Annotated in this window: 107 protein-coding genes, 1 tRNA gene and 2 pseudogenes (2 of these 110 cut by a window edge); 56 read left to right on the top strand and 54 right to left on the bottom strand. The window is 41.1% G+C overall.

Annotated elements, in window-relative coordinates; all coding sequences use genetic code 11:
- Both C3007_RS04615 and proC read right to left on the bottom strand, forming a co-directional pair.
- Positions 1-419, bottom strand: partial view of a 3-phenylpropionate MFS transporter gene (locus tag C3007_RS04615; protein WP_103853322.1) — the 5' end (the start) only. Its footprint begins 745 nt before the window's first position; 419 of the gene's 1,164 nt are visible here — the first part of the coding sequence; the start codon lies at positions 417-419; the stop codon falls past the left edge of the window.
- The gene (gene proC / locus C3007_RS04610) at positions 419-1,234 is read right to left on the bottom strand and encodes a pyrroline-5-carboxylate reductase (protein ID WP_103853321.1); all 816 of its coding nucleotides are present in this window, start codon (positions 1,232-1,234) and stop codon (positions 419-421) included. Before proC ends, C3007_RS04615 begins: the two co-directional genes overlap by 1 nt.
- A gap of 70 nt (positions 1,235-1,304) precedes the next feature.
- Here proC and rdgC point away from each other — a divergent pair, with 70 nt between their 5' ends.
- Complete coding sequence (gene rdgC / locus C3007_RS04605) at positions 1,305-2,210, top strand: recombination-associated protein RdgC (RefSeq protein ID WP_103853320.1); 906 nt, start codon at positions 1,305-1,307, stop codon at positions 2,208-2,210.
- A gap of 72 nt (positions 2,211-2,282) precedes the next feature.
- Here the strand turns inward: rdgC and C3007_RS04600 are convergent, their stop codons facing one another.
- Both C3007_RS04600 and epmB read right to left on the bottom strand, forming a co-directional pair.
- Positions 2,283-3,485: a LysM-like peptidoglycan-binding domain-containing protein gene (locus C3007_RS04600; protein ID WP_103853319.1), complete on the bottom strand. Its 1,203-nt coding sequence runs from the start codon at positions 3,483-3,485 to the stop codon at positions 2,283-2,285.
- A gap of 93 nt (positions 3,486-3,578) precedes the next feature.
- Entirely contained in the window at positions 3,579-4,592 is a 1,014-nt protein-coding gene (gene epmB / locus C3007_RS04595; RefSeq protein ID WP_103853466.1) for an EF-P beta-lysylation protein EpmB, read from the bottom strand.
- Between the two features lie 34 nt (positions 4,593-4,626).
- On the opposite strand from epmB, the gene efp reads away from it, so the two are divergent.
- Positions 4,627-5,193: an elongation factor P gene (efp, locus tag C3007_RS04590; protein ID WP_103853318.1), complete on the top strand. Its 567-nt coding sequence runs from the start codon at positions 4,627-4,629 to the stop codon at positions 5,191-5,193.
- A 44-nt stretch (positions 5,194-5,237) separates the two neighbouring features.
- Here the strand turns inward: efp and C3007_RS04585 are convergent, their stop codons facing one another.
- Positions 5,238-5,522 carry a type II toxin-antitoxin system RelE family toxin gene (locus C3007_RS04585; protein ID WP_103853317.1) on the bottom strand — a complete coding sequence of 95 codons (285 nt, stop codon included), beginning with the start codon at positions 5,520-5,522 and terminating at the stop codon, positions 5,238-5,240.
- 175 nt (positions 5,523-5,697) lie between these two features.
- On the opposite strand from C3007_RS04585, the gene C3007_RS04580 reads away from it, so the two are divergent.
- Positions 5,698-5,895 (top strand): hypothetical protein, encoded by a 198-nt coding sequence (locus C3007_RS04580; protein ID WP_103853316.1) that lies wholly within the window; start codon positions 5,698-5,700, stop codon positions 5,893-5,895.
- Positions 5,882-6,367, top strand: a complete 486-nt coding sequence (locus C3007_RS04575; protein WP_165779954.1) for a YbjN domain-containing protein — start codon at positions 5,882-5,884, stop codon at positions 6,365-6,367. The genes C3007_RS04580 and C3007_RS04575 overlap by 14 nt, the downstream gene beginning before the upstream one ends.
- A gap of 137 nt (positions 6,368-6,504) precedes the next feature.
- Here the strand turns inward: C3007_RS04575 and C3007_RS04570 are convergent, their stop codons facing one another.
- From C3007_RS04570 to C3007_RS04545, 6 genes are all read right to left on the bottom strand, one after another.
- On the bottom strand, positions 6,505-7,599 hold the full coding sequence (locus C3007_RS04570) for an ROK family protein (RefSeq protein ID WP_103853314.1): 1,095 nt from the start codon (positions 7,597-7,599) through the stop codon (positions 6,505-6,507).
- A 99-nt stretch (positions 7,600-7,698) separates the two neighbouring features.
- On the bottom strand, positions 7,699-9,009 hold the full coding sequence (locus C3007_RS04565) for a histidine-type phosphatase (RefSeq protein ID WP_103853313.1): 1,311 nt from the start codon (positions 9,007-9,009) through the stop codon (positions 7,699-7,701).
- A 184-nt stretch (positions 9,010-9,193) separates the two neighbouring features.
- Complete coding sequence (locus C3007_RS04560) at positions 9,194-10,276, bottom strand: extracellular solute-binding protein (protein WP_103853465.1); 1,083 nt, start codon at positions 10,274-10,276, stop codon at positions 9,194-9,196.
- 42 nt (positions 10,277-10,318) lie between these two features.
- Positions 10,319-11,161, bottom strand: a complete 843-nt coding sequence (locus C3007_RS04555; protein ID WP_035686885.1) for an ABC transporter permease — start codon at positions 11,159-11,161, stop codon at positions 10,319-10,321.
- Positions 11,158-12,027: an ABC transporter permease gene (locus tag C3007_RS04550; protein ID WP_103853312.1), complete on the bottom strand. Its 870-nt coding sequence runs from the start codon at positions 12,025-12,027 to the stop codon at positions 11,158-11,160. The genes C3007_RS04555 and C3007_RS04550 overlap by 4 nt, the downstream gene beginning before the upstream one ends.
- Positions 12,024-13,097, bottom strand: a complete 1,074-nt coding sequence (locus tag C3007_RS04545; RefSeq protein ID WP_103853311.1) for an ABC transporter ATP-binding protein — start codon at positions 13,095-13,097, stop codon at positions 12,024-12,026. Before C3007_RS04545 ends, C3007_RS04550 begins: the two co-directional genes overlap by 4 nt.
- Positions 13,098-13,318: 221 nt before the next feature.
- Between C3007_RS04545 and C3007_RS04540 the strand changes: the two genes are divergently transcribed.
- Positions 13,319-14,143 carry a glycerophosphodiester phosphodiesterase gene (locus C3007_RS04540; protein WP_103853310.1) on the top strand — a complete coding sequence of 275 codons (825 nt, stop codon included), beginning with the start codon at positions 13,319-13,321 and terminating at the stop codon, positions 14,141-14,143.
- Here C3007_RS04540 and C3007_RS04535 read toward each other — a convergent pair.
- From C3007_RS04535 to C3007_RS04520, 4 genes are all read right to left on the bottom strand, one after another.
- Positions 14,103-14,594 carry a type II toxin-antitoxin system VapC family toxin gene (locus C3007_RS04535; protein ID WP_243397662.1) on the bottom strand — a complete coding sequence of 164 codons (492 nt, stop codon included), beginning with the start codon at positions 14,592-14,594 and terminating at the stop codon, positions 14,103-14,105. The two genes, C3007_RS04540 and C3007_RS04535, sit on opposite strands and share 41 nt — an antisense overlap.
- 15 nt (positions 14,595-14,609) lie before the next feature.
- The gene (locus C3007_RS04530; RefSeq protein WP_103853309.1) at positions 14,610-14,885 is read right to left on the bottom strand and encodes a prevent-host-death family protein; all 276 of its coding nucleotides are present in this window, start codon (positions 14,883-14,885) and stop codon (positions 14,610-14,612) included.
- A gap of 187 nt (positions 14,886-15,072) precedes the next feature.
- Complete coding sequence (locus tag C3007_RS04525; protein WP_103853308.1) at positions 15,073-15,708, bottom strand: bifunctional 4-hydroxy-2-oxoglutarate aldolase/2-dehydro-3-deoxy-phosphogluconate aldolase; 636 nt, start codon at positions 15,706-15,708, stop codon at positions 15,073-15,075.
- 10 nt (positions 15,709-15,718) lie between these two features.
- The gene (locus C3007_RS04520; RefSeq protein WP_103853307.1) at positions 15,719-16,660 is read right to left on the bottom strand and encodes a sugar kinase; all 942 of its coding nucleotides are present in this window, start codon (positions 16,658-16,660) and stop codon (positions 15,719-15,721) included.
- Positions 16,661-16,831: 171 nt separating this feature from the next.
- Between C3007_RS04520 and kdgR the strand changes: the two genes are divergently transcribed.
- Positions 16,832-17,620 carry a DNA-binding transcriptional regulator KdgR gene (gene kdgR / locus C3007_RS04515; RefSeq protein WP_103853306.1) on the top strand — a complete coding sequence of 263 codons (789 nt, stop codon included), beginning with the start codon at positions 16,832-16,834 and terminating at the stop codon, positions 17,618-17,620.
- A 65-nt stretch (positions 17,621-17,685) separates the two neighbouring features.
- On the opposite strand, the gene C3007_RS04510 is transcribed toward kdgR, so the two are convergent.
- Together C3007_RS04510 and C3007_RS04505 are read right to left on the bottom strand one after the other, a co-directional pair.
- Positions 17,686-19,206, bottom strand: a complete 1,521-nt coding sequence (locus C3007_RS04510; protein WP_165779953.1) for a DUF2264 domain-containing protein — start codon at positions 19,204-19,206, stop codon at positions 17,686-17,688.
- A gap of 48 nt (positions 19,207-19,254) precedes the next feature.
- On the bottom strand, positions 19,255-20,823 hold the full coding sequence (locus tag C3007_RS04505; RefSeq protein WP_103853305.1) for a sulfatase family protein: 1,569 nt from the start codon (positions 20,821-20,823) through the stop codon (positions 19,255-19,257).
- 262 nt (positions 20,824-21,085) lie between these two features.
- Between C3007_RS04505 and kbaZ the strand changes: the two genes are divergently transcribed.
- The 16 genes from kbaZ to C3007_RS04425 all read left to right on the top strand — a co-directional run bounded on the left by kbaZ (position 21,086) and on the right by C3007_RS04425 (position 36,330).
- Positions 21,086-22,369 (top strand): tagatose-bisphosphate aldolase subunit KbaZ, encoded by a 1,284-nt coding sequence (gene kbaZ / locus C3007_RS04500; protein ID WP_103853304.1) that lies wholly within the window; start codon positions 21,086-21,088, stop codon positions 22,367-22,369.
- Between the two features lie 15 nt (positions 22,370-22,384).
- Positions 22,385-23,545: an SIS domain-containing protein gene (locus C3007_RS04495; RefSeq protein WP_103853303.1), complete on the top strand. Its 1,161-nt coding sequence runs from the start codon at positions 22,385-22,387 to the stop codon at positions 23,543-23,545.
- Positions 23,546-23,559: 14 nt separating this feature from the next.
- The gene (gene agaV / locus C3007_RS04490) at positions 23,560-24,048 is read left to right on the top strand and encodes a PTS N-acetylgalactosamine transporter subunit IIB (protein WP_103853302.1); all 489 of its coding nucleotides are present in this window, start codon (positions 23,560-23,562) and stop codon (positions 24,046-24,048) included.
- 19 nt (positions 24,049-24,067) lie between these two features.
- Entirely contained in the window at positions 24,068-24,838 is a 771-nt protein-coding gene (gene agaW, locus C3007_RS04485) for a PTS N-acetylgalactosamine transporter subunit IIC (RefSeq protein WP_103853301.1), read from the top strand.
- Positions 24,828-25,694 carry a PTS system mannose/fructose/sorbose family transporter subunit IID gene (locus C3007_RS04480; protein ID WP_103853300.1) on the top strand — a complete coding sequence of 289 codons (867 nt, stop codon included), beginning with the start codon at positions 24,828-24,830 and terminating at the stop codon, positions 25,692-25,694. The genes agaW and C3007_RS04480 overlap by 11 nt, the downstream gene beginning before the upstream one ends.
- An 82-nt stretch (positions 25,695-25,776) precedes the next feature.
- Positions 25,777-26,214, top strand: coding sequence for a PTS galactosamine/N-acetylgalactosamine transporter subunit IIA (agaF, locus tag C3007_RS04475; RefSeq protein ID WP_103853299.1), 438 nt, complete (start codon positions 25,777-25,779; stop codon positions 26,212-26,214).
- 32 nt (positions 26,215-26,246) lie between these two features.
- On the top strand, positions 26,247-27,296 hold the full coding sequence (locus C3007_RS04470) for a glycoside hydrolase family 88/105 protein (RefSeq protein ID WP_103853298.1): 1,050 nt from the start codon (positions 26,247-26,249) through the stop codon (positions 27,294-27,296).
- Between the two features lie 35 nt (positions 27,297-27,331).
- Entirely contained in the window at positions 27,332-27,970 is a 639-nt protein-coding gene (locus C3007_RS04465) for an RpiB/LacA/LacB family sugar-phosphate isomerase (RefSeq protein ID WP_103853297.1), read from the top strand.
- A gap of 123 nt (positions 27,971-28,093) precedes the next feature.
- Entirely contained in the window at positions 28,094-29,290 is a 1,197-nt protein-coding gene (locus C3007_RS04460) for an anaerobic sulfatase maturase (RefSeq protein ID WP_103853296.1), read from the top strand.
- 17 nt (positions 29,291-29,307) lie between these two features.
- Complete coding sequence (locus tag C3007_RS04455) at positions 29,308-30,930, top strand: sulfatase family protein (protein WP_103853295.1); 1,623 nt, start codon at positions 29,308-29,310, stop codon at positions 30,928-30,930.
- Between the two features lie 47 nt (positions 30,931-30,977).
- Positions 30,978-31,793, top strand: coding sequence for a hypothetical protein (locus C3007_RS04450; protein ID WP_123772524.1), 816 nt, complete (start codon positions 30,978-30,980; stop codon positions 31,791-31,793).
- 131 nt (positions 31,794-31,924) lie between these two features.
- Positions 31,925-32,698, top strand: a complete 774-nt coding sequence (agaR, locus tag C3007_RS04445) for a transcriptional repressor AgaR (protein WP_103853293.1) — start codon at positions 31,925-31,927, stop codon at positions 32,696-32,698.
- 13 nt (positions 32,699-32,711) lie between these two features.
- Positions 32,712-33,872: an N-acetylglucosamine-6-phosphate deacetylase gene (nagA, locus tag C3007_RS04440; protein ID WP_103853292.1), complete on the top strand. Its 1,161-nt coding sequence runs from the start codon at positions 32,712-32,714 to the stop codon at positions 33,870-33,872.
- Positions 33,873-33,905: 33 nt separating this feature from the next.
- Positions 33,906-34,856, top strand: coding sequence for a tagatose 1,6-diphosphate aldolase (locus C3007_RS04435; RefSeq protein ID WP_103853291.1), 951 nt, complete (start codon positions 33,906-33,908; stop codon positions 34,854-34,856).
- 202 nt (positions 34,857-35,058) lie between these two features.
- The gene (locus C3007_RS04430; protein WP_103853290.1) at positions 35,059-35,550 is read left to right on the top strand and encodes a YgjV family protein; all 492 of its coding nucleotides are present in this window, start codon (positions 35,059-35,061) and stop codon (positions 35,548-35,550) included.
- 48 nt (positions 35,551-35,598) lie between these two features.
- Positions 35,599-36,330 carry a carbohydrate-binding family 9-like protein gene (locus C3007_RS04425; RefSeq protein ID WP_103853289.1) on the top strand — a complete coding sequence of 244 codons (732 nt, stop codon included), beginning with the start codon at positions 35,599-35,601 and terminating at the stop codon, positions 36,328-36,330.
- Between the two features lie 45 nt (positions 36,331-36,375).
- Here C3007_RS04425 and purA read toward each other — a convergent pair whose 3' ends face one another.
- On the bottom strand, positions 36,376-37,674 hold the full coding sequence (gene purA, locus C3007_RS04420) for an adenylosuccinate synthase (RefSeq protein ID WP_103853288.1): 1,299 nt from the start codon (positions 37,672-37,674) through the stop codon (positions 36,376-36,378).
- Between the two features lie 243 nt (positions 37,675-37,917).
- On the opposite strand from purA, the gene C3007_RS04415 reads away from it, so the two are divergent.
- Positions 37,918-38,934 (top strand): YeeE/YedE family protein, encoded by a 1,017-nt coding sequence (locus C3007_RS04415; protein WP_103853287.1) that lies wholly within the window; start codon positions 37,918-37,920, stop codon positions 38,932-38,934.
- 21 nt (positions 38,935-38,955) lie between these two features.
- Positions 38,956-40,332 (top strand): rhodanese-like domain-containing protein, encoded by a 1,377-nt coding sequence (locus tag C3007_RS04410; RefSeq protein ID WP_207763690.1) that lies wholly within the window; start codon positions 38,956-38,958, stop codon positions 40,330-40,332.
- Between the two features lie 125 nt (positions 40,333-40,457).
- On the opposite strand, the gene aroA is transcribed toward C3007_RS04410, so the two are convergent.
- The 3 genes from aroA to serC form a co-directional block, all read right to left on the bottom strand.
- On the bottom strand, positions 40,458-41,750 hold the full coding sequence (gene aroA, locus C3007_RS04405; RefSeq protein ID WP_103853286.1) for a 3-phosphoshikimate 1-carboxyvinyltransferase: 1,293 nt from the start codon (positions 41,748-41,750) through the stop codon (positions 40,458-40,460).
- 7 nt (positions 41,751-41,757) lie between these two features.
- Entirely contained in the window at positions 41,758-42,858 is a 1,101-nt protein-coding gene (hisC, locus tag C3007_RS04400) for a histidinol-phosphate transaminase (RefSeq protein ID WP_103853285.1), read from the bottom strand.
- An 84-nt stretch (positions 42,859-42,942) separates the two neighbouring features.
- Positions 42,943-44,025, bottom strand: a complete 1,083-nt coding sequence (gene serC, locus C3007_RS04395; RefSeq protein WP_103853284.1) for a 3-phosphoserine/phosphohydroxythreonine transaminase — start codon at positions 44,023-44,025, stop codon at positions 42,943-42,945.
- Between the two features lie 221 nt (positions 44,026-44,246).
- Here serC and C3007_RS04390 point away from each other — a divergent pair, with 221 nt between their 5' ends.
- A complete protein-coding gene (locus C3007_RS04390) occupies positions 44,247-44,585 on the top strand; it encodes a DUF496 family protein (protein WP_103853283.1) in 339 nt (112 codons plus the stop codon).
- A 55-nt stretch (positions 44,586-44,640) separates the two neighbouring features.
- Here the strand turns inward: C3007_RS04390 and C3007_RS04385 are convergent, their stop codons facing one another.
- On the bottom strand, positions 44,641-45,384 hold the full coding sequence (locus C3007_RS04385) for an epoxyqueuosine reductase QueH (RefSeq protein ID WP_103853282.1): 744 nt from the start codon (positions 45,382-45,384) through the stop codon (positions 44,641-44,643).
- 24 nt (positions 45,385-45,408) lie between these two features.
- Entirely contained in the window at positions 45,409-46,380 is a 972-nt protein-coding gene (ispB, locus tag C3007_RS04380) for an octaprenyl diphosphate synthase (protein ID WP_103853281.1), read from the bottom strand.
- Between the two features lie 238 nt (positions 46,381-46,618).
- Here ispB and rplU point away from each other — a divergent pair, with 238 nt between their 5' ends.
- From rplU to cgtA, 4 genes are all read left to right on the top strand, one after another.
- A complete protein-coding gene (gene rplU / locus C3007_RS04375; protein ID WP_103853280.1) occupies positions 46,619-46,930 on the top strand; it encodes a 50S ribosomal protein L21 in 312 nt (103 codons plus the stop codon).
- A gap of 20 nt (positions 46,931-46,950) precedes the next feature.
- Entirely contained in the window at positions 46,951-47,208 is a 258-nt protein-coding gene (gene rpmA, locus C3007_RS04370) for a 50S ribosomal protein L27 (protein WP_103853279.1), read from the top strand.
- A gap of 188 nt (positions 47,209-47,396) precedes the next feature.
- Positions 47,397-48,317 carry a DMT family transporter gene (locus tag C3007_RS04365; protein ID WP_103853278.1) on the top strand — a complete coding sequence of 307 codons (921 nt, stop codon included), beginning with the start codon at positions 47,397-47,399 and terminating at the stop codon, positions 48,315-48,317.
- 8 nt (positions 48,318-48,325) lie between these two features.
- Entirely contained in the window at positions 48,326-49,498 is a 1,173-nt protein-coding gene (cgtA, locus tag C3007_RS04360; RefSeq protein ID WP_103853277.1) for an Obg family GTPase CgtA, read from the top strand.
- Between the two features lie 36 nt (positions 49,499-49,534).
- On the opposite strand, the gene C3007_RS04355 is transcribed toward cgtA, so the two are convergent.
- Entirely contained in the window at positions 49,535-50,347 is an 813-nt protein-coding gene (locus tag C3007_RS04355) for a hypothetical protein (RefSeq protein WP_103853276.1), read from the bottom strand.
- 145 nt (positions 50,348-50,492) lie between these two features.
- On the opposite strand from C3007_RS04355, the gene C3007_RS04350 reads away from it, so the two are divergent.
- From C3007_RS04350 to lysC, 3 genes are all read left to right on the top strand, one after another.
- Positions 50,493-51,164 (top strand): trimeric intracellular cation channel family protein, encoded by a 672-nt coding sequence (locus C3007_RS04350; RefSeq protein WP_103853275.1) that lies wholly within the window; start codon positions 50,493-50,495, stop codon positions 51,162-51,164.
- 21 nt (positions 51,165-51,185) lie between these two features.
- Positions 51,186-52,442: a glutamate-5-semialdehyde dehydrogenase gene (gene proA / locus C3007_RS04345; RefSeq protein WP_103853274.1), complete on the top strand. Its 1,257-nt coding sequence runs from the start codon at positions 51,186-51,188 to the stop codon at positions 52,440-52,442.
- A 186-nt stretch (positions 52,443-52,628) separates the two neighbouring features.
- Entirely contained in the window at positions 52,629-53,987 is a 1,359-nt protein-coding gene (lysC, locus tag C3007_RS04340; RefSeq protein ID WP_103853273.1) for a lysine-sensitive aspartokinase 3, read from the top strand.
- Positions 53,988-54,082: 95 nt separating this feature from the next.
- Here the strand turns inward: lysC and rapZ are convergent, their stop codons facing one another.
- From rapZ to lptC, 5 genes are read right to left on the bottom strand one after another with little or no spacing between them, the layout of a single operon-like run.
- On the bottom strand, positions 54,083-54,928 hold the full coding sequence (gene rapZ, locus C3007_RS04335) for an RNase adapter RapZ (protein WP_103853272.1): 846 nt from the start codon (positions 54,926-54,928) through the stop codon (positions 54,083-54,085).
- Positions 54,929-54,953: 25 nt separating this feature from the next.
- A complete protein-coding gene (gene ptsN, locus C3007_RS04330; RefSeq protein WP_103853271.1) occupies positions 54,954-55,523 on the bottom strand; it encodes a PTS IIA-like nitrogen regulatory protein PtsN in 570 nt (189 codons plus the stop codon).
- Between the two features lie 3 nt (positions 55,524-55,526).
- A complete protein-coding gene (gene lptB / locus C3007_RS04325; RefSeq protein ID WP_103853270.1) occupies positions 55,527-56,252 on the bottom strand; it encodes an LPS export ABC transporter ATP-binding protein in 726 nt (241 codons plus the stop codon).
- Between the two features lie 9 nt (positions 56,253-56,261).
- Positions 56,262-56,774, bottom strand: coding sequence for a lipopolysaccharide transport periplasmic protein LptA (lptA, locus tag C3007_RS04320; RefSeq protein ID WP_103853269.1), 513 nt, complete (start codon positions 56,772-56,774; stop codon positions 56,262-56,264).
- Positions 56,758-57,330 carry an LPS export ABC transporter periplasmic protein LptC gene (gene lptC, locus C3007_RS04315; protein WP_103853268.1) on the bottom strand — a complete coding sequence of 191 codons (573 nt, stop codon included), beginning with the start codon at positions 57,328-57,330 and terminating at the stop codon, positions 56,758-56,760. The genes lptA and lptC overlap by 17 nt, the downstream gene beginning before the upstream one ends.
- 231 nt (positions 57,331-57,561) lie before the next feature.
- Between lptC and mlaF the strand changes: the two genes are divergently transcribed.
- From mlaF to murA, 7 genes are all read left to right on the top strand, one after another.
- Complete coding sequence (gene mlaF, locus C3007_RS04310; protein ID WP_103853267.1) at positions 57,562-58,362, top strand: phospholipid ABC transporter ATP-binding protein MlaF; 801 nt, start codon at positions 57,562-57,564, stop codon at positions 58,360-58,362.
- Positions 58,352-59,137 (top strand): lipid asymmetry maintenance ABC transporter permease subunit MlaE, encoded by a 786-nt coding sequence (mlaE, locus tag C3007_RS04305; protein ID WP_103853266.1) that lies wholly within the window; start codon positions 58,352-58,354, stop codon positions 59,135-59,137. Before mlaF ends, mlaE begins: the two co-directional genes overlap by 11 nt.
- Positions 59,138-59,216: 79 nt before the next feature.
- Positions 59,217-59,720, top strand: coding sequence for an outer membrane lipid asymmetry maintenance protein MlaD (mlaD, locus tag C3007_RS04300; RefSeq protein WP_103853265.1), 504 nt, complete (start codon positions 59,217-59,219; stop codon positions 59,718-59,720).
- Between the two features lie 28 nt (positions 59,721-59,748).
- The gene (gene mlaC, locus C3007_RS04295) at positions 59,749-60,387 is read left to right on the top strand and encodes a phospholipid-binding protein MlaC (protein ID WP_103853264.1); all 639 of its coding nucleotides are present in this window, start codon (positions 59,749-59,751) and stop codon (positions 60,385-60,387) included.
- Positions 60,388-60,390: 3 nt separating this feature from the next.
- Positions 60,391-60,753 (top strand): STAS domain-containing protein, encoded by a 363-nt coding sequence (locus tag C3007_RS04290; protein ID WP_103853263.1) that lies wholly within the window; start codon positions 60,391-60,393, stop codon positions 60,751-60,753.
- Positions 60,753-61,010, top strand: coding sequence for a BolA family protein (locus C3007_RS04285; RefSeq protein ID WP_103853262.1), 258 nt, complete (start codon positions 60,753-60,755; stop codon positions 61,008-61,010). Before C3007_RS04290 ends, C3007_RS04285 begins: the two co-directional genes overlap by 1 nt.
- Before the next feature lie 16 nt (positions 61,011-61,026).
- The gene (gene murA, locus C3007_RS04280; protein ID WP_103853261.1) at positions 61,027-62,304 is read left to right on the top strand and encodes a UDP-N-acetylglucosamine 1-carboxyvinyltransferase; all 1,278 of its coding nucleotides are present in this window, start codon (positions 61,027-61,029) and stop codon (positions 62,302-62,304) included.
- Between the two features lie 95 nt (positions 62,305-62,399).
- On the opposite strand, the gene ushA is transcribed toward murA, so the two are convergent.
- Both ushA and fbp read right to left on the bottom strand, forming a co-directional pair.
- The gene (gene ushA / locus C3007_RS04275) at positions 62,400-64,058 is read right to left on the bottom strand and encodes a bifunctional UDP-sugar hydrolase/5'-nucleotidase UshA (RefSeq protein WP_103853260.1); all 1,659 of its coding nucleotides are present in this window, start codon (positions 64,056-64,058) and stop codon (positions 62,400-62,402) included.
- A 210-nt stretch (positions 64,059-64,268) separates the two neighbouring features.
- Positions 64,269-65,270, bottom strand: a complete 1,002-nt coding sequence (gene fbp / locus C3007_RS04270; RefSeq protein WP_103853259.1) for a class 1 fructose-bisphosphatase — start codon at positions 65,268-65,270, stop codon at positions 64,269-64,271.
- A 148-nt stretch (positions 65,271-65,418) separates the two neighbouring features.
- On the opposite strand from fbp, the gene mpl reads away from it, so the two are divergent.
- Both mpl and C3007_RS04260 read left to right on the top strand, forming a co-directional pair.
- A complete protein-coding gene (gene mpl, locus C3007_RS04265) occupies positions 65,419-66,783 on the top strand; it encodes a UDP-N-acetylmuramate:L-alanyl-gamma-D-glutamyl-meso-diaminopimelate ligase (protein ID WP_103853258.1) in 1,365 nt (454 codons plus the stop codon).
- A gap of 180 nt (positions 66,784-66,963) precedes the next feature.
- Positions 66,964-67,173, top strand: coding sequence for a cold-shock protein (locus C3007_RS04260; RefSeq protein WP_103853257.1), 210 nt, complete (start codon positions 66,964-66,966; stop codon positions 67,171-67,173).
- Positions 67,174-67,302: 129 nt separating this feature from the next.
- Here C3007_RS04260 and C3007_RS04255 read toward each other — a convergent pair.
- Positions 67,303-67,379, bottom strand: a tRNA-Met gene (locus tag C3007_RS04255).
- Between the two features lie 236 nt (positions 67,380-67,615).
- On the opposite strand from C3007_RS04255, the gene mltA reads away from it, so the two are divergent.
- The 4 genes from mltA (at position 67,616) to rlmKL (ending at position 72,904) form a co-directional block, all read left to right on the top strand.
- The gene (gene mltA, locus C3007_RS04250) at positions 67,616-68,734 is read left to right on the top strand and encodes a murein transglycosylase A (protein WP_103853256.1); all 1,119 of its coding nucleotides are present in this window, start codon (positions 67,616-67,618) and stop codon (positions 68,732-68,734) included.
- Entirely contained in the window at positions 68,734-69,507 is a 774-nt protein-coding gene (tcdA, locus tag C3007_RS04245) for a tRNA cyclic N6-threonylcarbamoyladenosine(37) synthase TcdA (RefSeq protein WP_165779952.1), read from the top strand. Before mltA ends, tcdA begins: the two co-directional genes overlap by 1 nt.
- Before the next feature lie 100 nt (positions 69,508-69,607).
- Complete coding sequence (gene znuA, locus C3007_RS04240) at positions 69,608-70,627, top strand: zinc ABC transporter substrate-binding protein ZnuA (RefSeq protein WP_103853254.1); 1,020 nt, start codon at positions 69,608-69,610, stop codon at positions 70,625-70,627.
- 132 nt (positions 70,628-70,759) lie between these two features.
- On the top strand, positions 70,760-72,904 hold the full coding sequence (rlmKL, locus tag C3007_RS04235) for a bifunctional 23S rRNA (guanine(2069)-N(7))-methyltransferase RlmK/23S rRNA (guanine(2445)-N(2))-methyltransferase RlmL (protein WP_103853253.1): 2,145 nt from the start codon (positions 70,760-70,762) through the stop codon (positions 72,902-72,904).
- Positions 72,905-73,004: 100 nt separating this feature from the next.
- On the opposite strand, the gene frdD is transcribed toward rlmKL, so the two are convergent.
- From frdD to frdA, 4 genes are read right to left on the bottom strand one after another with little or no spacing between them, the layout of a single operon-like run.
- A complete protein-coding gene (gene frdD, locus C3007_RS04230) occupies positions 73,005-73,349 on the bottom strand; it encodes a fumarate reductase subunit FrdD (RefSeq protein ID WP_103853252.1) in 345 nt (114 codons plus the stop codon).
- Between the two features lie 11 nt (positions 73,350-73,360).
- Positions 73,361-73,756 carry a fumarate reductase subunit FrdC gene (gene frdC / locus C3007_RS04225; RefSeq protein ID WP_103853251.1) on the bottom strand — a complete coding sequence of 132 codons (396 nt, stop codon included), beginning with the start codon at positions 73,754-73,756 and terminating at the stop codon, positions 73,361-73,363.
- A gap of 12 nt (positions 73,757-73,768) precedes the next feature.
- Positions 73,769-74,539, bottom strand: a complete 771-nt coding sequence (locus tag C3007_RS04220; RefSeq protein WP_103853250.1) for a succinate dehydrogenase/fumarate reductase iron-sulfur subunit — start codon at positions 74,537-74,539, stop codon at positions 73,769-73,771.
- Complete coding sequence (frdA, locus tag C3007_RS04215; protein WP_103853249.1) at positions 74,532-76,331, bottom strand: fumarate reductase (quinol) flavoprotein subunit; 1,800 nt, start codon at positions 76,329-76,331, stop codon at positions 74,532-74,534. The genes C3007_RS04220 and frdA overlap by 8 nt, the downstream gene beginning before the upstream one ends.
- 294 nt (positions 76,332-76,625) lie before the next feature.
- Between frdA and epmA the strand changes: the two genes are divergently transcribed.
- On the top strand, positions 76,626-77,597 hold the full coding sequence (gene epmA / locus C3007_RS04210; RefSeq protein WP_103853248.1) for an elongation factor P--(R)-beta-lysine ligase: 972 nt from the start codon (positions 76,626-76,628) through the stop codon (positions 77,595-77,597).
- Positions 77,598-78,062: 465 nt separating this feature from the next.
- Positions 78,063-79,151, top strand: a complete 1,089-nt coding sequence (locus C3007_RS04205) for a porin (protein WP_103853247.1) — start codon at positions 78,063-78,065, stop codon at positions 79,149-79,151.
- Positions 79,152-79,229: 78 nt separating this feature from the next.
- On the opposite strand, the gene rnb is transcribed toward C3007_RS04205, so the two are convergent.
- The 5 genes from rnb to prfB form a co-directional block, all read right to left on the bottom strand.
- Positions 79,230-81,209, bottom strand: a complete 1,980-nt coding sequence (gene rnb, locus C3007_RS04200) for an exoribonuclease II (RefSeq protein ID WP_103853246.1) — start codon at positions 81,207-81,209, stop codon at positions 79,230-79,232.
- Positions 81,210-81,278: 69 nt separating this feature from the next.
- A complete protein-coding gene (locus C3007_RS04195; RefSeq protein ID WP_103853245.1) occupies positions 81,279-82,067 on the bottom strand; it encodes an SDR family oxidoreductase in 789 nt (262 codons plus the stop codon).
- 116 nt (positions 82,068-82,183) lie between these two features.
- Complete coding sequence (locus tag C3007_RS04190; protein WP_103853244.1) at positions 82,184-82,939, bottom strand: Nif3-like dinuclear metal center hexameric protein; 756 nt, start codon at positions 82,937-82,939, stop codon at positions 82,184-82,186.
- Positions 82,940-83,002: 63 nt separating this feature from the next.
- Positions 83,003-84,511: a lysine--tRNA ligase gene (gene lysS / locus C3007_RS04185; protein WP_103853243.1), complete on the bottom strand. Its 1,509-nt coding sequence runs from the start codon at positions 84,509-84,511 to the stop codon at positions 83,003-83,005.
- A gap of 42 nt (positions 84,512-84,553) precedes the next feature.
- Positions 84,554-85,652 (bottom strand): peptide chain release factor 2 gene (gene prfB, locus C3007_RS04180; RefSeq protein WP_103853242.1). Its coding sequence is split into 2 segments (ribosomal slippage): positions 84,554-85,576 and positions 85,578-85,652, totalling 1,098 coding nucleotides; the frame shifts between segments, so codons are not numbered across the junction.
- 160 nt (positions 85,653-85,812) lie between these two features.
- Here prfB and dsbC point away from each other — a divergent pair.
- The 4 genes from dsbC to C3007_RS04160 all read left to right on the top strand — a co-directional run bounded on the left by dsbC (position 85,813) and on the right by C3007_RS04160 (position 89,962).
- Complete coding sequence (gene dsbC, locus C3007_RS04175) at positions 85,813-86,499, top strand: bifunctional protein-disulfide isomerase/oxidoreductase DsbC (RefSeq protein WP_103853241.1); 687 nt, start codon at positions 85,813-85,815, stop codon at positions 86,497-86,499.
- A 374-nt stretch (positions 86,500-86,873) separates the two neighbouring features.
- Positions 86,874-88,595, top strand: a complete 1,722-nt coding sequence (gene recJ, locus C3007_RS04170) for a single-stranded-DNA-specific exonuclease RecJ (protein ID WP_103853240.1) — start codon at positions 86,874-86,876, stop codon at positions 88,593-88,595.
- A gap of 9 nt (positions 88,596-88,604) precedes the next feature.
- Complete coding sequence (locus tag C3007_RS04165) at positions 88,605-89,273, top strand: thiol:disulfide interchange protein DsbA/DsbL (protein ID WP_103853239.1); 669 nt, start codon at positions 88,605-88,607, stop codon at positions 89,271-89,273.
- The gene (locus C3007_RS04160) at positions 89,270-89,962 is read left to right on the top strand and encodes a 5'-methylthioadenosine/adenosylhomocysteine nucleosidase (protein ID WP_103853238.1); all 693 of its coding nucleotides are present in this window, start codon (positions 89,270-89,272) and stop codon (positions 89,960-89,962) included. Before C3007_RS04165 ends, C3007_RS04160 begins: the two co-directional genes overlap by 4 nt.
- 66 nt (positions 89,963-90,028) lie before the next feature.
- Here C3007_RS04160 and uhpC read toward each other — a convergent pair whose 3' ends face one another.
- The 5 genes from uhpC to C3007_RS04135 all read right to left on the bottom strand — a co-directional run bounded on the left by uhpC (position 90,029) and on the right by C3007_RS04135 (position 95,488).
- Positions 90,029-91,303 (bottom strand): MFS transporter family glucose-6-phosphate receptor UhpC, encoded by a 1,275-nt coding sequence (uhpC, locus tag C3007_RS04155; protein ID WP_103853237.1) that lies wholly within the window; start codon positions 91,301-91,303, stop codon positions 90,029-90,031.
- Entirely contained in the window at positions 91,303-92,814 is a 1,512-nt protein-coding gene (gene uhpB / locus C3007_RS04150) for a signal transduction histidine-protein kinase/phosphatase UhpB (protein ID WP_103853236.1), read from the bottom strand. The genes uhpC and uhpB overlap by 1 nt, the downstream gene beginning before the upstream one ends.
- Position 92,815: 1 nt before the next feature.
- Positions 92,816-93,418, bottom strand: a complete 603-nt coding sequence (locus tag C3007_RS04145; RefSeq protein WP_103853235.1) for a response regulator — start codon at positions 93,416-93,418, stop codon at positions 92,816-92,818.
- 141 nt (positions 93,419-93,559) lie between these two features.
- Positions 93,560-94,936, bottom strand: a complete 1,377-nt coding sequence (gene uhpT, locus C3007_RS04140) for a hexose-6-phosphate:phosphate antiporter (protein WP_103853234.1) — start codon at positions 94,934-94,936, stop codon at positions 93,560-93,562.
- A gap of 222 nt (positions 94,937-95,158) precedes the next feature.
- Positions 95,159-95,488, bottom strand: coding sequence for a zinc ribbon domain-containing protein YjdM (locus C3007_RS04135; protein ID WP_103853233.1), 330 nt, complete (start codon positions 95,486-95,488; stop codon positions 95,159-95,161).
- Positions 95,489-95,658: 170 nt separating this feature from the next.
- Here C3007_RS04135 and C3007_RS04130 point away from each other — a divergent pair.
- Positions 95,659-96,221, top strand: a pseudogene (locus C3007_RS04130) (YtfJ family protein).
- A gap of 43 nt (positions 96,222-96,264) precedes the next feature.
- Here C3007_RS04130 and malQ read toward each other — a convergent pair.
- Positions 96,265-98,336 (bottom strand): annotated as a pseudogene (malQ, locus tag C3007_RS04125) (4-alpha-glucanotransferase).
- A gap of 55 nt (positions 98,337-98,391) precedes the next feature.
- Positions 98,392-100,788 (bottom strand): glycogen/starch/alpha-glucan family phosphorylase, encoded by a 2,397-nt coding sequence (gene glgP, locus C3007_RS04120; RefSeq protein ID WP_103853232.1) that lies wholly within the window; start codon positions 100,786-100,788, stop codon positions 98,392-98,394.
- A 175-nt stretch (positions 100,789-100,963) separates the two neighbouring features.
- On the opposite strand from glgP, the gene malT reads away from it, so the two are divergent.
- The gene (malT, locus tag C3007_RS04115; protein ID WP_103853231.1) at positions 100,964-103,642 is read left to right on the top strand and encodes an HTH-type transcriptional regulator MalT; all 2,679 of its coding nucleotides are present in this window, start codon (positions 100,964-100,966) and stop codon (positions 103,640-103,642) included.
- 189 nt (positions 103,643-103,831) lie between these two features.
- Here the strand turns inward: malT and malG are convergent, their stop codons facing one another.
- From malG to malE, 3 genes are all read right to left on the bottom strand, one after another.
- Positions 103,832-104,722, bottom strand: coding sequence for a maltose ABC transporter permease MalG (gene malG / locus C3007_RS04110; RefSeq protein ID WP_103853230.1), 891 nt, complete (start codon positions 104,720-104,722; stop codon positions 103,832-103,834).
- 8 nt (positions 104,723-104,730) lie between these two features.
- A complete protein-coding gene (malF, locus tag C3007_RS04105; RefSeq protein WP_103853229.1) occupies positions 104,731-106,272 on the bottom strand; it encodes a maltose ABC transporter permease MalF in 1,542 nt (513 codons plus the stop codon).
- A 96-nt stretch (positions 106,273-106,368) separates the two neighbouring features.
- Positions 106,369-107,559 (bottom strand): maltose/maltodextrin ABC transporter substrate-binding protein MalE, encoded by a 1,191-nt coding sequence (malE, locus tag C3007_RS04100; RefSeq protein ID WP_103853228.1) that lies wholly within the window; start codon positions 107,557-107,559, stop codon positions 106,369-106,371.
- A 354-nt stretch (positions 107,560-107,913) separates the two neighbouring features.
- Between malE and malK the strand changes: the two genes are divergently transcribed.
- The 3 genes from malK (at position 107,914) to malM (ending at position 111,536) form a co-directional block, all read left to right on the top strand.
- Positions 107,914-109,032 carry a maltose/maltodextrin ABC transporter ATP-binding protein MalK gene (gene malK, locus C3007_RS04095; protein WP_103853227.1) on the top strand — a complete coding sequence of 373 codons (1,119 nt, stop codon included), beginning with the start codon at positions 107,914-107,916 and terminating at the stop codon, positions 109,030-109,032.
- Between the two features lie 151 nt (positions 109,033-109,183).
- A complete protein-coding gene (locus C3007_RS04090; protein WP_103853226.1) occupies positions 109,184-110,455 on the top strand; it encodes a maltoporin in 1,272 nt (423 codons plus the stop codon).
- 193 nt (positions 110,456-110,648) lie between these two features.
- Complete coding sequence (malM, locus tag C3007_RS04085; RefSeq protein WP_103853225.1) at positions 110,649-111,536, top strand: maltose operon protein MalM; 888 nt, start codon at positions 110,649-110,651, stop codon at positions 111,534-111,536.
- Between the two features lie 57 nt (positions 111,537-111,593).
- Here malM and C3007_RS04080 read toward each other — a convergent pair whose 3' ends face one another.
- The 3 genes from C3007_RS04080 to C3007_RS04070 form a co-directional block, all read right to left on the bottom strand.
- On the bottom strand, positions 111,594-112,847 hold the full coding sequence (locus tag C3007_RS04080) for a DUF2254 domain-containing protein (protein WP_103853224.1): 1,254 nt from the start codon (positions 112,845-112,847) through the stop codon (positions 111,594-111,596).
- A 93-nt stretch (positions 112,848-112,940) separates the two neighbouring features.
- Positions 112,941-114,959: a TonB-dependent siderophore receptor gene (locus tag C3007_RS04075; RefSeq protein WP_103853223.1), complete on the bottom strand. Its 2,019-nt coding sequence runs from the start codon at positions 114,957-114,959 to the stop codon at positions 112,941-112,943.
- A 60-nt stretch (positions 114,960-115,019) separates the two neighbouring features.
- Positions 115,020-115,343, bottom strand: the end of a protein-coding gene (locus C3007_RS04070) for a DUF4198 domain-containing protein (protein ID WP_103853222.1). It continues 471 nt past the right edge of the window; 324 of the gene's 795 nt are visible here — the last part of the coding sequence; its start codon lies off the right edge, out of view; the stop codon is at positions 115,020-115,022.

The following is a 115,343-nucleotide window of genomic DNA, read 5'->3' as shown; positions in this document are numbered from 1 at the left end:
GCAGCGGAACCGATCAATCGCGCTTTGCCATAATCCAAATGAATTTGCTGTTGCCAAGTTGTCGCAAGGGTGTCGCTTAACGGCATTCCTGCCGCATTAATCATCGCAAATAAGGTTATACCAAGGCAAAGCAAGGGGAAGCTTTCCGCCACAAAGCTCATATAAAGCATTACGCCACAGCTTGCCCAAGCGAGATAGCGCAAGGCATTGAGCAAATGCCCTGCTTTTTTGATCATTGCGGAAAAGCCGATTCCACCTAAAAAGCGGAAAACATAAGAACTGGCGATAATAAAGCCGATAATTTCTTCGTTGTAAGATTGCGATTTCAACCACGCAGGAAAAAATGGCACAAACACGCCATAGGCGCAGTAATAGCCGAAAAAGCTCAAGGCTAACCAATTAAAAGGGCTGATTTTCATCAAAATAATTTTTCCATTTCTTGTGAACGTTGCACGCAGGCTTCAATGGCTTGCTGTACAGTTTGGGATAATTGTTGTTGCTGAAAAACATTTAGCGCTGCCGCCGTTGTGCCGCCTTTTGATGTTACATTTTCGCGCAAGGTAGCAATGGCGATATCAGGCTGTTGTTGCACCATTTTAGCCGCCCCAAGAGCGGATTGTTGCACCAACATTCGTGCGGTTTGTGCATCTAAATTAAGCGCTTTCAAAGCATTTTCCATCACTTCCATAAATAAGAAGAAATACGCAGGGCTGCTGCCAGAACCGGCGGTAATCAAGTGCATTTCATCTTCTTGCTCCACCCAGCAAACTTGCCCTACGGCACTCATTAAATCTTGTGCAAAGGCTTTGAGATCGGCTGGAACATTGTGTTCCGCAAATAAGCCTGCCATTCCTTCCGATACCAAGGCTGGCGTATTCGGCATTACGCGGATAATATGGTGCGCGCTAGGCAAAAGTGCGGTAAGTTTTTGCACAGAAATTGCCGCCGCAATGGAGATCACTAATTTTTCAGAAAAATCCACCGCACTTAAAGGCTGGCACACTTCCGCAAGAGCTTGTGGTTTCACAGCTAACACCACCACTTCAGCATTTTGTACCGCTTGCACATTATCTTGCGAAATATTCACTTGACGCTCAGCAAACAACGCCAATTTATCCGCATTCGGATCGCTAACGGTAATTTTTTGCGCAGGATACCCCTGTTTCAATAAACCAAACACAATGGCTTGCGCCATATTTCCGCCACCGATGAAAGTAATTAATTTCTGTTGCATAGTTTTGTTTAAGATCAGTTACAATAGGTTTTTCGTTGGCACATTTTACCCGAATAAAGAAGGAATGCCTATGTGGTTTAAGAACGTTATGACCTATCGTTTAACTAAAGAATTAGATTGGTCAGCCGAGCAGTTGCAAGCACAGCTTGCGCAATGTGAGTTTCACCCTTGTGGTCAAGGGGATATGCAAAAATTTGGTTGGGTTTCACCGTTGAAAACCAGTGAATTGTTACATTTTTCGGTGGGCAAACAGATTTTATTAATGGCTCGCAAAGAAGAAAAGATCCTGCCTGCTCACGTTGTAAAACGCGAATTAGATCAGCGGATTGCTGATTTAGAGCAAAAAGAAAATCGCAAATTGAAGAAAGTGGAAAAGCAAGCGCTGAAAGACGATGTGGTGGCAATGTTGCTACCGCGTGCCTTTAGTAAATATCAGCAAACGGCAATTTGGGTGGATAGTGAAAATCAGCTCGTTTATGTCGATGCGGCTTCAAGTAAGCGTGCTGAGGACGCCCTTGCGCTATTGCGTAAATCCTTAGGCTCTCTGCCTGTTGTGCCGCTGGCTTTTGTCAATGATCCAAGTTTAGTAATGAGCCATTGGGTGAGCAATGATGCCACGCCAGATTGGTTGATTGCGTTGGAAGATGCCGAGTTACGTGGCAGTGAAGATAACGCTGTGATCCGTTGCAAACAGCAAGCCTTAGATGCTGAAGAAATTCTGTCATTATTGCAATCTGGCAAAACCATCACCAAATTGGCTTTGGAATGGGAAGCGCACCTCACCTTTGTATTAAATGAAGACGGCACCTTAAAACGCTTGAAGTTTGCCGATGAAATGCGGGAAAAAAATGATGATATTTTGAAAGAAGATGTGGCGCAACGCTTTGATGCTGATTTTGTGTTGATGACAGGGATTCTTGCTAAATTAACGTCCAATTTATTGGACGATTTCGGCGGAGAGAAAGTGCGGTTGTAATTTTTGTCGTTTTTGTCAGAAATAAAAAATGGCGGGAAATTAAATTCCGCCATTTTTGTTTCTTTCAACAGTTTATTTTTTATACTGATAAGTGCCATTCGCCTGACGAATAAAGGTGCTACCATTGGCTAAACGAAGCTGTTCAACACGCCCTTGTGAATTAACCGAAATTTGCACTTTATCACCCGGTTTAAAGCTGCTTAACGCATTGCCCGCACCGTTTGCTTTTGTCATCGCATTCACATCAGAAATATTCAGATTGTTATCGCGGAAGACTTGCATAAGCGAAACGCCTTGCGGAATAGTCAGGGTTTTGCTTGTGCCAGCAGTTTTGCTCGTAGCTGGTTTCGCTTCCACCACAGGGACTTTTTTCTCCGCTTTAGGCTCTGCTTTTTTCGCAGTTTGCGCTTTGTTTTCCGCTTTTGGTTTGCTTGTATTGGTTGTTTGCGTTGTCGCTTTTGCCACAGGCTTAGGCTGTGGTTTCGGCTGTGTTTGTGCCGCAGCAGGTTTGCTTGCCGTTTTCACCGTTTCTACTACTTGTTTTGGCTCAACGGGTGTTGGTTGCGGTTTCACTGCTGGCACAACAGGTTGCTCTGTTTGAACGCTTGGCTGGGCAACAGGTTCAGGGCTTGTTGCAGGATTGCTTTGAGCATTGTCTGCACTATTTTCTGCATTTGCCACAGTAGTTTGCGCATTCTCACTGCCACTTTGAGCATTTTGTGTATCTGCTTGTTGTGCAGGTTGCCCTTTGTTTAAGTTATCCAACACATTATTTTCCATTGGCTGCTCTTGATTGAGCGATTGGAACTGCGTTGGAATACTGTTTGACGGCTGTTCAAACGCATTGACGGTATCTGAACTTGGTTTTAACCAAGAGATAATCAATAAAATGATCACCGCCAGTAATAATACGATGAAAATACGGCGATATTTTGGCGGAATGAAACTTAAAATTGCCCAACGTTCAGGCTTATTAAGATTTCTGCTGATCGGCTCATCTTGTGTTTGTGTGCTTTGTTCAACAACCACTTCTTCTGTTGTGCCATTGTTTTCTACCAATACTTCACTTTCGCTTGTTTCAACTGTATTGGTTTCTGTTGAAGTCCCTTCTTTTTTGCCTAACGAACTCACCATTTCTTTTGCTTTATCAAGTAAAGAAGGCTCTTGGCTAACAGGTTTTTTAGGGGTAATCGGTTCCATTTGATTAAATTCTAAATCAAGTTCACTTTGCGCCTTGTTGGCTGCGTTATTTTCTGGTTTATGTTGTTCAGTCACAGTTGATACCTTATGTTAATAAAAGCACTAAAATAAAGTGCGGTGCAAATTTTGCTTATTTTAAAGGATATTTTGCCATTGTTCCATTAGCAATTAGGCAGAATATAAAGTTTTATTTGGTTCATTGGCAATTTCGCGTGCTAATTTCGGCACTAAATAGCCTGAAGTGAGCTTTTGTAATTCTTTGTAAATTTCCACCGCACTTTCATCATCAAGATAAAAATGGCTCGCGCCCTCCACTTTATCAAACAAATGCAAGTAATAGGGCAGAATACCAATGCGGAAAAGTTGCTCGCTCAAGGCTTTTAGCGTGTGGGCATTGTCGTTTATATTCTTCAGCATCACCGCTTGGTTAAGCAAGGTTACGCCAGCATTTTTCAGCTTCGCCATTGCGTGCGCCAAATGCTCATCAATTTCATTGGGGTGATTGATGTGGGTAACCAACACCGTTTGCAAGCGAGATTGTGCCAGCAGCTCGCAAAGTTCGTCAGTGATACGCTGCGGAATCACCACAGGCAAACGGCTGTGAATGCGTAAACGTTGTAAGTGCGGGATTTTTTCTAGTTGTTTTAGCAGCCATTCTAGCTCGTGATCTTTCGCCATAAGCGGATCGCCGCCAGAGAAAATCACTTCATCAATTTCTGAATGTTGCGTAATATAGTCCAAGGCTTTTTGCCAATTTTTCTTATCGCCCTTGTTTTCAGCATAAGGAAAATGGCGGCGGAAACAGTAGCGACAATTAATCGCACAGCTATTTTTTACCATAAATAACAATCGGTTATGGTATTTATGCAAAATATTTGGCGCGGCGGTTTGTTGTTCTTCTAAGGGATCTTTGCTAAATCCTTCCGCTTGCACAAATTCTAAATGCGAGGTCATTGCCTGCAAAAAGAGCGGATCATTTGGATTGCCTTTTTCCATTCGTTCCACAAAAGGCAAGGGAACGCGCAGCGCAAACAGCTTGCGTGCGGCAAAATCTTTTTCAAAAAGAGAAAGGGGAAGATTTAAGTGTTCCAGCAAGACTTTGGGATCAGAAATGGCATTTGCGAGATGATCTGCCCAATTTTCTACTTCTCTAATGGGGATATTTCGGGTTAAAATACGCACTTTTAAAAACAATCTCTTTTTATTTGAGGATAATATGGCTACATATACTACCACTGACTTCAAACCAGGTCTAAAATTTATGCAAGATGGCGAGCCTTGCGTGATCGTTGAAAATGAATTTGTAAAACCGGGAAAAGGTCAAGCGTTTACCCGTACTCGCATTCGTAAATTAATTTCTGGCAAAGTGTTAGATGTGAACTTTAAATCAGGTACGTCTGTGGAAGCGGCTGACGTAATGGATTTAAACTTAACCTATTCTTACAAAGATGACGCTTTCTGGTACTTTATGCACCCAGAAACCTTTGAACAATATTCAGCAGACGCGAAAGCGGTTGGCGATGCAGAAAAATGGTTATTAGACCAAGCAGATTGTATCGTAACCCTATGGAACGGCGCGCCAATTTCTGTAACCCCACCAAACTTTGTGGAATTAGAAATCGTGGATACCGACCCTGGTTTAAAAGGCGACACCGCAGGAACAGGCGGCAAACCAGCTACATTAAGCACTGGTGCAGTAGTGCGCGTGCCATTATTCGTACAAACAGGCGAAGTCATCAAAGTAGATACCCGTTCTGGTGAATATGTTTCGCGTGTGAAATAATTGTTCAAGTATCGAAAAAATCCGTGCTTTTGAGTGCGGATTTTTTATAGCCTTGTTTGGGCATTTTTATAAGCTTGGCTGTTTTCTCGTTTACCGATAGCCACAACAAAAACAACCACTTGTTCATTTTGAACTTGATAAACTAGACGGTATCCTGCATTGCGTAGTTTTATTTTATAGCAATCAGGAAAATGACTAAGCCGATTGGCTTCAATGCGAGGGTTACGCAAAACTTCAGCCAGTTTTTTCTTAAATTGTGCTTTTATATTTTCACCAAGTTTATGCCATTCTTTTAACGCCCTTGGATCAAAAACCAGCTCATCGCTTATCTAAGGCTATTGGAGTGCCTTTTCAACAGCTTGGTAAAAAGCTGTCATTTTACAAAAACCTCGCTCATTGGTAGGACAACCTTCAAGATTTTCAATAATGGTACCATGATTGAGTTGGTTACTTGTGTAACCAACTTAATCAATCCTTGTTAATATTTTATTTAGGAAAACCAATATGATAAAAGAATTTATTCCAAGTAAAGGAATCTTTGTATATAAAGGTTTAAGCGGTAACTACTACCAATATGATCTTAATAATCCGAGCGATCGTCTCAGCTACCAAAATGATTTGGCGGCACAAATGCGAGATAAGTTATCGATCAATACTTGGCGTGAAACGGAAAAAGGAGGTGGTATTTATGAAGATATTTAATCTTTTCAAAACAGTCTGTTATCGCGTTGCTATCGCTACGGTAATTCTCTTTGGTAGCTATATCACAAGCCAATCCGTTTATGCTGAAACGAAAACCGCAACGGTTTATACCAAATTTTCTGATCAAGAGATCATTAATATCGCTAAAGAATATTATCCTAAGGTAGAAGTAGAACTACTGGAAAAAGGTCTTATCCGTCTAACCTTAGATAAGGGTATTAACATTTTTATTGATAATACGAGAGAAGGTGAGTCTTTATCATTTTTCTCTTATAGGACGGAGGAAGATGTAACGCTCACAAAAATAAATCAATGGAATCAGGAAAAAAGATTTTTGAAGCTCTATAAAGATAAAGATGGCAATCTTTTTTTACAAGCTGATCTTTATGTGGAGGCAGGGATTACTAAAGAATATTTAGGAACGTTTATAAAGACTGTTGCTATTTTCATAAATTATCTCTTCTATATATGATTTTTTAGGGGAATTAATTTATCTTCTATAGGTGTAACTTTATTCTTTATCATTACACCCAAGAAAGAAAAAATAACAACGTTGTGCAGTCAAACTGCACAACTTAACGACTCTTCTAAGATGAAATCCTAATTTCTCTATGGTGATAAAAAATGATAAATCGGTACGACGGCTGCCCCGATTGCTATATCTTCAATTTTTATTTTAGATGCGGTTATTTGTGCCGAAGAGCGGTGAATGGTTTGAATATTTTCAGATGATTTAACATATTCAATCAGCTGTTTAATCACTTTCTCAGGTAGCATACCTGTTAATACAATCACTTTGGGATCAAACCACGCAATGGCAGACAAGACTAATGAAAGAATTTGCTCTTGACTTTGCGTTAACCACATTTGAACGTTTTGATCAGTTTGCCAATCAGGTTGAGAGAAGATTTCTTCACCGACTTGTTCTTTTAAATATTTCCAGCTTGGACGAGATTTTCCGTAGGGAAATAGCATACCAATTTCGCCAGCGTTACCAAATCCTCCTCGGATCAATCTTCCTTGTGAAATAATCCCTGCGCCGATGCCAAAATCAAGGCTGATCACCACCATATCTTCAATATCATTCCATAAACCTGAATAATATTCCCCTAAGGCAACGGTGTTAATGTTATTTTCGATGTAGCAAGGATAGCCCAGTTTTTCGCTGAATACGTTGGCTAAGTTAGGGATATTTTGTAATAACGGAAACCAAGGGGACGAAATGGATTGATCAGCCAATAGGTAGCCAGAAAGAGAAAAACCGATGCCGAGAATTTTTGCTTCAGCGAGAAATTTTTTGTCTAAAAGTTGCTGAAGTGCGGTGCGAATTTGTTGGCATAATTCATCAAATTGCACGCTATTGTGGTAAACATAGCGTTCATTGGCAATTTTATTGCCAATAAAATCCACGATTGCGAGCTGAAATGAGTTATCTGAAAAGGTGATACCAATCGAGCAACAAGCATTGGGATTTAAAGTTAAATGAAAAGAGGGCGTTCCCCGTTTTTTTACCATTTTCTCCGTTTCTTTAATTAAGCCGAGAAACAACAGTTTGCGGCAATATTGCGTTACTGCCCCAGGGGTTAAACCCGATAATGCGCTTAATTCTTTGCGTGAGGGGGAATATTGGCGAATGAGCCGTAGTAACAGTTTTTCGCTGGCTTTGAGATTAAAAATAGCATTGTCTTTTTTGCTTTCAGTCATTTTTTGATCACGCCTCGTTCACGGTTTGCGATGGTTCGGGAGTACGGCTTCACATTATACAAAAGCGAAGCCGTGATCGGCTATGGGTAAAGTGCGGTGTTATTTTAAGGCATTTTTTACCGCGTTATAAAAATCTTCCATTTTGCATAAACCTTGCGCGTTGGTTGGGCAATCTTCAAGCTGTAAGGTTATACGATTTGGTGGATTTGTTAAAGAAAGTTTTGTGCCGTTGCGTAATTGATCAATGGTTTGATAAACATATTCCACTTTCATAAAGGCTTCGCCTTTTGCGTTCACCCATTTCTCAAATGCCACTTTACCACTAATTGGCGTGGTTTCTAGCTGATCAGGCAGATGATAAGGTTTCACTTTCAATAATGGTAAGAGCGAGCCAACATTGGAATCGTGCCCGACTAATAATACCACTTTGGCATTGCGAGCTTTTTCAATGTAAGGGTGTTGATAACCATAATCTTTGAAGCTGTTTTGAATAAAGGTGAGTAATGGCGTTGCGGCTTCTTTTGCCATTACTTGTGTGCCGAATAATAATTGGTTGTAACGCTCTTTTATTTCAACAATTTTTTTCCAGTTTTCTTGATTGTCAATGCGTCCCCAAGCGACTTCTTTAGGTGGGAAGCCTTCGTAATATTGCAGTAAGAAGCTATCTGCTGCACCTGTGCCATCGCGTAATGCACCTGTGGTTTTAGGTTCTTTACCTTGGGTGAAAGTGAGCGTATTGGCTTCTTGGTCTAAATTACACAATTGTTTTTCTTGGCATAATGGCGATTGTTCTTGATTTAAGGCTGTCGCGAGGGCGTTGAAATTGCTTTGTAGATGCCTGTTGAGTTGTGCAAATCCACCTTCGCCCACTAATTCATCTACCGCTTTGCGTGCTTTTTGTTCAAAGGCTTTATCTACTTTGCTGCGAATCACGGGATTAAAGGTGTTATCCATAGTGTTATATTCGCCTAGATAATTGACTCTTATTGCACAATGTGAATAAGCCCCTTTCGCGAAACTTACGCCAGTATCAATGGTGCGTGGACGAGCATTGGTATAAATAAAGAGATCGTCTTTTGGGCATTGTGAGGAAAGAATTCCCGTTTGTTGCAACCATTCAGACCAGTACGCCGCGAATAATTTTTCTAATCTTGCGCCTTTGGCAGTGAGATAGCCCGTTTTATCCTGCCATTTTACCCATTGATAAGGGGTAGCTTGGGATAAAATGCTGTCTTTTCCAACTAATGGGGTGCGAATTCCGTGTCGGCTGAAAATCACAATTTTTTCTAATTGCAGCGCTTGTGCTTGGTGATTGTCTGGCACATTAGGCGCAGCACTAAGATTGGTTGGATAAAACAGCGAGCAGCTAAGTAAGCTAACTAAATTAAGGCTTAAGGTGAGTTTTTTCATAGAATGTCCTCCAATATTGAGAGAAAGGAAGGGGCATTATTTGCACTAAATGCCATAAAAATTGCAAAATTTTTAACCGCACTTTTGCAATAACAACGTTAAATCTAAAGGGATTTTGTTGCAACAATAATCAAAAAAAGAGAGAAAAAATGAGTTAAGGCAGAACCTTAACTCATCAATAATATTATTTGGCGATCACTTCTTTGGTGAAATCAGCAATGGCGGCTTTGCTCCAATCCAGCGGGAAGAATGGAATATCCGCTTCGCCCACTTCGGCATTTAATGGGCGGGTACCAAAATGGTCGGCTAATTTTTGTTGCGTTTCAGATGAAACTAGCCAGTTGGTAAACACTAAACTTGCCGCAGGGTGTGGGGCATTTTGTGCGACAACCACCACATTACCACCGCCCGGCATTCCGAATTTCGGTACATAAAATTTTAAGCGAGGCGTAACCGCACCTTGTTTTTGTAGGCTAAACAAATGATCTTGCCAAGCGGAAACAATATCTAATTCGCCATCATTTAAGCGTGTTAAGCTGTCCGCGTTCGAGGCGGTGCGTACCATATTTTGTTTATTTTGATTGAACCAATCCCAAGTGCTTTGCCATTTTTCGGTTTGAGCTGCGTCAAAAGGCGTGTTTTGATAATCGTATTGACCGCTTACATTAAGTAAGGCTTGGAAAATAAAGGCTTTCCCTGAAGCACCGCCATTTGGATCAGCGTAACCAAATTTTTTCGGGTGAGTTTGGATATAGGTTTCAGTTTCCGCCCAGGTTTGTGGCAGTTGATCTTCACTCACCCGCATTGGATCATAAGCGAAGCCCGTTTGGTTGCCCCAAAAGCCCATTGCTTGATTGCCAAATTTCACTCCTTGCAAAGCGTGGTTAGCTTGAGCGAAATTAGGCAAGCTGTTGAGATTTCGTAACACATCATTTTTCTGCACGATAGGATAATTGTCGGCTGCGATGGCGATCACGTCCATTTTCCCTTTACTAAGGGATTTTTCAGCGATCAGCTTATTCATATTACCGTCTAAAGTGCCTTCAGGAATTTTCACTTTGATGCCATAGGTTTTTTCAAAATCTTTGACAAAAAGACGGAATTGCGGTTGTAAATACCACACGCTAAAGGTTACCGAGCCTTCTTGTTTGGCTTGTGCCACAATCTCTTCCCAGCTTTTTTGGCTGAGATCTTGGGAAGCCGAAACGGACAGCGCGGTGGTTAGCCCTAAACTGATTAATGCGGTTTTAATAAGACGAGTTTTCATCATTGTGTTCTCCTATGATTTACAAGGCTATGGTTTACAAGATTAGGCTTTACCTGTGGATTGAGATAAATAGTTACCTTTCAATAAACGCTCAATAATTAATAGCAAGATAACGTTTGGAATTAATAAGATGATCGATACCACGGCCGCATTTGGGCGAATGAAAGAGTAGCCCAAGAAAGAATAAAGTATGGTTGGCACGGTGATAAAATCTGGTGAACCGATGACAAAAGAAATACTAAATTCTTCGATACTTTTCACTAAACAGAAAATAATTGACGCCAAAAATGCAGGTTTTAGCATGGGTAGATAAACATCTTTAAAGGTGGTGAATTTTGACGCACCAAGATCGCGACTTGCATCAATTAAATCTTGCGGTACGGAAGAAAATCCTGAAGATAAAATGCGAATCGCGTAAGGTAATGTCATTACCGTATGCCCGATAATAATACCGATCATTGGATTGTTAATATTTAACTGAATTAACACCGCACTAAAGAATAGCGCAATGATCATTCCTGGGATCACCAAAGGAATTAAGGTGATGAGTTCGGCAATTTTTTTACCACGAAACTCCATTCGTCCAAAGGCATAGGCCGTTGGCAAGGCAAGCGTGATGGCGATTAAAGAAACAATCGGTGCAATGGTGTAGCTATTCAACATAGCTTCTTTCAGTGCGGTGTTTTCCCATACATAATGCCAACGTTCAAAAGAAAGCACAGGTGGGAAAATATCTGGATAGCTCCAAGGATGTTGTGGATCAACAAGCGACCATAATCCTGCCATTAGGAACGGCAAAACGAGCCAAACAAAATTGACTACCACAAAAAAGATCAGCACAATGCGGTTGATTAAACGTGTGTTTTTGCTTTGTATTTTGTTCATTTTACCGCTCCTCGTTTAACAGATAATGGACGAATAATCAGCGTGATTAAAATTGACGCGAGTGCAGAGGTGAGCATAATCACCATCGCTAACACCGCACTTTGATTCCATTCTTCAAATTCATAGGCGCTCATTTGCATAAAGCGAGCTAGCGAATAGGTATCACGTGGGCCGGCAATGCTATAAAAGGCGAAATCTCCTAATGCGCCGATAAAAATCAAAATAAAGGAAACTTGCACTGCGCCAAGTGTGAGAGGGAAAATCACATAAATAAAACGTTGCCAACTGTTTGAACCCAGATTTGACGCGGCATCAAAGAGATCGCTTTTCAGAGAATTCACCGCACCGCCAACAAGAATTAAGGCGAAAGGAATATTTTTCCACATTTGCAAAATCACAATGCCCCAGCCAAAGCTGTCATTTTGTAGGGATTTTGGCTGCTCCCAAATACCTAGCCAAACTAAGGTTTCATTGAGAATACCGTGGTAGGAAATCATATTCATAAATAAGAATGCAGCAACCAACCCCGGCACCAGCATAGGCATACGGAAAAAGGTAACAATAAATTCTTTGCCTTTAATTGGATTACGCAACCACAGCGCAATAGGGTAAGCCACTAAAATGGAAAATACCGCGCCAAGAAAGGAAACGCGTACCGAATACCAAAAAGACTTATGAAAGATAGGATTGCTTAACACTTCTTGCCAATAATCCAAGGTGAAATGGGACGGTTCGCCATACATATTTTGCAAGCCGAAACTTTGTGCCACCACTAAATAAAAGGTTGAACCCATTAATAATAAAATCGTGCCAAGCCCTGTTCCTAACAGAAGCCAGGCTTTGAGATCTTGTTTTAAGGATTTCATACCGCCTCCAAGAAACGAATGGCATCACGCGCGAGGGTGAAAAATAATTCTTCTGATTGATTTAACAACGGTGAAAATTTGGTTAATTGCAACCGCACTTTCTCATTGGGCAAACCTGAAGTTACCAAGCCTTGCACTTCAGTCATATTGCCCATAAAGGCGGTTTGTAGCACTTTGACGCTAAATTTATTTTCCACGTTGCTATTTGGCTCACAAGGGATTGCATCTTCAGGGCGGAAACAAATATAAATATTCTCAGCCACAGGCTTGTGGGCTGATTGCACAATGAATTTGCCCCATAAGGAATCCACTTGATAGAGATCATCTTGCCAATGTTTGACGTTCGCTTTAGTGATGTTTGCCACGCCAATAAAATCGGCAATAAAGCGATTTTTTGGTTGGTAATAAATTTCTTGCGGCGTACCTACTTGCTCAATCGAACCCTTGTTTAGCACGATGATCTTATCTGACATTGATAAGGCTTCTGCTTGATCGTGGGTAACATAAATACTGGTAAGATTGTATTGATGAGAAAGTTGCTTAATTTCAAAACGTACACTTTCGCGTAATTTCGCATCAAGATTTGAAAGCGGTTCATCAAATAAAATGACATCAGGACGCGTTACCATTGCGCGCGCAAGGGCGACACGCTGTTGCTGACCACCCGAAAGCTCAGAAGGTAATTTTAGTTTTTGGGTTTCTAAATCCATTTGTTTTAACGCCACATTTAAGCGTGCAATTTGTTCATCAATAGGAATTTTCTTTTGCTTTAGCCCATAACAAATATTGTGCGAAACATTCAAATGGGGGAACAACGCATAAGATTGGAAACACATCGCTGTGTTACGCTTTTCTGGTGGAATGTCATTCACTTGTCGATCGCCAATCACAATCTCCCCTTCATCAGCACGATGAAAGCCTGCGATCAATTTTAGTAACGAGGTTTTTCCGCAACCACTCGGGCCGAGCAAGGTAACAAATTCCCCTTCTTCAGCACTAAACGAAATATTATTTGCTGCATAGAAATCACCAAATTTTTTGGTGATATTGCGTAATTCTAGTTTTGCCATAATCGATTCCTCCTCGATGATAATTTTGTGGATACTCTAAACTAGAAGATAAAGCGCGATCAATTGCAATTTAAAAAATAAACTCATTTAAGTTTGTTTTTGTGAGTTCGATCACGAAAATTAGATATTTATCCCTATTATCTGCGATAGTATTTGCGCGATGTTTCTATTATCTCTAAAATGAATTTAGTTTTTAAATTGAATTAAAAGAGAGGTTGAAAATGGCATTTGAATTTAACGTTACTGAGAAAGGCTTGATTTTGGCGAACAGCCATCGCGGTTACAGTGCTAAGTATCCAGAAAACACAATGCCTGCTTTTATCGGCGCATTAGAAGCGGGAACGCATAGCATTGAACTGGATATTGCAATGACAAAAGATGAAAAAATGGTGGTTATCCACGATTTTTCTATCGAACGTGTTTCTAACGGTGAAGGTTATGTGGAACAAATGACTCTTGCTGAACTACAACGCTATGATTTTGGTGAAAAGTTCTCACCAGCGTTCAAAGGCACGCACATTGTGGAATTAGAAACCGTGTTAAAATGGGCATTAGAAAATAATGTCGGCTTGATTGTAGAAGCCAAACAACGCCGTAATCATCAGCGTTTTGCCGAAGTGCTAGCGGAAATGTTGCAACGTACCAACACGGTAGATCAAATTTTGCTATTAGGCTTTGATCACGTTTTAATTAATAAAGTCAAAGCATTATTACCAGCGTTGCGTTTGCAAGTGGTTACCCTCGCACGCTATAACGATCAGCTCAGTGCGGTGTTGGGATCAAACGCCAGCAGTGTTTGCGTGGAATACCACTATGTTGGCAAAGAAGATTTAATTGCTTACAAAAAAGCAGGGCTGTCAGTGAGAATGTATTTACACGAATCCAAAGAAATCCCCGTGTTAGAAATGTACAATCAAAAATACGGCTATGATACCGAAAGCGAAATTATCCAATGGCTACGCGAGGGATTAATCGATATGCTCAGCCACGATGATATTCCGTATCTTAAATCATTAATTGAAAAAGCGGGGAAAGTGCCTTATTGATGAATGGCATAAAAGTCGTACGAACAATCCGTTGATCAAGAAATGGATTGATAATTTCTATCCCGCAATTTTCAAAATCTTTGACATTGCGGGTAACTAATTTCAGACGATGAAATTTTGCGGTGGCGGCAATGTAGGCATCATTAATATCCATTTTATTTGGAATGTGCAATTCCGCCGCCATTAATGCAATTTCTGCTGTAATAGGTAAGGTATTTTGTTGATAAACAGGAATGATTTGTTGCTTAAACCATTCATTTAACAATGTCGCTTGAGCTTTGTCCCGACGTGCCTTTAACAAAATACCTGTTTGAATTTCTGAAAGCGTAATGCAACTGATCGCGGTTTCACTCGGTAAAATCTCAGCCAACCACGCTTTTACACCCGCATTAATTTTTCCGTTACGAAATTTATAAAGTTCGGAAATAATGTTCGTGTCTAATAAATACATTGCTCAAACCTTGTACTAATCCAATTCTACTTCGCGTATATGCGTATTTTTGCGAATTTCCGTAAGAATTTGATCGAAATCTTCAATGTCTTTATCGCTAACACTTGTTGCAGGTTGTCCAAATAGCTCTTCAAAACTGGGTTCTGATCGTGCATTGCGATAATCCTGATAGTTCGACAACACACTGACAATCTTTCCCCATTTGGTAATAAAAACAGGCTGGGTTTCAGAGAGTTTCAATACATAGCTAGCACGTTGATTAAATTCTTTTGAGGTAACAGTAATCGCCATATTGTCCTCCTTATTAAAATTGTAGTTATTTTACTACCTTTTGAACGTTTGACAAGCAAGTGTTTTTACAAAAAGAACAATGCACATATTATAGAGTTTGATCTGTTACAAATTAAAAGTGCGGTGGAATTTTTCAAAATTTTCCACCGCACTTTTATTTCAAGGCGTTGTTCCGTTGTTAGACGAGTTAGGCGTTGGTAATTGCAACAGCTTCACGCACTAAACGCCCAATTTCTTCCCAATTATGGCTGTTGATAAGGGATTTTTCTACGAACCAAGAACCGCCGCAAGCTACCACGTTTGGAATGGCGAGATAGTCTTTAATGTTGTTTACGCTGATTCCGCCCGTTGGCATAATTTGAAGTTGGGCGTAAGGGCCGAGTAGGGCTTTGATCATTTTCACGCCGCCTGAGGCTTCGGCAGGGAAGAATTTCACTGCGGTTACGCCTAATTCTAATGCCGCTTCAATGGACATTGGGTTGTTCACTCCCGGCATAACAGGAATATCCAATTCTTGGCAAAGTTTTACGATTTTCGGGTTAAAGCCTGGGGTAACAATGCAATCTGCACCTGCATTTTTCGCTTGTACCACTTGTTCGCTGGTTAGCACCGTGCCGGCAGCGATTAAGATAGAGGGGTTATGCTGGCGAATTAAGCGGATTGCTTCTTCCGCTGCGGCAGAGCGAAAAGTGATTTCTACCACTGGTAAGCCGTTGCTGGCTAAGGTTTCCGCAAGAGGAAGAATATCCTGTGCGTTATCTAAGGCGATCACGGGGATCACTTTTAATTTGCGAAGTTTTTCAATAATTTGCGCTGTGTTCATTGCTTATTCCTCAGTTAAATTGATCAATTAGGTGTGCGGTGGCGTTTTTGTCAATAATCGCCCCTTTATGCTGAATGACGATGCCTGCGACTTGGTTGCCTTGTTGGCAGCATTGTTGCGGTAATTTATCACGCAAATAGCCGTTTAAAAAGCCAGCGTTGAAGGCATCGCCTGCAGAGGTGGTATCCACCACGTTGGTTACAGGCGTGGTGGCAACATTTTGCTGGTTGCCTTGCTCATCGCAGAATAATGCCCCTTCTTTACCTTGTTTCAACACGATATTTTTTACCCCAAGCGCTCTTAAGCGTTGCACAGATTGCGCAGGATCGTTGTCGCCCCAGAGCGCTTGTTCATCATCAAAGGTGACTAAAGCAAGGTGAACCAGTGGGTAAAGTGCGGTGTAAATTTCTTGCGTTTTTGCGACTGATTCCCAGAGTTTCGGGCGGTAGTTACTATCAAAGGCAATTTTTACGCCTTGCGCGGCAAGCTGTTTAAGCTGTTCGATAAGCGCATAGCGATCGGTATCAGGCAAAATGGCAAGGGAGATGCCGCTGAGATAAATCATATCCATTTCCGCTAATTTATCTTGCACTTGCGGATAATCGGGGTGTTGCAGTAAGTAACGCGCGGCAGATTCTGAACGCCAATAAAGAAAGGTGCGTTCGCCAAATTTATCGAGTTGGATTAAATACAGCCCTGCTTGGCGATTGGGATCGATAAGTACGCTGTTGGTGTGAATCTGATCTTGTTGCCAGTGTTGAATCATTTGCTGGCTGAGTTTGTCTGCCCCCATTGCACTAATATAATGCACTTCAATGTCTTTTGGGGAACTGACGCGCGATAAGTAAGTGGCGGTATTGAGCGTGTCGCCGCCGTAGGTTTGCCACATATTACCAAATGGCTCGCCGTTGAGTTCAATCATACATTCGCCGATAATTGCAATTTTTTTCACTGTTTCCTCCTTTATAATTAAAGTGAGTGAAATAATGCTGATTATAAGAGAATTAAGCCTTATCTTCAATAAAATTGAAATAGAGTTTCATTTTATTTTGTTGCTTTTCAAAATTCGTGCTTGTGTTAATATACTCACAAAATATGTGTTTAAATTTTGAGAAGCTAAAATATGGAAAAAGATACCCAACCTGATGTTGTTTCTTCCGTGCTGAAAGTGTTTGGCATTGTGGACGCCTTGAGCGAACAAAAAGAAATTGGCGTAACCGAATTAGCTCAGCGTTTGATGATGTCGAAAAGCACGATTTATCGCTTTTTGCAAACAATGAAGTCCCTTGGCATTGTGGCACAAGAGGGGGAAACGGATAAATATCGCCTCACCTTAAAATTATTTGAAATTAGCGCAAGAGCCTTAGAATACGTGGATTTAATCGATCTTGCCAACAAAGAAATGGAAGCGATTTCTAAACAAACAGGCGAAACCCTGCATTTGGGCGCGTTAGACGGCAGTGAGATCATTTACTTACACAAAATTGATTCCACTTACAGCTTAAGAATGTATTCGCGCGTTGGACGCAGAAACCCATCTTACAGCACGGCGATTGGTAAAGTGTTGCTTTCCGCACTTTCTGACGAAGAAGTGGAAAACTTGTTGAAAGAGGTGGAATTTGTTCAGCATACAGAAAATACGCTGAAAAATATTGACGAATTAAAACAAGAGCTTGCCTTGGTTCGCCAACAGCATTATGCGGAAGATAAAGAAGAACAAGAAGTGGGGCTACATTGTGTTGCCGCGCCAATTTATGATCGCTTAGGGCATATTGTGGCGGCGATTTCGGTTTCCTTGCCGCTAGTGCGTTTTGAGAAAGAAAACTTAGCGCATTTAGTGGAAATGTTGCACCAAGCGGGACGAAATGTGTCAAAACAACTTGGCTATCAACATTATCCTGTGGCGGAATAACATTGAGAAAGATTTAAGGCGGCTTGTTCCGCCTTATTTTTATTGTGATTAGTTAGCACAAAACCTTAGCGAGAAAAGTGCGGTGGTTTTTTGCTATTTTTTGCTTTGTCGGGAAGATACAGGGATAATTTTGATGAAAAGGCCGTTACGCCTTTACGCAATAAATTATTTTTTCCTCTGGTGGAACGTCCGCAAAGCCATTCAATTCCTTTCATTATAATGTTTTGCTGTTGTAAACAGGCTTGGGCAAAAGGGGCGTTGGGATATTGTTGATGTTCAAACAACGCCACAATTTCTTGCGTGGCTTGTGTGCCAATAATGCGCAAATTAATGGCGGGAATGCGAATATCGTAATCTTGCTGTTCAATGGCAAGGGGCTGTTCTTCAGTTTGCCAGAAAGGGATTTTTTGGCTGCCATAAAGTAACAAAATGAAAGGACGTAATGACCACAAGCCACTTGCCGCGCCACTATAAGGATCAACCAGCCGTCTGTCTTTTTGCAATAAGCCTTGTGTTACATTGCCGTGCGCAATGGCATCTTGTTGAATAAGAAAATGCGTTAGGCAAGATAAAATACGCTTGCCTTGTCCATTGCTTTTTTGTTGTTGGATCATTGTGCTAATTAAAGCGGTAGGCGCGGCGAAACGGTAGGGTAGGCTGCGCCCGAAAAAAGCAAAACCTTGTGGCGCAAATAAATAGTGAAAATCTTGACAAAATTCCACCGCACTTTGTTGAATGAAAGTGCGGTCAAAATTGGGGGAAATTTGATCGAGCCAAAATAGCCCATAATGGAAGCCCCAAGAGTTGTAATAATCGAAATTGCCTTTCTCTCCATCACGAAACCAGCCATTACCCACATAAAATTCTTTAATTCGTTGATAGCGTTCGTGGTTGATTTCATCAATGCCAGTAAGATCTTTTACTACAAACTGCACTAATAAAATAAACAAATGCCAGTTGTTGTCCACGGTTTGCACTTGGTTAATTTGGCGTAACCAATCAATGATTTGCTGTTTTTGCTGGGCGTTGTAATGCGTCCAAACGTGTTCTTTGCTTAACCACAGAGCCAAAGCGAAATCCGCACTTTCGCAGATTGTTTGCTGAAAACTTTTTAATTCTCCCCAATAGCCTGAATGGCTGGGATCAGTGGCATTGAGAAAGCCAGCGGATAAGGCCTGTTGCACTTGCTTAACAAGAGTGGGATTGGTATTAGGTTGATAATGTAAATAGGCAGCTAACAAAGGATAGTTGCGTGCAGCTCCTTCAATGGAATCGGAAACCATTCCTTGTTCAGAAGGATAGCCGTGATAATCGGCACGAGCATAGACATCATTGGCATAATGAAGAAAGGAGCGGATAAAATAACTCACCAATAATTCAAACTTTTCTTGCGAAAAGGTGGAATCTTTTGTAAATGCCTGTTTGAGCTGTTTATCAATAAGAGGATCAGTATTGCCAAACAAGGCTTTTCGTTTCATTGAACGCTGCAATCTTTCCTTAAATGCCCGCCAATAATCCCGTAAACGAGGATGTTCGTGAGCTAAATAAGGTCGTTCAGTAAAACGAATTTGAGGTTGGGCTGGCATTTATCCGCTCCTAGTTGCACTCACTGAAGATTCAGTGAGTGCGTGCTGTTAGGCTTTTGGTGCCGCACAGCTTTCCAGTTGTTTTTTCATTTTTTTCGTTGGGCCAGTAATGAATTCAACAGGACGCCAAGAATCACCAGTTTTTTCTAACCAAGGCAATAATTCTTCTTTGATCAGTTTTTGTACCAATTCAGGATTGCTATCTGCAATATTCTTCATTTGGTATGGATCTGCCACATTATCAAAGAGTTTATATTTCAATGGTTCGCCATCTTGACGATCAACTTCTAATGTGTGGGTTTTGGTACGTACGCCACGTCTGCCAAAAGAAGGCTGACCATAAGGCACAAAGAGGTAAAGCTGAGAGGTTGGGCTAATCCCTTTATCGTATAGCACTTGCTCGGCTAAACTTACCCCTTCTACGCTATCTGGAATGCTATCTTTAAAACCAAGAAGATCTAAGATGGTTGGATAAATATCTGGCGCAGACATTAAGCTTTCATTCACACCTGCAGGGATTTTGCCCGGTAAGCGGAACATCATTGGCACGCGCATTGATTCTTCATAAATATTATTTTTGGTCGGTGCGCCGTGAGAACCCATACAACAACCGTGGTCAGAGAAGAATACTACTAGGGTGTTGTCTGCCAAGCCTTGTTTGTCAAGCTCAGCAAGAATGCGTCCAAATTGGTCATCAACTCCTGAAACCATCGCCAAGTATTCTTTGAAATATTGCGGGCCGTAGCCTTCTTGATATTTTTTATCCCAATCTACATTTGGGCGTGTGTTGAGTTCTTTAGAACTTTGCGGATACATATCAAGATATTTTTGTGGCACTTGATCATAAGGGGAATGAGGTGGGTTCATTGAAACCACTAAGGCGAACGGTTTGCTTGGATCGCGATATTTGTTTTCTTCATTGCGAAGATATTTAATTGCCATATCCGCTTCGTGTTCAGGCCCCCATTGATCCACATATTCTGGGTATTCACGCGGTGTGTCATTGCCCCAATACATTGGTTTTAAGTGTAAATCATAAGTGCCGTAAGAATACCAGAAATCAAAACCGTGGCGGCGATCTGGTGGTGTCCAATCATTCCAATAGCGTCCTTCCATTGGGTTGTTGTAGCTCTTAATGTACGGTTCTTGTGGCACGTCCAAATGCCATTTACCAATGTAACCTAATGAATAGCCTTCATCTTTTAATACATCAGACCAACATTTCGCATAAGGTGAAAGTTCAATTCCCACTTTACCACCGTAGTCGTGGGTATTACCTGTTACCCCATTGTGTAGCGGATATTTACCTGTCATAAACATACCGCGGAATGGTGAACAAAGCGGATAGTTTGATGCCATTTGATCCATTACTTTAGCGGTTTTCGCAAAAGCATCTAAATGCGGGGTGATGGCTGGATCTTGATGTTTAAACCCTTGCGCCATTGCACGCATTTCATCTGGAAATACGATTAATAGGTTCAGTGGTGGATTGTTGGATTTTTTGGCTGAATCTTTAGCATTATTATTGGCGACTGCATTCACCGCAGTGGTTGACAGCGCCGCTGCCGCACCGGTTGTCGCAACACCTTTAATAAAATTACGACGTGAAATACTCATCTGATTACTCCTTATCTTTGACTTAGTTGCACTTTGCGCTACTTCTTAATAAACAAAGTGCGGTTATTTTTTCATAAAAAAATCCTAATCTCCACATTTTAAAACATCGTTTTAGAAAAAATATTTTATTTTGTGAATTAGATCACAGATTTCGATTTTTGTATTTTTTTCTTTTGATTGCTTTCGTTATAATCCGCTCAAAACAATTTGAAACAAATTGCTTGGTAAAATATCCATATCAAAAGAAAAGGAAAAATCCAAAATGAGTACATTACTGAAACTGATTAAACAACATAAAGCAGGTGAAGTAGTAGGAATTTATTCCGTGTGTTCTGCACATCCTCTTGTTTTAGAGGCCTCATTATTACAAGCGAAACAAGATAACACCCCATTATTAATTGAAGCGACGTCTAACCAAGTGGATCAATTTGGCGGTTATACGGGAATGACGCCAGCGGATTTTCGTCATTTCGTTGAGCAGCTTGCTGACCAAGTGGGTTTTCCGCGTGATCAATTAATTTTAGGGGGCGATCATTTAGGCCCTAACCGTTGGCAAGGATTGGCCGCAGATGAAGCAATGGCCAATGCTGAGAAACTGATTGAAGCTTATGTGGCAGCCGGATTTGAAAAAATTCACTTAGATTGCAGTATGTCTTGTAAAGGTGATCCAGTGCCATTGTCTGATGAAATTGTGGCAGAGCGTGCCGCTCGTCTTGCAGTGATTGCAGAACAAACGGCAGCGAAAAATGGTTTTGCTGATCGTATTGTTTACATTATTGGCACAGAAGTTCCTGTACCAGGTGGTGAAGCAGAAGAAATCGCTGAATTAGAGGTAACTTCACCAAGTGCTGCGAAAGCCACTATTAATGCACACCAACAGGCCTTTGCACGCGTTGGGTTGGAACATATTTGGCCACGCGTAATTGGTTTAGTGGTGCAGCCGGGCGTGGAGTTTGATCACACTAAAGTGATTGATTTTATTCCAGAGAAAGCGCAAGCCTTAAGCCAAGTGGTCAATGATTATGAAAATTTAGTGTTTGAAGCGCATTCTACTGATTATCAAACAGAAGAAGCTTACAAAGCCTTAGTAAAAAATCACTTTGCGATTTTAAAAGTTGGGCCGGCATTAACGTTTGCATTGCGTGAGGGTTTATATGCTTTATGTGCAATGGAAAACTATTTATTTCCAGCAGAACAGCGTTCCAACTTACTCGCTGTGCTTGAAGAGCAAATGTTAGCGCACCCAGAAAACTGGCAAAAATACTATCACGGCACAGAATTAGAGCAACGTTTTGCAAGAAGTTTTAGCTTTAGTGATCGTATTCGTTATTACTGGACAAATCCTGAAATTGCTGCGGCAGTAGAGAAATTGTTAGCGAATTTTGACAATCTGGGTATTCCATTACCACTATTAAGCCAATATTTACCAGAGCAATATGTTGCTGTGCGCGAAGGCACACTTGCACCACGCGGTAGAGAGTTAGTGCTAGACAAAGTGCGTGCAGTTGTTCGCCAATACGCCTTAGCAAGTTTTTTCAATAAATAATTGAGGATAGATAAGATGACAAGTTATTTAGGATTTTCAGAAAGCGAATTAGTGGCAGGCAAAGCCATTATGACCGCAAAAGAAATTGAGCATCAGCCTCAGGCTTGGTTACAAGCATTACAGACAGTGGAAGTGCAACGTCAGCAAATCTTAGATTTCATTGCGCCTGTAATGAATGCAGCAAATGGACGTGTGATTTTCACCGGCGCAGGAACCTCAGCTTTCGTGGGGCATTCCTTACAGCCTTTCGTTTTAACTTTAACGGATAAACGTGTGGAATCCATTGCCACAACAGATATTGTGTCTAATCCTTACCAATATTTTGCACAGGACGTGCCAACCTTATTAATTTCTTTCGCGCGTTCAGGTAACAGCCCGGAAAGTGTGGCTGCGGTAGAATTAGCCAATCAGTGTTTAACCAATTGCTACCATTTATTCATTACTTGTAATGAGCAAGGGGCGTTGTATCAAAATGCGCAAAAAAATGACCGCACTTTAGCCTTATTAATGCCACCACAAACCAATGATGGCGGTTTTGCAATGACATCTAGCTTTAGCTCAATGATGTTATCCGCGCTTTCAGTGTTCTTATTGCCAAAAGGCTCAGTAGTTGAACAGCTACAATTTATTTGCGATGCCACAGAAAAATTGCTCCCTCGCTATGTGGATTATGCACGCCAACTTTCTCAGGTAGATATGGAACGCATTATCTATTTAGGTAGCGGTGGCTTGCAAGGTTTGGCACAAGAATCTGCATTGAAAATTTTGGAATTAACCGCAGGACGCATTGTGGCAACCTATGATTCACCACTCGGTTTCCGCCACGGACCAAAATCTATTGTGAATCCTAAAACGGTGGTCGTAGAATTTTTATCAAATCAACCTTATACCCGTTTATATGATCTTGATTTATATAATGAATTGCGCCGCGATAATATCGCAAGCCGCGTTGTATGTTTAACTGCGCAAGCAGGCGTGGAAGGCGAAGATGTGATTGAAGTGGAAGGCTTTAGCAATGCACCAGATTATGCCTTGTTATTCCCATACATTGTCTTTGCGCAAGTGAATTCATTTTATAGTTCTTTCAGTCGTGGTATCACCACCGACAATCCTTGCCCAACAGGTGAAGTAAACCGAGTGGTTCAAGGCGTTATTATTCACCCATTTAATTCATAATTAAGGAGATTTTTATGTCAGCACCTAATATTGTATGGACACGAATTGACGAGCGTTTACTACACGGACAAATCCGTATTACTTGGGGTAAACACTCAGAAGCCAATTTGATTTTAGTGGCAAACGATGAAGCAGCAGAAGGCCCAAATGCGGCATTTATGCAAGCGGGTATGAAAGCTTCAGCGGGTGGTGAATATGCTGTGCGTTTCTTCACAATCCAAAAAACCATTGATGTGATTCATAAAGCATCGCCACAACAAAAAATCTTTATTTTATGTAACAATCCAACAGATGTCGCACGCTTAGTTGAAGGTGGTGTGCCTATCAAACATTGCAATATCGGTAATATGCACTTCCATGAAGGAAAAAAACAATTGACTAAAACGGTTTCTGTTGATGAAAAGGATCTTGACGCGTTCCGTCGTATGTTGAATGCAGGAGTAACTTGCACAATCCAAAATACGCCAGATGCACAAGAAATCGATATTAAACAATATCTTTAATACTCAATAAGGAGCGTTTATGTTAACTGAAGCATTATTAGTCGCCGTTTGGGCGTTCTTCTGTGGTATCGATAAATACGATGTCGCATTAAATATCCACCGTCCGTTAATCACAGGGCCTGTTGTGGGCTTGATTATGGGTGATTTGCAATTAGGCTTAATCACAGGTGCAACACTGGAATTAGCTTGGTTAGGTTTAGTGCCTAATGCTGGGGCTCAGCCACCAGATGTAACAATGGGTACTATCGCCGCAGTGGCTTTCGCCGCAATGACAGGTCAAAGCGCGGAAGTGGCAATGGGTGTGGGTATGCCAATTGCTGTATTAATGCAAATGTTGGTGATTGGTTTCTTCGCATTAACTTCATTCACAATGGGGAAAGCCGATGAGTATGCAGAACAAGCGAATCCAAATGGTATTGATTTCTTATTGATTTCGACAATTTCATTACGTTCATTAATGTATGCAATCGTTGCCTTTATTACCGTGTACTTCGGTGAACACGCAGCAGATTGGATCAACAATAACTCACCAAAAGCATTATTAGAAGGCTTAGGCTTAGGTGCGCGTTTAGTTCCAGCAATCGGTTTTGCAATGTTATTAAAAATTATGTGGTCAAAACAAGTTGCGGGCGTGTTCTTCATCGGTTTCGTTGCAACCACTTACTTAAAACTACCAATTATGGCCGTTGCAATCATCGGTGGTTCAATCGCAGTACTTTATTTCTACTTCTCAGGTAACAGCAATAACAACAACCAATCACAAGCACAGGAGTTCGAAGATGGAATCTAAAAACGTAAATAATCAAGTAAATCTTGTTGATGATATCGATGCGTATCAAGATCAAACCGTTCGCAAAGTGATTACAAAAGGTGATCTTTGGAAATGTGCGATTCGTGGTTTGTTTATGGAAGGGAACTTCAACTTTGAACGTATGCAAGCAGGTGGTTGGGCATATTCAATTATCCCAGCGTTGAAAAAAATTCACGGTAACAATAAATATGATTTAGCGAAATCATTGAAAAACCACCTACAATTCTTCAATGCAAGTCCAAAACTCTTTACTTTCTTGCTTGGTACAGCCATTGCGATGGAAGAAAATAAAGAAAAACCATCTACTATCAACGTAATGAAAGTAGCTGGTATGGGCCCAACTGGGGGGATCGGTGATGGTATCGACCATATGACCATTATGCCATTAACTCTTGCATTAGGTTCATCTATTGCGATTGAAGGTTCGATTGCGGGGCCGTTCGTGTTCTTTATCCTATATCAAATTTTACACTTCTTTGTGTATTTCAGCTTGATGTTTATGGGATATAAAGCCGGTACCGCTGCGATGGTAAATATGAGTGATTCTACCGAGCGTTTAGCTAAAGCGGCGAACATTATGGGTATTTTCGTTATCGGGGCATTATGTGCGACCTTTATACGCTTTAAAACCACTGCAACCATAGAAATGGGTGGAAAAGTGGTGGAATTACAGACCGCACTTTTCGATAAGATTATGCCAAACTTGTTACCATTAGCCTTAGTTTTCCTAATGTTTAAATTAGTAAAAGGCACAGGCTTCTGGGCAAAACCACCAGTATTGATCTTCAGTATGCTTGCTTTCGGTGTGGTTGGACATTTAATCGGCATTATCTAATGCTCTGTTGAGTAATCAATGAAATCAGGGAATGAGAGCTATCTCATTCCCTCCACAATAACAAGAAAAACAAGGACAGCTTATGTTAGGTATCGTGGTATCAGGTCATATTAATTTTGCTTCGGGTATGCGTTCAGCCGTACAAGCTATTGTTGGCGAACAACCTCAATTAGAATTTGTTGATTTCTTAGAATCTATGTCCACTGATGAGCTAGAAGCCCAATTATTAGCGGCGAAAGAGCGTGTTAACTCAGGGGACGGGGTGTTATTTTTAGTGGATCTTTATGGCGGTTCTCCTTGTAATCGTGCAATCAATCTCTTATTGCAAGATCCTAATGTCGAAGTAGTGGCTGGCACCAATTTATCAATGATCGTCAATGCGGCATTAGAACGTGAGGAATTCACTTTGCGTGAATTAACGGATTGTCTTGCCAATGGCGAATTTAGCCAAATCAAAGATTTACGCCAAGATCTCACCGCACTTTCGCAAGATGATGAAGACGAAACAGACGGATTATAAGCATTCTGGCTTAAAATAAAAGAGGAAAAATTATGAACCCTCAACAACAGCAAACTCTTGCATTGATGAAAAAAGTGTATCAATGGCAGGCAGCACATCAAACTCGTACCGTTGTACGCCGCACAGGTCGCATTCGTTTTATTAAAGACACAGACTGGGATCGCGCGGTATTTTGGGCAAGCGTGTCCAACGCGTGGAAAGTAACAGGTGAACAAACCTTTTTAGATGGGGCATTAGATTACACCTTGCACACGGGTTTCCGCACAGGACCACATTTACGCTTTGCTGATGATTTGGTTTGTGCACAATCCTATCTTGATGTGTATCCGTTATTTAATCAACCAGAAGCCTTAGAGCCAACCATCAACTTTGTAGAAGATATGCTGGCAAATCCAAAACCAGGGCGTGAAGATTGGTGGTGGTGTGATTCACTTTTTATGGCACCACAAGTGTTTTTTGCTTTATCCACATTAACGGGCGAAAGCAAATATCGTGATTACGCAAACCAAGCGTGGTGGGATTCTGTTGATCACTTACAAGATAAAGAAACGGGCTTGTTCTATCGTGATTACCGTTATATTCCAGATGGCAAAGGCGGTGAATTGCGTGAAGCCAATGGTGAAAAAGTCTTTTGGGGACGTGGCGTAGGTTGGGTGATTGCAGCGATTCCACGCTTATTCCGTGATATGCCCGAAGACTATCCAGAACGTGAGTGTTATTTAACCCTTTATCGTCAGCTTGCAGAAATCGTTTTACCATTCCAACACGAAGATGGTTTCTGGCGAGCGAGCTTACTTGATCCGCAAACGTTCCCTGCGAAAGAGAGCAGTGCAACGGCATTATTCTGCTACGCATTAGCTTGGGGGATCAATCAAGGCATTTTAGATCGTGCAACTTATTTGCCAGTGGTTGAAAAAGCGTGGGCTGCATTAGAAAGTGCGGTCAATCCTGAGGGCAAATTAGGCTGGATTCAGCTTCCTGCTTTCAATCCGCGTGAAGTGAAAGAAGAAGACAACATCGATTACGGTGTAGGTGCTTTCTTACTTGCAGGAGCAGAAATTTATCAATTACAAGCCGAATAACGGTAACTTTTAATTATTGAATTAAGGAAAGAAAAATGAAAATTGCATTAATGATGGAAAACAGCCAAGCGGCGAAAAATCCAATTATCTTAAATGAGTTAAAAAACGTGGTTGAACCAAAAGGTTACAGCGTTTATAACGTGGGAATGAACAGCGAACAAGATCACCACTTAACTTATATCCACTTAGGGATTATGGCGAGCATTTTATTAAACTCAAAAGCCGTTGATTTTGTGGTAACAGGTTGTGGTACAGGGCAAGGTGCATTAATGTCATTAAACCTGCACCCAGGAGTGGTGTGTGGTTACTGCTTAGAACCTGCTGACGCGTTCTTATTCGCACAAATCAATAACGGTAACGCATTATCTTTAGCTTTTGCCAAAGGATTTGGCTGGGGGGCTGAATTAAACGTGCGTTATATGTTTGAAAAAGCTTTTGAAGGTGAACGTGGTCAAGGCTATCCAGTTGAACGTCGTGAACCTCAAGTTCGCAATGCTGGCATTCTCAATCAAGTGAAAACGGCGGTGGCGAAAGACTATTTAGACACCTTGCGTTCAATTGAACCAGAATTGGTGAAAACCGCAGTGAGTGGTGAACGCTTCCAACAATGCTTCTTCGATAACTGCCAAGACGATGAAATCCGAGCTTATGTTACAGAAGTATTGAATAGCTAATTTCGTTTTTGCTTTTTATGCAATGTAAGAGGGAAAAGGAAATTTCCCTCTTATCAGATAATTTTAGTTAAATTGAATTATCGTTTCCCTAACCTAACATTTCTTTCACATTAGGAGTTGTTTATGTGTCAATCTCAACCCGCTTATTTTCATATGATGGCAAAACCAAGTAGTTTCCATTGCAATATCAAATGTGAATACTGTTTTTATTTGGAAAAAGAGCAAGTCCTAACACATAACGTTCGCCTAATGTCTGACGATACTTTACGTCAATATACCAAAAACTACATTGAATCCCACGCAGGCGATCACGTTGATTTCGCGTGGCAAGGCGGTGAACCCACCTTACTCGGTTTGGATTTTTTTAAAAGAGCGGTGCAATTTCAGAAAGAATTTGCTAACGGCAAAACGATTACCAATGGTTTTCAAACCAATGGCATTGCGATTAATCGTCAATGGGCAGAATTTTTTAAAGAAAATAATTTTCTTATAGGGATTTCTGTGGATGGTTTAAGTGAGGTTCACGACCGCTATCGTATTTCTGTCAATGGGCAGCCCACATTTGAACGGGTGAAAAAAGCCATTGATCTATTAAAAGAATATGAAGTGGATTTTAATACGCTCACTGTAATTAATGATAAAAACTGGGATAAAGGACGGGAAACTTACCAAGCGTTGAAAGAGTTAGGCTCGACTTTTATGCAGTTTATTCCTATTGTTGAAGTGGCGAATTATTCCTTACAACGCTGTGATTATAGTCCTGGAAAAAATTATCGAATGGCTCCCTTTTCTGTACCAGCTGATGGCTACGGGCATTTCCTATTAGACGTGTTTACCGAATGGGTTCGACAAGATGTGGGACGTATTTTCGTGCGTGAATTTGATAACTTACTTGGGCAATGGTTGGGCTATCCTTCCACCAGCTGTATTCATACGGAAACTTGTGGTACCGCAATGATCGTAGAAGCCAATGGCGATGTTTATTCTTGCGATCACTATGTTTATCCTGATTATCGTTTAGGTAATGTGAATAAACAGCCTCTCAATCAAATTGCACTTTCAACCAAGCAACAAAAATTTGGTAAGGCGAAAAAAGAAACGCTCACTAAAGCCTGCGAAAAATGTGATGTGAGAATGATTTGTCAAGGCGGGTGTCCGAAGCATCGTATTGTGAATTTGAAAGGGGAAAAATTTAAACAAAATTATCTTTGTCCTTCTTACCAACTCTTCTTTCGTCAAACCGCACCTTTGATGCACCGTATGCGAGAAATTATTCAGCGTGGCGGGTTGGCTGAAGATATTATGAAAATAATCAACTAAAATCAAAGGAGATCATAATGAAACGCTCGTTACTTAGTCAGTGTTTATTATCCGCATTGGTTGTTGGTGCTGCGGCTCAGCCTGTTTACGCACACAGCCAAGATCCTCAAAAACCGAACGTGCTGGTTATTGTAATGGATGATTTAGGCACAGGGCAGCTTGATTTCGCCATTGACAGCTTAGACAAGAACGAATTAAGCAAACGCCCTGTTGCTGCTCGTTATCAAGGTGATTTAGATAAAATGATTGACGCTGCACAGCGTGCAATGCCGAATGTGTCTAAATTAGCCGCAACTGGGGTAAAAATGACCAATGCGTTCGTTGCTCACCCTGTTTGTGGCCCATCTCGTGCAGGGATTTTGACAGGACGTTATCCAGCGTCATTTGGTATTTATAGTAATGATGATTCTTTCAACGGTATTCCACTTGATGTGAAGCTGTTGCCAGCGTTATTCCAAGAAAATGGCTATGCCACGGCGAATATTGGTAAATACCATAATGCTCGAGTGAATAAAGACAGAAAAATTGGACGTATCACTAAGCCTGATGATGTAAAAACCCGTGATTACCACGATAACTTCTCATCTGTACCAGATAAAGGTTATTTCCCAACCGATCGCGGTTTTGATTATTCTTACAGCTACTTTGTATCAGGGGCGGCATTGTGGAATTCCCCAGCACTATGGCGTAATGACAAACCAATCGAAGCACCGGGCTATTTAACCCATAATTTAACCAATGAAGCGCTGCAATTTATTGATAAAGCAGGGGATAAACCATTCTTCTTAAATCTTGCCTATAGCGTACCACACATTCCATTGGAAGAAGCATCACCTGCCAAATATATGGATCGTTTTAATACAGGGAATGTGGAAGCGGATAAATATTTTGCGGCGATCAATGCGGCTGATGAGGGCATTGGTAAAATCATCGACAAATTAAAAGCTGACGGCAAATTAGATAACACCATTATTTTCTTCTTATCCGACAATGGTTCGGTTCACGAAGCGCCAATGCCATTAAATGGAATGGATCGTGGCTTTAAAGGACAAATGTATAACGGTGGTGTGCGAGTGCCATTCATCGTTTCTTGGCCGGGACACATTCCAGCGGATACCAAAAATGACAGCTTAATTTCTGCAGTAGATATTCTACCAACAGCACTGAAAGCTGCGAATATTAAAGTGCCAGCTTCTTTAAAACTTGATGGTCGTGATATTTTGCCAGTGCTAGAAGGCAAAGAAAAAGTTTCACCGCATAAATATCTCTATTGGGCGGGGCCTGGTGCGAAACATTATAGTGAGGATAACCAAAAATTCTGGGCGGATTATTGGAAATATATCACCTATAACACTAATGATGCACCGAAAAATCCAAACTTAGAAAAACTCTCGAAAAGCTCGTGGGCAATTCGCGATCAAGATTGGGCGTTATATTTCTACAATGACGGAAGTAACAAACTTCATCTTTATCACGACAAAGTTGACCCAGCAGAAAGCCAAGATGTGGCTGATAAATATCCAGAAAAAGTAAAAGAATTGCAAAAAGCATTTTACGACTGGATCAGCACACAACCAAAACCAATGGCGTGGAATCCTGAAGAATTCCAAGCCATTGAGGCTTCAGCAAAAGCAAAATAATCTGATGAATCAGCCACTGTTATGGTGGCTGATTTTTTTGAGGAAGAATGATGACAAAAATTACGCTAAGCATTCTAGATAAAGACGATAATATTAAACTGTGTAAAAGTGCGTTTGATTTCTTAATGCTAACCTACAAAGGTGAGTATCAAGCAGGCGATCGCATTTGTATTGAAACAGATAATGTACCTTGCTATTTAAAATTACGTTTAGAAGACAGCCTTGAAAGTGCCCTTGTGTATTTAACTGAAAATCGCTTTGAATACCGCATTCCTTTTGGCGATGACAGACGTTTATTTAACAGCGATAAGGCATTCCAAGGGGGCATTCATTTTCTATGGGTACGCGTAGCCAGAGATTACGAAGTGGCGCAATATGGCAATCTCGCCTTTAACCCATATTTTCAGCCGCAGCAAGAAGGCGTGTATCCACGAATTAGCAGTAATATCGTACCGAGTAATATTCGCTTTGCTCCTTATAATGCGATTGATGGCATTTTTGATAGCAATGCTCACGGTTCTTACCCTTTTACCTCTTGGAGCAACGCCCAATCCCCTAATGCACAATTAAAAATCGATTTTGGACGAACAGTAGAAATTGACGGCTTGATTTTGATGTTAAGAGCGGATTTTCCTCACGATGCGTGGTGGGAAAGTTTGAGTGTACATTTTTCTGATGGTAGCGAAGAAATCTTGCATTTAAGCCGAACAGGACAACCGCAGACATTTTCTTTCAAGCAACGACAAAGTGATTTTATTTTGCTGACTAATTTTATAAAAGGTGAAGACAAATCCCCTTTTACTGCTCTAACGCAAATTGAGGTATTAGGGCAGAATATTAGAATACAGCATAGCGAGAAATAAGAAAATGAAAGTAGGAGGAGACTTCTAACATATTATATTCCTATTTTTTTAATATATCATTTCGTTTTCTTTCATTTATCTTTGTTTAAGGCTATAATTGATACAATATAAAACCGGTCAAAGGGAAAAAGATGAAAAGTGCAATTGAAAGACGAATGGAGATTGTCGCAATAGTCAATAAAAATTCTTCTGCGCGAGTGGAAGATTTGGCTGAAACCTTTTCTGTTTCTACCGTTACTATTCGGCAAGATCTCAATTTTTTAGAAAAAAATGGCTATATTGTGCGTTCACACGGTGGTGCTGTACCGAATAAAGGAATGATCGCAGAATTAAGCAATGCCGAAAAAAGACATCGTAATTTAGGGGCAAAAAATAAGATTGCGGAAGCCGCGCTAAAACTGATTAATGACGATGATATTATTATTTTAGATTCAGGCACGACCACGCGAGAAATTGCTGCAGCGTTGAAAAAATCCACAGTGAAAAATGTGCTGGTAATGACAAATGGGCTAGATATTGCTTCTGAATTAGCCGATGCGGAAAATGTGGAAGTGCTAATGACAGGCGGTAAATTACGCAAAAACGCAATGTCTTTCTCTGGCCCACAAGCAGACGCCAGTTTAGCAAATTACTGTTTTAGCAAGGTTTTTCTTGGCGTTGATGGATTTGATATTCAAGCAGGTATTACTACGCATAATGAGCAAGAGGCGAATCTCAACCGCATTATGTGTGAGATTTCTAATCAAGTGATTGCGGTAACGGATTCCAGTAAATTTGGTAAAAAAAGTTGTCACGTTATCCGCAAATTTGCCGATATTGATGTATTAATTACCGATTCTGGCATTTCTCCTGAATATTTGACCGCACTTCAGGAAAATAATATTGAAGTGATTATTGTAGATTAAGAGGAAAAAAACAATGCGTTATGCCATTAAACCTGAAAAAGTGATGACTTCATCAGGGGAATTACTGAATAAATATGTGGTGATAAATCAAGGCAAAATAGAAAGTATCCAAGAAGAAAAGCCTGTTGATTGCGATGTGCATTATTATCCTGACAGCTATCTTTCCGCAGGGTTTATTGATGTGCATATTCACGGCCGCGCAGGGGCAGATGTGATGGACGAAAACGACACTGCGCTGGCTACTATTGCACAAGCGCTACCACAAACAGGGGTTACCGCGTGGGTGGGAACGACAGTTTCAGCCCCTTGGCAAAATATTCTTTCATCAATGCAACGAATGAAAGATTACATTCAACAAGGCAAGCAATCAGGCGCAGAATTATTGGGTAGCTTTATGGAAGGGCCCTATTTCACTGAGCGCCATCGTGGCTCGCACCCAACCGAATATTTAATGCCGCCAACGATTCCACAGTTAGAAGAATTATTACAAATTTCCGACCGCACTTTGCTGCGTGTTGCCATTGCGCCTGAAATTGAAAATGCAGAACCCGCCATTAAATGGTTGGTAGAAAATGGCGTGAAGGTGTCTGTGGCACACACTAACGCCACCTTTGAGCAAGTGACCAAAGCCTATTATTTAGGGGCGGATTGCGGTGTACATTTATTCAACGGAATGAGTGCTTTACATCACCGCGAGCCGGGTTGTACGGGGGCGGTGTTATATCACGATATGCTGGCGGAAATTATTGCAGACGGCATTCACGTTCACCCAGCCGTATTAAATTTAGCTTATAAATTAAAAACTTACCGCAGAATGGTGTTGATCACAGATTGTATGCGCGCAGGTGGCTTGCCAGACGGTGAGTACACGCTAGGCGTGCAAACCGTGCGTGTAGAAAACGGGCAAGCGAGAACCTTTGACGGCTCCCTTGCAGGCAGCACTTGTAGCCTAGATCAAGCCTTGCGCAATATGGTATTTAAAGCCGATGTGCCTGTATGGGAAGCCATTCAAATGGTTACCACCATTCCCGCCACTTATTTAGGTGTGGCAGATCGCATTGGTGATATTGCTGTCGGCAAAGAAGCAAATTTCACGTTATTAAACAAAGAATTACAAGTTCAAGCCACTTATATTCAAGGCGAACAAGTTTATAAGTGCGGTGAAAAATTTTAAGATTTTTATATTTACAAAGATGGAGAGAAAACAATGTCAAAGTTAAGAACTGAACGTTTAAAAAAATTATGTAGCCAAGACAATTTAATCGCGGCGCTCGCCATTGACCAGCGTGGCACATTACGCCGTATGCTTGGCGAATCAGCAAGTAATGAACAACTTGCAGAGTTTAAAGTATTGGTGTCTGAATACTTAACCCCTTATGCCTCATCTATTTTGCTTGACCCAGAAGTGGGCTGGAAAGCGGCTGAAAAACGTGCTGCCAACGCAGGCTTATTAATGGCTTATGAAAAAACTGGTTACGACAAAACCCAACCGGGCCGTTACCCTGACTTAATTGATGATGTTTCCGTACAACGCTTAAAAGCGAAAGGCGCAGACGGTATCAAATTATTGCTTTATATCGACATTGACGAAGGCAAAGAAGTGAATGATCGCAAAGAAGCCTTTGTAGAACGCGTGGCTTCAGAATGTAAAGCAGAAGAAATGCCATTCTTCCTAGAGCTTGTGAGCTATGACGCGAATATTTCTGATCCGAAAGAATACGCGAAAATCAAACCGCGCAAAGTGATCGAAGCAATGAAATTATTCTCCGAGCCACGTTTTGGCGTTGATGTATTAAAAGTGGAAGTGCCAGTGGATATGAAATTTGTCGAAGGTTTCGCAGAGCAGGAAGCAGTATATAGCCAAGCACAAGCGAAAGCGTACTTCAAAGAACAAAGCGATGCCACCGAAATTCCATTTATCTTCTTAAGTGCAGGTGTAAGCGCACAATTATTCTTAGACACGCTACGTTTTGCCAAAGATGCAGGTTGTGATTTCAACGGCGTATTATGCGGACGTGCCACTTGGGCAGGTGCTGCGGAAATTTTTAAAGCAGAAGGTGCAGAAGCAGCAAAACAATGGTTACTCAACGAAGGTAAAGCCAACATTGAAGCCCTTAATGCCGTACTAAAAGAAACCGCACAGCCGTTAAACATTTAATCTGATGGCGTGACGCAGAGAGGATACATAGAAAAAGAGCGGTCTATTTTAGACCGCTTTTCTTATTTGAAACATTGTTTTGAAAAATTTTAGATCAAGATCACAAAATCAAAACTTATTCATAGACAGAACGGATATTCTAGTTTAAATTCAATTTTGTTTGGCTAGATATAAGTTTACAGAATATTAATTAATACATTTTATGCTAGACAATATTATAAACATTCCACAATTACTCGGTATTTTAGCTTTTATATTAGGAGTAATTTGTTTTTATCAAAAGAATGATAAAAAGCTCAAAATTGTGATGTTAATTCAAAATATCACTTATATGAGCCATTTTATTTTATTAGGTGCAAATGTAGCGGCATTAAGTTCGTTACTTTCCACCTTAAGAACGGCAACGTCCATTTATGTTTCATCAAAATATATTGCCTTCTTTTTTGTTTTATTAGGGATTATTTTTGGCTATGTCATTGCAGATTCCGTTTGGCAAGTTTTCCCAATTATTGCTTCAACCATTGGAACGATTTCATTATTTTTATTAAAAGGCATTCCAATGCGTTTATTTATGTTAGTCGGTTCAGCTTGTTGGCTAACAAATAATATTTTAGTGGGATCTTTAGGTGGCGTGTTATTAGAAAGTACGGTTATGGTGGTAAATACTATCACTATTATTCGTTTAATGCGCTAAACTCATAGATAATGATTCATTTCATCTTTAATTCATAGGAGAATTTTTATGAAGAAATTATTAATTGCAACACTTTTCGGTGCATTATTTTCAATGAATGCAGCAGCAGAAGCACCAGCTAAGAGCTATAACGTGGCATTTGAATCACAAGCGCCCGTGTTAGATGGTAAGCTTGATGAAGCCGTGTGGGGAAAAGTGCAAGGAGTAACGGATTTTGTTAATCCTTGGGAACAAGCACAAATGCCAAAAACAGAATTTAAGGCGTTTCACGATGATCAAAATTTTTATTTCTCTTTTGATGTAGAAGATCCGAATGTTTTAATTTATGACACCACCGATCACGAATGGATGGTTGCGCGTGAAGACCGTGTAGAATTATTTATGGCGCCGGGCGAAATTGATAAACAGCAAGCAGATGGAAAATATCCAAAATATGTTGCCTTAGAAATGGATTACAAAGGCCGCACCTTATCAATGTTACGTGATGTTGAAAAAAATATTAATGCAGAATGGGATCCAAAAACCTTAGAAACCGTGGGCGTTCACACGGAAAAAGGTTATACCCTTGAGGGTAAAATTGCGCTTAGTGAATTAAAAGAACATAATTTAATTCAAGGCAATAAAATCCGCGCAGGGGCTTATCGTGCGGAATTTTCTATTATTAAAGGAAAAGGCAAAGAACAAGCAAATTGGATTACTTGGGTTGATCCAAAAACAGAAAAACCAAATTTCCATATTAATTCTTCATTCGGTGAATTTGTGTTAGAGCCGAAGAAATAAAATATAAAAAATAAGCCTCTGTTTATAGACAGAGGCTTATTAGTTTTATTCAGCAAACGGATCGCGTAAAATCATTGTTTCAATGCGATCTGGGCCAGTTGAAAGAATATCCACCGGTACACCTGTTACTTCCTCAATGCGTTTAATATACTTGCGCGTGTTTTCTGGCAATTTATTCACATCGGTTACGCCAAAAGTGCTTTCTTTCCAACCTGGAAGCGTTTCATAAATAGGTTCAACGCCTTCCCAATCTTTTGCCGCGAGCGGAGCAAATTCAGCGATTTCACCATTTGGCATTTTGTAACCAACACAGATTTTGATTTCATCAAAACCATCTAGCACATCAAGTTTAGTCATACAGAAACCTGAAATGGAATTCACTTGAATAGCACGGCGCATTGCCACAGCATCAAACCAACCGCAACGGCGTGGACGGCCAGTTACTGCGCCAAATTCATTCCCTTTGCGTGCAATTTCAGCACCCACATCATCAAATAATTCTGTTGCAAATGGGCCACCACCAACACGGGTACAATAGGCCTTGATGATCCCTAACACATAATCAATATGGCGTGGGCCAAAGCCAGAGCCTGTGGAAACTCCGCCAGCCGTAGTATTTGAACTGGTTACATAAGGGTAAGTGCCTTGGTCAATATCAAGCATTGTGCCTTGTGCGCCTTCAAACAGAATGTTATCGCCATTTTTGCGTGCAACATCAAGAATCGCGGTAACATCGGCAACCATTCCAGTAATAATTGGCGCCACTTCTTTGATTGCTGCCAAGGTTTTTTCGTAATCAACTGGCTCAACTTTATAATAATGCTCAAGTTGGAAGTTGTAGTAATCTAAAATATTTTTGAGTTTTTCAGCGAAACTTTCAAGATCGAAAAGATCGCCAACACGCAATCCACGGCGTGCCACTTTATCTTCATAGGCAGGGCCAATTCCACGGCCGGTTGTGCCAATGGCTTTTTTCCCCAATGCAGCTTCACGAGCGTGATCCATTGCAACGTGATAAGGCAAAATTAATGGACAAGCTTCTGAAATAAGCAAACGATCACGCACATTAATGCCACGCCCTTCTAATTCGCCCATTTCTTGCATTAAGGCTTCTGGTGAAAGCACCACACCATTACCGATTAAACAGGTGACGTTTTCACGCAAAATACCCGATGGAATCAGACGTAACACGGTTTTTTCACCGTTAATAATCAGAGTATGCCCTGCATTGTGTCCGCCTTGATAACGCACCACATATTTTACGCGATCTGTTAATAGATCAACGATTTTCCCCTTACCTTCATCGCCCCATTGAGCGCCTAAGATAACAACACTTTTTCCCATAGATTCCGCCTTGTATGCTGAGTTGTAATGAATGAAGAAACAGTGAGTTACTTTACTATTTTATGTGTGTAATCTCAATGGAAAATCTGTTTTTCTTTTTGATCTTCCTCATTGAAAGTGCGGTTAAAAATTGGCGAATTTTTTGTGATCTCACACAGAAAATCAGATTTAATAAATTGAAAATTTTCGTAGGCTATGCTTTAATTCGAGCACTTTCCAAATAATCGTATTAAGGTTTAATCGATGTATTCAGGTTTTCTTATCGGCCTATTGTTTGGCTTTTTGTTACAACGTGGGCAATTCTGTTTTGTGTCTGGCTTTCGGACGCTTTATACGCAAAAAAATATCCGTTTTTTGACCGCACTTTTTATTGCCATATCTATCCAATCGGTGGGATTTTTTACCCTTGCGCAGTTTAACCTCATCACTATTCCTACAAGCCAGCTACCGATTTTCGCCACGCTGTTAGGGGGATTGTTGTTTGGTATCGGAATGAGTTTGGCGAATTGCTGTGGTAGCGGTGCGTGGTTTCGTAGTGCTGAAGGGGCAGTAGGGAGTTATTTGGCGTTGCTGAGTTTTGCCCTTACAATGGCGGCCACGCAATCAGGGATTTTAAAATATCAAATTAATGCTCTGTTAGAAAATCCTACCCCGTTGGATAATATTTATCTCACCTTCAATCTTTCCCCTTGGATTTGCGTGATTTTGCTAATTTTTATTACTGTACTTTTGCTTTATTACTATATCAAACACCCGCGTTATCAATTTCCGCAAGAGCCTAGTGCTGCGTTGATTTTACCTAAAATTTTTGCCCGCACTTGGCACCCTTTTCTCACTGCCGTAGCCATCGGATTGTTAGGCATTGTGGCGTGGTGGTTGAGTGCAAAAACAGGGCGAAATTTCGGTTTTGGCATTTCTGTGCCTTCTGCCAATGTGGTGCAATATGTGGTAACAGGGCAGCAGCGTTACTGGAACTGGGGAACGCTTTTTGTGTTAGGCATTCCACTGGGAGCCTTGCTGAGCGCTAAATTAGCAGGCGAATTGCATTGGCGTTTTCCTGAGCCGAAAGGCGTGCTGCAACGGATTTTGGGCGGTGTCGTAATGGGCATTGGTGCGACTTTGGCTGGCGGTTGTACCGTAACCAATGCGTTAGTTTCCACCGCCTATTTTTCTTGGCAAGGCTGGCTAGCAACCTTGATGATTATGCTGGGTTGTTGGCTAACTTCTGTTGTTATCAAGCCCACAAAATGTGGCGTTTAACTTTAGTCAAAAGGAAATCTTATGAAAATGAAACCCATCTTATTGGCGGTCGCTGTGAGCGTGGCGTTGTCTGCTTGTGATGATCGCACGGTGAAAGTGATTGATACCCCAGAATTGCTCAAGCAGCTTGAGAATCCTGATTTTGTTATTGTGGATACAAGGCAAGACAGTTTATATAACGGTTTCAAAGATAAAAACGCCACAAGGGGCGGACACATCAAAGGGGCAGTGCAATTTAGCTGTGATTGGATTGGCAATATTCAACCTGAAAAATTTGAATCTTTTGTCGAAGGGAAGGGGATTACCAAAGAAAAGAATCTGGTTTTTTATGATAGCAATGCCGACAATTTAGATTGCGTTACCGCCGAGTTCGCCGCAAAAGGCTACAAAGTTCATCGTTTTAACGATTTTATCAGCTATGTCAATGCGGATTATCCGCTGGAATCCTTTGCGAATTTCCAATATAGCGTTTCGCCACAATGGGTGAATGCGGCATTAAAAGGCGAAAAACCAGAAACCTTAACCAATGACAAAGTAATGCTGTTTGAAGTGTCTTGGGGCAGTTTGGAAAATGCTAAATCTTACACCCAGCACATTGTGGGCGCTTACCATTTTAATACGGATTGGGTGGAAAACGATCCCGTATGGAATTTGTCCTCCCCTGACGTGATTGAGCAGAACTTGCTAAAAAATGGCATCACAAAAGATAAAACCGTGATTTTATATTCCGACAACCAGCTCGCCGCCTACCGCATTTTCTGGGCGTTAAAATGGGCTGGCGTGGAAGATGTTCGCGTGCTAAATGGTAATCTTGGCACTTGGGGGGACGCAGGTTTACCTACGGAAACGCAGGTCAATATTCCGCAGCCTGAACGCGAATTTGGCACAAAAATTCCGGCCAATCCACAAATTGATATTGTCACGCCGCAGCAGGTTATCGATGCGCAAAAACAAGGCTTAAAGCTGATCAGTAACCGAGCGTGGGACGAATACACTGGCAAGATCAGCGGCTATGATTATATCCTCGGCAAAGGCGAACCGCAGGGCGCAATTTGGGGCTTTGCTGGCACAGACTCTTCCAACTTGGCAGATTATTACGATCCAGATAACACCTTGCGCAACCCAAATGAGATCTTTGCCTTATGGCAAACGCAAGGCATTCACAAAGGGGATAAATTGGCGTTTTATTGTGGCACGGGCTGGCGTGCTGGCGTTTCTTGGTTTATCACCCAATTGGCAGGTTGGCAAGATACGGCAATTTATGACGGTGGTTGGAATGCGTGGCAAATGGACAGCAAATACCCTGTACAAAAAGGTGCTCCCAATAACCAAAGCAAGCCAGATAGCCAAAATGATTTCGGCAAAGTGATGAAGAAAGGGAATTCTTGCAAAAGCTAGCCATAAAAAAATGGAAAATCTGAAATAAAAAATGTGCGAAAAAACCACCGCACTTTTAATTTCATACGAAAAATAAACCCCGAGGCAAACACCTTGGGGCTTTTTTTATCTAGGATATAAAAACATCATTTTGCAATCTTCCCAAACTCCGCAAAAAACGTTGGGAAAGTTTTCGCGGTGCATTTAGGATCGAGAATGGTTACCGGGGTGTTGGAAAGTGCTACAAGGGCGAAGCACATTGCCATTCGGTGATCGTTATAGGTTTCGATTTCCGCTGGTTGGAATTGGTCTAACGGCAGCGGTTGAATACGAATGTAATCTTCGCCCTCTTCCACTTCTGCGCCGATTTTGCGTAGCTCGGTGGCCATTGCGCTAAGGCGGTCGGTCTCTTTTACGCGCCAGTTATAAATATTGCGGATCACGGTTTCCCCATCGGCAAAAAGCGCGGTGGTGGCAATGGTCATTGCGGCATCGGGAATATGGTTCATATCCATATCAATGCCTTTGAGATTGCCTTTTTCTGCTTGAATGAAATCTTCTCCCCAAGTGATTTTCGCACCCATTTTTTCTAGTACATCGGCAAATAAACGATCCCCTTGAATGGAGTTTTTGCCAATGCCGGTAACTTTCACTTTTCCTTTAATGGCGCCTGCAGCAAGGAAATAAGAGGCGGAAGAGGCATCGCCCTCCACTAAATAGCGTTTGGGCGAAATGTAACTCTGGTTGCCTTGTACAAAGAACGTGCGGTAGCCATCATTACGCACGGTGACGCCGAAATCTTTCATCATTGCAAGGGTGATGTCAATGTAAGGTTTGGAAACCAGATCACCGATGATTTCAATTTCCATATCCCCTTCTGCAAGTGGCGCGGCCATTAAAAGTGCGGTCAAAAATTGCGAAGAAATTGAGCCGTCAATTTGCACTTTTCCGCCTTTTAAACCGCTATTTTGAATGGCAATGGGCGGGTAGCCTTCATTTTCTAAATAGCTAATATTCGCGCCAACTTGACGTAATGCGTCCACCAAATGCTTAATTGGACGCTCTTTCATTCGCGGTTCACCCGTTAAAATGATTTCCGCAGGCACTTCCCCTTTTAAGCATAATGCGGCACTCAAAGGTCGCATCGCCGTTCCCGCGTTGCCAAGATAAAGGGATAAACCGCCTTGCCATTGAAATGCCCCGCCCACGCCTTCAATTTTGCATTCACGCTTATCTTGTGAAAGCTGATACTTTACGCCTAAGGCTTGTAAAGCGTTGAGCATATGGCGAATGTCATCGCTGTCGAGCAAATTTCGCACCTGTGTTGTGCCTTTGGCAAGCGCGGCTAATAACAAGACGCGGTTGGATAAACTTTTTGAACCAGGGAGATTAATTTCCCCTTCCACAAACGAAATAGGTTGTAGCGTTAATTTTTCCATATTCCCTTTAGCCCTTATTTAATACATTCAAAAGTGCGATGAAAAATTTATCATTTTCTTCAGGCAGACCAATGCTCACGCGTAGATGATTTGGCATTCCATAACCTGCGATTGGACGCACAATCACGCCCTCACGCAATAATTGTTCATAAATAGGCTGCGCTGGGCGTTTAAAATCAATGGTGATGAAATTGCCTTTGGACGGAATATATTCCAGCTGATGTTGCTGGCAAAATTGTTCATAGCGTTGCATTTCAGTGCGGTTGTTTTCTGCCACTTTTTCGACGAAAGCATCGTCTTTCAGCACTGCCACAGCTGCGGAAAGTGCCAGTACGTTGCAGTTAAACGGCTGACGCACACGGTTTAATAAATCCGCAATTTCAGGGTTAGACACCGCATAGCCAATGCGTAATCCCGCCAATCCATAAGCTTTTGAAAGGGAGCGAGAAATAATTAGATTCGGATATTTTTTCGCAAGGGCAAAAGAATCAATGCGTTCTTTGGGACGAGTAAATTCTGTATAGGCTTCATCAAGCACCACAATGATATGGGCTGGCACTTGCGCTAAAAATTGTTCAATTTCTTGCTGGGAAAGGAAATTTCCCGTTGGATTATTCGGGTTCGCAATGAAAATGAGCTTGGTTTTGTCATTGATCGCTCGCAAAAAACCGTCTAAATTGTGCCCCCAGTTTTTAGCAGGAATTTCTCTTGCTACTGCATTAATGGCTTTCGTAACTAAAGGATAGACAATAAACGCATATTGCGAATAAATAATTTCATCTTTTTCGCTAGCAAAAGTGTGAGCGAATAATTCCAACAAATCGTTTGAGCCATTGCCAAGAGTTATTTGTTCAGGTTTCACGCCAAATTTTTCAGCGATGACGGCTTTTAACTCAAAACCGTTGGCATCTGGATAACGTGTAAGGTGCGGCAGCTGGGCTTGAATGGCGTCAATCGCACTTTGTGGAAAGCCAAAAGGGTTTTCGTTAGAGGCTAATTTCACAATATTTTGCACGCCAAGTTCACGTTCTAATTCTTCAATAGGTTTGCCTGCTTGATAAGGGGAGAGAGATTTCACCCCCTCATTTGCAACATCAATAAATTGCATTGTTGTTCCTTGTTTTTACTTGTTGATACAGCGAATAACAAAGGCTTGCCTAGAATCAACAAGCCTTTGATATTAAAAATAAAATTAACGATTTTCGGCAGCAAATTTTTCCATAAACGCAATTAAGGCTTTTACCCCTTCAATCGGCATTGCGTTATAAATAGAAGCGCGCATTCCGCCAATCACTTTATGGCCTTTTAAGGCTTGCAAGCCCGCTTCTGCAGCTTCGCCAACAAATTTCATATTCAATTCATCATTGCCTGTGCTAAAGGTAACGTTCATTAAAGAGCGGTTGTTTTTTGCCACAGAATTATGATAGAAATCGCTTTGATCTAAATAATCATAAAGCAGCTGTGCTTTTTCTTGATTGCGTTTTTCCGCCGCTTTTACGCCACCGCGTTCGAGCAAATATTTGAACACCAAAGAACACAAATACCACGCAAAAGTTGGTGGCGTGTTGATCATCGAATCGCTATTGGCTTGCACTTCATAATTCCAAATAGATGGCGTGGCTTTGCGTGCTTTGCCGATTAAATCTTCGCGCACGATCACAATGGTGATGCCCGCTGGGCCAAGATTTTTCTGCGCGCCTGCATAAATAATGCCAAACTGGTTAATATCCACTTCGCGCGAAAGAATATTGGAAGACATATCCGCCACTAATACCGCATTGCCCACCTTTGGCACATCAAAAATTTCCACACCACTAATGGTTTCATTCGGGCAATAATGCACATAATCATACTGATCGGCAATATCGCTGAAATCAAGGCGATCCACTTTTAATTCGGCACCTTCGGATAAAATATTGATCTCATCAACCTCGCAGAATAAACGGGCTTCTTTGGCTGCTGTCGCCGACCAATGACCACTGGTTAAATATAACGCCTTGCCTTTTTCACTAATTAAATTCATCGGCACAGCGGCAAATTGTCCGCGCGCACCACCTTGTAAGAAGAGAATTTTGTAATTATCAGGAATATGATAAAGCGTGCGGAAATCTTTTTCTGCTTGGGTAATCAGTTCCATAAACAGCTTACCGCGGTGGCTCACTTCCATAACTGAAGTGTGCTGACCTTGCCAGTTTAATAATTCCGCTTGCGCTTGTTCTAACACTTCGCGCGGCATCATTGCAGGCCCAGCGCTAAAATTAAATATCTGTGTCATTTTTCGTTCCTAATTATGATGGTTGTGTAAAAAGAATTTGTTAGTTTTATCACCTCAAGGGAGGCGGATCAACCGCTTTTATTTAATTCAGAAAAATTTTTGATTTTCCCCACAAAAAATGGCGGAATACTTTGACGAAAAAAGCAAAAAAGACTACATTAACCCACGCAATGGCGTTTTCGCCCACTGAATTTATATTAATCCCACTAGAGAGTTAAATTATGGAAACTGTGAATAAACAATCTTTCCAAGATGTCTTGGAGTATGTGCGTATGTATCGTTTAAAAAACAAACTATTGCGTGATATTGATGACAATAACCGCAAAATCCGTGACAACCAAAAACGTGTACTTTTATTAGACAATTTAAACCAATATATCCGCGATGATATGAGCGTGGAAGACATTCGCGTAATTATCGAAAATATGCGTGATGACTATGATACGCGCGTGGACGAATACCGTATCCGCAACGCGGAACTCGCCACCCAACGCCGTGAAATCAGCGCAAAAATGAAAGAGCAGAAAAAAGCGCACGCTGAACAACGTGCGAAAAAATAACCATATTGAACAAAAAGGGAATGATAAATCATTCCCTTTTTACTTATGTGTTCAATTACTCATTGGTGTAATACAATTTACCAATTTCAATTTTTTGTCTGCCGTTGGCTTCGCGCCATTTGTTGGTATCACGCAAGGAATAAACGCAGCCGCAATACTCTTGTTGATAGAAACGTTCGCGTTTGCTGATTTCGATCATTCGTTGTGAGCCACCGCCTTTACGCCAGTTGTAATCCCAATATTCCACATCATCATATTTTGCCGCCGCGCGGTGTCCGCAGCCGTTAATTTGGTTCATATCTTTCCAGCGAGAAATGCCTAAACAGCTCGTAAACACGGGGAAACCATTTTCGTGCGCATATTGTGCGGCTTTTTCAAAACGCATATCAAAGCACATTGTGCAGCGAATGCCACGTTCTGGCTCGTTTTCCATTCCTTTCGCACGATCGAACCAGTTTTGCCGATCATAATCTGCGTCAATAAAAGGAATACCAAATTTTTCTGCAAAGCGGATATTTTCTTCTTTACGAATTAAATATTCTTTTAATGGGTGAATATTCGGATTGTAGAAATAAATGGTAAATTCAATGCCTGAAGCCAAAATGGCTTCCATTACTTCACTCGAGCAAGGGGCGCAGCAAGAATGGAGCAGCAATTTTTGGTGTCCATTTGGCAAGGTTAATTTTTCACGCACAAAAGGGGCGTTCGGATCTTTTTTTGCTTTACGCGAAGTGCGGTGCGATTTTTGCGAAAATTCCACCGCACTTTTGTTTGTTTCGTGATTGGTTTGTTGTTCCATAATCAATAATAGCTAAAAATAAAATTAGGTTGTTCTATCCACTGATAAATAAGCCAAAGAAATCAGCGCTTGTTTATACTCACTTTCAGGCAAAATGGCAATGGCATCAATGGCTTTTTGTGCTTCTTGACGTGCGCGGTCGATGGTGTATTCAATAGATCCATATTGTGCCATTATGGCAAGTACATCATTTAAAATTTCACGCTGCCCACCTTGTTCAATGGCATTGCGAATAAGCTGGCGTTGGCTTTCATCACCGCTGTGCATTGCGTGTAATAATGGCAAGGTCGGTTTGCCTTCAGCAAGATCATCACCAATATTTTTGCCTAAGGTTTGGGCATTGGCTTGATAATCCAGCACATCGTCAATAAGTTGAAACGCCGTGCCTAAATAGCGTCCATATTGTTGCAATGCAAGCTCTTGCGCTTCACTCGCCCCTGCAACAATGGCGGAACACTGCGTTGCGGCCTCAAATAAACGCGCGGTTTTGCTATAAATAACACGCATATAACTTTCTTCTGTGGTATCAGGATCGTTCATATTCATTAATTGTTGAACTTCCCCTTCCGCTATCACATTGGTGGCATCGGACATTATTTTTAAAATTTTCAGCGAGTTAGTATCCGTCATTAGCTGAAAAGAGCGGGTGTAAATGTAGTCGCCCACCAACACGCTGGCCGCATTGCCGAATTCGCTATTAGCCGTGGGTTTGCCGCGGCGCATTTCTGATTCGTCCACCACGTCATCGTGCAACAAGGTTGCAGTATGGGTAAACTCAATAAAAGTGGCACAATTAATATGCTCTTCCCCTTGATAACCCAGCGCATTGGCAGCCAATACAGCAAGCATCGGGCGAATGCGTTTGCCACCACTTTGAATTAAGTAATAGCCCAGCTGATTAATCAGCGGTACGTCAGAATTAAGCTGCGCCAAAATTTTAGCATTAACTTTCTGCATATCCTCATTGATGAGCATTTGGATTGCATTTATATCCATAAGATTGCGTTTATCTATCATCGTGAATGTTGTTTATCATTGCCTAAAGTGCGGTTGATTTTACCTGATTTTCTTGGCTTTCTGAAATCAAACCAGCGTAAATCTAACTTTTTTTATTTTATTGCAAATAAATTCTTGCTATCGGGTTTGTTTTTCCGTAGAATTTGCGACCTATTTATATGAATTTTGATGTGCTAAATGAATTAAACATTAAAGCACAATGTATAGCGGAGTATTTATGTACGCAGTTTTCCAAAGTGGCGGTAAACAACACCGAGTAAGCGAAGGTCAAGTTGTTCGTTTAGAGAAACTTGAAGTTTCAACTGGCGAAAGCGTTGAATTCGACTCAGTGTTAATGGTCGTTAATGGTGAAGATGTTAAAATTGGTGCGCCAGTTGTTGCTGGTGCGAAAGTAGTGGCTGAAGTGGTTTCACACGGTCGTGGCGATAAAGTTAAAATCGTTAAATTCCGTCGTCGTAAACACAGTCGTAAACAACAAGGTCATCGTCAGTGGTTCACAGAAGTGAAAATCACTGGGATTCAAGCATAATTTCAGAGGAGATCAAGTAGATGGCAACTAAAAAAGCTGGTGGTTCAACTCGTAACGGTCGCGATTCTGAAGCTAAACGCCTTGGTGTTAAACGCTTCGGTGGCGAATCTGTATTAGCTGGTAGCATCATCGTTCGTCAACGTGGTACTAAATTCCACGCAGGTGCTAATGTAGGTATGGGTAGAGATCACACTTTATTCGCAACTGCTGATGGTAAAGTAAAATTTGAAGTTAAAGGCGAGAAAAATCGTAAATACGTTAGTATCGTAGCTGAATAATTTTACAAATAAACAGAATAAAATGCCTCACAGTTTTGTGGGGCTTTTTTGTTATTAGCCTATATAATCCACATCATTTCAAAAAATTTTGCGTGCTAATATAGAAATTGCCAAAGCTGCCCCCATATAGCAATTTCGACCGCGTAAAAGATAAAAGAGAACATCGCCCAGATTAAGGAGGAAATGTAATGAAGCAACAACCCCTATTAGGATTTACATTTGCCTTAATCACCGCAATGGCTTGGGGTTCACTGCCTATTGCTTTAAAGCAAGTGTTAAATGTAATGACACCACAAACGATTGTTTGGTATCGCTTTATTGTGGCCAGTTCCGCCCTACTGCTATTTTTAGGATTAAGCAAAAAATTGCCTAAGCTCTCACAGCTTAACCGCTATTATGTGGGCTTGTTAGTTTTTGGTATTATCGGGCTTTCAGGCAACTTCTCTTTATTTAATACCTCATTGCAATTTATTGAACCCTCGGTCGCACAGATTTTTATCCACCTTTCTTCCTTTGCGATGCTGATTTGTGGCGTGATTGTTTTCAAAGAGCGGTTAGGTTTGCACCAAAAAATTGGACTGGTGATTTTAATTATCGGTTTAGGGCTATTTTTTAATGACAAGCTCGGCCAATTTACCCAGCTAAATGGGTATTTAATCGGGGTATTATTAAGCATCTGCGCCGCCTTAATTTGGGTCGCTTATGGGTTGGCTCAAAAATTGATGCTACGCCAATTCACAGCACAACAAGTACTATTAATGTTTTATTTTGGTTGTGTAATGGTCTTTACGCCCTTTGCACAAGTTTCACAAGTACAGGGGCTAAGTGGTTTAACCTTAGCTTGTTTTATTTACTGTTGCTTAAATACATTAATCGGCTACGGCGCTTATGCCGAAGCCTTAAACCGCTGGGAAGTGGCAAAAGTAAGCGTAGTTGTAACGCTGGTGCCATTATTTACCATTGCGTTTTCCCATTTGCTCCACGCGATCGATCCGCAAGATTTTTCTGCGCCAGATCTCAACAACCTAAGCTATATTGGCGCGTTCGTGGTGGTGCTTGGTGCAATGTTCTCAGCAATTGGACACAAATTTATAAAGAATAAGAAATAGGAGAAAAAATGAAGTTTATTGATGAAGCCTTGATTCGCGTTGAGGCTGGTGATGGCGGAAACGGCTGTGTTAGCTTCCGTCGCGAAAAATTTATCCCAAAAGGTGGGCCTGATGGCGGTGATGGCGGTGATGGTGGCGACGTGTATCTTGTTGCCGATGAAAACCTTAACACTCTGATCGACTACCGTTTTGAAAAACGTTTTGCCGCAGGACGTGGTGAAAATGGTCGCAGCTCAGACTGCACAGGGCGTCGTGGTAAAGACATCACACTAAGAGTGCCAGTAGGAACGCGTGCGATTGATAACGACACCAAAGAAATCCTCGGGGATTTAACCAAACACGGTGCCAAAATGCTGATTGCCAAAGGTGGCTATCACGGTTTAGGCAACACCCGTTTTAAATCTTCAGTAAACCGTGCGCCACGGCAAAAAACCAACGGCACGCCCGGGGAAAAACGCGATCTGTTATTAGAATTAATGCTACTCGCAGACGTAGGAATGTTAGGCTTACCAAATGCTGGTAAATCCACCTTTATCCGTGCGGTTTCTGCGGCGAAGCCAAAAGTGGCAGACTACCCTTTCACCACCTTAGTGCCAAGTTTAGGGGTAGCTCGCGTAGGTGAAAATCGCAGCTTTGTGGTGGCAGATATTCCAGGGCTGATTGAAGGCGCGGCAGAAGGGGCAGGATTAGGTATCCGCTTCTTAAAACACTTGGAGCGTTGCCGAGTACTGCTTCACCTTGTGGACATCAATCCAATTGATGGTAGCGATCCTGCGGATAACATTGCCATCATTGAAAGCGAGCTTTTCCAATATAGCGAAAAACTTGCCGAGAAAACCCAATGGCTGGTGTTTAACAAAATCGACACGATGTCTGATGAAGAAGCACACGAACGTGTCAAAGAAATCGTTGAGCGCGTGGGCTGGGAAGGGGATTATTATTTAATTTCCGCTGCTACGGGTAAAAATGTTGAACCACTTTGCCATGATATTATGGACTATCTCGATGCCCACCCAAGGGAAGATGAGAAAGAGCCTGAAAATCCAGAAGAAGTGAAATTCAAGTGGGACGATTATCACCAAGAACAATTGGCTGAACATCAATTTGATGATGAAGATGACGATTGGGACGATTGGTCAGATGAAGATGATGAAGGTGTAGAAATTATTTATAAACCATAACAATAAGGGCAGAATTTTCTGCCCTATTTTTTATCTTTATCCAGCAATCAAACTAAAATTCGCCCAAATAGGCAAACTCAAAGCGATGAAAAAGAGCAATGATAACGTTGGATAACTCAATTTAGTTTTCGTCAAAATCGGCAATGCAATGATTGCCACTAATACTAAATGCAGGAAGAAATAAAGTCCCAAGGCAAATTCGTTATAAAAAACCACCGCACTTTGATGTGCAAGGTAAATTAATACCGTGGATAAAATGCCATTGAATAATAAGAAAATCATCATCATAAGGGGCAATAAGGCAATGAAACCTTGCAAGCGGTTTTTCGCAATCACCAAAAAGAGATTTGCCAGAATCACGCCCATAAAGAGTTGCCCGAAGAAATTGTAAGGCAGTAAAGCAAGCCAAGGGAGTTGTAGAAAAATCAAGGAATAAACGACCACGCCAAGCCCACCTAACAATGCACCCAATAATAAAATAGATTGACGTAATTGCGTATCTGTAGGCTGAAACCAAATGGCCAGCGAAAGCCCAATACCGCACAGGCTCACCATATCCGTCAGCACATAATGATAATTTGAGAATAAACTTAACAGTAACCAAAATCCCCAATAAACGAACAAATAGCCATTGACCTTGACTAAACGTCCCCGTTGCCCGTTACAAATTTGTCCTTTATGAAACACCAGTACACATAATAATTGCGCAACAAGCACCGCTAAGCTCAAATGAGAAATGGCCTTGGGTTGCCCTTGCAAATATAATGCAAAGCTATCCACCAAAATTAACAAACAAAGTGGAATGGCGCTTAACATAAAGGTGAAAGATTTAGATTGGCTTTCTGACATAATTTTTCCTTTTTATCCAAATAGGTGGCACATTATGCAGAAATTTAAAAGTGCGGTCAAAAATCTATGAATTTTTCTCCTTGTTATAGGGCATATTCCCCCCTAAAATAATAAAAATTTTCACCGCACTTTAATGAAGGGATCTATGCTACTGAGCATTTTGTATATTGTAGGCATCACCGCCGAAGCGATAACAGGGGCATTAGCCGCAGGACGTGAAAAAATGGATATTTTCGGCGTGATTATCATCGCCTCAATGACCGCCATTGGCGGCGGCTCAGTGCGTGATGTGCTGCTTGGGCATTATCCCCTTGGCTTGGTGAAAAATCCTCATTATTTTATTATTGTTGCCAGCGCTGCGGTGCTAACGGTGGTGATTGCGCCGTTCATTCGCCATTTTATGCGCTATTTTCGTACCATTTTCTTAGTGCTAGATGCCTTAGGGCTTATTGTGTTTTCCATTATCGGCACGCAGATCGCGTTAGATATGGGACATAGTTTTATTATTGCGATTATCGCAGCAATTATCACTGGCGCATTTGGTGGCGTATTGCGAGATTTACTGTGCAACCGCATTCCTCTTGTCTTCCAAAAAGAGCTATATGCCAGTGTTGCATTGCTGGCGGCAAGTATTTATATTGGCTTGCTCCAGTTGAATATTAATCACAATATCGTGATCGTGGTAACCCTCGCTTGCGGTTTTACTATTCGCTTGCTTGCGATTCGTTTTGAATGGCATTTGCCAGTGTTTGATTATCAAGAACAGGAAATTGCCGAAAAGCAAGCCGATGACAAACTGCCGAAAAAAATCAAATAAAAATTAAAATAAGGATAAACAATGACGAATTTAGTAGAAATGGGTAAACAAGCCAAACAAGCGGCTTTTGTGTTGGCGCAATGTAGTGAGAAAGAAAAAAATCACGCGCTTCAATGTATCGCTGAGCAATTAGAACAACAAGCCGATCGCATTTTGGCTGAAAATGAAAAAGATATTCAAGCCGCTCAACAAAATGGTTTGTCGGAAGCCTTGATTGATCGTCTATTGCTCACGCCTGATCGGTTACACGCCATTGCCCAAGACGTTCGGCATATTATATCCCTGCCCGATCCTGTGGGTAAAATCATTGACGGCGGCACACTAGACAGCGGACTAAAAATTGAACGTGTGCGCGTGCCTTTAGGGGTGGTGGCAACCATTTATGAAGCGCGACCAAACGTAACCATTGATGTTGCCAGCCTATGCTTAAAAACAGGCAATGCAGTGATTTTACGTGGCGGCAAGGAAACGCAACATTCCAACAAAATTTTAGTCGAAGTGGTGCAACAAGCCTTATTACAAGCCAATTTACCACCTAATGCCGTACAAGCGATCACCGATCCAAATCGCGATCTGGTGATGCAATTAATGAAATTAGATCGCTATGTAGATATGCTTATCCCAAGAGGCGGCGCGGGCTTACACCAGCTTTGTAAAGAAAATTCCACCATTCCCGTGATCGTTGGGGGCGTGGGCGTATGCCATACCTTCGTGGAAGAAAGTGCCGATTTAAAGCGTGCATTAGCGGTGATTAGCAACGCCAAAACGCAGCGCCCAAGCACTTGTAATACTCTTGAAACCTTGTTAGTGCAAGAAAGCATTGCCGCGAAATTTTTGCCAATGTTGACGAAATTTAGCCAATCAAAAATAAAATTTCACGCAGATTTCCTCGCACATTTTATTTTAAGCAATGCAGGCGCGCAAGTTGTGCCATTGCAAGAGCAGGATTTACAACAAGAATGGGGTTCGCCTGATCTCAACGTGGTGATTGTTAAAGATATTGATGAAGCGGTGGCCTTTATTAATCAATATGGTACGCAACATTCTGATGCGATCTTAACCAGCTCGCAACCTCTTGCGCAACAGTTTATCAATCAAGTGGACAGCGCAGCGGTGTATGTCAATGCCAGTACACGCTTTACCGATGGCGGACAATTTGGCTTAGGGGCAGAAGTGGCAGTGAGTACACAAAAACTCCATTCCCGCGGGCCAATGGGATTAGAAGCGCTAACATCTTACAAATGGGTGGGCGTGGGCGATTATTTAGCGCGCCCTTAATCCTTTAGTGATAAATTGAAAATTATTCGATTATTCGGGCTAAAATTTTATAATATCAAAACGTCATTTTAAAAATGGCGTTTTTTATTTAATTTTATAAAATAATATTTGACAATGTTTAATGAAATCGTTATTTCTAGGGCATTCTAATACAACATCATTGATTTTTTATAGGAAGGTAAAACTATGTCAACTCTCTCTGTGGCAAAATTCGGTGGAACTAGCGTTGCAAATCATAGCGCAATGAGCGCTTGTGCAAATATTGTAACCGCTGATCCTAATACGCGTGTGGTGGTGCTTTCGGCCTCGGCAGGTATCACCAATTTATTGGTTGCGCTTGCTAATGGTAAGAACGCAGAAGAACGCGCGAAACTCATCGCAGAAGTGCGTCAAATTGAAGAAGCGATTTTAGCTGAACTTAAAGACGACAGCGAAGTGCGGGCAAAAATTGAAGAAATTTTAAAGCATATCGAAAGCTTGGCTGATGCCGCAAGCGTGGCCGCTTCACCCGCTTTAACAGACGAATTGATCTGCCAAGGGGAAATGATGTCCACCTTGCTTTTTGTTCAAGTGTTAAAAGAGCTTGGTGCCAAAGCCGTTTGGGTGGACGTGCGTACCATTGTGGCAACCAATAGCCATTTCGGTAAAGCCGCGCCAGATGACGAGCAAACGCAGAAAAATAGCGATGCGCTATTAAAACCGATTCTTGCTCAAGATAACGACACAATGATTATCACGCAAGGCTTTATTGGACGCGATCCACAAGGCAAAACCACCACCTTAGGGCGTGGCGGTAGTGACTATTCTGCAGCACTTTTAGCCGAAGTGTTAAACGCCAAAGACGTGTTAATTTGGACGGACGTAGCGGGTATTTACACCACCGATCCACGCATTGTGCCAGCAGCGCAACGCATTGACACAATGAGCTTTGCGGAAGCCGCAGAAATGGCAACCTTCGGGGCGAAAGTGTTACACCCTGCAACCTTGCTTCCAGCGGTTCGCAGCAATATCCCTGTGTTCGTAGGCTCAAGCAAAGCCCCACAAGACGGCGGTACTTGGGTAACCAAAGATCCACAACCACGTCCAACCTTCCGCGCTATTGCATTACGCCGCGATCAAACTTTGGTAACGCTTTCCAGCTTAAGTATGCTACACGCGCAAGGTTTCTTGGCCAATGTGTTCAACATTTTAGCGAAACACAAAATCTCTGTGGATACTATCACCACTTCCGAAGTAAGCGTAGCACTCACCTTAGACAAAACAGGCTCTGCTTCATCAGGCGCGGAAATGCTCTCGCCAGAATTGCTTGCGGAATTAAGAGAAGTATCTAGTGTGAAAGTGGATACAGGTTTATCTTTAGTGGCATTGGTGGGTAATGATCTGCATATCACCGCAGGTATCGCAAAACAAATTTTCGATACCCTAGAAGGCTACAACGTACGAATGATCAGCTACGGCGCAAGCACCAACAACATCTGTATGTTAGTCCAAAGCGAACAAGCTGATGATGTGGTCAGAGCATTGCATTTGAATTTGTTTGAATAATACAAAAAATAAGGCGGAAATTTTTCCGCCTTTTTAGTTTCAACTAAAATTACCTTTGCCGTTCGGCAAACTAAGATCATTGAATTACATTTTCTTTAAACTTCCAATGATTTATGCTGAATTAAAACATTTTCCCCTTTGGCTTGGAAATATTCACCGATTTGTTGGGCAATGTAAACGGAGCGGTGTTTGCCACCGGTGCAGCCAATGGCGATGGTAAGATAGCTGCGGTTATTTTGTTTTAACATTGGCAGCCAAGTTTCAATGTAATTGCGGGTGAGATAAATAAAGTGGTTCACTTCATTATGCTTGTTGAGAAAATCCATTACAGGCTGTTCTAACCCGGTCATAGGGCGTAGTTCGGGATTCCAGTGAGGATTAGGCAGAAAACGCACATCAAACACATAGTCTGCATCGAGCGGAATGCCATATTTAAAACCAAAAGATTCAACAATAATTTTTAATTCTTTTTGTGTATGCCCGAGTAAAAATTCACGCAGGCGTTCTGCCAATTCGTGCGTGGAAAGATGGGTGGTGTCAATAATTAAATTGGCGGCATCAATCAGTGGGGTGAGATATTGCTGTTCCGCATCAATGGCCGCTTCAAGGGAAAGGGAATCAACAGAAAGCGGGTGCAGACGGCGAGAATCACTATAACGTTTGATTAGCGCATTGCGTTCACTATCTAGGAAAATAATTTTTACCTGATGATGTTGTTGCAGCTGTTCAAGGCTGTGTTCCAGTTCTGCGTTTGAAGAAGGAAGATTGCGAATATCAATGCTAATGGCCACAGAGGATTGTTTTTTCGCCAGAATCGTTGCCAGCTCAGGCAGCAGGGTAACGGGAAGATTATCCACACAATAGTAGCCAATGTCTTCTAAGGCACGCAAGGCAACGGATTTTCCTGCACCAGAACGTCCGCTAATAATGATGATTTCCATCTGATTTCCCCCTGAATGATTGTTACTATTCTTTTTCTACCGCTTGCTCATTCTGTGTATTTTCTTGTTCGGCTTTTGGCTCGCTTTCTTGTCCGCTTTGCTGCTCAGCGTCTTGTTCGTCATCAGAATGATTATCGGCATATTCAAAAATTTGCCAAATTTCCTCCGCACTTTGTGCTGCTCTTAACTGCTTGCAAAGGGATTTATCTAGCAATTTTTCTGCTAATTCAGGTAATACGGATTGAGAAAATTCGCCACAAGCTTCGGCAGGAATGAGCAAGGCAAAAATTAAATCCACATCACGGTGATCGGCGGCTTCATAATCAATCGGCGTGGCAAGTTGCAAAAACACGGCAATCGGTTTATCGCCTGTATGCAAACGCCCTTTGGGTATTGCTACGCCATTACCTAAGCCTGAATTACCAAGCTTTTCACGGTTAAATAAGCAATCAAAACTGCTGTGTTCAGGATCGTCCTCGCCGTGGATTTGATCCGCCACAATACGGCTAATGGTTTCAAAAACACGCTTTTTACTTGAGCAAACCAGTCCTTGGCGAATATTTTCAGGACTCAGTAATTGGGTAAATTTAGTCATAAGTTATAGTTTAAATTCTTCACCGAGATAAACCCGTTTCACCTGTTCGTTATTCATCACTTCTTCAGGTGTGCCTGTGGCGATCATTTTCCCTGCGCTTACAATGTAAGCACGCTCGCACACATCAAGGGTCTCACGCACATTGTGGTCGGTAATTAGCACACCTAAACCACGATCGCGCAGATCCATAATAATCTTTTTAATGTCAATCACAGAAATGGGATCGACCCCAGCAAAAGGTTCATCTAATAAAATAAATTTAGGATTGGCGGCTAACGCGCGGGCAATTTCCACACGGCGGCGTTCCCCACCTGAAAGGGATTGCCCTAGGTTATCGCGAATATGGCCAATGTTAAATTCTTCGATTAATTCTTCCGCTCTTTCACGGCGTTGTTGTGCATTGAGATCTTTACGAATTTCTAGCACCGCCATTAGGTTGTCGTACACGCTTAAACGGCGGAAAATAGACGCCTCTTGCGGCAAATAGCCCACGCCTTTTCTGGCGCGATCGTGCATTGGCAACAAGCTAATATCTTCATCATCAATGCGAATTTTGCCTTCATCTTGTTGCACCAAGCCGACAACCATATAGAACGTGGTGGTTTTGCCCGCGCCATTAGGCCCAAGCAAGCCCACAATTTCATTTGATCTCACGTTTAAACTCACATCAGAAACCACTTTGCGGCTCTTGTAGCTTTTGGCTAAATGTTCTGCATAAAGCGTTGGCATAAGGCTATCCTATTTCTTTTCACTGTTTAATTGCGCAGGAATTAATACGGTTTTAACACGAGATTTGCTTGAACCCGAGGCTTTTAGCTGTTGTTTTTTTACATCATAAGTGATTAATTGCCCTGTGATTTTGCTGTCTAGCTGTTTTAATTCTGCATTGCCCGTTAAGGTTAAAAATTCTGTGCCAAGATCGTAATGCACTTTATTCGCTTTGCCGTCCACTGGCTTGCCATCATCTAATAATTGATGAAAGGTAACAGGACGGCCATAGGCATCTACGGTTTCTTTCTTGTTGGAATTTTCAGGTGGACGCGTAATCACCACTTTATCCGCTTTAATCAAAATAGAACCTTGGGTGATCACCACGTTATCGGTAAAGGTTACCGTTTGGTTTTCCATATCCAATGATTGATTGTTGGATTCAATGTTAATCGGTTGATTGGTATCGTTTTTTAAAGCAAACGCCGACATTGAAGTCATAAGTGCGGTAAAAAATAAAAGAGATTTACTTGTTAATTTCATAGTGGGTTTTCACCTGTTCTGCTAAGGTTGCAATTTGTTGTTTTAAGTTACCAGTTAATTTGGCGCCGCTTGATGTAAAATTCAAGCCAGTAATGGTGGCCATTGTATCAGAGTGAATATCTTGCGTCTTTAAATTTACCGTAGCCCGTTCGGTATCCACGCGTTGCAGACGCGAATCGCTCAACAGACTTTGTACCAACACATTTCCTTCTAAATGTAAAAGTTCATCTTTGGTTAATTGAGCTTTGTCTGCGCGAATTTTCCAGCTTTGTGTGCCTAAATTTTCATCTTGCACGTCATATAAATAAACCAAGGGTTGCTGGAAATCCGTGTTTCCACTGTTGTTATAGTATTCCACTTTATCGGCTAGGGCGAAATATTGCTTTTCACCCGTAGGCGAAAACACGGTAGTTTGCATTTTATTGCCAATGTATTCAGGGCTATCTTCTGATTTGATTAACCCTTGCGTGTCAGAATCGCTTCCTTGCATGCTATATAGCCAAGCCAGCAGGCCTAAAGCAATCACTGATAAAATAATATTCCAACGAATATTCATAAATTAAACGATGTTCCAGATTAATGTGAAGGCGAATCATAGCATAATTTGGCAAAAGCAAGAACAATGTCGTGTAAAAGTGCGGAGATTTTTTATTAAATTTTGCGCGCGCATTGCCTTTTGGGTGCCATTGTAAAGAATGTAAAGATCGAAATGCCGTTTGACATTCTTGGCATATCTAATATGATCTGCCTTTCAATTTAAAATTAAAACAAGGCAAGTATTCGATTAATGAATCATTCTTTTGTAGAAGTAAAAAATCTCACCTTTAAGCGTGGTGAGCGTGTCATTTATGATCGCCTGAATTTACGCGTTGAACAGGGAAAAATTACCGCCATAATGGGGCCGTCAGGGATTGGAAAAACCACCTTGTTGCGTCTTATTGGTGGGCAACTTTCACCTAATAGCGGCGAAATTTTGGTCGATGGTAAGGATATTTGTCAAATGTCCCGTACGGAGCTTTATAAATTGCGTCAGCGCATCGGAATGCTCTTTCAGTCAGGCGCATTGTTTACCGATATGTCCACCTTTGATAACGTGGCGTTCCCTATTCGCGAACATACCAATTTGCCAGAACAATTAATCCGTGAAATGGTATTGATGAAGTTGCAAGCGGTGGGGTTACGCGGTGCGGCGGATTTGATGCCCTCTGAATTATCTGGCGGTATGGCAAGACGCGCAGCCTTGGCGCGCACCATTGCCCTTGACCCTGAATTAATTATGTATGATGAACCCTTTACAGGGCAAGATCCGATTAGTATGGGCGTGATTGTGAGCCTGATTAAACGCTTAAATCAAGCCTTACAGCTCACTTCTATCGTGGTTTCTCACGATGTGCAAGAAGTGCTAAGTATCGCCGATTATGCCTACATTATTGCGGATAAAAAAGTGATTGCCGAAGGAGCGCCTGCCGAATTACTCGCCAGCCAAGATCCACAAGTGCAACAGTTTATTAAAGGTGAAGCAGACGGCCCTGTGCGTTTCCATTACCCCGCAGGCGATTATGTTCAGGAGTTATTTGATGATAAGTGAGATGATTTCCGCCTTGGGGCGCAGTGCCATCAATTTTTGCAAAGGCATTGGGCGTTCAGGTTTTATGCTGTGGGGCGCATTAGTCGGACAGCCACAAATGAGAAAGCATTTTCCGTTGCTGATTAAACAGCTTTATGTGTTGGGCGTGCAATCTCTACTGATTATTATGCTTTCAGGCCTGTTTATTGGTATGGTGCTTGGGCTACAAGGCTATGTGGTGCTAGTGGATTTTTCCGCAGAAACCAGCCTTGGGCAACTGGTTGCCCTTTCCTTATTACGCGAGCTAGGCCCTGTGGTTACCGCATTATTATTTGCAGGTCGTGCAGGTTCTGCGCTAACCGCAGAAATTGGTTTGATGAAAGCCACCGAACAGCTTTCTAGCCTTGAAATGATGGCTGTTGATCCGTTGCGCCGTGTGATTTCGCCACGTTTTTGGGCTGGCGTGATTGCAATGCCAATTTTATCCATTATTTTTATCGCTATTGGCATTTGGGGCGGCTCATTGGTGGGCGTAGATTGGAAAGGTGTGGACGCAGGCAGTTTTTGGTCAGTAATGCAAAACTCAGTGAGCTGGAAAACCGATATTCTCAATGGCTTAATTAAGAGTTTATTTTTCGCCATTGCCGTGGTATGGATTGCTCTGTTTAATGGTTATGACAGCGTGCCAACTTCCGAAGGCATCAGCAAAGCTACAACCAAAACCGTGGTCAATGCTTCCCTTGTGGTACTAGGGCTAGATTTTGTTTTAACCGCGATAATGTTTGGTGGGAGTTAATCAAGCTGATTAACTGAAAAGTTTTATTTCATTAAAAAACAGCACAAAATAAAGTGCGGTGTAAATTTAAGGTATTTTTATGCGACAAACAGCAAAGTATGAATTTTGGGTAGGGTTATTTTTATTGCTTGCCATTGGCGCTTTTGTCTTTTTAGGATTAAAAGTGGCAAATGTGCAAGGCTTTAGCCAAGCAAAATCTTATCAAGTGAGTGCAACTTTTGACAATATTGGTGGACTAAAAGTGCGTGCGCCATTAAAAGTTGGCGGTGTGGTAATTGGGCGAGTAAGTGATATTGAGCTTGATCCACAAACCTATTTGCCGGTGGTGAAGATTGCAATTAATCAAGAATATAATGAAATTCCTGATAACAGCTCACTTTCAATTAAAACCTCAGGCTTATTAGGTGAACAATATATTGCGTTGAGCATTGGTTTTGATGATGGTGAAACCACCAAAATGCTCAAAGATGGCAGCAAAATTGTGGATACCAAATCTGCAATGGTGTTAGAAGATTTAGTCGGTCAATTCCTATATGGGGATAAGAATAAATCTGATGACAGCAAACCTGAAGCGCAACAATAATTTCTTTTTTCGTTTTACGGAGGAATCAATGTTAAAACAAACAATGAAAAACTGGTTAAGCAAAACTTTAGTAATTTTCACCGCACTTTTTGCGGTGCAAGCAATGGCGGACGACAGCCCTTATGGCCTAATGCAAAAGGCATCAGACAAATTGTTTAACGATATTGCGAACAGCCAAAGCCAAATTAAACAAAACCCAAATTATTTAAGAACCATTGTGCGTAAAGATTTAATGCCTTATGTACACGTTAATTATGCGGGATCATTGGTGTTAGGACAGTATTTCAAAAGTACCACGCCAGAGCAGCGTACAAAATTTTTCGCCGCCTTTGATCAATTTATTGAGCAATCTTATGCGCAAGTTTTAACCCTATATAAAAACCAAAAAATTGACATTGAAAAACCGAAAAATGTGTCTGATAACCAAATGAGCATTCGCGTAAAAGTGGTGCAAAATGGTAATGCGCAGCCAATTAATTTAACCTTCTTCTGGCGTAAAAACAGCAGAACGGGTGAATGGCAAGTGTATGATATGGCGGCTGAAGGCGTGAGTATGGTAAACACCAAAAAACAAGAATGGAGTGCAACGTTACGCAAAGACGGTATTGAAGCGCTAACTCAACAAGTGCAAAAAGCGGCAAATGTGCCTGTTACATTGGGTAAATAATCAATGCACAATACATCAGGTTTAGCACCAAGTTTAACTTGGGCATTTGAACAAAATGATGATAAGATAACGCTCCGCTTGACTGGAGCGTTATCCAGAAAAACGTTGTTGCCATTGTGGGAACAACGTTATTCTTTTTTATCTACGGATAAAATTGCGCACCAGCAACTTATTTGGGAACTTGCCGATTTAACGCGAATTGACAGTGCAGGCTTTGCCTTATTGTGTGATTTTATTCATCATTGCCAAAAGCAAGCACAGACGCAAATCATTCAAAATGCACCTGAGCAATTCCTCACATTGGCTGATCTTTTTGGGTTATCAAAATGGATTGACCCGTTTTTACAACATAGTGGAAAGAATTAATGGAAACGCAAGAAATTGAACGAATTTTAAAAGACGCACTTGGGCTTGAAGAAGTTTATGTACAAGGCGAAAATGCGCATTTTGGCGTGATTGTGATTGATGATGAAATTGCAGGGCTTTCAAGATTAAAACAGCAACAAACCATTTATGCACCGTTAATGCAATATTTTTCTTCAGGCGAAATTCACGCCTTAACCATCAAAACCTTTACCCAAGAAAAGTGGAAACGCGAGCGTTTACTTAATCCCATTAATTAATTTTTAGGACGTTGATATGCAAAAATTTCGTGTTTATGGGCAATCTCGTTTAAGCGGTGATGTCAAAATCTCAGGGGCAAAAAATGCTGCGTTGCCTATTTTATTTGCCGCAATCTTAGCCGAAGAACCTGTTACCCTAACCAATGTACCCGAGTTAAAAGATATTGAAACCACGCTAAAAATTTTGCGTCAGCTTGGTATGCAAGTAGAGCAAAAAGACGGTGGCGTGGTGTATTTAGACGGCTCAAAAATCAATCATTTCATTGCACCTTATGAATTGGTGAAAACAATGCGCGCTTCAATTTGGGCATTAGCACCGCTGGTGGCGCGTTTTCATCAAGGACAGGTTTCACTCCCTGGTGGTTGTGCCATTGGTGCGCGTCCAGTGGATTTGCATATCAGCGGTTTAGAACGTTTAGGCGCAGAAATTGTACTTGAAGATGGTTATGTCAAAGCGCATACCAATGGGCGTTTGATCGGCACACGAATTGTGATGGAAAAAGTGAGCGTGGGCGCAACCCTTTCTATTATGACTGCAGCCACCCTTGCACAGGGAACAACCATTATTGAAAATGCCGCACGCGAACCTGAAATTGTGGATACCGCCGTATTCTTAAATAAAATGGGCGCAAAAATTAGCGGAGCAGGCACAGATACTATCACTATTGAAGGGGTAGAGCGTTTAACTGGCTGCGAACACGCGGTGGTGGCCGATCGTATTGAAACTGGCACATTCCTTGTGGCAGGAGCGATTTCAGGTGGGCGTATTGTTTGCCACAACACGAAAGCAGATACTCTTGATGCGGTGATTGATAAATTGCGTGAAGCAGGGGCTGAAATTGAGATCACCGAAGATACCATCACGCTAGATATGAAAGGCAAACGTCCGAAAGCCGTGAATATTCGTACAATGCCACACCCTGGTTTTCCAACGGATATGCAAGCGCAGTTCACTCTATTAAATATGGTGGCGGAAGGCACAAGTAAAATTACCGAAACCATTTTTGAAAACCGCTTTATGCACATTCCAGAATTAATCCGTATGGGCGGAAAAGCCGAAATTGAAGGCAATACCGCGATTTGCCACGGTGTAGAAAGCCTTTCAGGTGCGGAAGTCATGGCAACGGATTTACGCGCTTCAATCAGCTTGGTGTTGGCGGGTTGTATCGCAAGTGGTGAAACCATTGTAGATCGCATTTATCATATTGATCGTGGCTATGAGCATATCGAAGATAAATTGCGTGCCTTAGGGGCGAAAATTGAGCGATTTACGGAGAAAGATACATTTGAATAAAAAACAAGGGAATATTTTGTAAGCCTTATTTTCTTCGTGATCACATTAATAAAATAGCCAGAAAATCTCTGGCTATTTTTATATCTATCACAACATTATTCTTTATAAATAATGCCTTTGTTTGCCTCAAAATCGGCGGCTTTAATTGGTGAGTGTTCTTGGAAATATTCTTTCAAACTATCTGCATCAACAAAGCCTGCATTAACATAAGTTGGGTTATCTGTAACTACAGGATAGCCATCTCCCCCAGCAGCACAATAGCTTGGTAAAGAAACTCGATACATTTTATTGAGATCGATTGGTTTTCCTTGAATTTTCACATCAGATACTTTTTTCGCTTTGCGATCTACGGTCATTGTAATGCCGTAGAATTGTGGATAAGCCCCGGAATCCACTTCTTTTAATGCCACGACATCAAGATAATTGAGCAAATCTTTTCCGTTCATCTCAAAATAACTGATGATATTACCGAAAGGTTGTACAGTTAGAATATCTTTATAGGTTACATCTCCCCCTTCAATAGAAGCACGGATACCGCCAGAATTCATAATACCGATGTCGGCTTTCACGCGTTCCGCTTGTGAGCGGGCAATCAGTTGTCCTAAGTTCGTTTGGTGGAAACGTACAATATCGCGATCGCCCACTAAACGATCATCAACTTTCCCAACGACTTGACCAAGCAATTTATCGCCTTGATCTTGATAGGTTTTAAGATGCGCAAGTAATGCTGGATCAGCTGGAATTTCTTCTTGATACAACACATATTCACTTGAGCCGTCTTCTTTTTTCACTTTCTTTTTCAAGTTAATTGGTACTAATTGATAATTTTCTAAGGTGAGCTTGCCATCTTTAAAGGTGAAATCTGCACGTCCTAAATATTTGCCCCATTCACCAGCTTGCATAATCCAAGTGTTTTTCTCAAGCAAGGGTTTACAGCTATCGCCCGGTTTAAATTTACTGTTAAATGAACCATCTTCATTTATACATAGCGTGTCGTGCGTATGTCCGCCGATAACAATATCAAATGCGCCCGCAGGCAATTCGCGTACCATTGAAACATCGCCTGGTGCGTTAGAACCGTATTTCGCATTAGGGTAAAATCCCATATGTGTAAGGGCGATTTTGAGATCGGGCTGTTCATTTTTGGCTAATTCTGCGAGCACGGTTTTTGCACTTTCCGCTGGGCGTTCAAATCTCACTGCGGACATAAATTCAGGATTTCCTAGCTTCGCTGTATCTTCTGTGGTTAGTCCAACCACTGCAATTTTTAGTCCTTGTTTGTCTAAAATCGTGTAAGGATTGACTAATAAATCCCCCGTTTTTTGATTATAAACATTCGCAGCAAGGAATGGGAATTTTGCCCATTTCTCTTGCATTTCAAGAAGTTGTAATGGATTATCAAATTCGTGATTGCCTAGCGTTAATGCCTCATAGCCCATCAAATTTAATGCTTCAATATCAGGTTTGGCATTTTGTAAATCAGACTCTGGCACACCCGTGTTGAAATCGCCTGCATTGAGCAAGATCACTGAACCACCTTTCTGTTCAACTTCCGCACGAATGCGATCAATCAAAGTTTTTTGTGCTGCTAAACCATATTCACCATTTTTATTTTGCCAGTAATGACCGTGTAAATCGTTCGTGTGAAGCAATGTGAAATGATAAGTTTGGTTGGCTTGGTAAGCGTAGCTGAAAGAAGAAATGGCTAAAAGTGATGTGAGTGTTGAGTATTTGAACAATGAGGCTAATTTCATAATCATTCTCCTAGTTGGTTAATTAGCAGATTTATTTTAGCGGAAGTTGCGCAAAAAGAGATCATTTATTTCGTAGAATGAAAAAGAAATTGCGATATTTTTAAGTGCGGTGCAATTTTTACGAATTTTTATCGTAAAAAAGCAATCGATGATCTGCCCTTAGTCTGTTATTTCTTGAGGGCAGAACATAGACTATGCCTTTATTTTTCCTTAGCTGAGTTCACGCATAAACGCTTGTGCTTTTTCTACCATTTCTTTTGAGCCAACAAAGAGTGGTGAGCGTTGGTGTAATTCCGTTGGTTGCAGATCTAAAATGCGTTGATAGCCATCGGTGGCAAGGCCGCCTGCTTGTTCCGCTAAAAATGCCATTGGGTTGCCTTCATAAAGCAGGCGAAGTTTGCCATTTGGATAATTTGTGGCGCTTGGATAAATATAAATACCGCCTTTCAATAAATTGCGGTGGAAATCAGAAACCAATGAGCCAATATAACGCGATGTATAAGGGCGTTGAGTGGCTTTGTCTTCCTCTTGGCAGTATTTAATGTATTTTTTCACCCCTAATGGGAATTTGAGATATTGCCCTTCGTTAATGGAATAAATTTTGCCGCTTGCTGGCATTTGGATATTTTCGTGCGAAAGGCAGAATACGCCTAAGGAAGGATCGTAAGTAAAGCCGTTTACCCCATTCCCCGTGGTGTAAACTAACATTGTTGATGAGCCATAAACAATATAACCTGCTGCCACTTGGCGATGTCCTGGTTGTAAAAAATCTTCCAAGGTTACTGGCGTGCCGATAGGGGAAACACGGCGGTAAATAGAAAAAATCGTGCCAACGGCAACATTCACATCAATATTTGATGAGCCGTCTAAGGGATCGGTTAAAATTACATATTTCGCATTGCGTCCGCGTTCGGTGTCAAAGGCAACAAAGTTTTCTTCTTCTTCGGAAGCAAATCCTGCCACTTCTTCGCGTGCAATGAGGGCTTGTTTCATTGTGTTGTGAGCAAATAAATCTAACTTCATTTGCTCTTCACCTTGCACATTTTCTACGCCAGAGTTACCAATAATGTTATTGGTTAGCCCAGCTTTGTTAATATCACGGTGGATTACTTTCGCCACTAAGCGAATAGAAGAAAGAATGCCTGAAAGTTCGCCTTTTGCATTGGGATATTCCGCTTGTTTTTCAACAATAAATTGCCCTAACGTTTTCATAATTTATCCTTATTTTTGAATGAATACATTGTACAGTTTGAAAGAGTTGATTTATTATAGCTAGCCTTTGAACAAGAGAAATAATCTCCTACTGAGTTTGTGATCTCAGGCACATTTTATTTTCGTTTTTTGTATAAGAGATAAAAAAATGACACAAAAACATATTCATATTCTTGGAATTTGCGGCACGTTTATGGGTGGTGTGGCGATTATTGCCAAACAGATGGGATATAAAGTAACGGGATCGGATGTTAATGTATATCCGCCAATGAGTACTTTTTTACAGGAAAACCAAATTGAAATTATCCCGAATTATGATCCAGCTCAGCTTGATCCAGAGCCAGATTTGGTGTTAATTGGTAATGCAATGAAGCGTGGCAATCCTTGCGTGGAATATGTGCTTGAGAAGGGGTTACCTTATACCTCAGGGCCACAGTGGTTGCACGATAATTTATTGCGTGATTGTTGGGTGCTGGCGGTTTCTGGCACGCATGGGAAAACCACCACAACAGGTATGCTCAGCTGGATTTTAGAGAAAAATGGACTAAACCCCGGCTTTTTAATCGGTGGCATTGCGGGCAATTTTGGTACATCTGCCCGTTTAGGTGAAAGCCCATTTTTTGTGATTGAAGCCGATGAATATGACACCGCATTTTTTGATAAACGCTCAAAATTTATTCACTACAATCCAAAAACTTTGATTATCAATAACATTGGTTTTGATCACGCGGATATTTTCGATGATCTCAAAGCAATCCAGCGCCAATTTCATCATATGATCCGCACTATTCCTGCAAGTGGACGCATTTTATCTTTCGCCAATGAACAAAGTGTAAAAGAAACCTTAGAAATGGGCTGTTGGTCTGAACAGCAATTCTTGGGAGAAGGGCAGGAATGGTATGCCGAACGCATCACCAATGATTGTACTGAGTTTTCTGTATATCACTTTGGCGAAAAAGTAGCAAAAGTGAAATGGAATATTGTGGGACAACATAATATGCACAACGCATTAATGGCTATTGCGGCGGCATATCACGCAGGCGTGTCGATTGAAAATGCCTGTGCCGCGTTAGGTAGTTTCATTAATGCAAAACGCCGTTTAGAGCTAAAAGGCGAAGTGAATGGCATTAGCGTGTATGATGATTTTGCCCATCACCCTGCAGAAATTCTCGCAACTTTAACCGCACTTCGCGATAAAGTGGGCGGCGGTGTACGCATTCTTGCGGTGTTAGAACCTCGTTCCAACACAATGAAAATGGGCGTTCATAAAGATGAGCTAGCGCCAGCACTGGCACGCGCTGATCACATCTTTTTATTACAGCCAGACAACATTCCGTGGGACGTGGTGGAAATTGCAAACCAATGCGTACAACCAGCCAGCTGGACAGCAAATTTAGATAAATTAGTGGATATGATTGTGGCAGAAGCCAAACCAAGCGACCACATTTTAGTGATGTCAAATGGCAGTTTTGGTGGTATTCATCAAAAATTACTTGATAAATTAGCTAATTAAAAAATAAATGGGATTTATTGAAAATAAAAGGTGCTATTTTAGCTATATGCTGTTACTATGGCTTTGCTTTTTAAGCAGTAGAGATAACAATCAATAATCTGTGGCTATATTTAAAGTTTTTTATTTTATCATCATAATATTATTGCGTTATCTAAGATTAGATTTAACTTAGGATTTACAATGTCTAAAAATAATGGAACCGTTAAATGGTTTAACGAAACAAAAGGGTTTGGTTTTTTACAATCAGAAGGTGGAGAAGAAGTGTTTGTACATTTCTCAGCAATTCAATCTAAAGGATTCCGCACCTTAAAAGAAGGTCAAGCCGTGGAGTTTGATATTATTGATGATAAAAGAGGAAAAAAAGCAGAAAACGTAATGATTTTAGCTTAATTCTTTTTACTAAAACACCGCAACGAAAGTGCGGTGTTTTTTTATGGAAAATATTCTAAATAATCTTGATCAGAAGAATAAGGAAAAAGACAAATAAAAAACCGCCGATAAAATCGGCGGTTAGAAATCTGGTTGCGGGGGCTGGATTTGAACCAACGACCTTCGGGTTATGAGCCCGACGAGCTACCAAGCTGCTCCACCCCGCGTCTGTGGGGGCGTACTATACGCCGTTTTATTTTTAATGCAAGCCTTAATCCTAAAAAAATGATTTAACTGATAGAAAAATCGGCAATTTGCTGAGTTTCAAGGCAAAATGCACAAAATTTCCACCGCACTTTTCTTGATCTAAAAAATAAAAGAACGCAAAAACTGCTATCACTTTGAGCGGTTTTTTGTTATTTTACGCCGTTTAATTGCAAATGATTTTATTAAGGAACTTCAAATGCCGATGTCTGCAAAATTTTTCAAAAATTGCACCGCACTTTTAGCCATCGCGGTGCTTTCTGCTTGCTCTAGTTCAACCCATAAAACAACCAAAAAAGTGAGCGTTAAAAATACCACTACTGATACCAAAATTTTCGGCGCAAAATATGATGGACGCACCTATCAGCAACAATTCTTAATGCCTGTTTCCCGCGTAGAAAATCGAAGTGCGGTAATAAATCAAGGAGATTTTTTGACTCAGCTTTCTAATGTGCGTCAATATTCTTCACGCTTAACCAATAAATTTGCGGTGAGCTACGGCAAAATCACTAACTGGGTTTTATCGGGCGCAAACGTCAATGAATTATCCAGTTTCGGGATTCAGCCAATGATTATGAAAGGGCAAGATGGCTATCAAAACGTGTTGATGACGGGCTATTATTCTCCAGTTATCCACGCGCGCCGTACGCCACAAGGCAAATATAATCAACCCATTTATGCAATGCCAAGCCCATCGCAAAAACGCGTGAGCCGTGCGCAAATTTATGCCGGCGCATTGCGTGGCAAAGGTTTAGAACTAGCTTACAGCGATTCAATGATCGACAATTTCCTACTCGGCGTGCAAGGCAGTGGCTATGTGGATTTTGGTAACGGCGACTTGAACTATTTCGCCTACGCTGGGCAAAACGGCTTAGATTATGTGGCGGTTGGGCGTTTATTGGTGGAAGATGGCGAAATTGCCAGAGAAAAAATGTCTATCCAAGCCATTAAAGATTGGGCAAAGGCGAACCCATCGCGCTTGCAAGCCCTGTTAGAACGCAATCCATCTTATGTGTATTTTAAAAACGATCCAACGGGCAAAGTGAAAGGCTCGGCAGGCGTGCCGCTCGTGCCAATGGCATCGATTGCTTCCGATCGCTCGCTTATCCCTTCTGGCTCAGTGGTGTTGGTGGAAGTGCCACAAATTGACCGCAAAGGTAACTGGACTGGCGAACACAAATTGCATTTGATGATTGCCTTAGATGTGGGCGGCGCAGTAAAAGGCCATCATTTTGATTTATACCGTGGAATTGGTGATGAAGCGGGGCATATTGCTGGCTTATCAAAACATTATGGACGAGTTTGGTTGTTAAAATAATGACAGATCGCATTGATAATTACGAACAGCGTTTTGGCGGCATTGGGCGACTTTACAGCCCTGCTGCCTTGCAACGTTTACGCCAAGCGCACATTTGCGTGATCGGCATTGGTGGCGTGGGATCTTGGGCGGTGGAAGCCCTTGCTCGTTCTGGCATTGGTGAGATCACAATGATTGATATGGACGACATTTGCGTTACTAATATTAATCGCCAAATTCACGCCATTTCAGGCAATGTGGGCAAGCTGAAAACGGAAGTAATGGCAGAACGTGTCGCCTTGATCAATCCCGAATGCAAGGTGCATATTATTGATGACTTTCTTTCCAGCGAAAATTTAGCGGATTACCTCAATCGTGGCTATGATTATGTGATTGATGCCATTGATAGCGTCAAAACCAAAGCCGCGCTGATCGCCTATTGCAAACGTAATAAAATCAAGGTGATCACCGTGGGCGGTGCAGGTGGACAGACTGATCCTAGCCAAATCCAAATTGCGGATTTAAGTCGCACCATTCAAGATCCCTTGGCTGCTAAAGTGCGGTCAATTTTACGCAAGGATTTTCATTTTAGCCAAAATCCTAAACGCAAGTTTGGCGTGGATTGTGTGTTCTCAACCCAGCCATTAATTTTCCCACAGCAAGAAGGAAATTGTGCCGTTTCCGCCACAATGAACTGCGCTAATGGCTTTGGCGCGGCAACGATGATTACCGCTACTTTTGGCTTTTTTGCCGTTTCTCGTGTAATCGAAAAATTATTAATGACAACCACCTAGCCTTCTTATTTTTTAATAAAAAAAAGATAGCAATTTTTTGCAAAACGATCTAAGCTAAGCCGACAATTTCTGAGAATCATTCTTAAAAATGGGAGAGTTTATGACAACCTTAAATCGTTTATTTAAGCACAGTGCTGTCGCGGCGGCGGTGCTTTCTTTTTCTACTTTGGCAAGTGCGAGCGTGGTTAGCTCCATAAAACCCCTTGGTTTTATTGCCTCCTCCATCGCGGACGGGGTTACGGACACGCAAGTGCTTGTGCCAGCGGGGGCTTCGCCACACGACTATAATCTGAAACCTTCCGATGTGCAAAAATTGAAATCGGCGGATTTGGTGCTATGGGTCGGTGAAGACGCGGACGCGTTTCTTGCCTCGTCATTACAAAAAAATGTGGACGCGAGCAAAGTGGTTACGATCGCGAAATTGGCAGGCATCACACCTGATATGCTAGCCAAAGGCGAACATCACCACCACGATCACGACCATCACCACCACGATGGTGAAGATCACGATCACGACCACGAGCATCATCACGATCACGGAAAATCAGAGGCTCACGAGCATCAGCACAATCATGGAACAGATGACGCTCACGACCACGATGAATTAGAAACCAACTGGCACGTTTGGTATTCACCACGCATTAGCCAAGTGGTGGCTGAAGCGGTGGCGGATAAGCTCACTCAGCAATTCCCTGCTAAAAAAGCGCTGATTGAAAAAAACTTAGCCGAATTTAACCGCTCTTTGAACGCACAAAATGAGAAAATCAAGCAACAGCTCGCTCCAGTGCAGAAAAAAGGCTTCTATGTATTCCACGATGCCTATACCTATTTCAACGAGGCTTACGGATTAAACCAAGTGGGTGCGTTTACTATCAACCCATTGGTTGCCCCAGGAGCGAAAAAATTGGCACATATCAAAGAAGAAATCGAAGAGCATAAAGTCGGTTGCTTATTTGCCGAGCCACAATTCACCCCAAAAGTGATCGAAACCTTGCATAAATCTACTGGCGTAAAAGTAGGGCGTTTAGACCCAATGGGCGATGCCGTTGCCTTAGGTAAAGATTCTTACGCCAACTTTCTACAATATACCGCGGACAGTTATTATAACTGCTTGAAATAATAGTGTTTTGTGTTTAGAGCGAACATTAACTGTTCGCTCTTTCTTTTGCCTAAAAATCGAATTAAAATCGACCGCACTTTACGGCTCTGTTATAATCCCGCCATTCTTTTTGATGAAGCACAAGAGATGCCAATGAAAAAATTATTTGCCACCACTTCCCGTGGCTTTGAAGAATTATTAAAAACAGAACTTACTGAATTAGGTGCGAAAGAATGCCAAATCTCCCAAGGTGGAGTGCATTTTTTAGCCGATGATGAAACTTTGTATCGCAGTTTGCTTTGGTCAAGGCTCAGTTCACGAATTTTATTGCCATTAGTGCAAAGCAAAATTTATAGCGATTTGGATCTTTACTCTACCGTCATCGGGCAAAATTGGCTGGATATTTTTGACGAACGCTGCCAATTTTTGGTGGATTTTAACGGCACAAACCGTGAAATTCGTCATACCCAATTTGGCGCAATGCGTGTGAAAGATGGCATCGTGGATTATTTTGAACGTCAAGGCAAAGCGCGCCCGAGTGTGGATAAAGACAATCCTGATATTCGCATTCACGCCTATTTAAACCGTGATGATTTCATTCTTTCCCTTGATTTAAGTGGCGATGCCTTGCATTTGCGTGGTTATCGTGAAGACACTGGCGCTGCGCCATTGCGTGAAACCTTGGCGGCGGCCATTGTGCTGCGTTCTGGCTGGCAACAAGGCACGTCGTTGGTTGATCCAATGTGCGGTTCAGGCACGTTATTGATTGAAGCAGCACAAATGGAAGCAAAAATTGCACCGCAGTTGCACCGTTTGCATTGGGGCTTTGATTTCTGGAAAGGGCATAATCCACAGGCTTGGCAAAAAGTGAAAGATGAAGCCCTCGCCCTCGCTGAGCAAGGTTCACAGCAGGCTCAAGCCCATTTTTGTGGCTTTGATTTAGATCACCGCGTATTACAAAAAGCGCAACGCAATGCGAAAAATGCCGGTGTTGCCCATTTAATCCAGTGGAAACAAGGCGATGTGGCGGCGCTGAAAAATCCAACAGAAGAAAAAGGCACGCTAATTTGTAATCCGCCTTATGGCGAACGCTTAGGCACAACCCCAGCGCTTATTGCCCTGTATTCCGTGTTTGGGCAACGCTTAAAACAGCAATTCGGTGGTTGGAATGCGTCTATTTTTAGTGCTGAACCTGCCTTGCTGGATTGTTTACGCTTACGCTCTCATCGTCAATTTAAAGCGAAAAATGGCCCGCTAGATTGCGTACAGAAAAACTATCAGATTGCAGAAAAGCCTTTGCAACAAATGGAAAGTGCGGTGCAAAATTCGCAAATTTCTTCCGCAGAAAATCCGCCCGTTGCGCAAGATTTCGCTAACCGCTTGCAAAAAAATAGCAAGAAAATCGAAAAATGGGCAAAACAGCAAGGCATTAATGCGTACCGCCTTTATGATGCTGATCTGCCTGAATATAACGTGGCGGTGGATCGCTATTTAGATCATATTGTGGTGCAAGAATACGCCGCGCCAAAAAATATTGATGAAAACAAAGCTCGTCAGCGTTTGCTTGATGCAGTAACCGCCACCCTTGCCGTAACAGGCGTGGAAACCAATAAATTGGTGCTAAAAGTTCGCCAAAAACAAAAAGGCACAAATCAATATGAAAAATTGGCCAATAAAGGCGATTATTTCTATGTGGAAGAATATGGTGCGAAACTTTGGGTGAATTTAACCGATTATTTAGACACAGGGCTATTTTTGGATCACCGCTTAACCCGCAAAATGCTGGGTGAAATGGCGCAAGGCAAAGATTTCCTGAATTTGTTTGCTTACACTGGCTCTGCCACCGTTCACGCTGCGCTAGGTGGCGCAAAATCCACCACCACCGTGGATATGTCCAACACTTATCTCAACTGGGCAGAACAAAATTTAATTTTAAATGACATTGAAGGCAAACAGCACAAATTGATCCAAAGCGATTGCCTACAATGGCTAGAAAAATGCGACCGCCAATTTGATTTGATTTTCGTTGATCCCCCTACGTTCTCCAATTCTAAACGAATGGAAAACAGCTGGGACGTACAGCGCGATCACATTCAATTATTCACCCACTTAAAACGCATTTTACGCCCCAACGGCACAATCGTGTTTTCCAACAATAAACAAAAATTCAAAATGGATTTTGACGGCATCGCCAACCTCGGCCTAAGTGCGGTAGAAATTTCCGCCAAAACCTTGCCATTAGATTTTGAACGTAATAAACACATTCATAATTGTTGGTTAGTAACGTTCGCCAAATAAATTTTGGATTTTTGCACCGTGCTTTAAAGTTGAACAATTCTTAGATTGAAAGATAAAAAAACCTTTTCTTACGAAAAGGTTTTTTATTTTCTCGTTTATCTTAAATGTGCCATACGGCAAAAATGGTTAAGATTGAAAATAACGTAGCGAGTCCGTAGAAAATCACGCCTGCGGCTGGAATATGTACTTTAAAATCATGTAAACCTAGGTGAACACGATGAATGCCACACCAAGCAGGGAAGATTAGTAATGCAAGGAGTGCTAATTTTCCTATCCAAGTGCCTGCAAATGCGATGATATTGTCTGGTGAAACCAATCCAAATGGAAGTAAAAAGCCTAAAATCAGCACAAGAACAGGGAAGAATACGGCACTGATTGCACCGCCCGCACCAAATAATAACCATACAACAGGTTCATTCGAACGTTTTGGATTTTGTTTATTCATATTCTTATTTCCTATACGAGAATTAAGGTAATAATGCTAACGAAAGCGGTGATCCCCCAGAATACACGAGAGATAAATTTGGCATCTAGGCGTTCATTTTTCACAATAATATTGGCCATTTGTGGTGCCATATTAAAGAACGTGTAGCTATTTAATAGCACTGCACCAAGAGTGATGATGTTTAAAATCACCACGATTGGGTTTTGCAAGAAATGAACAAAGTTTGTGGCGAATGTGCCATTGCCTAGGCAAATTAAGCCGTAAAATAGCTCTAAACAAAACCATAGGGTTGGAACGGCTGTGCTTTCACGCAATACATAGAATTTGTAAAAATCTAACTTTTTCCACCAAGTTGGTTTCACTTCACGCACATATTTTTTGCGTTTGCTTGCGGTTACTGTTGTCATTTTACTTCTCCTTTAGTTTTGCGGTTTTAACATTGCAAAAACGTAGTCTTTCGCACTTTCGATTTTGCCTTGGTTCACTGCGGAGGCTGGATTAACGTGTTTTGGACACACTTCAGAACAGTAACCCACGAATGTACAGCTCCACACCCCGTTATCGCCGTTAAGAATTTTCATTCGTTCAGCTTTACCATGATCGCGATTATCAAGGTTATAGCGATGTGCCAATGTAATTGCAGCAGGGCCGACAAATTCTGGATTTAAGCCGAATTGTGGGCAAGCGGCATAGCATAAACCACAGTTAATACACATTGAGAATTGACGATATTTCTCTAATTGTGCTGGTGTTTGCTTAGTACGGCTTTTCGCTAATTCCGCCGATGGGTGCGGTTTGCCATCTAATGGCGGCGCTTCATTACCGATAATATAAGGCTTAATGCTTTCTAAACTTTCGATAAAGTGGCTGAGATCCACCACTAAATCACGCTCAATTGGGAAGTTAGCCAATGGTTCAATACGCATATGACCGCTGTAATCACGCAAGAAAGTTTTACAAGCGAGTTTAGGCTTATCGTTCACCATCATTCCGCACGAACCACAAATTGCCATACGACAAGACCAGCGGTAAGACAATTCAGGCTCAAGTTTATCTTTAATATAACCAAGTGCATCTAACAATGAGGTTTGGCTATCATAAGGCACTTGGTAAGTTCTTAAATAAGGTTCTTTATCCACTTCAGGGTTATAACGCAGAACCTCAATATTCATCATTGCTTGATTAGCCATTTGTTTGCTCCTTAGCTTTCACTGCCGCTTCTTGCGCTTCAGCTTCCGCACCATAAACACGTTTTGCAGGTTGAGATTTTGTGATTTTCACTGGGCTGTATTCAATGCGTGGCATACCATCTTCATTGTAGAAAGCCAAAGTGTGTTTTAAGTAATTCACATCATCACGTTCTGTGTAGTCTAAACGTTGGTGAGCACCACGAGATTCTTTACGCTCAATGGCTGAATTCGCAATAGATTGTGCTACATCTAAAATGTAACCCAATTCCACGGTATAAAGTACATTGGTGTTGAACACGCTTGAGCGATCAGCAATGCGAATGCGTTTATAACGTTCTTTTAGTTCAGCAATTTTATCAACGGTTTGTTGCATACTTTCTTGGGTACGATAAATACCACAACCTTCTTCCATTGAATCGCCCATTTCATCACGAATTTGCGACCAAGATTCCGTACCTTCTTGATTGTAGAGATCTTCCAAACGTTGAACTACGTCTTTCGCTTGTGCATCAACTGCACTTTGGTTGGCAGGGCTGGCTTCCGTGGCACGCTGTGCGGCATATTCCCCCGCAACACGGCCCAACACCACAAGCTCAGCAAGTGAGTTAGAACCTAAACGGTTCGCACCGTGCAAGCCTGATGAAGCACATTCACCTACAGCAAATAAACCTTTAATACGGGTTTCGCTGTTGAAATCCACTTCAATACCACCCATTGTGTAATGCACAACAGGGCGCACAGGAATTGGTGCTTTGGCAGGATCAACACCCTCATAAGCGTTAGCCAGTTCACAAATAAATGGTAAACGTTCGTGCAAATATTTTTCACCTAAATGACGTAAGTCAAGGTGAACCACGTCCACGCCTTTAGCGGTTTTTAAGGTGTTGCCTTTGCGCCATTCTTGCCAGAATGCTTGCGACACTTTATCACGCGGGCCTAATTCCATATATTTATTTTCAGGTTTACCGATTGGCGTTTCAGGGCCTAGACCATAATCTTGTAAATAGCGGTAGCCGTCTTTATTGACTAAAATACCACCTTCACCACGACAACCCTCTGTCATCAAAATCCCGGTATTTGGTAAACCAGTTGGGTGATATTGAACGAATTCCATATCACGCAATGGCACACCGTGGCGATACGCCATTGATAAACCATCACCTGTTACAATACCGCCGTTTGTATTGAAGCGGAATGCACGACAACCACCACCGGTTGCGATAATCACCGCATTGGCATTGATTTGCACCAATGTGCCTTCCATCATATTCATTGCCACCATACCACGAGCGTGGCCGTCATCAACAAGAATATCTAACACGAAATGCTCATCAAAGCGTTGAATTTGCGGGAATTGCATTGAAGTTTGGAAAAGGGTATGTAACAAGTGGAAACCTGTTTTATCGGCAGCGAACCAAGTACGTTCAATTTTCATACCACCGAAACGGCGCACATTCACATCACCGTCTTGTTTACGGCTCCAAGGGCAGCCCCAGCGTTCTAATTGCGTCATCTCAACAGGGGAATGTTCTACAAAGTATTCCACCACGTCTTGTTCACATAACCAATCGCCCCCAGCTACGGTATCGTGGAAATGTTTATCATAAGAGTCTTCTTCCTTGATTACTGCAGCGGCGCCTCCTTCTGCAGCCACAGTATGGCTACGCATAGGGTAAACTTTTGAAACTAAGGCAATTTTAAGGTTTGGATTTGCCTGTGCTGCTGCAATTGCCGCTCGTAAACCACCGCCACCAGCGCCAACAATTGCAATATCGACATTAACAGTTTGCACGATTTCCTCCAATATAAAGTAGATGAAATGTCTAAGGAAAATTTCAAATCGTTTGAAATTTGTTAGGGTGAGTTTATTTTGCCACGCTTTTATAAAATAAATCAGACTTTTTTATCAAAAAACGAGAGCAAAGTTTCAAAGTGTGATCTAACTCAAAAAAGTTAGATGGAATTCACCCACTTAATGAGAATTTTTCTCTTTTAGAATGAATACATTGCATAAAAATAACTCATCTTGTTGAAATATTTCAGGTAAAATAACCGCACTTTTTTCACAAAATGGCTCAGACAAATTATGACAGAAAATGAACAATGGCGACCAACGGCCAGTATTCAAAATTTATTAGCCCGTGCCAAAATTATGGCCGAAATTCGCCGCTTTTTTACTGATCGCGGTTTATTAGAAGTAGAAACTCCAATTTTGAGTGAATTTGGTGTAACAGATGTGCATCTTGCTACCTTTAGCACAGAATTTACTTCCCCTTTTAAACATCAATCGAAAACCCTATGGCTTTCTACTAGCCCAGAATATCCAATGAAACGCCTACTTGCCGCTGGCAGTGGGGCGATTTTTCAGCTTTGCAAAGTGTTCCGCAATGAAGAATCGGGCAGAAAACATAATCCCGAGTTCACAATGTTGGAATGGTATCGCCCACATTTTGATATGTATCGCCTGATTAACGAAGTTGATGATCTATTACAACAAATTCTGGATTGCGAACCTGCAGAAAGTATGAGTTATCAATTTGCGTTCCAAGAATATGTCGGGCTTGATCCGCTTTCTGCTTCTCGCGAAGAATTAATTGCCAAAGCGAAAGAACATTATCTGGAACAAGCGGAAAATGAAGATAGAGATACCTTGCTGCAATTCTTATTTAGCACCGTGGTTGAACCGAAAATCGGGCAGGAACGCCCTGTTGCAATTTATCATTTCCCAGCAACCCAAGCGGCATTAGCACAAATTAGCTCGGAAGATCACCGCGTGGCGGAGCGTTTTGAGTTCTACTATAAAGGCATTGAGTTGGCGAACGGCTTTAATGAACTCACCGATGCAAATGAACAACGCCACCGCTTCGAGCAAGATAATCGCCAGCGTGAAAAGCTCGGTTTACCAACGCGTCAGCTTGACGAACGATTCCTTGCCGCACTTCAAGCTGGCGTGCCAAATTGTGCAGGCGTGGCCCTAGGCGTGGATCGGTTAATTATGATTGCACTAGGCGCTGAAAATATCAGCGAGGTTATTTCATTTAATATAGAAAACGCATAGACACTCAAAAAACGCGTGAAAAACCACCGCACTTTAGTTTCAGATAAAAACTGAAGTGCGGTGGTTTTTCTTTTAAATTGTGATCCTTCTCTCATATTTGAAGAAAATATTCAAATAATTTTATTTTATGGAGTTATTCTTTTGTTTCTCATTTGAAGTAATTAAAAAACATTATTTTTCATATGGTTATAGAGTTTGGCTATCTTTCCTTTCTGGAGCATTCAAGTTGAAATCTATTTTTAGATCACATTTTTACTTCATTAGGGAGAAACTCTATCTTTTATAACATATTGTTTTTAATAGTGTTTCTTTAAATTAGAAAAAGTTTCCTATTTTTGACAGAAAAAAATAACCTACCTATATTATTTCCAACCGAAATTATTTTGGTTAACTAATATCAGGTTGATGGAAATTTAAGCTTTATTCTGTCGAGCATAATAAGGCCTTAAACAAAGGAAGTTCATTATGAAAAAGACACTTATCGCATTAGCTGTAACAGCAATGATTTCAGCCACCGCAAATGCCACCGTAATCTATGAAAAAGAAGGCACAAAAATTGATTTAGATGGACGTATGCACTTTGAATTGCGTAATGATGCTAATAATCGCACGGATTTACGTGATGTTGGTTCCCGTGTTCGTGTAAGAGCTTATCAGGAATTAGGTGCTGGTTTCTCAGCTTATGGTGGTGTGGAATTACGATTCTCAAATGATAATGGAGATGCGGGAAGTATTGGCTCAAATTTACGAACCCATCGCTTATATGCAGGGCTTATCCAAAAAGATATAGGTATATTAACCTTTGGTAGCCAATTACATTTGGGGGATCATATTCCTAAAGCAAACTATACCTATGAATGGGGTAGCAATATTTTATTTGATGGACATAAAAAAGCTGCGCACTTTATGTCTGCAAAATTTGCAGGTGTTCGTTTTGCGACGGATTATTACTTTGGACAAGCAAATAAAGCCAATAATAAATCAAGTGGTACGACAGCCTGGAACGAAGGTCAAGGCTATGGGGTAGGTTTATTCTATGACAATACATTCGGTGATTTTGGTGTACGTTTTGGAGCAGGTTATACAACCGTAACACAATCTTCAGATGGTACTAAAGCAAACGAATTTAAACTAAAACGCTCAGGTATTGGTTTGGAATTGAAATATAACATTGTTCGTGTCGGTTTTGACTGGGCACATGGAAAAGTATCTAAATCAGATAAAGAAAGTGGTAATTTAGTTTTCCAAAAAATTGCTGGCTATAACGAACAACTCAATAGAATCGATCGCTTCTTGCTTGGTGTTAAAGTTGATGTCACAAAACAAAATGCTGTTTATGGTCAATATTATTTCGCAAAAGGTAAAAAAGCAGACGCTTCATTAGAGCCCCTTAAAATGCGTGGTTGGATGGTTGGTGCGGATCATCGCTTCAATAAAAACTTTGCTGTTTATGTAGAAGGTGGACAAGGCAGAGTGAAACAAGCTGGAAAAGTATTGAATAAGAATCAAAAAACTAATCATCGTGTGTTAGTTGGAGCACGCTTCCTATTCTAATGTTAATGCTTTGATTTAAACCAATTATAAGAACGAGCCACCATAATTAATTATGGTGGCTCATTGTGGTAAAATAGCCTAAACCAAAACCTGTCCAATAATACTTCGTGTTTCTTCTTTCACTTCTGTGAGTTGCACTTGGATTTTATCGCCGATTTTATAGGCTTTTTCGCCTTTGATATAAAGGGCGATTTCGTCTGGGTTTACCTGCATTTCTTCCTTGTTATTGTGAATAGTGGAAGCGGGGATAAACATTGACGCGCCGTTTTCTAACAATAAGACACGCAAGCCGCCACGCATTACATCTTGGATTTCCGCTTCAAATTGCAGGTTTCTTTCCACTTTGTCGGCTAAATAACGGCAGTATAGCCAGTCGGCAATATCTCGTTCAATTAAACGGTTTTGACGGCGTGCTTCTTGTAAGCGTTGCAGTACATCGTCCGCTGGTCTGTGATATTGCTGAGTAGTTAGGCTCGCTTTGATTAAACGGTGATTGACCATATCCGAATATTTACGGATTGGTGATGTCCAAGTGGCGTAGCCTTCCAGCCCTAGACCAAAGTGCGGGGCAAGATCCGCTTTAAATTCGGCAAAAGTGAGATAGCGGCGCAGGCGCAGTTCAAGATAATCCCCTTCAATGGGTTCAATATCGTGGCGCATACGGCAGTAGCCTTCGAGTGTGGCCAAGTTTTCGCTAGAATAACGATCTTTCAGTTCTGCTTCATTTTCTTCATTGGCTAATTGTGAAAGAAGAAATTGTTGCGCAGCCGCAAGGTTTTTTTGATCAAAACCGCTGTGCGTGTTGAAAATGCCACATTTTGCCGTTTCATTGAGATATTGTGCGGCACAAATATTGGCTAAGATCATTGACTCTTCCACAATTTGGTTCGCAATGCGGCGATATTCCGCCACAATTTCTGCTACTTTACCGTTTTCCGCTAATTTAAAGCTGTAATCGGGTTTTTCTTTAAATAATAAAGAGTGGGTTTTGCGCCATTGAATACGCGCAAGGGTGAATTGATGCAGCAAATCAATTTGATTTTTCGTGGCAGGATCTTCTGGCTGCCACGCATTTTCTTGTTGTTCTAAATAATCTGAAACCTTGTTGTATGCCAACTTCGCCTTAGATTGTACATTGGCGGATTGGAAAACGGGTTTGTTACGAATATTGCCTTGTTGATCAATTTCAATGGTGCAAACTAACGCGGGGCGCACTTCATTTTCCATTAGGGAACAAAGCTCATCAGAAAGTTCACGCGGCAACATTGGAATGTTGAAACCCGGCAGATAATTGGTGAAACAACGCTGCTTGGCTTCTTGTTCAATCAGTGAATTTTCATCAATGTAAGCGGTTGGATCGGCAATCGCTACCACTAACTTCCAGCCCACGGCTTGGCCATTTTCTTCTAAGGTTTCGATATAAAGCGCATCGTCCATATCTTGCGTGCTTTCACTGTCGATAGTCACGAAATGAAGTGCGGTCAAATCTTCACGAGTTTGTTGATCAAGCATTGTGTAACTTTCTTGCCCTTTAACAGGGTAGCGCGATTGCTGATGGCGTGCGAGGGTTACCCACCAAGGAGCAAATTCATCGTCTTTTTGACAAATGAACTGTGTGATTTGAGCGAACAAAAAGCGATCATCGCGTAGTGGGTGCGTTTTTAATTCTGCCACCACCCAATCGCCCTCTTGTAGCTCTTCCGTTACCGCTTTGGCTTTATTCGCGCCAATAGGCTGGTTGATTTGCGGATGATCCACCAACACTTGCAATTTTTTGTCTTTATTGAACCGCACTTTGGCGATAAACCGCGTGAGCATTGGCTCGATCAATTCTTCTGGCTCGGCTTGTTCTTTATCGCCAATGGTTTCAATGCGTGCTTTGATTTTATCGCCGTGCATCACTTTTTTCATTGCAGCAGGGGGAATGAAATAGCTTTTTTTCTCCGTTTCTAAAAAGCCGAATGCCTTGTCTGAACCGCGCACCACGCCCTCAACTACGGGTTTGCTATCACGAATTTGCTGTTTTAATTGGGAAAGTAAGGGGTTATTTTGAAACATAATTCTTTTTTCTTAATAAACGACAAAAGGCAGACGCATTGGTCTGCCTTATTTTTGTAAAAGTTAAAATTATTCCGCACCTAATTCGCTCATTGCGGTAATGCTGAAACCTGCATCAACGTGCAACACTTCACCCGTTACCCCTGAAGCTAAATCAGAGCATAAGAACGCTGCTGAATTACCCACATCTTCAATGGTTACAGTACGGCGTAATGGTGCAGTATTTTCAAAGGTTGCCAACATTTTCTTGAAGTTTTTAATGCCAGATGCGGCAAGCGTACGGATTGGACCAGCTGAAATCGCATTTACACGGATACCATCTTTACCTAAATCTGCTGCCATTACACGGGTGCTGGCTTCAAGAGAGGCTTTCGCTAAACACATTACATTGTAATTTGGAATTGCACGCTCAGCACCTAAGTAGGTGAGTGTTACCAAGCCTGAATTTGGATTAAGCATAGGGCGCGCTGCTTGTGCCATTGCCACAAAGCTGTATGCACTGATGTCGTGAGCAATGCGGAAACCTTCGCGCGTTGCGGCGTTTACATAATCGCCATCTAACTGATCACCCGGTGCAAACGCAATGGCGTGTACAAAGCCATCAAATTTTTCCCAATGCTTACTTAATTCTGCAAAGCAGTTTGTGATGTTCTCATCGCTTGCCACATCAAGAGGCAGAATGATGTCTGAACCAAATTCTTTGGCAAATTCTTCTACGCGTGGTTTTAATTTATCGTTTAAATAAGTGAAAGCTAATTCTGCGCCCTCACGTTTCATTGCAGCCGCAATTCCATAAGCAATAGAACGATTGCTTGCTAAACCTGTGATTAAAATACGTTTACCAGTTAAGAAACCCATTTTTTATTCCTATTTGTGATGAAAAAATTGTGCATAGTATAAGGGAAAAGTGGCGCTTATACAAAGCTGACCTGAAAATTCGCAAAATTTACACCGCACTTTGCTTTTCCATTTTTTTACGCGGGATTGTAAATATCTTTAAATTCCACGTCAAAACCGTGATTTTCCGCGAGCCATTCGCCTAAGGCTTTCACACCGTAACGCTCGGTGCAATGGTGGCCTGCGGCGAAGAAATTAATGCCTTGTTCACGCGCAGAATGAATGGTTTGTTCGGAAACCTCACCTGTAATATAGGCATCAAGCCCTTGTTGCGCGGCAAGATCAATATAGCCTTGTCCGCCACCAGTGCAAATGCCTACACTGCGGATTAAGTGCGGTGCATTTTCGCCACAAAATAGTGGTTTGCGCTGTAATTGCTGTTCAATGCGTTGCGCCAATGCTTCACCGCTGATCGGTGTTTTTAACTTGCCATAAACGGGAATGCTGAATTTTCCTTGTTCCAACGGTTGCAGATCTTCAATGCCAAGCAATGCCGCAAGCTGTGCGTTATTACCTAATTCAGGGTGAACATCAAGGGGCAAATGATAGGCATAAAGATTAATATTATTTTGCAATAATGCCTTGATGCGCTTGCCTTTCATTCCCCGAATGCAGGGATTTTCACTTTTCCAAAAATAACCGTGGTGTACCAAAATTGCATCGGCATTTTGCGCAATGGCATAATCAATCAAGGCTTGGCTTGCGGTTACACCAGTAATGATTTTTTTCACCTGCTCTCTGCCTTCCACTTGCAATCCATTCGGCGCATAGTCGGCAATGGCATCAGAATCCAGTTTTTGATTAATTAGTTGTTCGAGTGCTAAGTTGTTCATTCTTCTAATAAATTATAATAAAAAGAAAGATAACCAGTGGCTATCTTTCTTTGTTAAGTTTTCTTACCCTTTGTGTTTCATCGCTGGGAATAAAATCACATCACGGATTGATGGGGCGTTAGCGAAAAGCATTGCTAAACGGTCGATGCCTAAGCCTTCGCCAGCGGTTGGTGGTAAGCCGTGTTCAAGTGCGGTAACAAAATCGTCATCTTTGAACATCGCTTCATCATCACCTGCTTCTTTTGCGGCAACCTGCGCATCAAAGCGTTCAGCCTGATCTTCTGCATCGTTAAGCTCTGAGAAACCGTTACCAATTTCGCGGCCACCGATAAATAGTTCAAAACGATCGGTTACTTCTGGGTTTTCATCATTACGGCGTGCTAATGGTGAAATTTCCGCAGGGTGAGCCATTAGGAACGTTGGCTGGATTAAGTGATGTTCAGCCACTTCTTCAAAAATTGCATTGACGATAGAGCCTAATCCCCACGATTTTTGCACTTCAATGCCTAGCTTGGTAGCTAATGCTTTGGCGCGATCTAGATCATACAGATCTTCTTTCACAATGCCTTTATCTGCGCCGTATTTCAAAATCGCATCGTGCATTGTGATGCGCTCAAATGGCTTGCCAAAATCAAATTCATATTCGCCATAAGGGACGATAGTGGTGCCTAAAATATCCAAGGCTAACTTGCGTAACAATTCTTCGGTGTTATCCATTAAATCGTGATAATCCGCATAGGCTTGGTAGTATTCAATCATTGTAAATTCAGGGTTATGACGTACAGAAACCCCTTCATTACGGAAGTTACGGTTTAGCTCAAACACACGCTCAAAGCCACCGACAACAAGGCGTTTGAGGTAAAGTTCTGGTGCAATACGCAGATACATATCAATATCTAAAGCATTGTGATGAGTAACAAACGGACGTGCTGCTGCACCGCCTGGGATCACTTGCAGCATTGGTGTTTCTACTTCAATAAAGCCTTTGCTGATGAAATATTCACGCATTCCGGCAATCACTTTTGAACGGATAATAAAAGTGCGGCGAGACTCTTCGTTAGAAATGAGATCCAAATAACGCTGGCGATAACGCATTTCTTGATCCGCAAGACCGTGGAATTTATCTGGCAATGGACGTAATGCTTTGGTTAAAAGCTGCACTTCGCTAGCGCGCACGGTAAGCTCATTAGTTTTGGTTTTGAATAGCGTCCCTTTCACGCCCACAATATCGCCCAAATCCCAGTTGCCCACGTCATCGGCATAAACGCCCTCAGGCAAGTTGTCGCGTGCAATATAAAGCTGGATACGGCCACTCATATCTTGCAAGGTAACGAAAGTCGCTTTACCCATAATACGGCGTGTCATAATACGTCCTGCCACTTTCACTTCCACGCCTTGTTCTTTCAAGGCTTCGCCATCAACCTCATCATATTGTTGATGTAAATCCTGCGCAAGCGCATCACGGCGGAAGGTATTTGGAAACGCATTGCCTTTTTTACGCAATGCCGCTAATTTTTCACGGCGAACCAACATTTCACCGTTTAAATCTAATTCTTGGGTTTGTTCTGTCATTTTGTTTTACCTTTAAATTTCAGTGATTATTTTATTGTTCTATTATAGCCCAGCCTTCAAACTCGCCTCAATAAATCTGTCCAAATCACCGTCTAGCACGGCTTGGGTGTTGCGGTTTTCTACGCCAGTACGCAGATCTTTAATGCGTGAATCATCAAGCACATAAGAACGAATTTGACTGCCCCAGCCAATGTCGGATTTGTTGTCTTCCATTGCTTGCTTTTCGGCATTTTGCTTTTGCAATTCTAATTCGTAAAGTTTGGCTTTGAGCTGTTTCATCGCCTGATCTTTATTTTTATGCTGTGAACGATCGTTTTGACATTGCACCACAATACCGCTTGGAATATGGGTAATTCGCACCGCACTTTCGGTTTTATTTACGTGCTGACCGCCCGCCCCTGAGGCTCGGTACACATCAATACGTAAATCCGCTGGATTGATTTCAATATCAATATTGTCATCAATTTCAGGATAAACAAAGGCAGCGCTGAAAGAGGTGTGGCGGCGATTGTTGGAGTCAAAAGGGCTTTTACGCACTAAGCGGTGAATCCCTGTTTCGGTGCGTAGCCAACCAAATGCGTATTCGCCAGAAATGCGAATAGTGGCCGATTTTATGCCTGCTACATCGCCGTCTGAAACTTCCATTAATTCCGTTTTAAAGCCTTTGCTTTCCGCCCAACGCAAGTACATTCGTAACAGCATTTCTGTCCAGTCTTGCGCTTCCGTACCGCCTGAGCCTGCTTGTAGATCCACATAGCAATCTGCCGCATCATTTGCACCACTAAACATACGGCGAAACTCAAGTGCGGCTAATTTTTGCTCTAATTCGTCTAATTCCGCAACGGCTTCATTGAACGTGTCTTCATCTTCTGCGTCAATGGCAAGTTCTAACAAACCATCAACATCGTCCAAACCTTGCTCTAAATTTTTAATGGTATCCACCACCGCGTCTAGGCTGGCACGCTCTTTGCCGAGCGCTTGTGCTTTTTCTGGCTCATTCCATACGTCAGGCTGTTCAAGTTCAGCATTGACTTCTTCTAACCGTTCGACTTTGCTATCAAAGTCAAAGATACCCCCTAAGGGTTGCCGTGCGTTCAGCGAGATCGGCAATTTTATTTTTGATTGGATTAATTTCAAACATAAATTCAGTTCTATCTAATTTTGCATATAAGAGCCGAATTATATGCTATTTTAGCCCAATTTGGTAGGTCAATTATGTTGAAAGCCTTTTCCTATTAGCTTGTTGATTGGGCTTGTGATAAAATCCGCCTTTCACAAGGAACAGACATCAGGAAAGAAAAATGAAGAAAATCATTACCGCACTTTCGTTAGCCGCGTTGTCCGTCTATGCCGTGGCGAGCGATGCACAAATTGAAGCACAATTAAAAAAACTTGGCGTATCACAAATGGAAATTAAGTCATCGCCGATCAATGGCTTAAAAACAGTTATCAGCAACGAAGGCATTTTTTACGCTTCCGAAGACGGCAAATATGTGCTGCAAGGTCAGCTATATGAGCTAACTGACAAAGGTGCGGTGGATTTAACAGGAAAATTTTTGCTAGATAAATTAAATAGTTATAAAAATGAAATGATTGTTTATCCAGCAAAAAATGAAAAATATGTGGTAACCGTGTTTATGGATATTACCTGCCATTATTGCCATTTATTACATCAACAACTTAGCCAATATAATGATTTAGGCATCACCGTTCGTTACCTTGCATTTCCGCGCGGTGGCTTAAATAACAATACAGCAAAACAAATGGAAGCTATTTGGCAGGCGAAAGATCCTGCGCAAGCCTTAAATGAAGCGGAAAAAGGCAACTTGCCGAAAACCTTAAAAAATGCCAATATCGTGAAGAAACACTATGAACTTGGTGTGCAATTTGGTGTTCGTGGTACGCCAAGCATTGTTACGCCGAAAGGTGAGCTTATCGGTGGTTATTTACCGCCAAAAGAATTGCTTAAAGCCTTGCAAGAAGAATAGGTATAATACAAATTATGAAAAATTTCTTATATACCCATTTAATCTAGATGATCTTTTGTGGGTTCCCTTCAGTCTTGCCCGAATGGAAGTTAGATTTTTAGGCGAAAAAAATTGTAATTTTGTGTAGCGGAGCGAAACAAAATCTCTTTTTTCGCCGCTCGGAAAATCTAACTGGAATGAGGAAAAGCGAGACTGTAGGGTGTGCTTTCTTTTGCCTACTTTGCTTTGCACAAGCAAAGACAAAAAGTGAAACTTTTTGAACGGTGCTTCAGCAACGACCTGATAAGGTGAGATAGTTCGTATTACGAACTATCGAATAAAAGTAGGTCGCCCTTTTAGGGCGAAACCTAAAATGTGTTTAAGGATTTTATTTCGTGATCAAAACAATCCAACGCCGCCCCATTAGTACAGCACAGCCGATTAGCGATCACCCTTTGCTTGATCGCCTTTATCGTGCGCGCCAAATCGAAAATCCGCAACAATTAGACCGCACTTTGAAAGCGATGCTTTCGCCACACACGTTATTTGGTATGGATAAGGCTGCGGAATTGTTGGCGCAAGCGCGTATGGTGCAAAAAAATATTGTGATCGTGGGGGATTTTGATGCTGATGGCGCAACCAGTACGGCATTAACCGTAGTGGCGTTGCGTCAGCTTGGTTTCCAGCAGGTGGATTATCTTGTACCAAACCGCTTTGAGCAAGGTTATGGCTTAAGTGTTGAAGTGGCAAAGCAGGCGCTAGAAAAAAATGTGGAAGTGCTAATCACAGTGGATAACGGCATTTCTTCCTTTGAAGGCGTGGCATTTTTGAAACAACAGGGCGTGCAAGTGGTAGTTACAGATCACCATTTACCTGGCGAAATGCTGCCTGAAGCCGATGCCATTGTGAACCCGAATTTAGCGCAATGTGATTTCCCTTCTAAATCTTTAGCTGGCGTGGGCGTGGCGTTTTATGTGATGTTGGCATTACGCGCTAAATTACGCGAAAAAGGCTTATTTGATAGCAAAACTCAGCCTAATTTCACCGAATTGCTTGATTTAGTGGCACTTGGCACAATTGCTGATGTGGTTCCGCTTGATCAAAATAACCGCATTTTGGCTTATCAAGGTTTACAGCGTATCCGTGCAGGGCATTGTCGCTATGGGATTCAAGCCTTGGCGGAAGTGGCAAATCGTGATATGAGCCGTTTCAGTGCGTCAGATTTAGGCTTTGCCATTGCGCCACGTTTAAATGCCGCAGGGCGCTTGGATAATATGTCGGTGGGCGTGGAATTGTTATTGGCAGAAGATATGCCTACCGCACGCGCTTTAGCGTTAGAGTTGGACGGCTTAAATCAAACACGCAAAGAAATTGAGCAAGGAATGAAATTAGAAGCGCTAGAAATTTGCCGAAAATTGACCGCACTTACCCCGCCGTTACCTACAGGCATTGTGCTTTATCAAGCGGATTGGCACCAAGGCGTATTGGGGATTTTAGCGTCAAGATTGAAAGATCAATTTCATCGCCCTGTGATTGCTTTTGCGCAAGATCAAGCTGGCGTCCTGAAAGGTTCAGCGCGTTCTATTGAAGGCTTGCATATTCGTGATGTGTTGGAACGCTTACATTCTCGCCACCCAGAAATGATTCTAAAATTTGGCGGCCACGCAATGGCGGCAGGGCTGAGCATTCAAGAAGAAAAATTTAGCGATTTCCAACGGCTCTTTAATGAAGTGGTGACGGAATGTTTAGATGAAAAGGATCTGCAAGGCGTAGTTTGGACAGACGGTGAACTGAATACACAGTTTATGAATTTAGATACCGCGGAATTGCTCAAACAAGCCGGCCCTTGGGGGCAAGCCTTTCCTGAACCTGTGTTTGACGGTGAGTTTAAGCTCTTACAACAGCGTTTAGTGGGCGAGCGTCATCTTAAAATGATGGTTGAACCGCAAAATGGCGGGCCATTACTCGATGCCATCGCATTTAACGTGGATACGCGTTATTATCCTGATCTTTCGTTAAAAAAGGTGAAATTAGCGTATAAATTGGACGTTAATGAATATCGTGGACAACGCAATATTCAATTGTTGGTGGATTATATTGAACCTTTGGCAGAGTAGTGCAACCCGATGTGGCGATTAATTTTCTTTATCACTGGGCTTAGTTTTTTGCTCGCGCAAAGCGCAAGAGCAGAAAGCGAAACGCCGCCCACCTTACAAATTAATCAATTTGAAGATGGACGGGATTATTTTTCCTACGAAGAACCGCTAGCCATTCCCACTCGTGCAGATCATAAAATTCTGTTGCAATTTTTCTTTGATTACGATTGCCGAGTCTGTTCCGTAGCGCAGGATATTCTTAATTTATATAGCCAAATTAACCGTGATAATGTTGTGCTTATTGAAACGCCCGTGGCAACGGCAAAAGCGAATTTAACGGCAAATATTTTCTATGCCCTACAAGCAATGAATGCGGAAAATGTGTCGGATTTACTGTTGTTTGAAAGCTCAGAAAAACATCGTTACACCGAATTATCTCGTTTTTCCAACTTGCTAAAATGGCTGCAAGAACAACACATTGATACAGAACAATTTCGCAAATTATATCATTCAGCAGGCGTGCGTTTGCAGGTGCGCGATGCCATTCAACTGACCGAAGATTATGGCGTGTTTACCTATCCTTATTTGATTGTGGAAGGAAAATATGTGCTAACTGCAAGCACGCTTTACAACGATGATTACAGCTTTGCGGTGCTAGATTTTTTAATCAACAAAATATTACAAGAGAAAAAACAATGAAAATCGGAATTGTAGGTGCGATGGCACAAGAAGTGGCTTATTTATCTGAGCTAATGGAAAATAAAACCACTGCGCAAATTGGCGGTGCGACCATTTACCAAGGCACTATTAACGGCAAAGACATTGCTTTATTGCAATCGGGTATTGGCAAAGTAGCCGCCGCAATGGGAACAACGGCGTTATTACAACTAGCAAAACCAGATGTGATTATTAACACTGGCTCGGCTGGTGGCGTAGCGCAAGGGCTAAAAGTGGGCGATGTGGTAATTTCAACCCAAACCGCTCACCACGATGCAGACGTTACCGCATTCGGCTATGAAAAAGGTCAGCTACCAAATTGCCCAGTGCGCTTTAATTCTGACGAAAATCTCACCGCACTTGCACAAAAAGTGGCGACTGCCCAAGGGCAAAAAGTGCATAAAGGCTTAATCTGCTCAGGCGACAGCTTTATCCACGGCGGTAAACCCTTAGCACAAATTAAACAAGATTTTGCTGATGTGTTGGCAGTCGAAATGGAAGCCGCCGCCATTGCTCAAGTGTGCCACGCTTTCAACGTGCCTTTTGTTATGGTACGTGCAATTTCTGATAGCGGAGATGGTGAAGCCAGTATGTCCTTTGAAGAATTCCTCCCCCTAGCTGCCAAACAATCCTCCGCAATGGTCTTGGCGATGATTGATGCGTTGTCATAATTTAAGCGATAAAAGACAGAAAAAAGTAATAGCAAGAAGCCTTAGTATTTTATAGCTAAGGCTTTTTTAATTTTGTGCTTTCAAAAATGGCAATAGCAATAATGCGATAAGAAAGGCACAGCAAGAAATCACCACAAAAAAACCATTCCAATGGAAATATTGCATTACTACCGCGAGCGGATAACCTGATAGTGCTGCACCTAAATAAGCAAATAGGCCGATAAACCCAGTGGCTGCACCGGGGGATTTTTTATGTGAACATTCCGCCGCCGCCATTCCGATAAGCATTTGCGGGCCAAATACAAAAAATCCAATAGAAAAAAACACCGCACTTTGCAAAATAAAGATTTCTTGCACCATTAACCATAGTGCCAAAATGGAAAAGAAAATACCAATGGCAAATAATAATGCCATTGGACCACGGTTACTGGAAAATAATTTATCTGATCCCCAACCGGCAACTAACGAGCCTAAAATACCACCAATTTCAAATAAAGAAATTGCACTATTAGCAGATACCAAATCGTAATGATATTTTTCGGTTAAATAAATATTTCCCCAGTCATTAATTGCGGTTCTTACAATATAAACAAGGGTATAACTTAGCGCCAAAAGCCAAATATATTTATTTAGGAAAACATAGCGATATAATATTTGTTGCCAAGAAAGATCTTTTCCCTCTTGTTCTTGAATTAATTCTAATTTATCTTTGCGCCATTGACCAATGCTCGGTAAACCAAGGGATTCTGGCGTGCCTCGTAAACGTAGAGCAAGGAATAAGGCGATAAAAACAGTGATAATTCCTGCAATAATAAAGCCATAACGCCAACTGTAATGTAAGGTTACATAACCGATAATTAACGGAATTAATGCACCGCCCACATTGTGAGCCGTATTCCACACCGACCACCAAGCACCGCGTTCTGTGCGCGAATACCAAGTGGTGAGCAATTTAGAACAAGCAGGCCAGCCCCAACCTTGAAACCACGCATTGAGAATCCACAAACTCATAAAAACTAATAATGAACTTGATAATCCAAAGAAAATATTGATTACGCCACTAAAAAATAAGCCAATCGCCATAAAATAGCGTGGATTACTACGGTCAGAAAATATTCCTGATAAAAATTTAGAAATGCCGTAAGTAACATAAAAAGCAGTAGTCATCATTCCAATATCATTTTTATCAATACCTAAATCAGCAATTAATGCAGGGACGGCATAGTTAAAACTTTTTCGTGTAAAATAAAAGCCTGCATAGCCAATATACATCGCAAACATTAAATGAATGCGCCAATATTGATAACGTTGATTGATTTGCTGTTGAGTTTCTTTATTCATTAATTAATCCAAGGTAATTCCACAAAAATACTTGTGCCACTTTGTTGCTGTTTTGTCCATTTTACAGAATGAATATCAAATTTCCCGCCTAACATTGCAACACGTTCTTTCATTCCTTTTATGCCTAAACCAGTATGATTGATTTTAGATAGATCAAAACCAATGCCATTGTCTTGAATATGTAATGTGATTTTGTCATCAATGTTCAAATAAATATTAACTTCTGTTGCTCCAGAATATTTCTTTATATTATTTAATGCCTCTTGGCATAAACGATATAAGGTGATTTCCAGTAAATGGGAAAGCACCCTATTTTTATGATTGTTACAATGTAAATAAATTTGTGTGTTTTGGCTGGCAAAATCTAATTCAATAAACAGATTTTGTAGGGCTTCTTGCAAATTAAGATCATCTAAAATACGCGGACGGATTTTATTAATTAAGCCTTTAATACTATCGTAAATATTCAGAGATAATTGCTCAATAATTTGTGAGAGTTTTTCATATTCTGGGGTTTTCCCAATCCGTTTTAAAATACTCGCTTGCGTTCTAATTGCGGTGATATTTTGTCCAATTTCATCGTGTAATTCTCTTGAAATTTCTTTTCTAATTTCTTCTTCACGATGAATTAATTGTTGGGTTAAATATTGGTTTCTTGCTAATTCTTGGCTTAAATGCTGATTTAAATCTCGTTGATGCTGAATGCCTAAGCCAAGGAAAATTCCTGTAATGGTTTGTGCGGAAAGAGTGAGTAATAAATCCGTTAATTCTAAGTTAGAAAAATGATGTGTTGTACTAATCAGCGCTAAACTGTTCAATAAGATCCCGAGTAGCGACCCTTGCCAGCCATAACGGAAAGCAAGCAAGATAATCGGAATGGATAAGAAAAACAGCGAAAAACGATTAAAAGATTCAGGCAAATCTGTCTGAATATAAATGTTTAAGATAAAGAGTAAAAGATAAATGATGATAGGCTTAGATCTTAAGCTAATTGGTTTTCTAATCAGGCTAGAAGTTAGCGGCAGCCATTTTATTTCAAACAGGAAATAATAAATTAAATAACAAATTGGAATAATTAGCACCGCACTTGAGAAACTCACCAAAAAGGTGAAATAAAAACTTTCAGCGCCAATAAAGTAGAGTGCATTAATTAGGCTGAGTAATGAAATTAATAGGCCTTGTAACAATAAACAGCGTAATTGACTGCCAAAATAGTATTTTTTAAAGATAAGCAATAGTGGAATGTTTAGCAATCCAAGGAAAATGATAGAAAATGTATTATTTTCAGGAAATGCAATATAGAGTAAGAGTAAAATGCTATACTCGGCAAGATAGATGGAAAACCAATATTTTATTTTTGTATGAATGAGAATACCAATGCGTAATGCAAAAGGAAAGAATAAAAAAGAAAGTAAGGGATCTTCTAATAAATAATTAGAAATAATCCATAAACAAAAATAGGCTGGCGCAACAAAAAACCAACTATAAATAAAAAAGAAAATTGCGTTCATTTTATCCTTTACTATGGAATAAATTCGCCAGTTCAACGTTATTCTTTACATTTAATTTGCTCATTGCATTGGCTCGGTGAACGTGAACGGTTTTAATGCTCAATGATAATTCTGCCGCAATTTCTTTCACCGTTAGCCCTTTGGAAAGTAATTCACAGACTTCTTGTTCACGTTTTGTGAGTTGAGCGAGGGTATTTTTAATCGGCGTATTAACGAGTTTTAAGGTGAGTTCAGGCATAAGATAAACACCACCAGCATAAACCGTTCTAACCGCTTGAATTAATTCATCAGGGCTGCAACGTTTGCTTAAATAGCCTTTTGCGCCCAATTCAAGGGCTTTTTTCACCATAAATTCAGAATCGTTTACGCTTAACATTATGCAATGAATGCCTTGCGGAATATCGGGTAATAATTCCAAACCGCCTTCATCGGGCATAGAAATATCTATAATACAAACATCAGGTTTTAGGCGCGGTAAATTTTGACGAGTTTCTTTGACCGAACCAAATTCGCCTACGATACGCATATCTGGCTCTAAAGATAGCAGTTGAGAGAAGCCCGAACGCACTACAAGATGATCATCAACTAACACGATATTAATCATTTTTATCCTAGCCATAAGGCGTTAAGCAAAGTGGGAGAGCATTGTACTCCAATAAAAAAATTATGCAGTGAAAATCTCACTGCATAATTGTAAAGAACATTAAAAAATTAAGTGCGGTGCAAAATTATTGCATTTTTGCAATTATTGTGCTTTTTTTAGGCGGCGAATTTTCTTCTCTTCTGCAATCGCCACGAAAGCAAGCAACACCATACACACAATCGCAGAAGTATTTAATGCAGCGAATGTCCCCGCCCAGCCTGTTAAGCCGAAAATTGGCGTGCCATCTGCAATCATACCTAAGCCTAATTTTGCAAAGCTATCACCGATTAAGTAAGCGAATGTGCCTTTCACACCGTCAGCAACGGCAATGGCTTTTTTCGGTACGAAACCAACTGCCGCAACACCGATTAATAATTGTGGCCCGAATACCAAGAAACCTAGCACGAATAATGAAATTAAATACATATATTCGTTGGTCGCAAATTGATAAAACTCAAGGGTGAATACGATTAAAACCAACGCAACACAAGCGGTTAAACCACGTCTTCCGTTGGCTAAATCGGATAAGAATCCCCATAAGAATGTGCCGACTAACGCCCCCACTTCAAATAGGGCAAAGCCAGAAATTGCCGCATCTTTTGAGAAGCCAAGTTCTTGATAAGCATAAACTGGCGACCACTGATCGATCCCAATTCGCACGATATAAAGGAAAATATTGGCAAAGCAAAGTAACCAAATCACTTTATTTTTCAAAATATAACGCACGAAAATTTGCCATTTTGTAAGCTGATTTTCTTCTGCATCACGATCTTCTTCGCTGATTTCTTCACCAAATAATTCTTCCGCAGTGCCAAGCCCATAAGCCTCAGGGGAATCTGAACCATAGCGTAATCCCACAAAGCCCACAATTAAAGCAATGATAGAAGGGAAGATGAACATTCCGATAACGTGTCCGTCAAATAGCACGTTCGCACCGAATAATGCCACGCCCGCTGCCGCTGCACCGCCCACGTTGTGGGATAAATTCCAGAAGCCAAGGAATGAACCACGTTTTTTGCGCGGCGTCCATTTGGTGATGGTGGAATAGCTTGATGAACCGCCCGTACTTTGGAAGAAACCACTTAACGAATAGAACGCAATCATCAAGAATAATGCCACACTGCCACCGCCCATACTTGCACTAAAACCAAGCATACAAAGGGCAGAAAGAATCAACATAAACGGCACGAATTGTTTGGTATTTTTCCCATCGGCATAGTAGGAAACAAGGGTTTTCCCAATTCCGTAAGCCACAGAAAAGCCAAGCCCAATCATTCCCAGCTGGGTTTTGGTTATCCCATAGGTTTCGATCATATCATTTTGCGCAACGTTAAAATTCTTACGAATTAAATACATCGCCATATAACCGATAAACACCACCAAATAAGATTGCATAAAGGGCTTAAACCACATTTTGCGTCTTTCTTCCACAGGAAGATTTAGCACAGGTTTACGCACCTGTTGTAAAAATTTGAACATAATTTCCTCAATTAAAAAATGAAAGTGCGGTCAAATTTTAATGAGATTTTGTTCTTCTGCCTTGAGATGAGTGCTTAAAGGATTTAGGAAAATTTCCTAGTTTTAGGAAGTTTGGAATATTTTTGTGAGATAGATCACATTTTTGTAAAATCACGAAAAATCTGACCGCACTTTATTTTGAAAGGCAAAACAATAGGCTGCTTGTCGCAGCCTGTTGCGTGATTAGGCTTTTTTCAGAAACTCTGATTTTAATGAGAAACTTTGACCGTCAATTTTGCAATCGACATCGTGATCGCCATCAACTAAGCGAATGTTTTTTGCTTTTGTGCCTTTTTTCAACACAATAGATGAACCTTTCACTTTTAAATCTTTAATCAAAATCACACTATCGCCGTCTTGTAGTGGATTGCCGTTACTGTCTTTTACCACTTTTTCTTCTGTGTCATTTTCTTCCTCGCCAGACCACTCATAAGCACAGTCAGGGCAAACAAAATTTAAACCATCGTGATACACATATTCGCCTTGGCATTTTGGGCAGATTGTTTGTTCCATTTTTTCCTCTTATATAAATTCCAATATAAACAATCAGTTATGTTTTTTTCTGATTGAATAACTGGGGTGAGAGCGAAGTATAACAAACAAATCTCTTTCGCTGTAATGATTTTTAAGATGTCAGAAAGGGGAATTTTCGCTAAACTAAGGGCTTTTTAGTGAGGAACAAAATGAAAAAAACAGTTTTATTACTTGGGCTTAGCGCATTATTAAGCAGTGCTTATAGTCAGGCACACAATCTGCAACTGAATGCAACGCTCCCTGCGGTAAGCGTAGCGGATAAAGGCGAGCTTGTGGTGAAAAATCAAGAGGTGAGTGCAAAACCTTGGCAATCTGCCCAGCTTAAAGGTAAGGTTCGAGTGTTGCAGCATATTGCAGGGCGAAGCGCAGTAAAAGAAAAAATTTAGCTTTAATGGACGCAATTAAAGCGCAACATTTTAATGGCATGCAATATCAAACCACAAATATTATCAACGCAGATGATGCAATTTTTGGTACGGGCGCTTTTGTGCGGAGCAGCGCCGAAAAAGCGAAAAAAGAAAATGCCCATAGCCAAATTGTGCTGGATAATCAAAGTGCGGTGAAAAATGCGTGGAAATTAAAAGAGAAAGAAAGTTTGATCGTAGTGTTGGATAAAAACGGCAAAGTGAAGTTTGTTCACGAGGGGAAACTTTCTTCTGGACAGATTGATGAAGTATTGAGTTTAGTCAACAGTCTGTTGAAAAATTCATAATCATTTTGAAAAAATAGCCGATTAATCGGCTATTTTTATAGAATTAATGCGGTTTTCGGCAAGTATTTATTTTCTGTAAAAGTTGCTGAACTTCAGGATCATTAAAAATCTCTGTAACATTCTGGCTTAAGCGTCTTCGCCAGTTAGGATATTGGGTGCTTGTTCCCGGAATATTTACGGGTTCAGACATATTTATCCAATCTTCAGGTTGAAGCCCTAGCAAAGCACTTTCCACCTGCCCCACATAGGTTTGTAGTTGATGATTAAATTTTTTACTAATTGGGGAGGATAAATCTTTTGGCTGATCAGGATCAACTCCCGCCTCTGTTAGACGAGCTAAAATTTTGGCTTTAGCTTCCTGACGTTGTTGTTGCAATATCGCCAAAATTTTTTCATTTGGATAAATGCCATAACGCTGTCCAAGTTCAAAATCATAGCCTCGCCAATAACCATCAATAGTTGGCAGATCGTGCGTACTTAAGGTTGTCATTGCCTGATAAGGATAATCGGCTAAATCTCGGCTTTTTCCTTGTTCGTCAAATTCAAAATAAAATACTTTATAAGATAAAATCCCCGCGTTTTTGAGTTTACTCACGATGGCTTTCGGAACTGTACCCAGATCTTCCCCGATAATAAGCGCTTTGTGGCGATGACTTTCTAGGGCAAGAATGGCGATCAGATCATCAACAGGATAACGAATATATGCCCCGTCTTGTGCTTGTCCATTCTTAGGAATCCACCATAGTCGAAGCAGTGACATAATATGATCGATACGCAGTGCACCACAATGATTCAAATTTGATTGTACGAGATCAATAAATGGCTGATAGGCACGCTGCTGCAAAATATGCGGATTGATAGGTGATAGCCCCCAGTTTTGCCCTTGTGGCGCTAAAATATCAGGTGGAGCGCCAATGCTGGCTTTTAAGCAATAAAGTTGCTTATCACACCAAGTTTCTGCGCCTTGATCGGAAACGCCAACAGCGAGATCGCGATAAAGCCCGATAGGCATTTTTAAGGTTTTGCAGAGTTCATCGCATTCTTTGAGCTGAGTTTCCGCAATAAATTGTAACCACGCATAAAAACGAATGTCTGCTTGGTGGGTTTGCTGGAAGTGTGCGACCGTTTCGCTATGATAATCCTGATATTGCGTAGCCCAATAATTCCAACCCCATTGTTCAGGGAATTGCTCACTGAGATGTTGATGAAGTGCATCAAAAGTGGCTTGAATAATGAGGCTTTCCCCTTTTTGTTGGAGGAATTGCTCAAAATCAGCTTGGCGATCAGAATTTGCCTGTTGTTGGAAAAAAGAGAAAGCAAGTCGTAGCCCTTCGAGTTTTAATGCCATGACTTCTCTGTACTGAATATGGCTTGCTGTGCGTAATTTTTCTAAAGTTTGTTGAATTTGTGGCTGCTGAAACCATTGCTGTGCTGGCTGGCTTTGCTGAAATTCAGGCAATGTATTGAGATCAATATAAAGAATATTGAGCCATCTTCTTGATGATGGGCTATAAGGGCTAGCACTTTCAGGGTTAGCAGGAAAAAGAGCGTGAATGGGGTTTAGCCCAACAAAATCCGCGCCAGTTGCGGCAATTTCACGCAAAAATTGTTTAAGATCGCCAAAATCACCAACGCCCCAATTATGCTCAGATTTTAAACTATATAATTGGATAAATGATCCCCAAAGTTTTTTACCTTGTACCATTTCTTGAGGTTGATAACAACGTTTTGGGGCAATAATAATACGGCAAGAATAGGTTTTTGTTCCTATTGCTAAGGTTAAATCGTGATAGCCCAACGGCAAATTTTGAGGAAAATAAATGGTATTGCATTTTACTTTCCCAGTGATTTCCCCTTGTTGATTTTCAAGTTGAAGACACCAATTTCCTTGCAAATTTTTCTTTAAATCGGTGCGATGGAGTTTTAAAAAGTGCGGTGCTTTTTCGTAAAGAATTTTTACGGGTGGTAAAATTGCCGAATAAGAATGGGTATTACCTGAAAATGCGTTGAATAATTGATGTTGCGTTTGGAGGCTAGCTGTTTTTTTATCCCTTGTTCGTTGTAGAAATAAGGCATTATGCCAGCTTGCTGAAACCGCTTTGTTAATCTTTTCATGATACTGCTTCCTGTTTTATCGTGCTGCCACGCATAAAAATGCGTGGCAAATTTATTATTTTTTTAACCAAATGCGTGATTGGTAATCACGGATAGAACGATCTGAGCTGAATTTTCCAAGTCGTGCTGTGTTTAAAATGGCACTGCGTAGCCACGAATCACGATCTAAATAAGCCTGACCAATACGCTCCTGAGCTTGTCGATAGCTGTCAAAATCAGCAAAAACAAGGAAAGGATCGCGTTCAAGTAGGCTGTCTAACATCAGATCAAAGGTTGTTTTATCCCCCTTGCTGGCTTTGCCTTTGGCTAAAAAATCCACCGCATTTTTTAAGACAGGATTATTGCGATAGTAACTTTTCGGCGAATAGCCTTCTGCTAATAGCGTTTGAATGCTTTCAACGGTATGTCCAAAGAGGAAAATGTGTTCTTGTCCTACCATTTCAGCAATTTCAACATTGGCACCATCAAGGGTTCCCAAGGTTAATGCACCATTTAATGCGAGCTTCATATTTCCTGTCCCTGAGGCTTCTTTCCCTGCCATTGAGATTTGTTCGGAAATATCCGCCGCAGGAATAATTTTTTCTGCTAGCGATACACGATAATCAGGTAAAAATGCCACTTGTAGTTTATCTTTCATCTGTTTATCGTTATTGATGATCTCAGCCACATTGTTAATGGCGTGAATAATATTTTTCGCCAAATAATAGCCCGGAGCCGCTTTGCCTGAAAAAACAAAGAGCCTTGGCGTGTAATCTTTATTTGGATTATCTTTTAACCATTGATAGGTAGCGATAATATTTAATAAATTCAAATGCTGGCGTTTGTATTCGTGGAAACGCTTAATTTGTACATCAAAAATCGCATTTGGATTGACAGATAAGCTAAGCGTTTGTTCAATTTCTCTGGCAAGAGCCGCTTTGTTTTGCTGTTTTATATGCCAATAAGCCTCGCGGAAGTTGGCATCATCAACCACATTTTCCACTTGGTGAAGTAGCTCAAGATCTTTTTTCCAATCCCCTTTGATAGTTTGATCAAGTAAATGGCTTAAAGCAGGGTTAGCTTGTTGGATCCAACGTCTTGGGGTAATACCATTGGTAACATTGCAGAATTTTGTTGGGAAAAGTTGATGATATTCTGGGAAAAGCTGACTAACCAACAAATCAGAATGAATTTGCGCCACGCCATTCACGGCAAAACAGCTCACCACACAAAGATTTGCCATTCTGACACGATAATCAAACAAAATCGCCAGTTTTTCCCATACTTTGGCATCATCGCCAAATTGTGCTTTCACTTGTTGATGGAAAAGGTGATTAATTTTTTCCACAATTTTAAAGTGGCGTGGCAATAATTGTTTGAATAGGCGTTGATCCCATTGCTCTAGCGCCTCTGGGAGCAAGGTATGGTTTGTGTAAGCGAAACTTTGTTGGCAAATAGACCACGCTTGTTGCCAAGTGAGTTGATGCTCATCAAGTAAAATCCGCATTAATTCAGGGATAGCGAGGGTTGGGTGCGTGTCATTAAGCTGAATGACTTGACGTTTCGGAAATTCTTCTAGCGAGAAGCCTTGTGCTAAGTGACGAGAAAGAATATCAGCCACAGAACAAGCACAATGGAAATATTGCTGCATTAAGCGTAACTGTTGTCCTGCACGATGATTATCGTTCGGGTATAGCACCTGGGTAAGTGCGGTGCTTTTTACGATATTTTTTTCAGCAGCAACAAACTTGCCTTCATTAAATTGGTTTAGATCGAAAGATTGAGGACTATCAGCTTGCCAAAGTCGTAAAGGTTGTATAACTTCATTTTGATACCCAACAATAGGCAGATCAAAGGCCTTGCCTTCAATGGTTAATTTAGGTTTCCATTCATATCTATCTTCCCCAAGGGAAATAATTTTGCCGCCAAAATGTATTTGTTTGGTTTTGCTTGGGTTGTAGCGATGCCAAGGATATTGATTTCTTCCCCATTCATCGCCACTTTCTATTTGTTTTCCATCTTGGAAAGCCTGTTTAAACAAGCCATATTGATAATGTAGCCCATAGCCAGTCGCAGCTTGTCCCAATGTTGCCATTGAATCTAAAAAGCAGGCCGCTAAACGTCCAAGCCCACCGTTGCCTAAAGCAGGATCACGCTCTTGCTCAAGCACATCAACAAGTTCAACTTGATATTGGGCTAAATAGGCTTTAATGTCCTCGTAATAGCCCAAATTCATCAGATTATTACCTGTGAGACGACCAATAAGAAATTCCATAGAAAGATAATTGATATGGCGTGTTTCCTCAATTTTTCCTTGTGGTTTTTGCGAGGCAATCTCGAGAACGGAACGGGCGATAACCTGATACCATTGCTCGGGGGTAAATTGTTTTGGTGAGTTAAGTTCAAAAAAACGGCAGTATTTTTGTACATTATTATCAAATAATGCCATTTCATTTGTATGAGAGATAGACATAAAAACTCCTTTTAAGGCATAAATTAAACATTCTTCTTGTTTTATTATGCTTGGCGGGAGAAAAAATAAATCCTCCTTGATATAATCTTGTCAGTATGATTAGTAGGAAGTAATTTCTTATTTGGGGGAGGAAAACCCCAAAGGATGTCTTTCATTAACAAAAGGGTTATTAACAATGTTAATTCCATCAAAGCTTATTTACTCTTATCGCATGCAAAATAGCGTTCCCCGCACCAATTTATTATCCTTGTTAGAACGTGCAGTAGATTATCCCTTGGTGCTTATTAACGCCCCGGCAGGCTATGGAAAAACCACCCTAATTTCCCAATGGGCAAAAGATAAACAGCATATAGGCTGGTATTCTTTGGATGAAAGCGATAATCAAACAGAGCGATTTGCAGGATATTTTTGTGCGGCGTTAGCGAAAGCCACAAATAATCATATTCGCAATGATGAAAATGCAGCCTATTCTAATTTATTTTCACTTTTCAATCAGTTACTGGTAAATCTTGCCAACTATGAACAACCATTTTATATGGTGATAGATGACTACCATTTAATTGAAAATGAAGAAATTCACGATGCACTAAAGTATTGGATTAAACACCAACCGCCTGCAATGACACTTATTTTGATTTCCCGCTCCTTACCCCCATTAGGGCTAGCCAGTTTAAGAGTGCAAGAACAATTATTAGAAATTAATGTACATCAACTGCCTTTTTCTCATCAAGAAAGCATAAATTTTTTCCAATCTCGCCTTGATATTCCTTTAATGGAACAAGAAATTACAGCCCTTTGTGATGAAGTAGAAGGCTGGCCTACGGCATTACAACTCATCAGTCTTTCTGCTAAGCAGCAAAAAACTAGTTTACAAGATATTGCCAAACGGCTCTCGCATCATAGTTTTCACATTAATGACTATTTCAATGATGAAGTGCTTACACCAGTGGATGAGATAACAAGACACTTTATTTTGCGTTGTTCTATTTTGCGTTCAATGAATGAGGCTCTCGTGTCAGAAGTAACAGGAGAAAAAGACAGTCGATTCATTTTGGAACGATTAGAAAAGCAAGGAATATTTTTGCAACGGATGGAAAGCGATGATAATTGGTGGCGTTTTCATCCACTTTTTGCCTCTTTCTTATCCCAGCATAGTTTGCGTGAATTGGGAAGCGAAATAGCAGCCCTACACCAAAAAGCTGCACACAGCTGGCTCGCTCAAGGCTATGTGACAGAAGCCCTTTATCACGCCAGTTTGTTAGAGAACAAACAATTATTGTTGCAAATTTTATCACAAAATGGCTGGAAATTATTCCATCAAGGTGAGCTCAAATTATTAGAACAAAGCCTAGAATACCTCGATGATAAAGGGCTGGTGGCTTATCCAAATCTTATTTTATTAAAAGCGTGGCTGGCACAAAGCCAGCACCGACACAGCGAGGTTGAGGATATTTTTGCCCATTTTGAGCAACAAAACGTCGTGCTTAGCCCTGAAAACCAAGCTGAATTTGATGTATTACGTGCGCAGGTTGCAATAAATTCAGGTGATGAAAACACCGCACTTTCACTCGCCTCCAATGCTTTAAATCGGCTTGCCGATAATGCCTACTATGCCCAGATTGTAGCAACTTCAGTTATCGGTGAAGCTTACCACGTTAAAGGCAATTTCGATGATGCGATTACAATGTTGCAGAAAGCAGAGAAAATGGCTCGCCAATATCACACTTCTCACAATGTGCTATGGACATTATTGCAACAATCAGAAATTTTGATTGCACAGGGTTTCTTACAGGCTGGCTATGATATGTTAAATAAAGCCTCGCGATTTGTGAAAGAAAACCACTTACAGCAAATTCCAATGTATGAATTTTTGCTCCGATTGAAAGGGCAAATTTTGTGGGATTGGTATGATCTAGACAAAGCTGAAGCGATGGCAACAGCGGGAATTTCAGTGTTAGATAGCGAAAAGGCAAAGCTGCAATGCCTTGCGATTTTATGCAAAATTTCTCTTGTTCGAGGCGATATAGATAACGCCACTCGACAGCTAGAAAAAATCACTCAACTACAAAACGCACATCATTACCACAACGATTGGAACGCCAACGCTGATCAGGTCAAAATCGTGTTATGGCAAATGACCAATAATAGTCAAGCAGCTCAAAATTGGTTGATTCAAAACCAACCACCGAGCACGGATACCAATCATTTCAGCCAAGTACAATGGCGTAATATTGCCCGAGCCAAAATGCTCATTGGTGATTATGAAGAGGCCAAAAAGATTTTAGATAAATTGATCCAAACGGCGGAAAATTTGCAATTTATCAGTGATTTAAACCGTGCGTTAATTTTACGTAATCGCCTACATTTTCTCACCCATAACAAAGAGGCGGCAATGGCTGATCTTAGCCTTGGGCTTAGCCTCACCAAACAAACTAACTTTATCAGTGTTTTCGTATTAGAGGGGGAAATAATGGCACAACAAATTCGCCAATTACTCGCTCAAAACAGCCTAGATGAATTAGTTGCTCATAAAGCCCAATTTATCTTACGCCACATAAACCAATATTATCGACATAAATTCGCCCATTTTGATGAAGAATTTGTCGCACAATTATTAAAAAATCCGCAAGTGCCAGACTTATTAAAAATTAGCCCTCTCACCCAAAGGGAATGGCAAGTACTAGGGTTAATTTATTCGGGATATAGTAACGAACAAATTTCTGATGAATTACAAGTCGCGATTACCACAATTAAAACGCACATTCGTAATTTATATCAAAAATTAGGTGTGGCAAATCGTAATGAAGCGATCCAATACACGCGAGAGCTTTTGAAATTAATGGGATATAGTTAGATAGCATTAGTTTTGTATTCAACTTTGAGCTATCTTTGCAAAAATTAGAATCTTAAAGTGCGGTGGAATTTTTAAAAATTTTTCTTTAAAAAAGCACCGCACTTTTTATTTGTATGTTGAATTGCTCTGACAATCAAAACACTCATTAAAGTGCGGTTAGATTTTTAGTTATTTTTACTTTTCACTAAGTTAGCCTTTTACCCCACCTGCGGTTAAGCCACCCACAAGCCAACGTTGTGCCAATAAGAAGACAGCAGTGATAGGAATGGCAGAAAGCACAGCAGCGGCAGCAAAATCGCCCCATAAATAGTTTTGTGGATAAAGATATTGTTGCATACCTACCGCAAGGGTATAACTTTCCACATCACGCAAGAGCAGTGAGGCGATGGGCACTTCTGTAATGGCTGCGATGAAAGATAAAATAAATACCACCGCCAAAATAGGGACAGAAAGCGGAAGCAAAATCAAGCGGAATGCTTGCCACGGTGTTGCACCATCTAATTCGGCGGCTTCTTCTAATGATCCATCAATAGTTTCAAAATATCCCTTGATCGTCCAAACGTGCAATGCAATACCACCGAGATAGGCAAAAATCACGCCAGCGTGCGTATTTAAGCCGAGAAACGGAATGTATTGTCCTAGGCGGTCAAATAACGCATACAAGGCAACAAGAGAAAGTACGGCTGGGAACATTTGAAAAATAAGCATCCCTTGCAATAGCGTTTTTTTACCTTTGAATTTCATTCTGGCGAAAGCGTAAGCACAGGTGGTGGAAAGTGCGACAATGCCTATTGAAGTCAGCGTTGCGACTTTCACCGAGTTCCAAAGCCAGAGCAATACAGGAAACGGTGGGGGCGTGATGCTGCCATCAGAATGTACCACATCAAACCCGAGAGCGAGCTTCCAATGTTCCCACGAAATTTCGTGTGGAATAATATCACCAAGCGCCAAATTTCCCGGGCGTAAAGAAATGCCAACCACCATTAACAGCGGAAACATTATTAACGCAATAAATGCAATTAAGAAAAAATGGGTTGCCCATAGGCGATAGCGTAAGGATTTTGCTTGAACAATAGCCATAATTCCTCCTAGTCAAATTTCATTTTTGTGGCTTTGATATTTAATAAAGCAAGCCCTGCGACTAATAAGAAAATGAGGGTTGCAATGGCAGCAGCGAGCCCGAAATCTTGGCTACCGCCGCCTTCAAATGCAATTCGGTAAGTGTAGCTCACTAAAAGATCTGTATGCCCTGCTGGCGTTGTTGTGCCGATCATATCTGGTCGCCCATTGGTTAATAATTGAATTAGCACGAAATTATTAAAGTTAAAGGCGAACGAGGCGATCATTAATGGGGTAAGCGGTTTTAACAATAGCGGCACGGTAATTTTACTAAAATTTTGCCAAGTTGAAGCGCCGTCCATTGCCGAGGCTTCATATAAATCGTTTGGAATCGCTTTTAAGAGACCCATACACAAGATCATCATATAAGGATAACCTAGCCAAGTATTTACGATTAAAATCATTACTTTCGCTAAGAAGGGATCATTAAACCATTCAGGGCGAATGCCGAAAAGCTGGTTCAAGATCATATTGATTTCACCGAAACTTTGATTAAATAACCCTTTGAAAATTAAGATAGAAATAAATGCTGGAACAGCGTAGGGTAAAATGAGGAAAAGACGATAAAGTGCTTTGCCTTTTAAGGCTTCCCATTGTACAAGACTAGCAAAAATCATTCCTAAAATTACGGTGAAAATAACTGTTAGCACTGAAAACACAATCGTCCAAATAAAGATTTGGATAAAAGGTTTTTGAATTCCTTCATCGGTGAAAATTTTAATGAAATTTGCGAATCCGATAGAAACAGTGAAGCCCGGTTCTAACGTTTCCTTAAGCCAGTTGCCTTGAGAGTCAATTTGTTGAAAAAAGCCCGTATCAAAATTGGCTAAATAGATTTTTCCGTTTTCGTTATTAATGAGCTGATGTGTGGTTTCATCATAACGATAGCGTGAGCTTTGAGCCGAAAATTGACGTAATGAGCTCATTGTTAATGCTGAACCATTCGGCAAAATTAGGGTCATCCCTTGCAAGGCTTGGCGATTTTGCGTGATGGTTTTCAGCGGAGCAGCATTAATGTCAGGCAAATCTTGCTGGGCTAAATGAACTTGTGCGGGTACTAAAGATACAGGGGCGGAAAGAAAATATTCGCCATTATGAGATAAGCCAATTTGATATTTTCCTTCAGTTTGTGGGTAGAGCTTGAAATCATATTTTTCGCCAGATAAATATTTCTGAGCGGTTAAAACGTTTAACGCACGCTCAAATGAAAGTTGGTTTGTGCTGCTGTAATTAGTGAATGCGATGGCGATAGTGGCGACTAGTGGGAATAAAATAAAGATGATCATTCCCGTCAGACCAGGGTAAACATAACGCCACGCATAGGCTTTAGGGCTGCTAAAAATATACATGCCAGAGGTAAGGATTACGAGGGTTAAAATCGCAAAAAGATACTCACCTTGGGAATACATCAACATTACCGCATAAAAATCTAGCAGTAAAATAGTAATAATTAAAAGGTATCTGACAAAATGTCGCTGAGTTAGGTTGGGGCTTAAAAATGATGATCGCATACTACACCTCAAAAAACTGTGAAAAAAAGCACCGCACTTTTATTAACGCTTAGATTTAGCGCTTAGGTAAAAGGGGAGTATTCTCCCCTAAGAAAATTATTGTTGTTTTAAAATTCTTTCCTGAGCTTCATCAAGAGCTTGTTTCACCGTTTGACGACCATTTACCGCATTGATAATTGCACTGCGCTCGGCATACCAAAACGCGGACATTTGCGGAATATTTGGCATAATTTCGCCATTTTTTGCATTCGTCATTGTCGCTTCAATGCGAGGATCAACAGCAAGTTTCGCTTGATAAGATTTCAATGCAACAGCGCCTAATGGTTTGTCTTTATTCACTGCCTCTAAGCCTTCATCGGTTAAAAGATAATTTTCTAAGAACTCAACGGCAAGATCCTGATTTGGGCTTGCTGCATTAATTGCAGCACTTAATACACCAACAAAAGGCTTAGAAGGGTTGCCATTTAAAGTTGGGAGCACAGCTACGCCATAATTAATACCGCTTTTTTCAATATTACCCCACGACCAAGGTCCATTGATGGTTAATGCGGTTTCTCCTTTGTTGAAACTGGCCTCCGCAACGGAATAATCCATATCAGGATTGATCACTTTATCTTTGACTAAATTAACTACAAATTGTAAGCCTTGTTGTGAGCCTTCATTATTTACACCAATATCTGTAGGATTGTAGCGTCCATTGGTAAATTTGAATGCATAGCCGCCATTAGCCGCCACCACAGGCCAAGTGAAATAAGGTTCAGCAAGATTCCACATAATGGCATTTTTTCCTTGGGCTTTTAAATTTTTATCCACTTCAATAACTTCTTCCCAAGTTTTAGGAGGGGATTTGATGAGATCTTTGTTATAAATTAACGAAAGGGATTCAATCGCCACAGGGTAAGAGATCACTTTGCCATTATAGGTTTGTGCGTCCCACACAAAATCAGCAAATTTTTCTTTAAAATCAGCACTAGGGTGTAATTCGGCTAACAAACCTGCTTGTGCATATCCACCGAAACGATCGTGTGCCCAAAAAATAATGTCAGGCCCATCACCTGTTGCGGCAACTTGTGGGAATTTTTCTTCTAGCTTATCAGGGTGCTCTACAAGCACTGGAATGCCCGTGTCGGCTTCAAATTTTTTTCCGACTTCCGCTAAGCCGTTATAGCCTTTATCGCCGTTAATCCAAATAACAAGTTTTCCTTCAGTCATTTTTGCCATTACTGAGCCAGAAAAAACAAGACTTGCTAGCGTGCTTAGGGTAAAGGTCAATAAGGTTTTTTTCATAATATTACTCCTGATAAATTGTGAGTTAATAAAGGATTGTTGGTTTCATTATGCGTTAATTTTGTAATTTTTTATCCTCCTCCGTTCTCCTCCCCTGAATAAAAATAAGCGTGTTATAGTAATTTCTTTTATTTATGTGATATGGCTCACAAAAATGAAAAAGAAAAATGTGATCGGTATCACAAAATAACGATAAATAGTGCGTCTTTGGTAAGTAAAATCATTTTAGACGATTTTTTTATCTAATCCTTAAAAAAATACCTAAGGGAGGATCTTTTTAAGGAAAAGATCAGTGAAGATAAGGCACACTGAATTATCCTAGCATTCAGATATAAACGCAAAATGAGGTTAAATATGGCAAAGGTATCCTTACGCAACGTGGGTAAATCCTACGGAAATGTACAAATTTCAACAGACATTAATTTAGAAATTAATGAGGGTGAATTTGTTGTTTTTGTTGGACCTTCTGGTTGCGGAAAATCCACATTACTCAGAATGATCGCAGGACTTGAAGATATTAGCACTGGGGACTTATTCATCGGAGAGAAAAGGATGAATGATGTACCTCCAGCCAAAAGAGGTATAGGAATGGTGTTTCAATCTTACGCCCTCTATCCTCATTTGAATGTGGCAGAAAATATGTCTTTTGGTTTGAAACTGGCTGGCGTGAGCAAAGCTGAACGTGAATCGCGGGTGAATCAAGTGGCAGAAGTATTACAACTTGCTCACTTACTTGATCGCAAACCGAAAGCCTTGTCGGGTGGGCAGCGACAACGTGTAGCAATCGGTCGAACCCTAGTTTCTCAGCCTGAAGTCTTTTTACTAGATGAACCTCTTTCCAATCTTGATGCTGCATTGCGGGTGCAGATGCGGGTAGAGATTTCCAAATTACACAAAAAACTAAATCGTACAATGATTTACGTTACTCACGATCAAGTGGAAGCGATGACGCTTGCGGATAAAATCGTGGTACTAAAAGCAGGCGGAATAGCACAAGTGGGTAAACCGCTTGAACTTTATCATTATCCGGCCAACCGCTTTGTTGCTGGCTTTATTGGCTCACCGAAAATGAACTTTTTGCCTGTTAAAGTAACTGGTGTTGAAAATGAGCGGGTCAGAGTCGAATTACCTGATGCCAATCATCATAACTTTTGGATTCCTGTTCGCGGTGATGGCGTGAAAGTGGGAGATAACCTTTCCCTTGGTATTCGGCCAGAGCATCTTGTTCCTTCCGAAAACGCCGAAGTGACTTTGCGAGGCAAAGTTCAAGTGGTCGAGTTATTGGGTAATGAAACGCAAATCCACCTAGAAATCCCTGAAATCAAACAGCCTACATTAGTCTATCGCCAAAATGATGTGGTACTGGTGGATGAAGGTGCGGAGTTTGATATTGGGATCGTGCCAGAACGTTGTCATTTATTCAAAGAAAATGGCATAGCCTGCCCAAGGCTTTTTAAAGAAAAAGGTGTGTAGAAACGCTTTTATCACCGTTTAATCTCATAGTAAGACGAAGCAGCTAGCAGTATAAAGCGATACAGCAAACTGAAGCTATCCCACTTATTAAGAAATCAAACGGCGATATTTTCCTTTTCCTAACCTAAATTATTCTCAAGTGAGGTCGATTATGAAAAACGCAAAAACACGCATTGCAACCATTATTGCAGCAAATTTTATCGCACTGAGTGCGAATGCCGTTGATTTCCACGGTTATGCTCGTTCAGGTATTGGTTGGACATCTGGTGGCGGTGAGCAGACTGCTTTCACCGTAAACGGTGGTGGTTCAAAATATCGTTTAGGTAATGAAGCAGAAACCTATGCGGAATTTAAACTAGGACAATCACTTTTCAATGAAGGCAATAAATCTATTTATTTAGATTCCAACCTTGCTTATTCCGTGAACCAACAGGGTGATTGGGAAACTACAACGCCAGCGTTGCGTGAAATTAACGTTCAATTTAAAAACTTCCTTGACAGCCTACCAGACGCAACATTATGGGCAGGTAAACGTTTTTACCAACGCCACGATGTGCATATGAATGACTTCTATTATTGGGATATTTCAGGGCCAGGTGCTGGGGTTGAAAATATTGATGTCGGTATCGGAAAACTCTCTTTTGCCGTAACCCGAAACACAGAACAAGGTGGCGCGTATGGTTGGAACTACAACCCAATTACGAAAAAATGGGAGTCCACCCGTGATCAAGATAAAGACGTGTATAACGATGTTTTTGATGTGCGTCTTGCCGATCTTGAAGTGAATAAAAACGGAAAATTAGAAATCGGGCTAGATTATGGTAACTCTCACACCAAAAATCATGCCAGTCGAGTAGAGGGAGCAAGTAAAAACGGCTATATGCTCACCTTAGAACATACTCAAGGCGAATTTTTCGGCGGTTTCAATAAATTTACCGTGCAATATGCCACAGACGCGATGACCTCTTGGAGTACAGGGCACTCACAAGGCGGCTCAAATACCAATAAAGGGCATATGCTACGTTTAATCAATCAAGGCGTTGTCGCACCGTCAGATAAAGTGGAAGTGATGTATGCGTTAATTTACGAAAAAACCGATTTAGATAATCATCAAGGGAAAACGTGGTATTCCGCAGGCGTTCGCCCGATGTACAAATGGACAGACACAATGAGTACGCTGGTTGAAGTGGGTTATGATCGCATTAAAGATCAACAAACAGGGTTGAAAAATCAGTTAATGAAATACACCCTAGCACAGCAATGGCAAGCGGGTAGCAGCATTTGGGCAAGACCAGCAATCCGCGTGTTCGGGACTTATGCTCACTGGAATGATAAATTTAACACCCAAAAACGCACTGATGCAGGTTATAAAGCCAAAGATGGTGAATTTATCGCAGGCGTACAATTTGAAGCTTGGTGGTAATGTCAAATAGCTAAATTAATTTCATTCTTATACAACCAGTTGCTTACGAAGCTGTAATAATAGGTGACATCAGATTTTATGAAAATGAAAGCGGTTTAGCGCCTTGCATAGGCAAGCAAAAATTGCGAAAAAATCACCGCACTTTTGCTTGCCTAGTTCCAACAATACACAGGCTTTTCCAAACGAGGTAACAATGAAAAAGAGAATTTTTTTGACTGCACTTTTTGCTGCAACCCTTTTAACAACGCATCCCATTTTGGCAGAAGAATTTTCTTTGCCATCGAAAAGTTTAACACAATTACATTGGCAAGATGTTGCCTTACCGCAGCAAGTAAAGATAGAACTTAATGCCGTACAAAAACAAGCGGTTACGCTTCCTTTTGCTGGTGTCGAAAGCCCTATTGTTGCATACCGCTTACCTGCTAACCAAGGAACGATAGAAATCGAAATTGAAAGTGCGGTGCAAAATCAGCAAGTTTTTGTTCCGAATGTGGTGGTGTTGGATAGCCAATTCAATGTCGCCGCACATTATGATTCCAGCTATTTCAAATTACAAGAAGAACGTGGGCTAAAACCCAATCGCTTAGTCGCGATGTTAAATTTAACGCCAGTGAACCAAGGAACACTTTATTTATTAATTTACACCACAAAAGCGGATTTGGCGAAACAAACGCTTGTTCCTCATCCTTCAAAATTATTTGCTAAAGCCACAGGTAAACAACCACCTGCGATTGCCGATATTCAAGTTGCTCACAGTTTAAATGGCAAGCTCACGATCAATTTCCAACCTACAAATGGCACGAATTTTATCGGTTTAAATCAAATTTTAGGCGTGGAGAAAAAAGCGCCGACGGCAAGCACTGTAATTGCAAATCAAACGACAACACAACCATCACAGAATATAACAAATGGAAATAATGCAAAAGTTGAAAAAGAAACAGAAGCTTATTTTAATCAAGCCGTCCTCAAGGCATTAAAACAAAAAGACATTAACCGAGCCTTAAACCTTGTTAATGAGGCTGAAAAATTGGGGTTAACGACACCGAGAAAGTTATTTTTACAGAAAGTTTCTGCAAAATAATGCTTATCTGTCTTTTTCATTATTTACTGCACCAATAGGTGCAGTTTTTTTATGTTGTTAATGAAATAAATCCTGATGCAAAGCTTGGAGCTGCGTCTTTTCGCTTTCAAGGGAAAGCCCATTTAGCGCATAATCTAAATCTATTTTGGCTTGTTTTAGTGCGGCTTCTCGAATGGCTTGATTGTCTGATTGTGTCCGTAGCACTGCAAGCGCTTTTTGTACTTTGATGTGAATTTCTAACATTGCACTTCCATCACGACAAATCGGCGTGAACGGTTGTAAAACAAGTTCTTGTTCATTGAGATTTAACATTGCTAGACGATCATATTTCACCGCTTGCTTTTCTGCTTTGCTATCAAGTAGTAAGCGTAATAAAACGCTAATCACTTTAATTGCCGTGCCGGGATCGTTCACTGCTTGAGATAAGGCACGTTGCGCCACTTCGCTTAACACAATCAAACCAAATTTTGGATCTTGTGCATAAGAGCGGTTGTTTTCGATGATAAAATTTTCTTGCAGCTGCGCCATTTCTTCAATGGATTTATTGACATAAGCCAGTGGCATATCCGTATAAACCAATTTTCCCGGTTGAATAGCAATTTCAATTTCGCAGTCATTTTTGTCAGCAAAATCTTGCAAATTTTGCATATTGATATGGCTTAAATAGCCTGTTTTATGGGCGTGGATGGCATAAGTAAAGCGGATTTTGTCAAGGGATTTCGCCCCCATATTAGGCTGTTGCCAATAATTATTTAGGGCTTGTTGTGAAGCCGTTTCAATTTTTTCTAAGGTATTATTTAATAGCCCGAGCTGCGATAAGGCGCTCACCCAAGTAATTAAGGTGGTGATTAAATAAATCAGCACGCAAATCGTACCAACAAACAGCACAAATCGTCCTGCTTCGTTGTAATAGCCCATTCCGAGCGTGATTTTGGCAATCACCGCATATACAAAGGCGGAAATAAAACTTGAAATGGCAAGGCGAGTGGTATTGTCGCCCATCACCAATTCCGTCGCTCTTGGCGTCGCGCCGTTAGAAGCAGACGAAAAGGCGGAAACCATAATAGAAAGGGAAAAGGTACTCACTGCCAGCATACTCGATGCCATAATGCTGAGAATATCATTGAGCAATGCTTCACTAATATCTGGCATTATATTTATCGGCAATGCTTTGTTTTCAATCAACGCAGAGAAAAGTGCCAAAAATACGGCAAATAACGCCCCTAAAATTGGCGTGAGCCATAATCCATTACTTGGTTTTTTTAGCCATAAAATTAGGGTAAAAAAATGCTCTTTAAGATAGCTTAACATTCGTTTTCCTATATTGAGAGAGAAATGCTTACCATAGCAGATTTTGCGCAGAAAGAAAAAGGGCTGAGAGATCAGCCCTAAGATTATAGATAGTTAGAATTTATAAGAAATATTTCCTGTAATTCTACGTCCTTCTCCCATATAACACCAATAAGCATCACAAGTGCTAACATATTTTTTGTTTGCTAAGTTAGAAATATTGACTTGAGCACTCCATTGTGGAGAAAAGTCATATTTTGCCATTAGATCTAGTAAAGTATAAGCTGGTACTTTTTCGTCACTTAAACCATTTGTACTTGTTCCAATGTAACGAATACCAGTACCGATTTGTAGTCCTGATAATGAATTATCTGTAAAACGGTAATTTAAGTAAGCCGCATAGCTATGTTTAGGAATAATAGCTGTACGAGTAACGGTATTAGAATAGGTTTTGGATTTTGTATAGGTGTAAGATAAAAGTGCAGCTAAATTTTCTGTTAAATTTACATCTGCCTGAAATTCTATGCCTTTACTCGTTTGTTTCCCAACCTGAGTACTAATTGCTTGACCATTAACCGTATTAGATACTAGTGCATTTTTTTCTTTCAAATCAAAATAAGCTATAGAGAATTTGCCATCAAGAAATTGAGGTAGATATTTTAACCCTAACTCGTGTTGCTCACCTTCATAAGGTTTATATCTAACAAAAGTTCCGTTTACATTTGTACTTGAAATAGGCTTAAATGATTCCGAGTAATTATAGTAAGGGGCTAATCCATTATCTGCAACATACATAATTCCTGCGGAATAGGTATTATGCCTAACATCATAAGACTCATTACTGAAAGCGCTACGATAATCACCTTTAGCAAAATCACGTCTTACTCCTAAATTAATAAGTAATTTATTTTGGAAACTCAAATGATTTTGAAGGTATAAACCTAACTGACGATCTTTATTAGTGTAAGGTGTCAATGCAGAGAATGGGGCAGATGCAGTTGGATAGTTACCATAAAGGTTACTTAAAGCAACGCTACCATAACCATTAGAAGCAGTATTTTTTGAATGAGAATAATCTCCCCCCACAACTAAAGTGTTTTCAATATCATTGAATTTCCAGGTTTTACTAAGATGATTGTCAATAGTATGAATAAAGGTTTTTCCGCGTACAAGCATTGTGCTAAGAGAATTTCCATCCCAGCCTAAAGAGGCACTAAATTGATCTTTATTACTATACGCATAGCGATAGTTTGAACTAAAGAGTAAACTATCTGAAAATTTATGAGTAAATTCATAGCCGATGCTATATTGATTACGTCTGAAGTATTCATCTACATTCTCAGAAAAATTGGTTCGACTTGAGAAGCCACCTTGCTTCATAATGTCATATTTAGGGAAAAAACCTGAAGAAGGTACGCCATCATCGTGCTGAATACTTGCCAATAAAGTGAGATTGGTATTTTGAGAAATATCCCAAGATAGGCTAGGGGCTAGATAATAAGCATTGCTGTAACTACCTCTTGGTTCGCCGTGATGACGTAAATAATCAGCAACAATACGATATCGCAATGAATCACTAATTGCACCAGTATAATCAGTAGATATTCCTGTTTCGTGGCGGTTGCCTAAAGTTAGCTTAAATTCACCTTGACCCACCTTCCCTTTGTGAGGGCGTTTACTTATTAAGTTGATTAAACCACCTGTATTTGCAGTTCCATAAGTTAAAGAATCTGCCCCTTTTACTACTTCTATGGCTTCTAATCCATAAATATTTGGTTGCCAATGATAAAAACCAAAATCATACAGGGTTGTTCCATCAATTCGAATTGTAGGGCTGAAGCCTCGGATTTTAATCCAGTCATGAGTATCTATATCACCGCCAAAAGGTTGGCTTAAAATACCTGCCTCATATCGACCAATTTGATCGATTTGCTGATATCCTTTTTCGCTAATTTGTTCTTGGGTAATCGTTTCTACTGAACCTGGTGAGAGATATTCTACTTTTCCAGCTTTAGCCACCGATCCAACAACATCAATTTCGTCCAACTGCTCCACCTCTTCTGCGAAAACCCCTTGGCTTGCAGCGAAAAGTGCGGTGGAAATTAATGAGAGTTTAAAAATATTTGCTTTCATACAGCTCCTATTGTGTTAATAAAAAATGGCGTGCGGTGAACACGCCAGTTAAGAAAAAGGTTATTTCACTTTAAAAGTATAAGTGCTATAAAGTTTACGTTTTTGGCACACTTTTTGATCTGGGTAATCCATTTCATAAATTGCCTTGATTTTCCAAGTCCCCGCTAAGGCAGGAATGAAATTCACCTTGCCTTGAGCGTCCGTTTTGCCAGAGAAAGCTTGCGGTTCACGGTGATCGTAAACGGCTTTTTCATCAAGTTTGGTAAACTCGTTGGTGGTGCCGATAATGCTCACGCCTTTGGCTGGCTGCCCTTGATACAACACTTGCACTGGGAACACGTCCATTACGCTAACTTGGGTTGGATCCACCAATGGCACAATTTC

This window comes from Avibacterium gallinarum (assembly GCF_002921135.1).
Classification (GTDB): Bacteria; Pseudomonadota; Gammaproteobacteria; order Enterobacterales; family Pasteurellaceae; genus Avibacterium; species Avibacterium gallinarum.
Note: the sequence above shows the minus strand (reverse complement) of the source record. Positions and strands in the feature narration are given on the sequence as shown.

Coding starts and splice junctions, on each gene's coding strand:
- proC (WP_103853321.1), bottom strand. CDS start 1,234: ATGCAACAGAAATTAATTACTTTCATCGGTGGCGGAAATATGGCGCAA.
- rdgC (WP_103853320.1), top strand. CDS start 1,305: ATGTGGTTTAAGAACGTTATGACCTATCGTTTAACTAAAGAATTAGAT.
- efp (WP_103853318.1), top strand. CDS start 4,627: ATGGCTACATATACTACCACTGACTTCAAACCAGGTCTAAAATTTATG.
- C3007_RS04580 (WP_103853316.1), top strand. CDS start 5,698: ATGATAAAAGAATTTATTCCAAGTAAAGGAATCTTTGTATATAAAGGT.
- C3007_RS04575 (WP_165779954.1), top strand. CDS start 5,882: ATGAAGATATTTAATCTTTTCAAAACAGTCTGTTATCGCGTTGCTATC.
- C3007_RS04570 (WP_103853314.1), bottom strand. CDS start 7,599: ATGACTGAAAGCAAAAAAGACAATGCTATTTTTAATCTCAAAGCCAGC.
- C3007_RS04565 (WP_103853313.1), bottom strand. CDS start 9,009: ATGAAAAAACTCACCTTAAGCCTTAATTTAGTTAGCTTACTTAGCTGC.
- C3007_RS04560 (WP_103853465.1), bottom strand. CDS start 10,276: ATGAAAACTCGTCTTATTAAAACCGCATTAATCAGTTTAGGGCTAACC.
- C3007_RS04555 (WP_035686885.1), bottom strand. CDS start 11,161: ATGAACAAAATACAAAGCAAAAACACACGTTTAATCAACCGCATTGTG.
- C3007_RS04550 (WP_103853312.1), bottom strand. CDS start 12,027: ATGAAATCCTTAAAACAAGATCTCAAAGCCTGGCTTCTGTTAGGAACA.
- C3007_RS04545 (WP_103853311.1), bottom strand. CDS start 13,097: ATGGCAAAACTAGAATTACGCAATATCACCAAAAAATTTGGTGATTTC.
- C3007_RS04540 (WP_103853310.1), top strand. CDS start 13,319: ATGGCATTTGAATTTAACGTTACTGAGAAAGGCTTGATTTTGGCGAAC.
- C3007_RS04535 (WP_243397662.1), bottom strand. CDS start 14,594: ATGTATTTATTAGACACGAACATTATTTCCGAACTTTATAAATTTCGT.
- C3007_RS04530 (WP_103853309.1), bottom strand. CDS start 14,885: ATGGCGATTACTGTTACCTCAAAAGAATTTAATCAACGTGCTAGCTAT.
- C3007_RS04525 (WP_103853308.1), bottom strand. CDS start 15,708: ATGAACACAGCGCAAATTATTGAAAAACTTCGCAAATTAAAAGTGATC.
- kdgR (WP_103853306.1), top strand. CDS start 16,832: ATGGAAAAAGATACCCAACCTGATGTTGTTTCTTCCGTGCTGAAAGTG.
- C3007_RS04510 (WP_165779953.1), bottom strand. CDS start 19,206: ATGCCAGCCCAACCTCAAATTCGTTTTACTGAACGACCTTATTTAGCT.
- C3007_RS04505 (WP_103853305.1), bottom strand. CDS start 20,823: ATGAGTATTTCACGTCGTAATTTTATTAAAGGTGTTGCGACAACCGGT.
- kbaZ (WP_103853304.1), top strand. CDS start 21,086: ATGAGTACATTACTGAAACTGATTAAACAACATAAAGCAGGTGAAGTA.
- C3007_RS04495 (WP_103853303.1), top strand. CDS start 22,385: ATGACAAGTTATTTAGGATTTTCAGAAAGCGAATTAGTGGCAGGCAAA.
- agaV (WP_103853302.1), top strand. CDS start 23,560: ATGTCAGCACCTAATATTGTATGGACACGAATTGACGAGCGTTTACTA.
- agaW (WP_103853301.1), top strand. CDS start 24,068: ATGTTAACTGAAGCATTATTAGTCGCCGTTTGGGCGTTCTTCTGTGGT.
- C3007_RS04480 (WP_103853300.1), top strand. CDS start 24,828: ATGGAATCTAAAAACGTAAATAATCAAGTAAATCTTGTTGATGATATC.
- agaF (WP_103853299.1), top strand. CDS start 25,777: ATGTTAGGTATCGTGGTATCAGGTCATATTAATTTTGCTTCGGGTATG.
- C3007_RS04470 (WP_103853298.1), top strand. CDS start 26,247: ATGAACCCTCAACAACAGCAAACTCTTGCATTGATGAAAAAAGTGTAT.
- C3007_RS04465 (WP_103853297.1), top strand. CDS start 27,332: ATGAAAATTGCATTAATGATGGAAAACAGCCAAGCGGCGAAAAATCCA.
- C3007_RS04460 (WP_103853296.1), top strand. CDS start 28,094: ATGTGTCAATCTCAACCCGCTTATTTTCATATGATGGCAAAACCAAGT.
- C3007_RS04455 (WP_103853295.1), top strand. CDS start 29,308: ATGAAACGCTCGTTACTTAGTCAGTGTTTATTATCCGCATTGGTTGTT.
- C3007_RS04450 (WP_123772524.1), top strand. CDS start 30,978: ATGATGACAAAAATTACGCTAAGCATTCTAGATAAAGACGATAATATT.
- agaR (WP_103853293.1), top strand. CDS start 31,925: ATGAAAAGTGCAATTGAAAGACGAATGGAGATTGTCGCAATAGTCAAT.
- nagA (WP_103853292.1), top strand. CDS start 32,712: ATGCGTTATGCCATTAAACCTGAAAAAGTGATGACTTCATCAGGGGAA.
- C3007_RS04435 (WP_103853291.1), top strand. CDS start 33,906: ATGTCAAAGTTAAGAACTGAACGTTTAAAAAAATTATGTAGCCAAGAC.
- C3007_RS04430 (WP_103853290.1), top strand. CDS start 35,059: ATGCTAGACAATATTATAAACATTCCACAATTACTCGGTATTTTAGCT.
- C3007_RS04425 (WP_103853289.1), top strand. CDS start 35,599: ATGAAGAAATTATTAATTGCAACACTTTTCGGTGCATTATTTTCAATG.
- purA (WP_103853288.1), bottom strand. CDS start 37,674: ATGGGAAAAAGTGTTGTTATCTTAGGCGCTCAATGGGGCGATGAAGGT.
- C3007_RS04415 (WP_103853287.1), top strand. CDS start 37,918: ATGTATTCAGGTTTTCTTATCGGCCTATTGTTTGGCTTTTTGTTACAA.
- C3007_RS04410 (WP_207763690.1), top strand. CDS start 38,956: ATGAAAATGAAACCCATCTTATTGGCGGTCGCTGTGAGCGTGGCGTTG.
- aroA (WP_103853286.1), bottom strand. CDS start 41,750: ATGGAAAAATTAACGCTACAACCTATTTCGTTTGTGGAAGGGGAAATT.
- hisC (WP_103853285.1), bottom strand. CDS start 42,858: ATGCAATTTATTGATGTTGCAAATGAGGGGGTGAAATCTCTCTCCCCT.
- serC (WP_103853284.1), bottom strand. CDS start 44,025: ATGACACAGATATTTAATTTTAGCGCTGGGCCTGCAATGATGCCGCGC.
- C3007_RS04390 (WP_103853283.1), top strand. CDS start 44,247: ATGGAAACTGTGAATAAACAATCTTTCCAAGATGTCTTGGAGTATGTG.
- C3007_RS04385 (WP_103853282.1), bottom strand. CDS start 45,384: ATGGAACAACAAACCAATCACGAAACAAACAAAAGTGCGGTGGAATTT.
- ispB (WP_103853281.1), bottom strand. CDS start 46,380: ATGGATATAAATGCAATCCAAATGCTCATCAATGAGGATATGCAGAAA.
- rplU (WP_103853280.1), top strand. CDS start 46,619: ATGTACGCAGTTTTCCAAAGTGGCGGTAAACAACACCGAGTAAGCGAA.
- rpmA (WP_103853279.1), top strand. CDS start 46,951: ATGGCAACTAAAAAAGCTGGTGGTTCAACTCGTAACGGTCGCGATTCT.
- C3007_RS04365 (WP_103853278.1), top strand. CDS start 47,397: ATGAAGCAACAACCCCTATTAGGATTTACATTTGCCTTAATCACCGCA.
- cgtA (WP_103853277.1), top strand. CDS start 48,326: ATGAAGTTTATTGATGAAGCCTTGATTCGCGTTGAGGCTGGTGATGGC.
- C3007_RS04355 (WP_103853276.1), bottom strand. CDS start 50,347: ATGTCAGAAAGCCAATCTAAATCTTTCACCTTTATGTTAAGCGCCATT.
- C3007_RS04350 (WP_103853275.1), top strand. CDS start 50,493: ATGCTACTGAGCATTTTGTATATTGTAGGCATCACCGCCGAAGCGATA.
- proA (WP_103853274.1), top strand. CDS start 51,186: ATGACGAATTTAGTAGAAATGGGTAAACAAGCCAAACAAGCGGCTTTT.
- lysC (WP_103853273.1), top strand. CDS start 52,629: ATGTCAACTCTCTCTGTGGCAAAATTCGGTGGAACTAGCGTTGCAAAT.
- rapZ (WP_103853272.1), bottom strand. CDS start 54,928: ATGGAAATCATCATTATTAGCGGACGTTCTGGTGCAGGAAAATCCGTT.
- ptsN (WP_103853271.1), bottom strand. CDS start 55,523: ATGACTAAATTTACCCAATTACTGAGTCCTGAAAATATTCGCCAAGGA.
- lptB (WP_103853270.1), bottom strand. CDS start 56,252: ATGCCAACGCTTTATGCAGAACATTTAGCCAAAAGCTACAAGAGCCGC.
- lptA (WP_103853269.1), bottom strand. CDS start 56,774: ATGAAATTAACAAGTAAATCTCTTTTATTTTTTACCGCACTTATGACT.
- lptC (WP_103853268.1), bottom strand. CDS start 57,330: ATGAATATTCGTTGGAATATTATTTTATCAGTGATTGCTTTAGGCCTG.
- mlaF (WP_103853267.1), top strand. CDS start 57,562: ATGAATCATTCTTTTGTAGAAGTAAAAAATCTCACCTTTAAGCGTGGT.
- mlaE (WP_103853266.1), top strand. CDS start 58,352: ATGATAAGTGAGATGATTTCCGCCTTGGGGCGCAGTGCCATCAATTTT.
- mlaD (WP_103853265.1), top strand. CDS start 59,217: ATGCGACAAACAGCAAAGTATGAATTTTGGGTAGGGTTATTTTTATTG.
- mlaC (WP_103853264.1), top strand. CDS start 59,749: ATGTTAAAACAAACAATGAAAAACTGGTTAAGCAAAACTTTAGTAATT.
- C3007_RS04290 (WP_103853263.1), top strand. CDS start 60,391: ATGCACAATACATCAGGTTTAGCACCAAGTTTAACTTGGGCATTTGAA.
- C3007_RS04285 (WP_103853262.1), top strand. CDS start 60,753: ATGGAAACGCAAGAAATTGAACGAATTTTAAAAGACGCACTTGGGCTT.
- murA (WP_103853261.1), top strand. CDS start 61,027: ATGCAAAAATTTCGTGTTTATGGGCAATCTCGTTTAAGCGGTGATGTC.
- ushA (WP_103853260.1), bottom strand. CDS start 64,058: ATGAAATTAGCCTCATTGTTCAAATACTCAACACTCACATCACTTTTA.
- fbp (WP_103853259.1), bottom strand. CDS start 65,270: ATGAAAACGTTAGGGCAATTTATTGTTGAAAAACAAGCGGAATATCCC.
- mpl (WP_103853258.1), top strand. CDS start 65,419: ATGACACAAAAACATATTCATATTCTTGGAATTTGCGGCACGTTTATG.
- C3007_RS04260 (WP_103853257.1), top strand. CDS start 66,964: ATGTCTAAAAATAATGGAACCGTTAAATGGTTTAACGAAACAAAAGGG.
- mltA (WP_103853256.1), top strand. CDS start 67,616: ATGCCGATGTCTGCAAAATTTTTCAAAAATTGCACCGCACTTTTAGCC.
- tcdA (WP_165779952.1), top strand. CDS start 68,734: ATGACAGATCGCATTGATAATTACGAACAGCGTTTTGGCGGCATTGGG.
- znuA (WP_103853254.1), top strand. CDS start 69,608: ATGACAACCTTAAATCGTTTATTTAAGCACAGTGCTGTCGCGGCGGCG.
- rlmKL (WP_103853253.1), top strand. CDS start 70,760: ATGAAAAAATTATTTGCCACCACTTCCCGTGGCTTTGAAGAATTATTA.
- frdD (WP_103853252.1), bottom strand. CDS start 73,349: ATGAATAAACAAAATCCAAAACGTTCGAATGAACCTGTTGTATGGTTA.
- frdC (WP_103853251.1), bottom strand. CDS start 73,756: ATGACAACAGTAACCGCAAGCAAACGCAAAAAATATGTGCGTGAAGTG.
- C3007_RS04220 (WP_103853250.1), bottom strand. CDS start 74,539: ATGGCTAATCAAGCAATGATGAATATTGAGGTTCTGCGTTATAACCCT.
- epmA (WP_103853248.1), top strand. CDS start 76,626: ATGACAGAAAATGAACAATGGCGACCAACGGCCAGTATTCAAAATTTA.
- C3007_RS04205 (WP_103853247.1), top strand. CDS start 78,063: ATGAAAAAGACACTTATCGCATTAGCTGTAACAGCAATGATTTCAGCC.
- rnb (WP_103853246.1), bottom strand. CDS start 81,209: ATGTTTCAAAATAACCCCTTACTTTCCCAATTAAAACAGCAAATTCGT.
- C3007_RS04195 (WP_103853245.1), bottom strand. CDS start 82,067: ATGGGTTTCTTAACTGGTAAACGTATTTTAATCACAGGTTTAGCAAGC.
- C3007_RS04190 (WP_103853244.1), bottom strand. CDS start 82,939: ATGAACAACTTAGCACTCGAACAACTAATTAATCAAAAACTGGATTCT.
- lysS (WP_103853243.1), bottom strand. CDS start 84,511: ATGACAGAACAAACCCAAGAATTAGATTTAAACGGTGAAATGTTGGTT.
- dsbC (WP_103853241.1), top strand. CDS start 85,813: ATGAAGAAAATCATTACCGCACTTTCGTTAGCCGCGTTGTCCGTCTAT.
- C3007_RS04165 (WP_103853239.1), top strand. CDS start 88,605: ATGTGGCGATTAATTTTCTTTATCACTGGGCTTAGTTTTTTGCTCGCG.
- C3007_RS04160 (WP_103853238.1), top strand. CDS start 89,270: ATGAAAATCGGAATTGTAGGTGCGATGGCACAAGAAGTGGCTTATTTA.
- uhpC (WP_103853237.1), bottom strand. CDS start 91,303: ATGAATAAAGAAACTCAACAGCAAATCAATCAACGTTATCAATATTGG.
- uhpB (WP_103853236.1), bottom strand. CDS start 92,814: ATGAACGCAATTTTCTTTTTTATTTATAGTTGGTTTTTTGTTGCGCCA.
- C3007_RS04145 (WP_103853235.1), bottom strand. CDS start 93,418: ATGATTAATATCGTGTTAGTTGATGATCATCTTGTAGTGCGTTCGGGC.
- uhpT (WP_103853234.1), bottom strand. CDS start 94,936: ATGTTCAAATTTTTACAACAGGTGCGTAAACCTGTGCTAAATCTTCCT.
- C3007_RS04135 (WP_103853233.1), bottom strand. CDS start 95,488: ATGGAACAAACAATCTGCCCAAAATGCCAAGGCGAATATGTGTATCAC.
- glgP (WP_103853232.1), bottom strand. CDS start 100,788: ATGTCTATCTCTCATACAAATGAAATGGCATTATTTGATAATAATGTA.
- malT (WP_103853231.1), top strand. CDS start 100,964: ATGTTAATTCCATCAAAGCTTATTTACTCTTATCGCATGCAAAATAGC.
- malG (WP_103853230.1), bottom strand. CDS start 104,722: ATGGCTATTGTTCAAGCAAAATCCTTACGCTATCGCCTATGGGCAACC.
- malF (WP_103853229.1), bottom strand. CDS start 106,272: ATGCGATCATCATTTTTAAGCCCCAACCTAACTCAGCGACATTTTGTC.
- malE (WP_103853228.1), bottom strand. CDS start 107,559: ATGAAAAAAACCTTATTGACCTTTACCCTAAGCACGCTAGCAAGTCTT.
- malK (WP_103853227.1), top strand. CDS start 107,914: ATGGCAAAGGTATCCTTACGCAACGTGGGTAAATCCTACGGAAATGTA.
- C3007_RS04090 (WP_103853226.1), top strand. CDS start 109,184: ATGAAAAACGCAAAAACACGCATTGCAACCATTATTGCAGCAAATTTT.
- malM (WP_103853225.1), top strand. CDS start 110,649: ATGAAAAAGAGAATTTTTTTGACTGCACTTTTTGCTGCAACCCTTTTA.
- C3007_RS04080 (WP_103853224.1), bottom strand. CDS start 112,847: ATGTTAAGCTATCTTAAAGAGCATTTTTTTACCCTAATTTTATGGCTA.
- C3007_RS04075 (WP_103853223.1), bottom strand. CDS start 114,959: ATGAAAGCAAATATTTTTAAACTCTCATTAATTTCCACCGCACTTTTC.